At 40.8% G+C, this 115,343-nt stretch carries 101 protein-coding genes, 4 tRNA genes and 3 pseudogenes (1 of these 108 cut by a window edge); 56 read left to right on the plus strand and 52 right to left on the minus strand.

Annotated elements, in window-relative coordinates:
• Positions 1–71: 71 nt before the first annotated feature.
• A complete protein-coding gene (locus ABDV70_RS08035; protein WP_343596874.1) occupies positions 72–971 on the plus strand; it encodes a LysR substrate-binding domain-containing protein in 900 nt (299 codons plus the stop codon).
• Positions 972–1,082: 111 nt separating this feature from the next.
• On the opposite strand, the gene ABDV70_RS08040 is transcribed toward ABDV70_RS08035, so the two are convergent.
• The 4 genes from ABDV70_RS08040 to ABDV70_RS08055 form a co-directional block, all read right to left on the minus strand.
• The gene (locus ABDV70_RS08040; protein WP_343596876.1) at positions 1,083–1,691 is read right to left on the minus strand and encodes a glutathione S-transferase family protein; all 609 of its coding nucleotides are present in this window, start codon (positions 1,689–1,691) and stop codon (positions 1,083–1,085) included.
• Positions 1,692–1,741: 50 nt separating this feature from the next.
• Complete coding sequence (locus ABDV70_RS08045) at positions 1,742–2,434, minus strand: YafY family protein (protein ID WP_343596878.1); 693 nt, start codon at positions 2,432–2,434, stop codon at positions 1,742–1,744.
• A 201-nt stretch (positions 2,435–2,635) separates the two neighbouring features.
• On the minus strand, positions 2,636–3,286 hold the full coding sequence (locus ABDV70_RS08050) for an HAD-IA family hydrolase (RefSeq protein WP_343597073.1): 651 nt from the start codon (positions 3,284–3,286) through the stop codon (positions 2,636–2,638).
• Positions 3,286–4,212, minus strand: coding sequence for an RluA family pseudouridine synthase (locus ABDV70_RS08055; protein ID WP_343596880.1), 927 nt, complete (start codon positions 4,210–4,212; stop codon positions 3,286–3,288). Before ABDV70_RS08055 ends, ABDV70_RS08050 begins: the two co-directional genes overlap by 1 nt.
• A 713-nt stretch (positions 4,213–4,925) precedes the next feature.
• On the opposite strand from ABDV70_RS08055, the gene ABDV70_RS08060 reads away from it, so the two are divergent.
• From ABDV70_RS08060 to ABDV70_RS08075, 4 genes are all read left to right on the plus strand, one after another.
• Positions 4,926–8,363: an Rne/Rng family ribonuclease gene (locus tag ABDV70_RS08060; RefSeq protein ID WP_343596882.1), complete on the plus strand. Its 3,438-nt coding sequence runs from the start codon at positions 4,926–4,928 to the stop codon at positions 8,361–8,363.
• Positions 8,364–8,786: 423 nt separating this feature from the next.
• A tRNA-Lys gene (locus tag ABDV70_RS08065) sits at positions 8,787–8,862 on the plus strand.
• 20 nt (positions 8,863–8,882) lie between these two features.
• Positions 8,883–8,958: transfer RNA gene (locus ABDV70_RS08070), tRNA-Lys, on the plus strand.
• Between the two features lie 226 nt (positions 8,959–9,184).
• Entirely contained in the window at positions 9,185–9,454 is a 270-nt protein-coding gene (locus ABDV70_RS08075; protein ID WP_343596884.1) for a PspC domain-containing protein, read from the plus strand.
• 72 nt (positions 9,455–9,526) lie between these two features.
• Here ABDV70_RS08075 and ABDV70_RS08080 read toward each other — a convergent pair whose 3' ends face one another.
• Complete coding sequence (locus ABDV70_RS08080) at positions 9,527–10,633, minus strand: HPP family protein (protein WP_343596886.1); 1,107 nt, start codon at positions 10,631–10,633, stop codon at positions 9,527–9,529.
• 282 nt (positions 10,634–10,915) lie between these two features.
• Between ABDV70_RS08080 and glyQ the strand changes: the two genes are divergently transcribed.
• Positions 10,916–11,893: a glycine--tRNA ligase subunit alpha gene (glyQ, locus tag ABDV70_RS08085; protein ID WP_343596888.1), complete on the plus strand. Its 978-nt coding sequence runs from the start codon at positions 10,916–10,918 to the stop codon at positions 11,891–11,893.
• On the plus strand, positions 11,893–13,962 hold the full coding sequence (gene glyS / locus ABDV70_RS08090) for a glycine--tRNA ligase subunit beta (protein WP_343596890.1): 2,070 nt from the start codon (positions 11,893–11,895) through the stop codon (positions 13,960–13,962). The genes glyQ and glyS overlap by 1 nt, the downstream gene beginning before the upstream one ends.
• 56 nt (positions 13,963–14,018) lie before the next feature.
• Here the strand turns inward: glyS and ABDV70_RS08095 are convergent, their stop codons facing one another.
• Positions 14,019–14,303: a YciI family protein gene (locus ABDV70_RS08095; protein WP_343596892.1), complete on the minus strand. Its 285-nt coding sequence runs from the start codon at positions 14,301–14,303 to the stop codon at positions 14,019–14,021.
• Positions 14,304–14,366: 63 nt separating this feature from the next.
• Positions 14,367–15,284, minus strand: coding sequence for an EamA family transporter (locus ABDV70_RS08100; RefSeq protein ID WP_343596894.1), 918 nt, complete (start codon positions 15,282–15,284; stop codon positions 14,367–14,369).
• Positions 15,285–15,385: 101 nt separating this feature from the next.
• On the opposite strand from ABDV70_RS08100, the gene ABDV70_RS08105 reads away from it, so the two are divergent.
• Together ABDV70_RS08105 and ABDV70_RS08110 are read left to right on the plus strand one after the other, a co-directional pair.
• Positions 15,386–16,261 (plus strand): LysR family transcriptional regulator, encoded by an 876-nt coding sequence (locus tag ABDV70_RS08105; RefSeq protein ID WP_343597075.1) that lies wholly within the window; start codon positions 15,386–15,388, stop codon positions 16,259–16,261.
• 122 nt (positions 16,262–16,383) lie between these two features.
• Positions 16,384–16,791, plus strand: coding sequence for a hypothetical protein (locus ABDV70_RS08110; protein WP_343596896.1), 408 nt, complete (start codon positions 16,384–16,386; stop codon positions 16,789–16,791).
• 28 nt (positions 16,792–16,819) lie between these two features.
• Here the strand turns inward: ABDV70_RS08110 and ABDV70_RS08115 are convergent, their stop codons facing one another.
• Together ABDV70_RS08115 and ABDV70_RS08120 are read right to left on the minus strand one after the other, a co-directional pair.
• The gene (locus ABDV70_RS08115; protein WP_343596898.1) at positions 16,820–17,779 is read right to left on the minus strand and encodes a 2-hydroxyacid dehydrogenase; all 960 of its coding nucleotides are present in this window, start codon (positions 17,777–17,779) and stop codon (positions 16,820–16,822) included.
• Positions 17,780–17,895: 116 nt separating this feature from the next.
• Positions 17,896–19,161 carry a hypothetical protein gene (locus ABDV70_RS08120; protein WP_343596899.1) on the minus strand — a complete coding sequence of 422 codons (1,266 nt, stop codon included), beginning with the start codon at positions 19,159–19,161 and terminating at the stop codon, positions 17,896–17,898.
• 414 nt (positions 19,162–19,575) lie between these two features.
• Here ABDV70_RS08120 and ABDV70_RS08125 point away from each other — a divergent pair, with 414 nt between their 5' ends.
• The 4 genes from ABDV70_RS08125 (at position 19,576) to ABDV70_RS08140 (ending at position 22,128) form a co-directional block, all read left to right on the plus strand.
• On the plus strand, positions 19,576–20,259 hold the full coding sequence (locus tag ABDV70_RS08125) for a hypothetical protein (RefSeq protein ID WP_343596901.1): 684 nt from the start codon (positions 19,576–19,578) through the stop codon (positions 20,257–20,259).
• A 46-nt stretch (positions 20,260–20,305) separates the two neighbouring features.
• Entirely contained in the window at positions 20,306–20,584 is a 279-nt protein-coding gene (locus ABDV70_RS08130; RefSeq protein ID WP_343596902.1) for a hypothetical protein, read from the plus strand.
• 228 nt (positions 20,585–20,812) lie between these two features.
• Positions 20,813–21,583: a class I SAM-dependent methyltransferase gene (locus tag ABDV70_RS08135; RefSeq protein WP_343596904.1), complete on the plus strand. Its 771-nt coding sequence runs from the start codon at positions 20,813–20,815 to the stop codon at positions 21,581–21,583.
• Between the two features lie 32 nt (positions 21,584–21,615).
• Entirely contained in the window at positions 21,616–22,128 is a 513-nt protein-coding gene (locus ABDV70_RS08140; RefSeq protein ID WP_343596906.1) for a hypothetical protein, read from the plus strand.
• Between the two features lie 55 nt (positions 22,129–22,183).
• Here ABDV70_RS08140 and ABDV70_RS08145 read toward each other — a convergent pair whose 3' ends face one another.
• Entirely contained in the window at positions 22,184–22,756 is a 573-nt protein-coding gene (locus ABDV70_RS08145; protein ID WP_343596908.1) for a hypothetical protein, read from the minus strand.
• 106 nt (positions 22,757–22,862) lie between these two features.
• A complete protein-coding gene (locus ABDV70_RS08150; protein ID WP_343596910.1) occupies positions 22,863–23,339 on the minus strand; it encodes a Holliday junction resolvase-like protein in 477 nt (158 codons plus the stop codon).
• Positions 23,340–23,460: 121 nt separating this feature from the next.
• Between ABDV70_RS08150 and ABDV70_RS08155 the strand changes: the two genes are divergently transcribed.
• The 5 genes from ABDV70_RS08155 (at position 23,461) to ABDV70_RS08175 (ending at position 29,647) form a co-directional block, all read left to right on the plus strand.
• Positions 23,461–24,105, plus strand: coding sequence for a ParA family protein (locus tag ABDV70_RS08155; RefSeq protein ID WP_343596911.1), 645 nt, complete (start codon positions 23,461–23,463; stop codon positions 24,103–24,105).
• Positions 24,106–24,240: 135 nt separating this feature from the next.
• Complete coding sequence (locus ABDV70_RS08160; RefSeq protein WP_343596913.1) at positions 24,241–25,317, plus strand: AI-2E family transporter; 1,077 nt, start codon at positions 24,241–24,243, stop codon at positions 25,315–25,317.
• Between the two features lie 259 nt (positions 25,318–25,576).
• Complete coding sequence (locus ABDV70_RS08165) at positions 25,577–26,119, plus strand: superoxide dismutase family protein (RefSeq protein ID WP_343596915.1); 543 nt, start codon at positions 25,577–25,579, stop codon at positions 26,117–26,119.
• Positions 26,120–26,266: 147 nt separating this feature from the next.
• Entirely contained in the window at positions 26,267–28,417 is a 2,151-nt protein-coding gene (yccS, locus tag ABDV70_RS08170) for a YccS family putative transporter (RefSeq protein ID WP_343596918.1), read from the plus strand.
• Positions 28,418–28,426: 9 nt separating this feature from the next.
• The gene (locus ABDV70_RS08175) at positions 28,427–29,647 is read left to right on the plus strand and encodes an MFS transporter (protein WP_343596920.1); all 1,221 of its coding nucleotides are present in this window, start codon (positions 28,427–28,429) and stop codon (positions 29,645–29,647) included.
• A gap of 238 nt (positions 29,648–29,885) precedes the next feature.
• Here ABDV70_RS08175 and ABDV70_RS08180 read toward each other — a convergent pair whose 3' ends face one another.
• Positions 29,886–31,115: an MFS transporter gene (locus ABDV70_RS08180; RefSeq protein WP_343596922.1), complete on the minus strand. Its 1,230-nt coding sequence runs from the start codon at positions 31,113–31,115 to the stop codon at positions 29,886–29,888.
• Positions 31,116–31,590: 475 nt separating this feature from the next.
• Between ABDV70_RS08180 and ABDV70_RS08185 the strand changes: the two genes are divergently transcribed.
• On the plus strand, positions 31,591–32,178 hold the full coding sequence (locus ABDV70_RS08185; protein WP_343596924.1) for an NAD(P)H-dependent oxidoreductase: 588 nt from the start codon (positions 31,591–31,593) through the stop codon (positions 32,176–32,178).
• Positions 32,179–32,190: 12 nt separating this feature from the next.
• Positions 32,191–32,502: a putative quinol monooxygenase gene (locus ABDV70_RS08190; RefSeq protein WP_343596926.1), complete on the plus strand. Its 312-nt coding sequence runs from the start codon at positions 32,191–32,193 to the stop codon at positions 32,500–32,502.
• Between the two features lie 161 nt (positions 32,503–32,663).
• Here ABDV70_RS08190 and ABDV70_RS08195 read toward each other — a convergent pair whose 3' ends face one another.
• Positions 32,664–33,032, minus strand: coding sequence for a hypothetical protein (locus ABDV70_RS08195; RefSeq protein WP_343596928.1), 369 nt, complete (start codon positions 33,030–33,032; stop codon positions 32,664–32,666).
• Between the two features lie 103 nt (positions 33,033–33,135).
• Complete coding sequence (locus ABDV70_RS08200) at positions 33,136–34,545, minus strand: FAD-binding oxidoreductase (RefSeq protein ID WP_343596930.1); 1,410 nt, start codon at positions 34,543–34,545, stop codon at positions 33,136–33,138.
• Positions 34,546–34,883: 338 nt separating this feature from the next.
• Between ABDV70_RS08200 and serA the strand changes: the two genes are divergently transcribed.
• Complete coding sequence (serA, locus tag ABDV70_RS08205; protein ID WP_343596932.1) at positions 34,884–36,116, plus strand: phosphoglycerate dehydrogenase; 1,233 nt, start codon at positions 34,884–34,886, stop codon at positions 36,114–36,116.
• A 94-nt stretch (positions 36,117–36,210) separates the two neighbouring features.
• The gene (locus tag ABDV70_RS08210) at positions 36,211–37,107 is read left to right on the plus strand and encodes an EamA family transporter (protein ID WP_343596934.1); all 897 of its coding nucleotides are present in this window, start codon (positions 36,211–36,213) and stop codon (positions 37,105–37,107) included.
• 153 nt (positions 37,108–37,260) lie between these two features.
• On the opposite strand, the gene ABDV70_RS08215 is transcribed toward ABDV70_RS08210, so the two are convergent.
• The 14 genes from ABDV70_RS08215 to ispH all read right to left on the minus strand — a co-directional run bounded on the left by ABDV70_RS08215 (position 37,261) and on the right by ispH (position 50,062).
• A complete protein-coding gene (locus ABDV70_RS08215; protein ID WP_343596936.1) occupies positions 37,261–38,034 on the minus strand; it encodes a TSUP family transporter in 774 nt (257 codons plus the stop codon).
• Between the two features lie 7 nt (positions 38,035–38,041).
• On the minus strand, positions 38,042–38,953 hold the full coding sequence (gene truB, locus ABDV70_RS08220) for a tRNA pseudouridine(55) synthase TruB (RefSeq protein WP_343596938.1): 912 nt from the start codon (positions 38,951–38,953) through the stop codon (positions 38,042–38,044).
• A gap of 193 nt (positions 38,954–39,146) precedes the next feature.
• A complete protein-coding gene (gene rplS / locus ABDV70_RS08225; RefSeq protein ID WP_343596940.1) occupies positions 39,147–39,515 on the minus strand; it encodes a 50S ribosomal protein L19 in 369 nt (122 codons plus the stop codon).
• A gap of 129 nt (positions 39,516–39,644) precedes the next feature.
• Positions 39,645–40,400 (minus strand): tRNA (guanosine(37)-N1)-methyltransferase TrmD, encoded by a 756-nt coding sequence (trmD, locus tag ABDV70_RS08230; protein WP_343596941.1) that lies wholly within the window; start codon positions 40,398–40,400, stop codon positions 39,645–39,647.
• Between the two features lie 42 nt (positions 40,401–40,442).
• Positions 40,443–40,991: a ribosome maturation factor RimM gene (rimM, locus tag ABDV70_RS08235; protein ID WP_343596942.1), complete on the minus strand. Its 549-nt coding sequence runs from the start codon at positions 40,989–40,991 to the stop codon at positions 40,443–40,445.
• Positions 40,992–41,012: 21 nt separating this feature from the next.
• The gene (gene rpsP / locus ABDV70_RS08240) at positions 41,013–41,270 is read right to left on the minus strand and encodes a 30S ribosomal protein S16 (protein ID WP_343596944.1); all 258 of its coding nucleotides are present in this window, start codon (positions 41,268–41,270) and stop codon (positions 41,013–41,015) included.
• Positions 41,271–41,418: 148 nt separating this feature from the next.
• Positions 41,419–41,856, minus strand: a complete 438-nt coding sequence (locus ABDV70_RS08245) for a type IV pilin protein (RefSeq protein WP_343596946.1) — start codon at positions 41,854–41,856, stop codon at positions 41,419–41,421.
• Positions 41,856–42,299: a prepilin-type N-terminal cleavage/methylation domain-containing protein gene (locus ABDV70_RS08250; RefSeq protein ID WP_343596948.1), complete on the minus strand. Its 444-nt coding sequence runs from the start codon at positions 42,297–42,299 to the stop codon at positions 41,856–41,858. Before ABDV70_RS08250 ends, ABDV70_RS08245 begins: the two co-directional genes overlap by 1 nt.
• A 10-nt stretch (positions 42,300–42,309) precedes the next feature.
• Positions 42,310–46,350 carry a PilC/PilY family type IV pilus protein gene (locus tag ABDV70_RS08255; protein ID WP_343596950.1) on the minus strand — a complete coding sequence of 1,347 codons (4,041 nt, stop codon included), beginning with the start codon at positions 46,348–46,350 and terminating at the stop codon, positions 42,310–42,312.
• Between the two features lie 31 nt (positions 46,351–46,381).
• Entirely contained in the window at positions 46,382–47,086 is a 705-nt protein-coding gene (locus ABDV70_RS08260; protein ID WP_343596952.1) for a pilus assembly protein PilX, read from the minus strand.
• Entirely contained in the window at positions 47,083–47,976 is an 894-nt protein-coding gene (locus ABDV70_RS08265; RefSeq protein ID WP_343596953.1) for a prepilin-type N-terminal cleavage/methylation domain-containing protein, read from the minus strand. Before ABDV70_RS08265 ends, ABDV70_RS08260 begins: the two co-directional genes overlap by 4 nt.
• Positions 47,976–48,542, minus strand: coding sequence for a type IV pilus modification protein PilV (pilV, locus tag ABDV70_RS08270; protein WP_343596954.1), 567 nt, complete (start codon positions 48,540–48,542; stop codon positions 47,976–47,978). The genes ABDV70_RS08265 and pilV overlap by 1 nt, the downstream gene beginning before the upstream one ends.
• On the minus strand, positions 48,539–48,988 hold the full coding sequence (locus ABDV70_RS08275; RefSeq protein WP_343596956.1) for a prepilin-type N-terminal cleavage/methylation domain-containing protein: 450 nt from the start codon (positions 48,986–48,988) through the stop codon (positions 48,539–48,541). Before ABDV70_RS08275 ends, pilV begins: the two co-directional genes overlap by 4 nt.
• Before the next feature lie 123 nt (positions 48,989–49,111).
• On the minus strand, positions 49,112–50,062 hold the full coding sequence (gene ispH / locus ABDV70_RS08280; RefSeq protein WP_343596957.1) for a 4-hydroxy-3-methylbut-2-enyl diphosphate reductase: 951 nt from the start codon (positions 50,060–50,062) through the stop codon (positions 49,112–49,114).
• Between the two features lie 129 nt (positions 50,063–50,191).
• Between ispH and gmk the strand changes: the two genes are divergently transcribed.
• The 6 genes from gmk (at position 50,192) to bfr (ending at position 55,328) form a co-directional block, all read left to right on the plus strand.
• Positions 50,192–50,812, plus strand: coding sequence for a guanylate kinase (gene gmk, locus ABDV70_RS08285; RefSeq protein WP_343596959.1), 621 nt, complete (start codon positions 50,192–50,194; stop codon positions 50,810–50,812).
• Positions 50,813–50,886: 74 nt separating this feature from the next.
• Positions 50,887–51,165, plus strand: a complete 279-nt coding sequence (gene rpoZ / locus ABDV70_RS08290; protein WP_343596960.1) for a DNA-directed RNA polymerase subunit omega — start codon at positions 50,887–50,889, stop codon at positions 51,163–51,165.
• 202 nt (positions 51,166–51,367) lie between these two features.
• Positions 51,368–53,476, plus strand: coding sequence for an HD domain-containing protein (locus ABDV70_RS08295; RefSeq protein ID WP_343596962.1), 2,109 nt, complete (start codon positions 51,368–51,370; stop codon positions 53,474–53,476).
• A 410-nt stretch (positions 53,477–53,886) separates the two neighbouring features.
• The gene (locus tag ABDV70_RS08300; RefSeq protein WP_343596963.1) at positions 53,887–54,264 is read left to right on the plus strand and encodes a RidA family protein; all 378 of its coding nucleotides are present in this window, start codon (positions 53,887–53,889) and stop codon (positions 54,262–54,264) included.
• A gap of 156 nt (positions 54,265–54,420) precedes the next feature.
• Entirely contained in the window at positions 54,421–54,615 is a 195-nt protein-coding gene (locus ABDV70_RS08305) for a bacterioferritin-associated ferredoxin (protein WP_343596964.1), read from the plus strand.
• A 242-nt stretch (positions 54,616–54,857) separates the two neighbouring features.
• A complete protein-coding gene (gene bfr / locus ABDV70_RS08310; RefSeq protein ID WP_343596965.1) occupies positions 54,858–55,328 on the plus strand; it encodes a bacterioferritin in 471 nt (156 codons plus the stop codon).
• Positions 55,329–55,375: 47 nt separating this feature from the next.
• On the opposite strand, the gene ABDV70_RS08315 is transcribed toward bfr, so the two are convergent.
• Positions 55,376–57,055, minus strand: a complete 1,680-nt coding sequence (locus ABDV70_RS08315) for a Wzy polymerase domain-containing protein (protein WP_343596967.1) — start codon at positions 57,053–57,055, stop codon at positions 55,376–55,378.
• Positions 57,056–57,381: 326 nt separating this feature from the next.
• Between ABDV70_RS08315 and ABDV70_RS08320 the strand changes: the two are divergent.
• The 4 genes and pseudogenes from ABDV70_RS08320 to ABDV70_RS08335 all read left to right on the plus strand — a co-directional run.
• A pseudogene (locus tag ABDV70_RS08320) lies at positions 57,382–58,266 on the plus strand (pirin family protein); the annotation flags it as partial.
• Positions 58,263–58,664, plus strand: a complete 402-nt coding sequence (locus tag ABDV70_RS08325) for an OsmC family protein (protein WP_343596969.1) — start codon at positions 58,263–58,265, stop codon at positions 58,662–58,664. The pseudogene ABDV70_RS08320 and the gene ABDV70_RS08325, both read left to right, overlap by 4 nt.
• 20 nt (positions 58,665–58,684) lie before the next feature.
• Complete coding sequence (locus ABDV70_RS08330) at positions 58,685–59,227, plus strand: NAD(P)H-dependent oxidoreductase (RefSeq protein WP_343596971.1); 543 nt, start codon at positions 58,685–58,687, stop codon at positions 59,225–59,227.
• A 47-nt stretch (positions 59,228–59,274) separates the two neighbouring features.
• On the plus strand, positions 59,275–60,009 hold the full coding sequence (locus ABDV70_RS08335; protein WP_343596973.1) for an META domain-containing protein: 735 nt from the start codon (positions 59,275–59,277) through the stop codon (positions 60,007–60,009).
• Positions 60,010–60,070: 61 nt separating this feature from the next.
• Here ABDV70_RS08335 and ABDV70_RS08340 read toward each other — a convergent pair whose 3' ends face one another.
• The gene (locus ABDV70_RS08340; protein WP_343596975.1) at positions 60,071–60,937 is read right to left on the minus strand and encodes a pirin family protein; all 867 of its coding nucleotides are present in this window, start codon (positions 60,935–60,937) and stop codon (positions 60,071–60,073) included.
• Between the two features lie 261 nt (positions 60,938–61,198).
• On the opposite strand from ABDV70_RS08340, the gene ABDV70_RS08345 reads away from it, so the two are divergent.
• From ABDV70_RS08345 to ABDV70_RS08410, 14 genes and pseudogenes are all read left to right on the plus strand, one after another.
• Entirely contained in the window at positions 61,199–61,915 is a 717-nt protein-coding gene (locus ABDV70_RS08345; RefSeq protein ID WP_343596976.1) for a hypothetical protein, read from the plus strand.
• A 119-nt stretch (positions 61,916–62,034) separates the two neighbouring features.
• Positions 62,035–62,979: a bifunctional demethylmenaquinone methyltransferase/2-methoxy-6-polyprenyl-1,4-benzoquinol methylase UbiE gene (gene ubiE, locus ABDV70_RS08350; protein WP_343596977.1), complete on the plus strand. Its 945-nt coding sequence runs from the start codon at positions 62,035–62,037 to the stop codon at positions 62,977–62,979.
• Between the two features lie 12 nt (positions 62,980–62,991).
• Positions 62,992–63,654 carry a hypothetical protein gene (locus tag ABDV70_RS08355; protein ID WP_343596979.1) on the plus strand — a complete coding sequence of 221 codons (663 nt, stop codon included), beginning with the start codon at positions 62,992–62,994 and terminating at the stop codon, positions 63,652–63,654.
• Positions 63,655–63,667: 13 nt separating this feature from the next.
• Complete coding sequence (locus ABDV70_RS08360) at positions 63,668–65,287, plus strand: AarF/UbiB family protein (RefSeq protein WP_343596981.1); 1,620 nt, start codon at positions 63,668–63,670, stop codon at positions 65,285–65,287.
• 192 nt (positions 65,288–65,479) lie between these two features.
• A complete protein-coding gene (locus tag ABDV70_RS08365; RefSeq protein ID WP_343596983.1) occupies positions 65,480–66,562 on the plus strand; it encodes a patatin-like phospholipase family protein in 1,083 nt (360 codons plus the stop codon).
• Positions 66,563–66,595: 33 nt separating this feature from the next.
• A pseudogene (locus ABDV70_RS08370) lies at positions 66,596–66,742 on the plus strand (VOC family protein); the annotation flags it as partial.
• Positions 66,743–66,883: 141 nt separating this feature from the next.
• Positions 66,884–67,675, plus strand: a complete 792-nt coding sequence (gene hisIE, locus ABDV70_RS08375) for a bifunctional phosphoribosyl-AMP cyclohydrolase/phosphoribosyl-ATP diphosphatase HisIE (RefSeq protein ID WP_343596985.1) — start codon at positions 66,884–66,886, stop codon at positions 67,673–67,675.
• A 9-nt stretch (positions 67,676–67,684) separates the two neighbouring features.
• Positions 67,685–69,214: a UvrD-helicase domain-containing protein gene (locus ABDV70_RS08380; RefSeq protein ID WP_343596986.1), complete on the plus strand. Its 1,530-nt coding sequence runs from the start codon at positions 67,685–67,687 to the stop codon at positions 69,212–69,214.
• 295 nt (positions 69,215–69,509) lie between these two features.
• Positions 69,510–72,338, plus strand: coding sequence for a monovalent cation/H+ antiporter subunit A (locus ABDV70_RS08385; protein ID WP_343596988.1), 2,829 nt, complete (start codon positions 69,510–69,512; stop codon positions 72,336–72,338).
• A 3-nt stretch (positions 72,339–72,341) separates the two neighbouring features.
• Entirely contained in the window at positions 72,342–72,713 is a 372-nt protein-coding gene (locus ABDV70_RS08390; RefSeq protein WP_343596990.1) for a Na+/H+ antiporter subunit C, read from the plus strand.
• Positions 72,710–74,539, plus strand: coding sequence for a monovalent cation/H+ antiporter subunit D (locus ABDV70_RS08395; RefSeq protein ID WP_343596992.1), 1,830 nt, complete (start codon positions 72,710–72,712; stop codon positions 74,537–74,539). The genes ABDV70_RS08390 and ABDV70_RS08395 overlap by 4 nt, the downstream gene beginning before the upstream one ends.
• On the plus strand, positions 74,540–75,061 hold the full coding sequence (locus tag ABDV70_RS08400; RefSeq protein ID WP_343596994.1) for a Na+/H+ antiporter subunit E: 522 nt from the start codon (positions 74,540–74,542) through the stop codon (positions 75,059–75,061).
• Positions 75,058–75,333, plus strand: a complete 276-nt coding sequence (locus ABDV70_RS08405) for a monovalent cation/H+ antiporter subunit F (RefSeq protein WP_343596996.1) — start codon at positions 75,058–75,060, stop codon at positions 75,331–75,333. Before ABDV70_RS08400 ends, ABDV70_RS08405 begins: the two co-directional genes overlap by 4 nt.
• 15 nt (positions 75,334–75,348) lie before the next feature.
• Positions 75,349–75,777 carry a Na+/H+ antiporter subunit G gene (locus ABDV70_RS08410; protein WP_343596997.1) on the plus strand — a complete coding sequence of 143 codons (429 nt, stop codon included), beginning with the start codon at positions 75,349–75,351 and terminating at the stop codon, positions 75,775–75,777.
• 352 nt (positions 75,778–76,129) lie between these two features.
• Here the strand turns inward: ABDV70_RS08410 and ABDV70_RS08415 are convergent, their stop codons facing one another.
• The 6 genes from ABDV70_RS08415 to ABDV70_RS08440 form a co-directional block, all read right to left on the minus strand.
• On the minus strand, positions 76,130–76,525 hold the full coding sequence (locus tag ABDV70_RS08415; RefSeq protein ID WP_343596998.1) for a ribosome-binding factor A: 396 nt from the start codon (positions 76,523–76,525) through the stop codon (positions 76,130–76,132).
• A complete protein-coding gene (gene infB / locus ABDV70_RS08420) occupies positions 76,525–79,221 on the minus strand; it encodes a translation initiation factor IF-2 (RefSeq protein WP_343596999.1) in 2,697 nt (898 codons plus the stop codon). Before infB ends, ABDV70_RS08415 begins: the two co-directional genes overlap by 1 nt.
• Positions 79,222–79,230: 9 nt before the next feature.
• The gene (gene nusA / locus ABDV70_RS08425) at positions 79,231–80,715 is read right to left on the minus strand and encodes a transcription termination factor NusA (protein WP_343597000.1); all 1,485 of its coding nucleotides are present in this window, start codon (positions 80,713–80,715) and stop codon (positions 79,231–79,233) included.
• A gap of 33 nt (positions 80,716–80,748) precedes the next feature.
• A complete protein-coding gene (gene rimP, locus ABDV70_RS08430; protein WP_343597001.1) occupies positions 80,749–81,273 on the minus strand; it encodes a ribosome maturation factor RimP in 525 nt (174 codons plus the stop codon).
• 202 nt (positions 81,274–81,475) lie between these two features.
• Positions 81,476–81,552, minus strand: a tRNA-Met gene (locus ABDV70_RS08435).
• 78 nt (positions 81,553–81,630) lie between these two features.
• Positions 81,631–81,707 (minus strand) — tRNA-Met (locus ABDV70_RS08440).
• An 865-nt stretch (positions 81,708–82,572) separates the two neighbouring features.
• Here ABDV70_RS08440 and ABDV70_RS08445 point away from each other — a divergent pair.
• The 3 genes from ABDV70_RS08445 to ABDV70_RS08455 all read left to right on the plus strand — a co-directional run bounded on the left by ABDV70_RS08445 (position 82,573) and on the right by ABDV70_RS08455 (position 84,996).
• Positions 82,573–83,082 (plus strand): pilin, encoded by a 510-nt coding sequence (locus ABDV70_RS08445; RefSeq protein ID WP_343597002.1) that lies wholly within the window; start codon positions 82,573–82,575, stop codon positions 83,080–83,082.
• Positions 83,083–83,347: 265 nt separating this feature from the next.
• Positions 83,348–83,956: an isoprenylcysteine carboxylmethyltransferase family protein gene (locus ABDV70_RS08450; protein ID WP_343597004.1), complete on the plus strand. Its 609-nt coding sequence runs from the start codon at positions 83,348–83,350 to the stop codon at positions 83,954–83,956.
• A 5-nt stretch (positions 83,957–83,961) separates the two neighbouring features.
• Entirely contained in the window at positions 83,962–84,996 is a 1,035-nt protein-coding gene (locus ABDV70_RS08455; protein WP_343597006.1) for a hypothetical protein, read from the plus strand.
• 31 nt (positions 84,997–85,027) lie between these two features.
• On the opposite strand, the pseudogene ABDV70_RS08460 reads toward ABDV70_RS08455, so the two are convergent.
• Positions 85,028–85,490: pseudogene (locus tag ABDV70_RS08460) on the minus strand (hypothetical protein).
• Between the two features lie 377 nt (positions 85,491–85,867).
• On the opposite strand from ABDV70_RS08460, the gene ABDV70_RS08465 reads away from it, so the two are divergent.
• Positions 85,868–87,754, plus strand: a complete 1,887-nt coding sequence (locus ABDV70_RS08465; RefSeq protein WP_343597008.1) for a DUF262 domain-containing protein — start codon at positions 85,868–85,870, stop codon at positions 87,752–87,754.
• A 260-nt stretch (positions 87,755–88,014) separates the two neighbouring features.
• Here ABDV70_RS08465 and ABDV70_RS08470 read toward each other — a convergent pair whose 3' ends face one another.
• From ABDV70_RS08470 to ABDV70_RS08530, 13 genes are all read right to left on the minus strand, one after another.
• Positions 88,015–88,572: a TPM domain-containing protein gene (locus ABDV70_RS08470; protein WP_343597010.1), complete on the minus strand. Its 558-nt coding sequence runs from the start codon at positions 88,570–88,572 to the stop codon at positions 88,015–88,017.
• Positions 88,566–89,618, minus strand: a complete 1,053-nt coding sequence (locus tag ABDV70_RS08475) for a TPM domain-containing protein (protein WP_343597011.1) — start codon at positions 89,616–89,618, stop codon at positions 88,566–88,568. Before ABDV70_RS08475 ends, ABDV70_RS08470 begins: the two co-directional genes overlap by 7 nt.
• A 15-nt stretch (positions 89,619–89,633) precedes the next feature.
• Positions 89,634–90,224 carry a LemA family protein gene (locus ABDV70_RS08480; RefSeq protein ID WP_343597012.1) on the minus strand — a complete coding sequence of 197 codons (591 nt, stop codon included), beginning with the start codon at positions 90,222–90,224 and terminating at the stop codon, positions 89,634–89,636.
• A 126-nt stretch (positions 90,225–90,350) separates the two neighbouring features.
• The gene (locus ABDV70_RS08485) at positions 90,351–91,772 is read right to left on the minus strand and encodes an FAD-dependent oxidoreductase (protein ID WP_343597013.1); all 1,422 of its coding nucleotides are present in this window, start codon (positions 91,770–91,772) and stop codon (positions 90,351–90,353) included.
• Between the two features lie 76 nt (positions 91,773–91,848).
• On the minus strand, positions 91,849–96,324 hold the full coding sequence (gene gltB / locus ABDV70_RS08490; RefSeq protein WP_343597015.1) for a glutamate synthase large subunit: 4,476 nt from the start codon (positions 96,322–96,324) through the stop codon (positions 91,849–91,851).
• Positions 96,325–96,806: 482 nt separating this feature from the next.
• Positions 96,807–97,628 carry a hypothetical protein gene (locus ABDV70_RS08495; protein WP_343597017.1) on the minus strand — a complete coding sequence of 274 codons (822 nt, stop codon included), beginning with the start codon at positions 97,626–97,628 and terminating at the stop codon, positions 96,807–96,809.
• On the minus strand, positions 97,628–98,713 hold the full coding sequence (aroB, locus tag ABDV70_RS08500; protein ID WP_343597019.1) for a 3-dehydroquinate synthase: 1,086 nt from the start codon (positions 98,711–98,713) through the stop codon (positions 97,628–97,630). Before aroB ends, ABDV70_RS08495 begins: the two co-directional genes overlap by 1 nt.
• 21 nt (positions 98,714–98,734) lie before the next feature.
• Positions 98,735–99,295 (minus strand): shikimate kinase AroK, encoded by a 561-nt coding sequence (gene aroK / locus ABDV70_RS08505; RefSeq protein WP_343597077.1) that lies wholly within the window; start codon positions 99,293–99,295, stop codon positions 98,735–98,737.
• Between the two features lie 23 nt (positions 99,296–99,318).
• Positions 99,319–101,469 carry a type IV pilus secretin PilQ family protein gene (locus tag ABDV70_RS08510; protein WP_343597020.1) on the minus strand — a complete coding sequence of 717 codons (2,151 nt, stop codon included), beginning with the start codon at positions 101,467–101,469 and terminating at the stop codon, positions 99,319–99,321.
• A gap of 17 nt (positions 101,470–101,486) precedes the next feature.
• Positions 101,487–102,017: a pilus assembly protein PilP gene (locus tag ABDV70_RS08515; protein ID WP_343597021.1), complete on the minus strand. Its 531-nt coding sequence runs from the start codon at positions 102,015–102,017 to the stop codon at positions 101,487–101,489.
• Entirely contained in the window at positions 102,014–102,802 is a 789-nt protein-coding gene (locus ABDV70_RS08520; protein WP_343597022.1) for a type 4a pilus biogenesis protein PilO, read from the minus strand. Before ABDV70_RS08520 ends, ABDV70_RS08515 begins: the two co-directional genes overlap by 4 nt.
• The gene (locus ABDV70_RS08525; RefSeq protein WP_343597024.1) at positions 102,799–103,452 is read right to left on the minus strand and encodes a PilN domain-containing protein; all 654 of its coding nucleotides are present in this window, start codon (positions 103,450–103,452) and stop codon (positions 102,799–102,801) included. Before ABDV70_RS08525 ends, ABDV70_RS08520 begins: the two co-directional genes overlap by 4 nt.
• Positions 103,452–104,510, minus strand: coding sequence for a pilus assembly protein PilM (locus tag ABDV70_RS08530; protein WP_343597026.1), 1,059 nt, complete (start codon positions 104,508–104,510; stop codon positions 103,452–103,454). The genes ABDV70_RS08525 and ABDV70_RS08530 overlap by 1 nt, the downstream gene beginning before the upstream one ends.
• A 166-nt stretch (positions 104,511–104,676) precedes the next feature.
• Between ABDV70_RS08530 and ponA the strand changes: the two genes are divergently transcribed.
• Positions 104,677–107,211 carry a penicillin-binding protein PBP1a gene (gene ponA / locus ABDV70_RS08535; RefSeq protein ID WP_343597029.1) on the plus strand — a complete coding sequence of 845 codons (2,535 nt, stop codon included), beginning with the start codon at positions 104,677–104,679 and terminating at the stop codon, positions 107,209–107,211.
• A 236-nt stretch (positions 107,212–107,447) separates the two neighbouring features.
• On the opposite strand, the gene ABDV70_RS08540 is transcribed toward ponA, so the two are convergent.
• Positions 107,448–108,536 (minus strand): GGDEF domain-containing protein, encoded by a 1,089-nt coding sequence (locus ABDV70_RS08540; protein WP_343597031.1) that lies wholly within the window; start codon positions 108,534–108,536, stop codon positions 107,448–107,450.
• Between the two features lie 782 nt (positions 108,537–109,318).
• On the opposite strand from ABDV70_RS08540, the gene fadB reads away from it, so the two are divergent.
• Positions 109,319–111,472, plus strand: a complete 2,154-nt coding sequence (gene fadB / locus ABDV70_RS08545) for a fatty acid oxidation complex subunit alpha FadB (protein ID WP_343597033.1) — start codon at positions 109,319–109,321, stop codon at positions 111,470–111,472.
• Positions 111,473–111,484: 12 nt separating this feature from the next.
• Positions 111,485–112,657, plus strand: a complete 1,173-nt coding sequence (gene fadA, locus ABDV70_RS08550; RefSeq protein ID WP_343597035.1) for an acetyl-CoA C-acyltransferase FadA — start codon at positions 111,485–111,487, stop codon at positions 112,655–112,657.
• A gap of 65 nt (positions 112,658–112,722) precedes the next feature.
• Here fadA and ABDV70_RS08555 read toward each other — a convergent pair whose 3' ends face one another.
• Positions 112,723–113,199 (minus strand): super-infection exclusion protein B, encoded by a 477-nt coding sequence (locus ABDV70_RS08555; RefSeq protein WP_343597037.1) that lies wholly within the window; start codon positions 113,197–113,199, stop codon positions 112,723–112,725.
• A gap of 195 nt (positions 113,200–113,394) precedes the next feature.
• Here ABDV70_RS08555 and ABDV70_RS08560 point away from each other — a divergent pair, with 195 nt between their 5' ends.
• From ABDV70_RS08560 to ABDV70_RS08570, 3 genes are all read left to right on the plus strand, one after another.
• Positions 113,395–114,096, plus strand: coding sequence for a DsbA family oxidoreductase (locus tag ABDV70_RS08560; protein ID WP_343597039.1), 702 nt, complete (start codon positions 113,395–113,397; stop codon positions 114,094–114,096).
• 152 nt (positions 114,097–114,248) lie between these two features.
• Complete coding sequence (locus tag ABDV70_RS08565) at positions 114,249–114,434, plus strand: hypothetical protein (protein WP_343597041.1); 186 nt, start codon at positions 114,249–114,251, stop codon at positions 114,432–114,434.
• 4 nt (positions 114,435–114,438) lie between these two features.
• A protein-coding gene (locus ABDV70_RS08570) for a hypothetical protein (protein ID WP_343597042.1) crosses the window boundary here: on the plus strand, positions 114,439–115,343 show its 5' portion. Its footprint extends 10 nt past the window's final position; only the first 905 of its 915 coding nucleotides appear in the window; its start codon is at positions 114,439–114,441; its stop codon lies beyond the right edge, outside the window.

Consider the following 115,343-nt stretch of genomic DNA (forward strand, 5'->3'; position numbering starts at 1 on the left):
TGCGCCATGTTAGTGCATAGTTTAAGTCATACTGATATTTTATAAAGATAAGCTTTTGTTGGATCGGTTTAATGGAACTACGCCACCTACGATATTTTATAACCGTTGCAGAAGAGCTAAATTTTAGCAAAGCTGCACTTAAACTTTACACAGCACAACCTTCATTAAGTCAACAAATCAAAGACTTAGAAGAAGAGATTGGGGTTAAACTTCTAAACAGAACCAAACGCAAAGTTGAACTCACCGAAGAAGGCGCCGTCTTTTTGGAACAAGCTCGCCTGACCCTCATGCAGGCAGAAAAGGCCGTTCAACTTGCACGTCAAGTGCATTTCAAAAAGCAACAAGCACTTCGCATTGGCTTTATTACAACAGCCGAAGTCCGTGTTTTCCCTAAAGTTTTACCAAAACTACGCATTCAGACACCCGATATTCATGTTGAACTAGAGCAACTTCACGAGCAGGAACAACATAAAGCCTTAAAACGCGGTGACTTTGACATTATCTTTTCACGTGAAAATTTAAATGATGATGACGAACTGACCAGCCATGTTGTGCTTCAAGACTCTCTGGCCATCATGTTGGCACACAATCACCCACTTGCAGCATTGCAACGGATACCGTTAGAGCAGCTTCAACATCAAGATTTTATTATGCTCAATGCGCCTTCTTTTGCGATTATGAATCATACGATTTCACAATTTTTGCAAGCGCATAACCTCACGCTCAACATCCATAAAAAAACGGAAAATCTAGTCAAAACCATTACCGCCATTGAGGAAGGTGAAGGTTGCGCTATTTTGCCACAATACCTTGATCCCTTTATTAAACTTGACCATATTGCCGTGCGTCAGCTCGAATGCGACCTGCCAACACTCGACCTTTATGTGAGTTATCGTAAATACAACAACAATACTGCTGTTGAAAAATTCCTGTCGGTTTTGGCACAGCAATTTGACTTGCACATTCAATAAAACAATGGGTTAAATCAACATTTAACCCATTGTTATCCTTCGTCTACTTCAGGAAAAAACATTGACGTCAGCATGAAAAATGACGGCGTTTTTCCTGAATGACACTATTTTTTATTCATCACCAAAAAGCTGAGTCACCTTTTGATAGGTTGGTCTCTGCTGTATATGTGCTAAATAATTTGCTATGACTGGATCAGACTGCAAAGTACCAATTTTTAATTGCCAAAGAAGTATTGCCGCAACCAAAATATCGGCTGTTGTAAATTGCTCACCACATAAATAAGGGTTTGCCGCTTCTATTCCCTGAATCAGCGCACGATGTGCGTCCTGATGATCACCATAACCAACAAACATTTTTTGGTCTGGCTGAATGTTGATTCCACGCATTTGATCGACTGATAATGCTTCCCAAGGCCCTGACATAAAAAACAACCAACGATAATAGACCCCACGTTGTGGATCATTCAGTGCAGGTGCAAATCCTTTATCTGCAAATTTATCGGTTAAATAAGCACAAATCGCACCTAACTCATAGATCACGACACCGTCATCCACAAGCGTTGGGACTTTACCAAACGGGTTTAGTGTTAAATATTCAGGTGTTTTCATGTCGGTATGATACGCAAGCTCAATACGTTCATATTCAACCCCGAGTTCTAATAACAACCACTCTACAACGACACCGCGCGATTTTTGATTTGTATATAGTTTAAGACTCATTTTTATGTTTCCTAGTTGATGTTATATCTCTACTGTAGATGAGGTGATTGTCAGTTTTTGTCAGTAGTCTGTGATTCTTTTTCCCACCATTGTTGAAAGAGTTGTTGCTTAAAAGATGGATATAATTCCTGACTTAAACTTAACTGCTGAATACGATCTATTCTAAAATGTCGAAAATCTTGTCTTAACTCACACCATGCTGCCAACACAATCTTGTCATTAAAATATCCCATGGCAAACGGCCATACAGTTCTGACACTCTTTTTCCCTTGTCCATCGATATAAGACACAGCAATTTTAACCTGTTGCCGAATTGCGATACGGATTTGTTCTAAGATTTGCATATCGACAGGCAACCAGACATTAAATGCCCTTAACGTGGTTTGTTCCATAAAATGTTGTCGATGTTTGGGCAATACTGCATCTAATTTGGCTAATACCGCATTGGATGCCGATTGTAACGACAGATCAGGCACACTCTTTAACCAGTGTAAAGCCAGAAAAATAGCCTCAATTTCTGTTTCATCCAAAGTCATGGGAGGCAGTAAAAAGTCTTCTTTAAGTTGAAAACCCAACCCCGCTGCGGCTTCTATGTGTACGCCTTGCCCTCTGAGGGTTTCAATATCCCGATAAACGCTACGCACACTAATCTGTAGGCGTTCAGCCAAAGCTTGTCCCGTTACAGGATGGCGATATTCTCTTAAAAGCTGCAAAAGATTTAGCAAACGGATGGAACGGCTCATGATTTCCCTATTGTTATTATGCAAGATGAAGAAATCTTGCTTCCTTCATCTTCAATGAAACCACTTCAACGTGATGAATACCTTAGGGCTTTAAAAACATCGCCCCAAATATTCAAAATTTACCGATATTTTTGGTGCATCACAATCCATGGCCTGCCATAAAATATTTAACAGACAGATCTCTCAAAAGATCAATCAATCCTAGGCGAAAGCTGTTAAATAATCATGCAAAACAGGAACATTTTCTGCAATCATCAAGGGCTGATATTGCTGCAACACATCAACCGAATGTACACCATAACTGACCCCCACACGCGGCATGGCAATGTTTTTTGCCATTTCTAAGTCATAGCTGGTATCTCCAACCATGATCGCCTGCTCAGGTGCGACACCTGTAAAGGATAAAATTTCCTGCAACATTTGTGGATGCGGCTTCGATTTTGTTTCACTCGCAGCGCGGGTAATATCAAATAGGTTTTGACTATTGGTTTTCGCCAAAACACGGTCTAAACCACGACGGCTTTTTCCTGTTGCAACGGCCAGTTTAAAACCACGCTGTTTTAAATCATCCAGCATTTCAGCAACACCATGAAACCACTGGTCTTGTTGAGAGTTCTCGACATAATGGCTGGCATAATGCTCTAAAATAGACGGATGTAATTCAGGCACTTTCGGAAACAAGATCTGCATGACTTCTGGTAAACCTAAACCAATGATGCTTTTGGCTGCATCATCAGTTAATGGCTGATCAAATTGCTGTGCTGCATATAACAGGCTTTCTACAATTTGCCCAACAGAGTCAAATAATGTGCCATCCCAATCAAAAATAACTAGTTTTGGCTGATCTGGCATCATTTACCAAGCTCGACTAACAACTGTTGCATATCTTCAGGAAGTGCCGCTTCAATCGGTGCATATCCAGGAATATCTAAACGCATAGCATGTAAACACAAACGACGAGCTTCTGGCCCTGCATACGGGGTATTGTGTCCGTATTTGTCATCTCCTAATAAAGGATGACCAATACTTTGCCCATGCACACGGATCTGATGGGTACGTCCAGACAATGGCGAAGCATAAACCAAAGTTGCCAGTTTAAAGCGCTTCGCAACTTTCCATTCGGTTTGACTCGGCTTACCTTCTTTTGACACACGCACACGACGCTCGCCATTGGACAATTCGTAGCGTAATAAAGGCGCATCAATCAATTGCTGATCTAAACTCACCTGACCTTTTACAATGGCTGCATAGGTTTTACGAATTTTGTGCTCACGCAATAAATCTTGCAGATGTTTTAAGGTACTGCGCTTTTTGCTGATCATCACCAAACCCGAGGTATCTCGGTCAATTCGATGGATCAACTCTAAATATTTTTTGCCCGTTGCAATGCGTAAAGCCTCAATCAGACCATAAGCAACGCCACTACCACCATGCACCGCAATGCCTGAAGGTTTATTCACCACCAATAAACCTTCATCTTCATAGACAACGCGGCTCAGCAGGCCTTGAGCAACTTTATCGCTAACAGGTATAGCACTTTCATCTTTTTGTTCGTAACGAATAGGCGCAACACGAACCTGATCACCAATATCCAGACGTGTTTCAGCTTTAATCCGTTTTTTATTTACACGAACTTGCCCCTCTCGAATCAAACGATAAATCCGACTTTTCGGCACACCTTTTAACCGACTAAACAGAAAATTATCTATTCGTTGTCCTGCCTGATGTTCATCTACATCAAACCATGTGACACTTTGCCATTGCTGGTTGCTATTCATACAACTTGTTAAACCTTAAATTTGAATGATTTGGACAAATTTTAATCATTTAGTCCTGTTTTTTCACAATAAACTTCTGTTTAGCCCATAGGCAGATGCCATAAGGTTTGATATAGTCAGCGCACGGATACCACCGTAAGTGAGCAAATTATCAGCCAATTCAAAATCATGAATGGTACAAATGACAATTCCTCACCGCAAGCTCGGAAAGGTCCCAAAAGAATATGCCGACGCCGAAGGCTTATTATATCGGCAAATTTGTAAGCTGTTGTGTAAATTTGCACTTTTGCATACAAAACAGCTTACCCCAAAAAGATGTTGCCAGTTTAGGCTGGCTATTAAATGTAAACTGAAACACATCGAACAAGTCTTTCCTGATGACCCCCTTCGGGCAGAAGCACAAAGATGTATTGGAACTGTAGCATTTAGGCATCGATACGATGAACATTCCGTATCGGACTTTTTTCAAAGGACTGCTGCACAGGACTCATAAACCAATACACTGCTCTCTCCCCTAGACCCTCAGGTGACGTTTGTCGGGTAAGGATTAAAGCGTTTTTGCAAGTTTGATCAAGTATCCAAGAACCAGCGTTTACGCTGGAAAGTAGATAAAATATGCCGCAAAACGCATATTGCATTGTTCCTGTCTTACTTGAAATTTGCAGCGTAATAATAGACTTGTCGTTGTGCTTCAACGATTAGGTATTACACCCATGAAACGTATGTTGATTAATGCGACACATGCTGAAGAAGTTCGTGTTGCACTTATCACTGGTCATCGCCTTTACGACTTTGACCTTGAAAACCGCACTCGTGAACAAAAAAAATCCAATATCTATAAAGGTCATGTCACTCGCGTAGAGCCTTCCTTAGAAGCCGTTTTTGTTGAGTACGGCGCACAACGCCAAGGCTTTTTATCTATGCGTGAAATCGCGCGTAGCTATTTCAATGCAGATCCCCGCGATACAACCAATATCCGTGAACTGATTAGCGAAGGTACAGAACTGCTTGTTCAGGTTGAAAAAGAAGAACGTGGCAATAAAGGCGCGGCGCTTTCAACGTATATCTCACTCGCAGGCCGTTATTTAGTTCTTATGCCAAACAACCCGAAAGGGGGTGGTATTAGCCGTCAGATTTCAGGTTCAGTACGTGAAGAACTCAAAGAAATGTTGGCGTCTTTAAATATCCCACGTGGCATGAGCGTGATTGTTCGTACCGCAGGCATCGGACGCAGCCAAGAAGAACTTCAACTTGACTTGCAACACTTGCTTGACCTTTGGGCACAAATTCAAAATACAGCCAGCTCTGGTCCATCACCAATGCTCGTGCATCAAGAAGCAGGTGTTGTAACACGTGCTATCCGTGATTATTTACGTGATGATGTGGCTGAAATTTTAATTGATAGCGAACAGGCGTTTAACGAAGCATATAATTTCGTTAAAGCAGTTATGCCAAATCAAATCGACAAGCTCAAAACCTATACCTTAAACGAGCCTTTATTTGCGCATTTCGGTATCGAAAGTCAAATCCAAACTGCTTATGAGCGTGAAGTAAAACTTCCATCTGGCGGTTCAATCGTGATTGACCAAACCGAAGCATTGGTGTCTATCGATATCAACTCTGCAAAATCAACTCGTGGTCACGATGTTGAAGAAACAGCACTCAACACCAACCTTGAAGCAGCAGAAGAAATTGCACGCCAATTACGTTTACGTGATATTGGCGGTCTGGTTGTTATCGACTTCATTGATATGACCAAAGAACGCAACCAGCGCATGGTTGAAGCCAAACTTCGTGAAGCCACTCAGAGTGACCGTGCCCGTATTCAATTCGGCCAATTGTCTCGTTTTGGCCTAATGGAAATGAGCCGTCAGCGTTTACGTCCGTCTCTTGAAGAAGCAACGGGTTATGTTTGCCCACGCTGTCATGGCACAGGCATGGTACGTGACTTACGTTCATTGTCATTGTCGATTATGCGTAAGGTTGAAGAAATTGCATTACGTGAACGTCACGGTGAAGTGCAAGTTGAAGTACCTGTTGAAATTGCAGCATTCTTGTTGAATGAAAAGCGTCATAGCCTTGTGTATCTTGAACAAACATCAAATGTTCGCATCACAGTACTGCCTCATCCACATTTAGAAACACCACATTACGAAATTCAATACAACCCTGAAGGATTTGCCCCAACAAGCTACGAACGTACAGAAGCAACTCGTTCAAGCGAAAAAGAATTGGGTTATGAATCTTCTGAGTGGCACCTTGAAGATCAGGAAACGCCTGCTCAACCTGCTGCAACAGACAACCGCAATAAAAAAGCAGCTGTTGCAGAAAAAGTAGTTCAGACAACTGCACCAGCAGCTGTCGCTAAGCCGATGGCTTCAACAAGCCCATGTGCATGGCTTGAGAACCTGTTCGTTCAAAAACAAGCACATACCATTGATCAATCACGTAGCGCAAACAATGCCGCGGCTGCTATTGAACAAATGGTAAACAATGGTGCAGTCAGCCGTGGACAATTTGGTCAAGTCCGAACCCCTGCTGTTGCTCAAACGCAAGTGGTTGAAGCAGCGCCTACCCAAAACAATAACGCTAATAATGCGTATCTTTCACCTTCATCTGTTGCAGTAAAACAAGACAAACGTGAAGAGAAAGAAGATAAAACTCACCGCCAAAATAAAAAGCGTAATAACAAGCAGCAACAACCTAAAGAAGCTCGTGAAGTTCAACCTGAACAGAACCATCAGGTACACGAAGAAGTTGTGCAGTTATCACGTCAGGAAATGCGCGAGTTAAAACGTCAACAAAAACGTCAGCAGCAAGAACCGCACCATACTGAACAAGCACATGTTCAGGAAGAAACAACTGCTGTTCCACGTCGTGACCGTAACCAACAACGTCCTCAACGACCAAACCGCCATCGTGATGCAACTGTACTTCAAAATAACAATGAAGAAACAGCGGTAACACCAACACAACCTCAAGCACCTGTCCATGCGCCAGTAGCTCAAGCCCCAGCGGTTAAGGTTGAATTGGTTGATGCGCCACGCAACACCGAAATGGCAACAGCTTTGGTTGTGAATGCAGACCGTGCAACACGTGAAATTGTTGCAATTACACCATCACAACGTGTTGAACAACGCGTAACTGAAACTGTAACTGCTGATGAAAGTGTTGTTGTAGCGCCTGTCGTTGAAAAAGTTGCAGAAGACACACCTAAAAAAGCTGAAACGGCAGCCAAAACTGAAGTTGCTCATGCTCAGGAAAAATCTGCACCAAAACGTGCAGCAAATGATCCTCGTATGCGTCGTCGTCAGCAAAAGCATGCGGCACAGCGTACTAATACTGCTCAAATCCGCCCAAGTCAGATTCCTGCTTTGGCATCATATACAATAGGCAGCTTAATTCGTCATGTGTATGGCGAAGACTGCTCCGTACTGGTTGAGCAATTTGGTTTAGTACAAACATTTAATCGTGCATTGGTCAAATTTACTGAACAATACGCAGATGAAATGACAACGACCCAAACTGGTCAATCAGAAGCGGAAAAAGCACCTGTAACACGGGATGCAGTTGTGCCAACCAAAGATACTGTTGAAGCAGAACCTGCTCCAGTACTACCGTTGACACCACCGCAAGAACCGAAAGTACGTGTTGCCAACGACCCTCGTGAACGTCGTCGTCTAGCAAAACTTGCGGCTGAACAAGCACAAGAGCAGGCGAAAGCACAGCACCTTAAAGAAGAGGCTGAGCAACGTATCCAACCTCAGGAAGCTGTTGCAGAAGTCACATCAACAACAGAAGTGATTGAAGCAGAAGCACCTGTGCAAGTTGTTGAGGTAACGGCTGAACAGGCTCAACCGACTCAAGCTGAATTGGCGATTGAAACAGCCTCTTCAGAGCAACCTGCTGTTGAGGAAACACAACTTGTTTCAGAACAAGCTGTTGAAACACCTGAGCCGATTGTAGAAGCGGTTGTAGAAACGACGATTGATGTTGAATCAAATGAAGATGAAGCCGAAACGGTTGATTCAGAGATTGAACCAGCAAAAACAAAAGCGTCGAAAGTAAAAGCCAGTGCAGAAAAATCGATTCGCCCGCGTCGTCCACGTGGTCGTCCACCTAAAAAAGCAGTCACTACACCGACTGAGTAATCAATAGGTGAAAAAAACCGCTTTAGCCCCGTGCTTAAGCGGTTTTTTATTGCGCCCAATTTAGAACTACACCAAAAGCTGACGCCATCTACAACCGTGAATATGCTTTTGCTATCCAGCAACTCTTCCCTCTCTAAATGAATCATGACTTCGACTTTCTAACTCAAAACAACCTAAGTTCTCATAACATTTAACTTTTTAATTAGCGTCATATTTTATTCAATCTTACTTAATTGCCTATCCAGATTCTTCTCGGTTTAACCACGAAACCTCATTATTTTGTCTAAAAAACCAGAGTTTTTGCATTTTTTTTAGGCTAAAAGCCAAATTTTGCATTTTTTATATACAGTTAATGCATTGTTTTTAAATTTTCTCTTGTCATTATTCAATATCTTGCTACAATACGCACCATCAAGACGATATGGGTCGTTAGCTCAGCTGGTAGAGCAGCGGACTTTTAATCCGTTGGTCCCGCGTTCGAATCGCGGACGACCCACCATATATTGATTTGATCCCGATGGGTCGTTAGCTCAGCTGGTAGAGCAGCGGACTTTTAATCCGTTGGTCCCGCGTTCGAATCGCGGACGACCCACCAAGATTCTAAAAAATCCTCTCTTTTTGAGAGGATTTTTTTTGCCTACTATTTTCTCTTTCAAATTTGCTACATTGTGAACAGATCTATTCTTTAAATTAGAAATCCGACCCTTTACATAATTTAACGTTTTTCTGATGCTTTGGTCTTTAAAGTCAGCGTTCTTTCCCCCAAATTATTAATCAGATCTTGTATCGTCTTAAATACTTACATTTTTTAGGAGATCTATATGTCCCAATCTGGTTTATATCGTTCTACTCGCCAACATATGATTGCAGGTGTGATGGGAGGTATTGCCGAACGTTTTGGGTGGAATGCCAATCTTTTGCGCATTATTTTCGTTTTTGTTTCAGTAATGAGTGCAGCCTTTCCTGGCATTTTAGTTTATTTAATTTTATGGATGGTGATGCCTAAAAACCAAGCTCAGCTCCATCACCCTCAACAACAAAGTTATACTTCACAAAACATCAAAACAGTTCACGAAGAAAAACCACTCTAATTTGTTTTCATACATTCGTGATCATAGGATTTATGATCACGATGTCTGGTCTTTTAATTTATTTATATAGCCCTAATTTCTTAAAATATGCACTTGTTGCTGTAAAGCAGCAATCATATCTGCACGACTAATGATGCCGACTAATTTTTGTTGCTCAACAATAGGGATGTAATTAAACGATTTTTCCACAAAATAAGGTGTCAAATCTTCAATCGGTTGCGTTGCTTGTACCGTTACCACTTTACGATTCATAATTTGTTTAACCAGATGCTCCCACGGCGCACGCGGCTCAGCAATTCGCTTAAACCATTCCACGACTTCATAAAGTGCCAGTGTTCCAACCAAATGAGATTCTTCATTGACTACAGGCAGACTCATTAAATTCATTTCTTTAAATTTAAGTAAAGCTTCTTCAATTTCATCATTTTCATGTAAGGTAATCACGTCCTTACTCATAATGTCACGACAAACATAATCATGCGGTTCGCGTTGCTGCGCATGTTGTTGTGCTTCCAAAATGATTTTTTCCAATTGATATTGGCTAATGTCTAGCAATTCAGTCTGATGATCTAAAACATCCTGAATATCTTGCGGTTGAATGGTGACTTTTTGAGTCGGTGTTGGGTCTGTTGAACGCACATTGAGATGCAGTTTTTGTGGATATTGGCGACCCATAAGTCGGTTAAACACAATCGCCATCATTAACAGCAAAACTGAGTTTAAAAAAACAGGATAAAAAATAAATTTAAATCCTAAATGATGAATTGCATCTCCCCCCAGAACAGCCGTCATGGCTACCGCACCACCCGGTGGATGTAAGGAATCTGTACTCATCATCACAAAAATAGCACAGGCTGCCGCCAAGCTTAATGCAATGGTCGTATCTGGAATATATTTAGCACAAAGAACACCAATCAAGGCAGCCAACGCATTGCCCACAACCACATTCCACGGTTGGGCTAACGGACTAGAGGGAACGGCAAATAGTAATACCGAAGATGCCCCCATGGGTGCGATATACCATGCATTTAATCCACCAAGCAACCACCAACTCATCCATGAGGAAATTGCTAAACCAAGTAATGCTCCTAAGGCACATAGCCCTCTTTCTTTTATGGGTAAAAGTTTAAAATGAGGTTTAAATTGTGCCAGTTTTAAATACATCTTCCTCACATCCATTTGTTTTTAGACAGAATCATTATAAAAATTAAATCTTAAAGATATATTTATTTTATATCTTATATAATCCAATACTTTTATTTTAATTGAGATCTCCAAATTTAGAATCAGATATTTCATAACAAATTGAGGATTATCTTAAAATAAGCCGAGTCTTTTTATTCTCAAGCTCCAGACCAATCACCTCCCATCCTCAAGAAATCTCCAACTTAAACCTTTGCCACTCCCCTGTAAAATCCTTATACTTATGGACAATTTTTCTCATAATTTCGTGGATGCTACATGAGTCGCGCCATCTCGCATATTGATACTTTTCAGGGCTTAATTCTTGCCCTACAAAACTACTGGGCCGAACAAGGCTGTGTTGTACTGCAACCTTATGATATGGAAATGGGCGCAGGGACATTCCACACTGCAACTTTCTTACGTGCTCTAGGGCCTGAAAAATGGAATGCGGCATACGTTCAACCGTCACGTCGTCCTAAAGATGGCCGCTATGGTGAAAACCCAAACCGTTTGCAACATTATTACCAGTTCCAAGTGGTATTGAAGCCAAACCCAGACAACATTCAACAGCTTTATCTCGACTCTTTAAAAGCAATCGGGATTGATACGCTTACTCACGACATTCGTTTCGTAGAAGACAACTGGGAATCTCCAACGCTTGGCGCATGGGGCTTAGGTTGGGAAGTTTGGCTTAATGGTATGGAAGTCACTCAGTTCACTTACTTCCAACAAGTGGGTGGTATCGAATGTTATCCAGTAACAGGCGAAATCACTTACGGTTTAGAACGTCTTGCGATGTACCTTCAAGGTGTGGACTCAGTTTATGACCTCGTTTGGACCAAAGGCCAATTTGGTACTGTGACTTATGGTGATGTATTCCATCAAAATGAAGTTGAGCAATCAACTTATAACTTTGAATACGCTCCAGTTGAAAAACTATTTGAATTATTCGATTTTTACGAATCAGAAGCCAACCGCTTAATTGAAGCAAAACTTCCGCTTCCTGCTTATGAGCAAGTGGTTAAAGCATCTCATACCTTTAACTTGCTTGATGCACGTGGCGCAATTTCTGTAACTGAGCGTCAACGCTACATTTTACGTGTGCGTACTTTGGCGCGTGCGATTGCACAAAGTTATGTTCAAGCGCGTGCAGAACTTGGCTTCCCAATGGCAGAACCACACTTACGTGATGAAGTATTGGCACAGTTAAAAGCACAAGCTGAAAGTGAAGCAGCAAAGGCGGAGAAAAACTAATGAGCAAACATACTGTTTTATTCGAACTTGGCTGTGAAGAGCTTCCACCAAAAAGCTTAAAAACGTTACGTGATGCTTTAAAAGCAGAAACGGTAAAAGGTTTAAAAGATGCAGGCTTAAACTTCGCATCAGTTGAAGCTTATGCGGCTCCACGTCGTTTAGCGCTTAAAATTGTCGATGTGGATGCTGCGCAAGCGGACACACAAAAACGCTTTGATGGCCCTGCTGTTCAAGCAGCTTACGATGCAGAAGGCAAAGCAACTAAAGCACTCGAAGGCTTTATGCGTGGTCAAGGCATTACGGTTGATCAGCTTTCTACTTTCCAAGCAGGTAAAGTTGAAAAAGTTTGCTATTTTAAAGATGTAAAAGGTCAAAGTCTTGACGCTTTACTTCCACAGATTTTGCAAACTGCGCTAGACAACTTACCAATTGCGAAACGTATGCGTTCTGCCACTAGCCGTACCGAATTTGTACGTCCAGTGAAATGGGTTGTTTTACTTAAAGATGATCAAGTGGTTGAAGCAACGATTCAAGACCACAAAGCCGGTAATGTGACGTATGGTCACCGTTTCCATGCCCCTGAAGCTGTGACTTTAGCGCATGCAAATGACTATTTAGCTGCTTTAGAAAAAGCTTACGTTGTTGCGAACTTTGAAAAACGTCAAGCAACCATTCAAGAACAAGTGAAAAAGTTGGCTGATGAAGTAAATGCAACTGCGATTGTGCCAAGTAGCTTACTTGACGAAGTGACTGCACTCGTGGAATGGCCTGTTGCACTCCGTGCAAGCTTCGAAGAACGCTTCCTTGCGGTTCCTCAAGAAGCACTGATTACCACCATGCAAGACAACCAGAAGTACTTCTGCTTGATCAATGCGGAAGGTAAATTACAGCCTTACTTCATTACTGTTTCAAACATTGAGTCTAAAGATCCGATTCAAATTATTGAAGGTAATGAAAAAGTTGTTCGTCCTCGTTTATCTGATGCCGAATTCTTCTTCTTACAAGACCAAAAGCAACCGCTTGCATCTCGTAAAGAAAAACTAGCAAACATGGTATTCCAAGCACAACTCGGTACGCTTTGGGATAAATCAACACGTATTGCAAAACTTGCTGTTGCATTATCTGCAATCACTGGCGCAAACCCAGCCGATGCTGAAAAAGCGGCATTACTTGCTAAATGCGACTTAACTTCAGAGCTTGTTGGTGAGTTCCCAGAACTTCAAGGTATTGCGGGTACTTACTACGCACGTATTGAAGGTGAAAACACTGAAGTTTCTGAAGCTTTAGGCGAGCAATATTTACCAAAATTTGCGGGTGATGTTTTACCAAAAACAAAAACTGGTACAACGATTGCTCTTGCTGACCGTTTAGATACCCTAGTTGGTATTTTCGGTATTGGACAAGCGCCTACAGGTTCTAAAGACCCGTTTGCGCTTCGCCGTTCAGCAATTGGTATCTTACGTTTAATCATTGAAAATGAATTAGACGTAACCATTGAAGAGTTAGTAAATCTTGCACTTCAAGGTTATGGCGATATCGTTAAAGATCACGACAAAACTCGCGCTGATGCTGTTGCATTCTTGGAAGGTCGTTACCGTGCCAAGTATGAAGACCAAGGCGTTGCAGTTGACGTACTTCAAGCCGTTCAAGCACTTGCACCAAAATCTCCACTCGATTTTGACAAGCGTGTGAATGCAGTTAATCACTTCCGCACACTACCTGAAGCTGCTGCACTTGCTGCTGCAAATAAACGTGTTGCAAACATTCTTGCGAAAGAAGCGGCACCAGAAGGTTCTATCGTTGAAGCAAGCTTGGTTGAAGACGCTGAAAAAGCATTATTTGCTGAGCTTCAAGCAGTGACTCCAGTTGTTGAGCCATTACTTGCAGCAAAAGACTACACTGCTGCCCTATCTAAGCTTGCAGCACTTCGCGCACCGATTGATGCATTCTTTGATGGCGTAATGGTAATGGCAGATGATGCTGACCTGAAGGCAAACCGTTTACGTTTATTGGCTCAGTTGCGTCACTTGTTTACTGCTGTGGCTGATGTGAGTGTATTACAGGGGTAATTAGCTCATTATTAAATAAAGGGATCTTTTATAGATCCCTTTATTTATTTTTTAAATTAAACAAAGTCTTTAATCTCCTCTAAACTTTTCGATGGCTCAAACCACATAAAATCATAATCAGCTACATCATGAAGAAAAAACGGATCATTTTTCATGATATCTTGTGCTTCTTCAACTGAATCCGTTAAAACTAAAATCACCCCACCTACACGGTTTTCTCGACGTCCCGAAGCTAGAAATTTCTTTTGCACATAATATTGGTCTAAAAATGCAATATGATCTTTTAACACTGCATCGACTTCGGTTAATGGTTTTTTATAAGTTAAGGTGACAACGATCATTTTTTATCTCTTATTCATCACGTGATTTTAAACTTGCACAAAAACAAAATTGACGTCAATTCATCAATTTATATTTTCTTTAAACATCCTACGCCTCGAAAACCAATTCATCAACACGATGCTGCCAATAATCAATATCCCACCCAATAAAACCACCCATGATGGTCTTTCACTTAGAAACAAAACTGCCAGACTCATCGCGACCATCGGCGAACAATATAAAAAATTTGACGCAATCGTTAACGGCATATTTTTAAGTACATTGCCCCACAGCACATACGCCAAAGCACTTGGAAAAATCCCCAACAAAAAGACAGACATATTCGCCTGCCAAGTAGCATGTAAAATGTCATCAGACAAATGGGCATTGTAGAACAATAAAGGAATGCTACCGAACCAAATGACATAACACATCATGCTCAAAGCATCATAATTTAAGTTAAATTTTTGATATAAATTAAAATAAATCGCCCAAGCAATAGCCGCCAGAACAATCAAAAGGCTATAGGCACTCGGCATCCCCAAACCGTGATCTCCACTCACCACCAGAACCGCACCGCAAAGCCCCAATAAAATACACATCCATTGTTGAGCTAAAATTCGTTGCTTAAAAAACAAAGCTGAAAGAAGCAAAGTAAATAGCGGAATGGACTGGCTTAAAATACTCGATGCAACCGCACTAACATGCTGTTGTCCTATATTTAAAAACAAATGATGTAAAGTCACGGAAAATAAACCCAACACACAAAGTGCAGGAATATCTTTTCGTTTTAGCGGCTGAATTCCTTTTTTCATGACCAAAAGCAGCAAGAAAACCGATGCAATTAAAAAGCGCAGCAAGGCAATATGCTGTGGTGTATATGAATGTAATGCGCTATGTATGCCAATCGGTGAGTAGCCCCAGCACAATACAGTCATTGCAATATAAACATAAAGTTTGGTCGGTTGTGGCTGTACTTGAACAGCAGATATTGTGGTCATCAGGTTCTACATCGTATTCAATTCCCTTTCAGAATAATCGGCTAGAACAATGAAAAAAATTAACTTATATTGATCTAATAATTCTGTTTGAGTGAATGATGATGGAGATTCATCAACTGAGAATGTTTCAAAGCATTGTTGAATGCGGCAGTATGGTGCAGGCAGCGCAACAGTTACATTGTGTACCATCAAATGTCACAACGCGAATTAAACAACTCGAACAGGAACTTGGAACCGAGCTATTTCATCGTGAAGGGAAACGCCTGCAACTCACCGCATCGGGGGAAATTTTTTTAGGCTATTGCCATAAAATTTTAGCACTCTGCGATGAAGCAAAACAAAGTGTTCACCCCGATGCACCGCCTTCTGGGCCGTTAAAAATCGGGGCGATTGAATCTTCCGCAACCACTCGTCTACCGCATTTACTGGCAAAATTTCATCAGCTTTACCCAGATGTTTCGGTTCAGATTATTACAGGTACATGGAAACAACTGTTACTTGATGTCAGTCAACATAAACTCGATGGTGCTATTGTGGCGGGAAATATCGAATTTCCTCTTCTCAATAAACTCAATATTTATCAAGAGGACATGGTACTGATTGCTCCGCCTTCTTTTGACGAAATTCGGTGTCAGGAAGATCTGATTGGCAAAGAAATTTTTATGTGGACTGAAGGCTGTCCTTATCGTGCAGCACTTGAAGCATGGTTAAAACTCAAGAATATCTCGCTGCCAATCACCAGCATTACCAGTTATACCACCATTATTGGTTGCGTCAGTGCAGGCTCTGGGGTGTCTTTAGTGCCCAAAAGTATTTATGAACAATATAGACATTATGCTCATTTTAAAGGTTATGCATTTAAGCAATTGAGTTCTATGCAAAATATCTTTTTCTGGCATCAAAATATTCATCATCACAAAGCAAGGGATGCTTTTTTAAACCTGATTCAATCTGAATTTGCTCCATCTCTTGCATAGAAATGTGATCAGATGATTTTGATCGTTGCGAAATCGTATTAATTTCTTCTTTTTTATGCCTGAGTGTTATGGAAGGCTCTACAATAAAACCATGTTTTATCGTTAGGGATTTTGGCAAACATATGAAGATTTGGCCTTTGATGCTGATTACAACCATCACACTTTCAAACACAGCGTTGTTTGCAAAAGTCGTAGATCAACAAGGTGTCCGCACCATTCAGTCCGAAGAAAAAACCCAGCTTCCAGATAACCCAAGTTTAGGGCGTGTTTTACTCTATAGAACAGGGAAAACCATTGAACGGATTGGCAATGCAACCCAACGTGGGGCCAATAAAGCATCGAATAAAATTTCGCAAAAATGGAACAATACCCAGCAGTACCGAACCGAAGCTGGTCAATCGATTCAACAAAAAACTACCGAAATTAAAGATGTGACTTCTGAAAAATGGCAAGAAACCAAAGAGGTCGTCACGGGTCAGCGTCCTGCGGGAACACAAGTCCCTATTGAACAAGGTAGTCTAAGCCAATAAACAGACCTAGACACCAGACAACCTGTGACTAAGCCACTTGGCGAATAGGCTGCCCTGAAAGAAAAGCCGCAGCATTTTCGGCAAGTTGTTGCACAATGCGCTGACGTGCCTGTGAACTGCCCCATGCTGAATGTGGAGTGATAATGAGGTTTGGTAGGTTCTGGTCGAGTAAAATATTGCCTTGTTTGGGCGGTTCGACTGTAAGAACATCGGTTGCTGCACCTGCAATTTTACCCTGTTGTAGCGCCTCTGCCAGTGCCTGTTCATTCACAACGCCGCCTCGTGCCGTATTAATTAAAAATGCACTAGATTTCATACGTGCCAATTCAGCTTCCCCAATTAAGTTTCGGGTGTGTTCTGTCAGTGGACAATGTAGCGTTAAAATATCGACTTGGGGCAGTAAAACATCCAATGCGAGACGTTCTGCATGTACTGGGCGATGAGGTAAATTGCCTACCACTACCTTCATACCTAAAGCTGTTGCCAAACGCGCAACTCCTTTGCCTAATTCGCCATAACCTAAAATACCTAATGTCTTGCCTGACAATTCAACAATTGGATAATCGAGAAAACAAAACTGTTCTGACGTTTGCCAACGCCCCTGCTGTACAGCGTTATGATAACGAATTAAATTGGTCGCCAAAGCAAACATCAGTGCAATGGCATGTTGTGCCACCGAGGTTGTACCGTAGCCCTGACAGTTACTCACCACAATTCCCTTTGCCTGTGCTGTAGCAAGATTGACATTATTCACCCCCGTCGCTGAAACCAAAATCAATTTAAGCTTTGGCAATTGGGCAAGGATTTCGGCAGTTAAATAGACTTTATTGACAATCGCAATATCTGCATCAATGAGACGTTCCACAACCTGTTCAGGTGCTGTCGCAGCATAAAGTTCCAGTTCAGGCAAAACTGACTTTAATGGGCTAAAATCTAAATCGTGTTGATCTAAAGCGGAATAATCCAGAAATACAGCTTTGAGTGTCATGTGCCTTCTCCTTGATGATGAATCTGTCAGCCCATTCACCATACACGCTTTTTTCGACACATTTAAAGAAAAAAAGCAGAAGGTGTTGAATCTTCTGCTTTTCGTCTGTTTATCCATTAGACAAGTTTGAACTTTTCTTCGTCTTGCACAGGTGGATCAACGAAATAACACATGCCCAAGTCATCACTGCGTAAGTTTTGTTGTTTATAACTCAACACATAAAATTCGGGATATTTTTTCAGCACAATTGGACTCATATCTGACGATAAAGCATCATCTTCTTTCACCAGTTTCATCACATTGCGGTCATTCATCGCCACAAGATAGCGTTCGCCATTGAGTTCAATTTTGACAATACAGGTGGCTTTAGTCATCAATGGAATCAGATATTTATGATTCAGTTGAATCGCATCGAGTGGGTAACTTTCAATTTTATTGCTAATGATGTTGAATACCAGAAAATGCCCATAATGATCTTGCAATTGACTACGGGTATTTTCTACTGGTAAGTTGACCTTAATCCCCAGTTTTTGCAAATCCTGCTCAGTGACTTGGCGTTTACTGAGCATAATCCGCGTGATCATTTGCTTTAAACTGGCGTCAAAATATTGATCGTCCAGTTGCATGTGATTGCTGCGCAAAATACGCCCCAATGCAGCACTATGTCGTGTCAACAAGTTACGAACCACTGTGCGGTAATAAAACTTGCTGTTCTTTTTCACGCGGCGCATTTCTTGGTAAAAATAGTTTTTATCCCAAGGGTGGCGAATAAAGTCGTTTAATAAACTCGAACTTGCCAAAACAGACAGCGCGTCATGTCCTGTAAATGGCAAATGCAGTGTATACACACTTGCCAACTGTTGTTTAATTTTTAAATAATGCTCACGGTCTTCGGCATAGTACGGATCGTAAACAATAATGTATTCACTTTCTGGTGAAACATCCTCAGGACAAATCTGCATGTCACGATGTAATGCCACATCAAAAAATTCGGCATAACGGCGGTCATCCACCTGTTGAGGATCGATGCTGTATTGAGGAACGAAAGCGATAATCCTGTTCATCTTTAGCAGTTTCGAATACTTGATTGCCGCATAACCGCCCATAGAACCGCCATAGCCAATCACTGTATCGAACTGGTCTAAAATAGGCTGCACATGTTGCATCATGTTTTGCATACTACTGACTGGAAACCATGACTTTTGCTTTGGCATAATACCAATAACATTGTAGTCATATTTCGCTAATGATTTCTCGGCATTAATGCTCAACCCTTTGGCACGGGTAATGAGATCGCCAAACGAAAAAATCAATTCTTTCGAATTTCCTTTCAGAAAAATAACTCTGATTTGTTCGTCTTCAAAAATAATTTGTTTATCCATTACCGTACCGAAACATCAAGATGGGTGAACTTGCGAGTAACAACTCACATTAAACTGAAAATTTGCAAAACGCTCTATTTTATAAAGCCTGTTCAGATTAAACAGGGCAAAAGATGACACATTTGTATGATCTTATTTAAGATCGCTATTGTTCATTAAAGTGATGCCTAAGTCTATGCTTCGTCCCCACTATTTCTAACGACAGAACATTCTTTTTTTTATTTTTGATATGCCTTTTTATGTCTGAAAATCTCAATCAAAAGCCGTCGTTACAACATCTGAGCAAGTCCGACAATGCCAAAGATGACCTTAATAGATCACGATAAATGTATTTTAGCTCAAAATCTTAATCAAATTGTCACATTGCTTGGATTGAATGTTAGCATTAATTTTGTCCGTATTAGGATTTGGGGTATGTATTATATAAAAACAGCAAGTGGTACTGATGCCTTACAACAACGTGATAGGCAATTGTCTGCCAAACAGCGTCAACTTCTTTTTCTGATCGGAACCACAGATTTTGAAAAGCTGCCACTTTCGCAGCAACAACGCCTATCGACACCTGAACTGGTTCAGAGTTTAATGGACCTCGGCTTTATAACAACACTCAATACCCAAACAACGCCCATTACACCAGAACCAAAGGCAATGCCGACCACAGAAAAGGCACTGTTTTCAAACAGCACATTAACGACTTCTGTACCCAATGAATCTGCACCCATTGAATCAAAAACAAATACAACAGCGTTCATGGAGCAACAACCAAATCAGCCCTCCGTTGAACAAAGTACAACACCATCTCCATCGATTAAATCTGAACCTGCCGTGTTTGATCAACCCAACACTGAACTTTTAAAATTAACCTTGTCAGATATGCAAGAGATGATGGTGGATACTTTACAGCGCCACGGAGGCTTGCTTGCCAAAAATCTGGTTCAACAAATTAAACAGTGCGCTACCGTGCATGAACTGAAAAAATGTCAAATGGCATGGGTCACGCTGCTTCAGGAAACACGATTACCTGCACAGCAACTCCAGCAACACATGAAGCAATTACAATTATTTTATCAACATCATACACAGTTGAATCCAAGTTAAAACTCACTTAGAGTAAAGCGATATTCATCAAATTTTGAGTGACATCATGCGGTCATCTTGGGGTACATTTGCCATGCTGTTGTGCTGTGGTCTACCATTAACTGCATGTATTATTGTCCCTGAAAGCACTCGTCAGGTCGAATCTACAACACGGGTCTATGTCAATGACCGTGCACGTGATACACAGGTAGAAATCAGCCGTCCGCAAGTCATTATTGTACAACCCCAATTCTACCCTTACCCAATGCCACGACCACCACGCTCAAATTGCCATATACAGTCCAATGGGTTATCTATGCCTCCTTTTCCTGTAGTTTGTGACTAAAAGTGCTTGCATCGGTGATTTGTACAGTCAGCTAAAATAACGTAAACAATGCTGAACATGACCACATCTGTTTTTTAAAAAAATTTTGAGATTAAAGCTATCAATACGGCAAAAAAATGCTTTTCACCAAAGCTGATTTAAAAAATTTGTATAAAAAATGCGACTTCTGTGCCTTCGCTTTCAACATTCTTTTAAAATGAAAACAATAACTTCAAGGAATGATTCACCATGCCAGACTTACATCCAACCGCGGCAAAGGGTTTTGGTACTGCCGCGGAACTTTATCAACAAACCCGCCCAAGTTATCCACAGGAGATCATTTCTTGGCTTAGAAATGATCTAAATTTAGGCACTCACGCCAAAGTCGTTGACCTTGCCGCAGGAACAGGAAAGTTTACAAGCTATATCAAACAGGTCACATCAGACATTATTGCCATCGAACCCGTTGAACAAATGCGGCAACAATTTTTGGCGATTCACCCAGACATTGCCATTCAAACTGCCTATAGCCATCAACTTCCGCTTGAAACAGCAAGCTACGATGCAGTGCTGTGCGCACAGGCTTTTCACTGGTTTTCAAATGCTGAAACCTTACAAGAAGTTCATCGTGTTCTTAAACTAGAAGGACATTTTGGTCTCATCTGGAATCAACGTGATACATCAACAGATTGGGTACAGGCAATTGCGGAACTGATTGCTCCTTTTGAAAAGGATACACCGCGTTACCATAGCGGACAGTGGAAGCATGCCTTTCAACAGCAAAACTGGTTTAAGCTCGACAGCGAACATCACTTTATCCATCCCCATATCGGCACAGTTGAACAGGTGGTGAGTAAACGTATTTTGTCCAGTAGCTTTATTGCAGCATTACCAACCGAACAGCAGCAACAGCTCAAACTTCAAATCGAAGACATCGTATTCCATGCTGTCGGCAAACAACCACAAGATGAAATCGCATTCCCTTATGTTACTTATGCATATGATTTTGTTCGTTTATAAATTTTAAAATTAGCCCCAGAGAAAATTACCCCATGCGTTACCCTTTTATTGTTTGCACACTGCTGAGTAGTTTACTTCTTGTGACGGGCTGTCAGAAAAAGACCAGCCCAGAACCCCACCAGACTGCATCTGAACCGTTATCCACTCGTCCAAGCAGCGTGCAAGTCTTTGCAGCAACACCGCAGGATGCTGAAGATATTGCCCAATTTGAAAAGTTTAACCAAGACTTTCACAATATGTCTCAGGAAATGCGTGATGAACTACAACAGTTAAAGCAGCAAGGTCAGTTAACTCCTGAATTTCTTGCACAACGCAGACATGACCGTATTTTGTCTGCATTAAACATGCTAAAAGACATGGAGTTAAAAACGCAACAAGGACACTATATTCAAGGGCTAATGTATAGTTATTGGGAAGAAAGACTTAAACAATCAACGAATTCAACAAATGCCGCAACATCTGAGCCACAGCCAACAACAGCACATCTCATGACGCAAGCGGAACAACAGCTCGACTACTGGAAAAGCCAGCAGCCTCAACCTTAAAATTTTATCGTCATCAAAAAAATACCCATGAAAATAATTCATGGGTATTTGTGCATTATAAATCAGCGCTACCAACCAATTGAATCGAGTCGACCCTGAACAACTTACATGCGCCATCGCCAATGTTATAGTCATTCAAAGCAGACCGCCAAACGAGGTTTTTATCTTTTACCTCAACCAAATCACCTTTAAGACGAACCAAATCGCCACGTTTCACTTGTTTGATCTGCTGAGCAATCTGCGGATTGGCGGGAATAATGTGCATATTCGACACCATATCAATCGCTTCTCGTGGCGACACAGGTATGGTTTTCATTTTCCAGTTTAAGAACCGATCATACTGACGAACATCAATTTGACGGGCAATACTTGGGTTGGCAAACATTCCCCAACTAACAGCATAATCTATCGGAGAAAATTTGGCCTGTTCATCATTGGTATAGATTTTTGAACCTAAAATCCGAAATTCGCCCTGATAAGGTTTCAGTACAGAAATCGATTGCCCCTTCACTTCTGGCGCGAATCCATTGGCAATATTATATTCGGCTGAGCTGTTGTTTGAAGCAAAGGTTGCCACCGCGAATAGACTCAATACAACGCCACAGACAATACGACGAGCCTTATGCATTTTTTACAATCTCACTTCAATTCTTACCTTTAAATTTTAGAATTTTTCTGACAGAAAAGATTCAATGAAGCGTAACAACGCCCACAGGAACTGTTATATTTTTGTACTATTCCGATGCTTCATCCCAGTTGATGCGAATCGTTTCAAAACGTACCCGCCCCTGCTGAATCGCTTGGGCAATGGCTTGTTGGCCTTTAGTTAAACGTGCTTGTCCACTTTTAATATCAATAAGAACAATCTCTAAATCCTGTGCTTTTCCTGAACCATCACGAAATTCGCTGTAGCCGTTAAAAACCACATAATCGACAGGGTCACCCAAAAACTTGGCATCACTTGGTAAATAATTAAACCCAGGTAAAACAGGGGCAAATTGCTCCGCCATTTTTCCTTTCAGAACAGCGCGACTGGTATTGACACTACGGCGCTGGGCATCTTGCAATGCTTGCTGCTGTTCCATTTTAAGTTGGGTAATCTGTTGCTCATATTCGGCCTTAATTTTGCCATTACGCAAATTGGATAATAAAACCGTAGCAATAAAAGCACCAATCATGCCACCAATCAGCATTGCAACCCATATTGACATCTGAATTCCTGTCTCTTTTAAATGATGGCATTTAAACAAGCTTAGCCGTTTTTGTCATGTTACAAAACATTTAAAAGTGCTAAAGTAATTGCCATGCTCCTCTTGTTAAAAAATATTCGCCATGAAAACGATTTTAATTGCAAACCAAAAAGGTGGTTGTGGAAAAACTAATACCGCGATTACTTTAGCAACAGCACTTACAACGAAAGGATATCGTGTAGCACTTGCAGACGCAGATAATCAAAAATCATCTTTGCAATGGTTAAAACAACGTCCTGAAACAGCAGCCCAAATTCAAAGCCTAGACTGGCGTAATGAAAAATCGATTGGTGAAGTCCCTAAAAATATTGAGTATCTAATTATTGATGCGCCGGGTGCATTATCTGGAGAACATGCCGAGCAATTAATTAGCGAAAGCCATGCCATTATTACCCCATTACAACCTTCTTTTTTTGATATTGACAGTACACGTCGTTTTTTAAAACATTTACAAGATATTAAACGAATCCGTAAAGGAAAAGTTGAGATTTTCTTACTAGCAAACCGTGTTAAAGCCAACAGTGCAAGTGCCAAAAATATTCAGGACTTTTTTAATAAAATTGAACACGAACCAACTGCATGGATTTTAGAACGAAGTGCTTATGGACAACTTGCAGCACAGGGTCTTAGTATTTTTGATAAAACCCAGAAAAACTATGTCATGATCCAAAAACAATGGCAACCATTACTCAATGCCATTATTAACGATCCGACAGAATGGTTTTAATCATTTATCCCAATATAAACATGGTTTAAAATATAAAAACCTGAATAAATGTGAAGACTTGTACATTCGTTTGCCTTCACATTTTTTTCAGTTAAGATGAATCGGAGAATTATACTTTTAGATTTGAGGACGGACGTGCAAAAATCTGCTCCGATTGAACTTCACCGTATTTTATTGTTTGGCCTGTTTTTTATTTTATTATATTTAAGTTTTAGCGTACTTAAATATTTTATTATCCCTGTTGTGTGGGCCATGATTATCACTTATATGACATGGCCGATTTATCAGTGGATTTTGGCGAAAACGGGCGAACAACGTACGAATTTAGCGGCAATGCTAATGCTGAGCCTAATTACACTCATCATTGGCGTGCCGTTTATTTTAGCAGTAATGATTTTACAAAATGAAGGACAGCACCTTTATATACAGCTACAACAACAACTTTTTTCTGGGCATTTAACTGTTCCAGATTTTATTTTACAGCTTCCGATTATTGGTCAGGATATTCAACGTATTCTAAATGAAGTTAATAATAATCCGCAGGTATTAACACAGAATATTACCGGCTGGATTCAATCTCATCTCAATTATGGTCGTTTTGTTTTAAGTGAAATTAGCCGTAATTTCGTCAAATTCTTTCTGGTTTTGTTTTCATTATTTTTCTTTTATCGAGATGGCTCAACCATTTTAAATCAGGTGCGTACAGCACTTGAAAAAGTCATTGGCCCGAGAATAAACCATTATCTAAAAACAATTTCCGAAACAACCCGAGCCGTTGTTTATGGTTTTGGTTTAACTGCTATCGCACAGGCTTTACTGGCAGGCCTAAGCTATTTTGTTGCCGATGTGCCAAATCCAATGATGCTAACCATCATCACCTTTATGCTGGCATTAATTCCTTTTGGGACGCCTATTTCTTATTGCGCAGTTTCTTTGTGGTTATTCTCACAAGGTCAGATTATGGGTGCAGTCGGTGTGCTTGCATGGGGTGTTTGTATTGTCAGTACCTCGGATAATATCATCCGTCCTATGGTCATTTCGGGCGCAACACAAATTCCGTTTCTGATTATTATGTTTGGTGTGCTCGGTGGTATTGCCAGCTTTGGTTTGGTTGGTTTATTTATTGGCCCAGTAATTTTAGCCATCCTTCTTGCAATCTGGCGTGAATGGATTCAAGAAGTAAGAAAAATACCCGACTCTCAATCCTCCTAATTCATCTTCCCAAAATGTTATCTTCTCGATTTTAAAATGAAGATAACATTTCTCCCTTTTTGTAAAAAAACTTGCAAAAAGCCGTTTTTCATTAGATCTTTAAATTTCAAAACCAAAGCATCAACCGACATAATTTGTAAAATATCCAAAACTTAAATCAATCATTATTTATGGAAATCAAAATCAAGATTTGATGGTTTTACCATTCATTTGCTGTCCACCGCCATTGGCACTCAGCAATTTCATCAGGAACGATAGAATGAAGCATTTTTCTCTTATTACGACACTGTGCATCCTCTTTCCAATCGCTTTAACAGGATGTGCCAGCTTATCTTCTCCAGAACATGTACAAAAAGTAAGTCTTTATGCGGTATCTGACCAAGGCATACAACAAAAACTAGGCAGTGTGACACTGGAAGATAGCCCTCAAGGTCTAATTCTCAAAACCCATCTTTCAGATATTCCGTCTGGTCCACATGGCTTCCATATCCATGAAAATGCCAACTGTGGACCTCTGGGCGCAAATGGAAAAACAGGCGCAGCCCTCGCGGCAGGCGGACATTTTAACCCTGAAAACGTGGCACATCACGGCAGTCCACTGAATGGACATTTAGGCGATTTACCCGTACTGATTGCAGATGACAACGGTGATGCAAATCGAACACTCATTGCTCCACGTTTGAAACTCAGTGACATACACCAACATGCCATTGTGATTCATGCTAGTGGCGATAATTATGCCGATATACCCAAACCACTCGGTGGTGGTGGCAACCGAATCGCCTGCGGTATTATCCAATAAATCAGTCGTGTGGATATCCAAAAAGATATCCACAGTTTTGTCTAAATAATCTACATTTTGAATGTTTCTAAAAGTAAGAATAAGAATTGACAGCTGATGTAAAAGCAGTCAGTCTTTAAAAATTATCTACTTTCATAAAAATAAATCGTGAGCAATCTCTTTGCATTTTTAAAGCAATATCAATCCAATGCTTTAGTGATCTATTGCCTGCAAATGTTTATTGTTCTTTTTGGAACAACACTCGGTTTATTTTATACAGGCTTTCATCAACTCATTGCACCCATTACTCTTGGGGCTATAGCGGCATCATTAACCGACTTTGATGATCGACTCAGTATTCGTTTACGCAACTTTGTCTATGTTGCTGTTTTATTCTTTGCCACCAGTACCATTTTAGAATTTCTGGCACCTTATAAGTTTTTATTTATTGCTTACCTGTCTTTATCAAGTGTTCTGCTGGTTTTATTGGGCGCATTGGGGCAACGCTACGCGACCATTTCATTTGGCACAATTTTACTTTCCATCTACACCATGTTTGGGTTAGGTGAATATACGACATGGTCTTTTCAACCGCTATGTTTTGTCGCAGGTGCGCTCTGGTATAGCCTCACTTCAATTTTGTTTTATCTGCTCAAACCGACCCTTGCTGTACAAGATAACCTGTCACAAACCTTTCTAAGTATTGCCCAACTTCTTAAAAATAAAGCCCAACTGTTTGACCCCGACAACAGCATCCATGCCGAAAAATTATTGTTTGAGCTATCCTTCAAAAATGGAGCTGTTGTTCAATTGCTCAACACCAGTAAAGCATCGCTACTCACACGTTTAAAGGCTTCTCGTGCCAATAAACACACCATTTACTGGCTGCATCTTTATTTTTTAGCACAGGATATTCACGAAAAAGCGCTCTCCAACTATTTACATTATGAACGGCTCCAGCAAAATTTTAGTCGTAGTGATCTTATTTTTCGTATCCAGAAAAATGTCAAATTCCTTGCACGTGCCTGTCAGGATCTATCTGCCTGTATTTTACAACGCCAACCCTATCAACCCCGTGAAGAAGATGCGTTTGCGCTGACGCAACTAGAAAGTTCCATGCAGGACTGGATTGCACAAAACCCAGATAATCTGGAAGTACGAAATTTGCAGCTCATTGTCAAAAGCTTGCAAAACTTTCACGAACAATTAGCAGGGCTAAATACTGTTCAGCAACAATCCCCGACCTTCGTTGCAAAAGGCAATGATAATTTTAATTTGCTCGATGACGACGTACAGGACTGGCATGATCTTATTTTAAAATTTCGGGCACATCTGACACCACAGTCGGCACTTTTTCGTCATGCCATCCGCATTGCGGTGATCTTTATTGCGGGTTATGCCGTTTCACTATTGCCCTTTTCTCGCAATGGTTACTGGATTTTGCTCACAGGGTTGTTTGTGTGCCAAGTCAGTTATTTTGCCACCAAAAGCCGCCTGAAAATGCGAACTTTAGGGACATTACTCGGGGTCGTGCTTGGCATTCCAATTCTATATTTTGTCCCAAGCATTGAAGGTCAACTGATGTTGACAGTGATCTGCGGGGTTTATTTTTATTATCTCCGTGTCAAAAAATATTCCATCGCAACCCTGATGGCAACCTTGATGGTTTTGCTGATTTTTAATATGAAAGGTGCAGGTTATACCATCATTTTACCGAGGATTATCGATACATTATTGGGCTGTGGGATTGCATGGCTTGCAGTCAGTTTTATTTGGCCAGACTGGAATTTTCGGAATATCTCCAACAACATTCGCAACAATACTCAGGCAACGCTGAATTACTTCAATGAAGTGGTTCAACAATATCAACAGGGCAAAAATAACAGCATGGCTTATCGGCTTGCTCGACGTATGGCACACAACAAACAGACTGAACTTGCCAGCATGATTTCAAGCTTGAGTACAGAACCACATCCGAACTCAGACCTCATTCATACTGCTTTTCGTTATCTGGTCTATAGCCATAGTCAATTGAGCTATATTTCGGCTTTAGGAAGCCATCGGGAAATTGTTGCCGACCAACAGGTCGTGTCGCTTATGGTCTGGTGTCAATACACCCTCGATCAAGTGTTACTACAACAACAGCCATTACCGCAGCAAGACATTGAACACCAGCTAGATGAAATGCAACGCCTCAGCCGCCAAGAAAATTTATCCGCCAATAATTTATTGATTTTAAAACAAATGAGCCTTCTACTGGAAACCTTACCAGAGCTACTTCAGTTAAAAAACACCTTGCTTAAACAGGAAATCAAATAGGGAAATCATATGTCACATGCACGGGAGCATTCTCATCCACTCGTTTACATGATTATTGCCAGTGCTTTTATCCTGGCAATATCACTGGGCATTCGGCATGGTTTTGCCCTCTATATGATGCCAATGAGTGAGCAGTTTCACTGGAATCATCAAGTTTTTAGCTTAGCCATTGCCATGCAAAACCTGATTTGGGGATTTGCACAACCCTTTAGTGGCGCATTGGCAGATAAATATGGCAGTCGTATTGTAGTTGCCGTGGGTGGGCTTTTATATACGCTCGGTCTGGTGGTTATGGCTGTCAGTTCTACAGGACTGTTATTAAATTTAAGTCTGGGACTTATCTTGGGATTCGCACTATCAGCGACCTCTTTTTCAACCTTACTGTCTGCGATTGGACGTGCTGCACCACCAGAGAAACGCAGCATGGCAATGGGGATTGCCAGTGCCGCAGGTTCGTTGGGGCAATTCATTATGTTGCCATCAACGCTACTGCTGATTGAACATTGGGGATGGTCATCTGCATTATTTATCAGTGCTATTTTGAGTATTCTCATTCTCCCTTTGGCCTATTGGATTAAAAGCAATAAAATCCCAACGACCAAAGCCACATCATCCACGATTCCCCAACTGGGCTTTAAACAGATTTTACAGATTGCCCGCCACTATCGCCCGTTCTGGTGGCTATCGCTCGGCTTCTTCGTGTGTGGTTTTCAGGTGGTCTTTTTGGGCATACATTTACCGGGTTATTTGATTGATCATGGTTTTGATGTAAAAACAGGCACCATCTTTTTAGCTCTCGTTGGGTTATTTAATATTTTTGGAACATACGGCGCGGGTTGGTTAGGTGACCGTTATTCCAAACCAAAACTCTTAATGGCTCTGTATGGTTTGCGCGGTATTGCGATTGTTCTATTTCTCATCTGCCCATTGAGTACCTTTAGTGTCTATGTATTTGGGATGGTGATGGGGCTGTTATGGCTGTCAACTGTTCCACTAACAAACGGTTTAGTTGCGCAAATGTTTGGGGTGCAATACCTGTCAATGCTCAGTGGTATTGTTTTTCTCACCCATCAAGTTGGTTCTTTTCTCGGTGGATGGCTTGGCGGACTCAATCATGACTTAACTGGCAATTATAATTTTATTTGGATTTTTTCTATTTTTCTGAGTATGGTAGGTGTATTGGTGAACTTCTTTGTCAAAGAGGAGTCAGCGTTACATGAAAAAAACTAATTCAATGATGACACCCATCATATTGATCTTCACTTTCGGGCTATTGTTACTGGCGATTGCTTTGTGGCAAAAAACACCTGATTTATTTCAACATATTACACATATATTTTGTGCTTATTAATCCCACAAAAAAGCGCATTTAAATATGCGCTTTAGCGTTCAATCCTCAATCTTAGAAATCAAATCATTTCCCAAGTTGGTTCATCTTTTTGTGTCAGATGACATAGGGAAAACCACCTTAAAATTGATGATTTTCCTTACGGCGTTGCATTTCCTGTTTCAGGATTGCACGTGGCTTCAAAAACCATAGCCCAATTAAAACAAAACACGATAAGCCAAATGCAAGTACATGAAACTGCACATAAAGCGCACGCACCACTTCAATAATCACAAAAAAACTGAGCATCAGCAGCATCGATACACCTGCTGCAACCGTCCCTTTTGAAATTTCAGAGGACATGAGTGCAAAACGATACATGACCGAAAAACCAATGCCCTCACCAAAACTAATCAAGGTCATTCCCACCAATAGACACACCGAAAGATAGTGCTGCCAGAACACACCGAACATCAAAATCAGGGTTCCAAGCAACATGATCGGCAACCCCATAAAAATGGTTTTTCCCAAAGGGTAACGGTCAATCATTTTAATTAATGCCACATTGCCCAAAATCAGCCCGATAAAAACAGGAAACTGCGCCAAACCATATTGCACACTGCTAAATTTCAGCTCCTCAACCAACATCACAGGGGAAAGTGCAATCCAGAGCATCAATGGCAAATTGACCAATGGCAATGCCAGACTTAAACCCAGAAATTTTTTATCGGTATAGAGGGTTTTAAAATCATCGAATAAGTAAATAAATGGCTGACGCGTTACACTTCTTTGCTGTTGAGGCATTTTGGCTTTTAAACCAAACCAGCTCAAAAATGCCAAACACGCAATAGCAACAAAGCCCCAATGCCAAGACACATAATCGATCAGGAATGCACCCAAAACTGGCCCAAGTAACGGTGCAAGTAATGACATATTTGCCATTAAGGCCATGACTTTAATGGCATCTCGCTCTTCAAATGTTTCCTGAATGGCGGCATAACCAACCGCCGAAATCACGGTTAAACCAATGCCCTGTAATAATCGAAGCATTAAAAATTGCGTTATATTTTGCGTCAATAATGTCAACAAGCAACTCAATGCAAAGAACAGAACCCCAGCCAATAAAACCCGCTTGCGCCCCAAACGGTCAGACAAAGGCCCCAACAACCAAGCAAGGCAAGCACCGCCCAGTAAATAAAACGACATTGAGGATGGTGCCCATGTTGCACTCACCCCAAAGTCCTGTGTAATCCGCAGCATGGCGGGCTGAATCAAATCGTTGCCGATATAAACTGCAAACTCAAAGAGTACCAGTGCCAGCGGAAACATGAAGGTTGAACGGTTTAACGTCGTGGTTTGAATATTTTTCATGAGTTCTACACGTCTAAATAGCAGGCATCCTGTCTGAACACCACATATTTAAAAACAATAATGTCGTAACCAAGATGACAAGGTCTAAATAATTTTTAACTTCAATTTTGATATGCAGTGAGCGTGCATATTTAGAATGTGAAACACCGTATTCACAAGGTGTCTAAAAGATGTGAAAAATTAGATCATATAAATAAATGAAATCTTACCTTTTGGCAAAATCACGAGAACACATTAACATTTTTAAAATTGTTCAGCAATGACATGACAGGAGATGGATAAGATACTCAAATTCCGTTTACAGGCATCATCCGCGCTTGGGTATAAACTCAAAGTTATCCACATTTTTCCTATTGTTTCAGCATTGCACCCTATCATTGTTGATTTTTAAGCAACAATATTTTGTCCATTCAAGCATTTTTTAAACAATATATCTTTCGTATATTAGCCCCAGTTCAATTTTAATCGATTTATCATGAGTAACATTCTAATTATTAATGGTGCTAAACAGTTTGCACATTCCAACGGTCAATTAAATGACGCACTCACGGACTTTGCCGAAACGCATTTACACAGTCTAGGCCATACTGTTCAAATTACCCGTGCCGACCAAGCATACGAAGCGGCGCAGGAAGTGGAAAAATTTCTATGGGCCGATGTCATCATTTACCAAATGCCGGGTTGGTGGATGGGGGCCCCGTGGACAGTGAAAAAATATATTGATGATATTTTTACTTTGGGGCATGGCAGCCTATATGCAAACGATGGACGTAGCCGTTCCGATGCTTCAAAAAAATATGGTTCAGGTGGCCTGATTCAGGGCAAAAAATACATGTTATCTTTAACATGGAATGCGCCCATTGAAGCATTTAATGAACCAGATCAGTTCTTTGAAGGTGTTGGTGTTGATGGCGTTTACTTGCCATTTCATAAAGCCAATCAGTTTTTGGGGATGCAGCCGCTAGATACCTTTATTGTTAACGATGTCATTAAAATGCCCGATGTACCACGTTATATTGATGAATATCGTAGCCATTTGAATACATTATTCACGCAACACTAAGGAACATATCACATGCTCACCATCATTGCCGATATTCAGGTTCACGCTGCAAAAAACCGCCAACTCGTTCTGGATGCTTTAGCCCTGATCCGCCCCGTGGTATTAGCCGAGGCAGGTTGTCATGGTTATGAACCTTTAGTGGATCACAACACTTCAGCGCCCTTTCAAACCGTAGATCCAAATAGCATTTTAATGCTTGAAAAATGGCAAACGGTTGAACATCTTAAAGCGCATTTATCTACACCGCATATGTTGGCTTACCAAGAGCAAGTAAAAGATTATGTCCGTGATGTAAAAATTCGAATTTTAGAAACAGGCATTTAAATTCAACAAGAAGATGATCCTTCATCTTCTTGTTTCACGACCATAATTTAAGCCATCATTTTTTTCAAAAAAATCTAGAATGAAATTTTCGCCATCCCATTATCTAATATTTCCAATCCTGTTAAATTTGGCACTGAATATATTCTAAAACCTTATAAACATTAAGGGCACAATTGGCTCTGGAAACCGTTGCTCTTCTCCGCTCGGACACATTGATAGCTCTGCTGTTTATTCTGTAATTGCCATTTTTCTTGGTCTAATTTAAATGAATATTCAGTCCGAACCGCAGAAACCGAATCATCCATCAAACCTGTTTGAGTGACCGTAATTTTGGCAGCTGTTGGTGACTCGATCCGATCAAAAACTTGTTCGATGGAAGTATTCAAATATTCTCCGCGAATCTCAGGCTGGGCTTTTAAAACCTGCTGAAGTGGGCTTTCGTGGGTATTTGATGACACTGACGTATGCGTGGTGGCACAGCCAGTCATAAGGCCTAAAAATAATCCTGATAGTATGAGTAAACGTAACATTATTTTATATCTATATATTAAAAATTAAGGTGTAGCACTTATCATGCTACACCTTTAAAGATTACACTGTAGAAACTATGTAGTTTCTAAACTTGTATGTCTTTTATAAATCAAATAATTTCCCTGGATTCATAATCCCATTCGGGTCAAAAACTTTCTTCAAAGCTTTCATATATTCAATTTCTTCTGGCGAACGTGAATACTCTAAATATGGTTTTTTGGTCATTCCCACACCATGCTCGGCAGAAATTGAACCATCATATTTTTTCACGGTATCAAACACATATTTATTCACCACCTGACATTTGGCAAAGAATTCGTCTTTGCTTAAATCAGTAGGTTTTAAAATATTTAAATGCAAGTTGCCATCGCCAATATGACCGAACCAGCAGATTTCAAAGTCAGGATAGTTTTCCTGAACAATCTGATCAATTTCGGCAATAAAAGCAGGAACATGCGTAATCAAGACTGAAATATCATTTTTATATGGAGTAAATGGTGCAATTGACTCGGAAATGTCTTCACGCAAACGCCATAAATTATGTAGCTGCTCAAGGCTTTGGCTCATCACGCCATCAAGAATCCAACCTTGTTCCATGCAATGCTCAAAAATTTCCATTGCCTTGTCCATAATTGGCTCATACGGCGCTTCAAATTCAAGCAATACATAAAATGGGCATTCTGTTTCAAATGGGCGTTGTACATGACCATTGGCAAGTACTTTTTGCATCGCCAATTCGCCAAAAAATTCAAATGCAGTTAAATCAATTTTACTTTGGAAAGCATGTAAAATTGGCATAATGGCTTCAAAATCAGGGACACCCAAAACCATCACTTGTAAATCATGCGGTTGGCGTTCTAGTTTGATTTCAGCTTCGGTGACTAACCCAAGTGTACCCTCACCACCAATAAAGAGATGCTGCATGGCATAGCCTGTTGCATTTTTAATCATCCCTTTGTTTAAACGGATGACATCGCCTTTACCTGTCACGACAGTTAAACCGAGTACCCAATTGCGCGTCATGCCATATTTAATGACTTTAATGCCGCCTGCATTGGTACCGATGTTTCCACCAATTTGTGATGATCCTGCCGATGCAAAATCAACAGGATAATACATGCCCTGTTCTTCTGCATAATCTTGCAACTGTTCTGTGACCACACCCGCTTGTACACGTACCATTCGATCTGCTGGGAAAAATTCCAGAATCTGGTTCATTTTGTCCATGCTCACCACAATTTCACCGTTGGCAGCGACTGCGCCTGCCGACAATCCTGTACGACCGCCTGATGGTGTAATGGCAACATTAAATTGATTCGCCAGTTTGACAATCTGTTGCACCTGTTCAGTGCTCGATGGGAAAACAATTACCGATGGGTTCGGATCAAAATGTTTTGTATGATCTTTTCCCCAATTTTCGAGACTATCAGCATCGGTTTTAATTCGGTTTTCACCCACAATTGCTGTGAGTTGGGTCAGTAAATCAGGTGTTAAAGCGACTGGAACATTCATCGTTTGCAGACCTAGCAAGAAGTAAACTATGGTGGGACGGTGTTCATATGAACGAATATATTCTACATGTAACCGTACAAGCGATAAAGTTCAGAATAGAGATACTGTCACTGCAAAACATATTTAACGCCAATTGAGTGCTAATTATAAAGTTTTAATCGAAAGATCAGATTTAAATGACAGATCAATCATATTTTAAACGACTCAACAGGCCATAAACAGAAGTGATTAGATATAGATAAAATTGCCATAAGGCGATGGTATAAACGAAATATCTATCACACCGCCCATTATGTTATTATACCGCCACCAAATTTGGCCTTTGTAGCGGAGCCGTAATGAGCCAACATCTTTCTCTACCTAAAGATAAAATTCGTTTCTTATTGTTAGAAGGCGTACATCAAAACGCAATTGACACGTTAAACGCTGCTGGTTACACCAATATCGACTATCACAAGACTGCTCTTGAAGGCGAAGCACTAAAAGAAGCAATCAAGGATGCTCACTTTGTTGGGATTCGTTCACGTACACAATTAACCGAAGAAATCTTTGAAGCAGCACCAAAATTAATTGCTGTCGGTTGTTTCTGTATCGGAACCAACCAGGTGGATCTAAAAGCAGCAATGAGTCACGGGATTCCTGTATTCAATGCGCCATATTCAAATACTCGTTCGGTTGCTGAACTTGTACTTGCTGAAGCAATTTTATTACTACGTCGTGTACCAGAAAAATCAAAAACAACGCATGCAGGCGGTTGGCAAAAAGCAGCTGTTGGTTCGTTTGAAACGCGTGGTAAAACTTTAGGTATTGTGGGTTATGGCTCGATTGGCTCGCAACTTTCTGTGCTTGCAGAAAGCTTGGGGATGCATGTCATTTATTATGATGTCGTGACAAAACTTCCAATGGGGAACGCACGTCAGGTCGGTAGCCTTGATGAACTTCTAGAAACTGCTGATGTTGTCACATTACATGTTCCTGATGTTCCGTCTACACGTAACTTCTTCACTAAAGACCAGTTTGCAAAAATGAAAGAAGGCTCTATTTTCATCAATGCTGCACGTGGTACATGTGTTGTAATTGAAGATTTAGCGGCTGCAATTACATCTGGTCATATTGCTGGTGCTGCGGTTGATGTATTCCCGAAAGAACCTAAAGCCAATGGTGAAGAATTCCAATCACCATTACGTGGTTTAGACAACGTGATCTTAACCCCTCACGTGGGTGGTTCAACGATGGAAGCGCAAGCAAACATCGGTTTAGAAGTTGCAGAGAAATTTGTAGCGTATTCTGACAAAGGTATGACACTTTCTGCGGTGAACTTCCCAGAAATCGCATTGCCAATGACTGAAGGTAAACACCGTTTATTGCACATCCACAAAAACATTCCAGGTGTGTTATCTAAAATTAACAACCTGTTTGCAGAACAAAATATCAACATCTCTGGTCAAACTTTAATGACCAAAGGCGATGTTGGTTACTTGGTGATGGACGTTGATGCTTCAGCGTCTCAAGAAGCACTAGATACTCTTCATAATGTTGAAGGTACTATCCGCGTGCGTGTATTGTTCTAAGTCAGTCAATACAAACCAAAAGCCACAACAGCATCTGTTGTGGCTTTTTTATTTATCAGGCATGCTGAGAACAATTTGATAATATCTCTCAATCATGCTTAAGAAAAATACCACCTTACAATCCTTATGCTTATTATTGCTTGCCATGATCAGTGTGCAAAGTAGTGCTTCACTTGCCAAAAGTCTGTTTGCCTTATTTCCTGTTCTCAGTGTTTCTGCTTTACGTCTTTTTTTGGGTTTTAGTTTACTGGCACTTTTTTTTAAAATCTGGACAGTCCATGTCCATAAAATTCGCTGGAAAACCATTATCAGTTATGGTGCTGCCCTTGCAGGCATGAATGCACTCTTTTATTTAGCATTACAACGTCTACCCTTAGGCATTACCGTTTCATTCGAGTTTGTCGGCCCACTCAGCGTTGCATTGTTTCATGCCAAAACCCGCTTCGATTTTGTTTGGGTAATTCTCGCCATTTTCGGTTTGGTTTTGATGTTTCCCTTTCAAGATCTGCATCGTTCCCTCGACTTTATGGGTGTCGCACTCGCATTGGGCGCTGGTGCGTGTTGGGCAATTTATATTTTATCGGGTCAAAAAAGTTCAGGTATTTCAGGACAGCATACCGTCTGTTTAGGAATGATGATTGGTTCATGTATTTTAATGCCGATTGCACTTGCCACAGGAATGCCAAACCAAGTATTAAGCATTCCTTATCTGTTCTATTTTCTACTTTTGGCCATCCTCGCCAGTGCTTTACCTTTTTCCCTCGAGATGGTTGCACTACGCCATCTATCCCCATTGTCATTTGGAACGCTCATGAGCCTTGAGCCAGTATTGGCTGCATTTTCAGGGATTATTTTCTTATCTGAACATCTGCTTTGGACACAATGGCTGGCTTTGGTGATGATCATGATTGCCTCTCTCGGCTGTACTTACACAACACACCAAGCCAAACAACGTATCGAAAGACAACTACAGGAAAATCAAACATCCTGATGCAAATGCAGGATGTTTTAAATATGATATGGATGAGATTAATATTCCCTTCTATAAAAAATAAAATGATTTAAACTTTAACTTCAAAAACCATCATTTAGATGTCACTAGATTTTTATATCAACAAAAATAGTGACATGCCCATACATGAACTCAAGTTGTAAACATCTGATAACTAATACGGCAGATCAAGATACTGACCAATACCAAAAAGATTTTACGAATAAAACCACTGCCATATTTTAATGCCGTTCTAACACCGACAACAGAACCAATCACATTGGCAACCGCCATCATCAAACCTACACCAAGCCACACATGTCCAGTAGGAATTAGAAAACTCAGCGCTGCAAAATTGGTCATAAAATTACCAATTTTTGACAATGCAGAGGCATGTAAAAAATCGACACCTAAGAAACGGATAAAAAAGAAAATAAAGAAACTACCTGTTCCCGGCCCAAAAATACCATCATAGAAACCAATCGCAAGGCTACCAATTGCCGCCAGAATCAGAACTTTAGGCGTAATCTTCAATTCATAATGAACTTGCCCAAAATCCTTTTTCATGAGGGTATAAATGGCAATCACAATCAACATGACCAATACAAAAGGTCTTAAAATAGATTGTGGAATCATCGACAGACATGCTGCACCTGCAAAAGCACTGATCAAGGCACAAACGGCTATCACCGCCAAAAGTTTCCACTGCAACTTTACTTTACGTGCGAAACTATAAGCCGCTGAAGCTGTCCCGCAAATAGAGGACATTTTATTGGTGCCAATCACTGTTGCCGTCGACATACTTGGAAAAGTACTCATAATCCCGGGGATTTGAATCAACCCTCCGCCCCCAACGGCTGCATCTATCGCCCCTGCTGTGAATGCAAAACCAATTAAGCTGAGCGCTGTCAGAACACTTATATCCATATCTGTATCACTTGTCTAAATGAAGAATCCGTTTGGGAACCAAACGCTTTTTATCGGTAATTTCTGCCAAACCTAGGCAAAGATCTGCATCAAATACCAATACTTGCTCAGCTGCGGCATGTTCAATGTTGCTTTCCATGCCGTTGCAAAAATATGATTTACGCCCTTCTGGCACCTGCACTTGCGGGAAATGTTCGACAGGCGCATAGGCAGGCAAGAGTAAAGCCTCACGTTCGGCTTCAGTTAAACGCTCGAGATATTCGATGGTATATTCAGGAATTAAATCGAAGTGTCCTGTAGCCGTCCGATGCAAGCTTGCCAAATGCGCACCACAACCGAGTGCCTCACCAATATCTTCACCTAACACACGAATATACGTTCCTTTTGAACAGGTCACGTCAAGTGTGAGGGTATTTTGGGTAAAGTCCAATAATTCAAGCTGATAAATAGTGATTGAACGTGCTTCACGCTCGACTTCAATGCCCTGACGTGCCAGCTCATACAAAGGTTTCCCTTGTTTTTTCAAGGCTGAATACATCGGTGGAATCTGTTGCAGATCACCACGGAATTGTTCTAAAACCTGTTCAATTTTTTCAAGCGTCAATTCAGGAATATCACGTTGTTTTAAGATCTCACCTTCAACATCACCTGTTGCGGTGGTAATTCCTAGACGAACCGTGGTTTGATAGCGTTTGACCGAATCTAATAAATAGTGTGAAAACTTGGTCGCCTCTCCCAAACAAATCGGGAGTAAGCCTGTGGCAAGCGGGTCTAATGCCCCTGTATGTCCTGCTTTTTCAGCACGAAATAACCAGCGTACCTTTTGCAATGCTGCATTGGAGCTAATATCCAAAGGCTTATTTAGTAAAAAAACACCACTGATTGGACGACGGGAAATTTTTTGTTTAGCGGCAGACATACATATGCTTTCATATCAACGACAGCCTATCTTAGCAAAATATAAACAAAATGACAAATTATGAACATTTTGTTCAGATAAGAATAAAATATTTAGAATGAATCTAGAAAAGCAGACTAACAAATTGTTTTTTATCATTATTTAAAATATAAAAAATGCGCCTAATGGCGCATTTTTTTCTCGTAGGGCGAAATTACGCTTTACGAGCAGGTAATTTTTCACGAATACGTGCAGCTTTACCAGACAAGTCACGTAGGTAGTAAAGTTTAGCACGACGTACATCACCACGACGTTTAACTTCAATTTTAGCAACGATTGGAGAGTGAGTTTGGAATACACGCTCAACACCAACACCGCTAGAAATTTTACGAACAGTGAATGCAGAGTTCAAACCACGGTTTTTCTTCGCAATAACAACACCTTCAAATGCTTGAAGACGTTCACGATCACCCTCTTTTACTTTTACTTGAACAACAACTGTGTCGCCCGGAGCAAATGTAGGAAGGTCAGATTTTAATTGCGCATTTTCAACAGCTTGAACTAAAGGATGCTTACCACTCATTGTGGGATACTCCATAATTGCGGGGATCAGAGAGGTCTGAACGACCGCTGGGGATAGAGGCTAAATCGCGTATCAACCCGTTTATCTTTCTCTTTACATAAAATGTAAAGAGCCTACATAGTCTTAAATCTATTCAATGATAGGTTTAAGGATCTCATCTTTTAACCATTTTTTTTGCTGCTTACTTAACTCCACCTGTTCAACCAACTCAGGTCGACGCTCAAGTGTTCGTTGGTAACGCTGCAAAAAACGCCATTTTTCAATATTGGCATGATGTCCCGATTTTAACACTTCAGGCACATCTAACCCTTCAAAATGGTCAGGTTTAGTATATTGTGGACAATCTAACAGACCATCGACAAAAGAATCTTGCACTGCAGATTGTTCATCAGACATCACATTCGGCAAACGTCGAATAATGCTATCGAGTAACACCATTGCAGGAAGTTCTCCACCCGACAAAACGTAATCCCCAATTGACCATTCCTGATCAACATAATGTTGGATCAAACGCTCATCAACGCCTTCATAACGCCCACACAATACAATCAAACCATCATATTCAACGAATTGTTGTACTGCCTGTTCATTTAAGGTTTTGCCTTGCGGTGACATATACACCACTGGCACATGAACACATCCTGCTTGCACTGCAAGCTGTTTGGCATGAGTAATTGCTTTTGCCAAAGGCTCAGCCATCATCACCATACCTGGGCCCCCACCAAATGGACGTTCATCCACCCGTTTGTAGTTACCCTCAGCAAAATCTCGTGGATTAATACAAGTGACTTGTACAATGTCACGCTTTGCTGCACGCCCGCTAATCCCGTAAGCTGTAATCGCTTCAAACATTTCAGGAAAAAGCGTTATGACTGCAAAAAACATCGCAGACTCCTCTATTTCCTGCTGCGCTAATTCAATCAAGAATTAGTAATCTACGCCCCAGTTGACGTAAATACGACCAGCTTCAAGATCAACACGTTGCACCACATCTTTATGCCATGGAATCATGCGTTCTTCAGAGTCAATGCTGTCTGGTGTGGCATGAACCACCATGACATCATTTGCCCCTGTTTCAAATAACTCATGAATTTTTCCAAGATTAACTTCCTGTTCATTTTCATCCAGACCTAACACGGTTAAGCCTTTCAAATCTGACCAGTAATACTCATCCATTTCAGGTTGAGGAAGCTGACTCTTTGAAATCCAGATATTGGCACCAACCAAGCCATCTGCCGCAGTGCGATCACTCACACCCTTTAAAGCAGCAACCAAGCCTTTGCCATGTGGCTTCCAACGTTTCACATCGACGGTTTGCCATCCAGCCTTGGTTTCAATGTACCAAGGTAGATAGTCAAACACATTGCTCATAGGCTCTGTATTAGAGTAAACCCACAGCCACCCATTCAAGCCATAAGCTGAACGTAACTGTCCAATCTGGATACGATCTTCGGGAACATTCTGTGTTGGGGTCATGGGCATTCTCTACAACAGAAATTATGCAGCAGAAGCAGCTTTTTTAGCTTGAGCAGCTAAAGAAGCAACACGTTCAGAAGGTTGAGCACCTTGTGCAACCCAGTGAGCGAAACGGTCAGCATCTAAACGAAGTTTTTCAGCTTGACCTTGTGCAGTTGGGTTAAAGAAACCAAGACGTTCGATGAAACGACCATCACGTGCATTGCGGCTATCAGTCACAACGATTTGATAGAATGGACGTTTTTTTGCACCACCGCGCGCTAAACGAATAACAACCATGATAAAAGCCTTATAATTCTTACGGATTATCCCTGCGCCGACCATCGGCAACACTTCAAACCCCTTTCATAGAGGGCGATATTTTACGTGATATTCACCCTGAATGAAAGATTATTTTTTGAGTTATCCGCAGTTTTGAATTTAAGACTTAGTTTCCATCCCAAGTTGAACTACTTGAGAGCGCACAGGTTGCTACACCTTTCACCCAATATTTCTGTCCATCCTGATTTAAGCAAACTACACCATTGCCATTTTGTACGGTTGCTGCTACAGGTGTTGCGGTTAGGGTATAGCCTTGGTTGTCTGTATCTACAGCCAATACAACTGTATAAAAAGCAGTTCCCGATGAAGGGTAATTTGCATTCCCACCTACACCAACGAGCGTTGCGCCACTATAGCTATTATTAACGAGTTTATAGCTTTGCATTCTACCCGCCACGCGCATTAGTTCTGTTTGTACATCTGCCCGATTAGTGCGGATTTTATACTGGGTATAAGACGGATAAGCAATTGCTGCCAAAATGGCAATAATTGCAACCACAATCATGAGTTCGATGAGGGTAAAGCCGCGTTGTTTTATATTCATTACCAAGTCTCCGAACCACTCGTACCACAATCTGAATAGCCATCAAATGATGTTTTATTTTTACAGCGTATCCCTGTGCTGGTTAAAAGGAAATTATAGTTTTTAGCATCTGAAGTTGTTGCCTTTATAGCCCAACCCTGTCCAACGGCACCACTAGCATTTAGTGCAACACCAGTCGTTGCATCCACAATACTCACCGTATAGGGATATGAAGAAGTGGATGCGACGGTTGTGGAGGTCGTAGAAAAACCCATATAGTTAAAATTACGTGCCTTATAACGCTCAAGCAACATCGCCAAACGTTGCATTTCTTGCTCTGCTTGGTCAGCACGTGAACGTCGGGCATATTCCTGATAACTTGGGATTGCAATTGCTGCAAAAATGGCAACAATCACAACAACAATCATAAGTTCAATGAGTGTGAATCCATGAGTATTTTTCATATCACCGACCCTATTGTGATTCATACCATCTCAATTGCTTTAATCCCTGAGTTGTAGGTGTGCCATTAACTGAGGATGATGGATTCGCTGCATTACCAGCAGATGTTGTTAAATATGTTATTCCATTCACGGTTTGCATACTCAAGCTTGCACCTAAAATCCCTGCACCTAGTTTTGTTGACGACACACTCGATGCTGTTCCACTCGCAAACGAACATTTTCCTGTCGGTAGACAGAAACGGAATACATAAGAATCTCCCTGCACACCCGAATTACATGCGCCCGTAATACCTGTTCCGTTTCGATAATACGTGTTTACATAAAGTAAGTTACCTACAGCATATAAGCCATTCATGGCTTTATAATCACCTGCTGTTGATGAGAAATTATAGTACCAGCCTCCATTATATGTGCCAGTAGTATTGGTACGTGCAATTCCATTCGTACCATTAAATGCCTGCAAAGTAACATCTGTTGTATTTAAAGGATGATCCGTTGTAATGCTGTATAAATCTGTTCTTGCCACATCGTTATCATAAATCACATACACAGCATCGTTCGCACTCTGTGTATTATTTGCCAAAGGTGAACTTCTATTCCCTGATGCAATGGAAACCGCAACAAATTTATTACCTGTAGCATCACTATGCACAGTAATACTTGGCATTTCATAAAAACGCGGACTTAAACCATTTGTTACATGCTGGTTGGTTAAACGTACAACACGCGCATCAATTTGTTGTGTTGCTGTTGCTGTTGCATTATTCAAGTCAATTCGGAAAACCTGCCCACCCAAATCACCAAAATATAAGCTATCAGCATAGCCATCTCCATCTCGGTCAATTGCATTGATTTGACCCACAACGCTATATTGAAGATTGCTGTTAGAAGTTACTGCTTGTGCCCCTTTTGTATCCGTTGCACTTGTTGCATTTGCACTGGCCCACCATAATAAATTACCATTCTCAGCATCAAACATATAAATGCCTGCGCCTTGTTTATTGGTCTGATTATAGGCAGAATTTTCATAACCAGTATCATAACCACCACCCACAATCATTACCAGTTTAGACTGCCCACCAAATTTTACACGAGCAATGGTTGGTTTAGACCAGCTCTGCCCCATAAAACTAAGTGCTGTGACGTTCGATGTTGTTCCTGATGCATTTATAATATTTGAACTTGCTGGGTTAATGTGGAACTTCAAACTAGGATTGGTAATGTCTGAGAGATCTAGCGCGTAATAGCTGCGCCCCCCCATTCGTAGTCCACCATAAATAAACTGCTTGCCTTGAATGGTGTTCGTACTATTACTACGGTCAGAAGCCCCTACAGTTAATGAACCATCAGTATTTGCAACGTACTGAGTATAAGCAGCCCAAGGTGCATCTATTCCATAAAATAAACTACCATTTGTAGATGATACATTTCTAAAGGCTTCTTTTTGATTTTCCATCATCTCATTCGGCACAAAAGAAAATACTTCTTTCCCGCCTGGGTAAGTGTACCCTGTCGTTCCTTTTTTCGCCTCATCACCCACTTGAACAACATGCAAAATGCCTTGAGTTGTACCAAACAATAAATAATCATCTCTGTTTGTGGTACTAACACTACCATTGCTGTATGTCACTGTACCCGATTGGGTTAATAACAATGGTGATGAATGCATAGTACTACCTAGTTGGCGTAATTCAGTTGCATTCACCAATGTACTCGTACTAATGTTTGAGGTTGTTGGATCAATGTCATACCCCAATACATTCAACCAATACCCTTTATTCGGATCGTTATTAAAACTTCCTGAAGCCTTCAACAAAGCATCTAAATTAACTTGAGCCAGAGTTGAAGATTCTTGGGCTGTTGACCCAGAAATCGTTCGGTTTGTATAAATAACCCGTTGCGATGTTCTAATATTATCGCTATTTGTCGCTGTACTTAATAATGGTAGTTGGCCTTTTACGCCATCAGACCAATACCCTGTTGCATTGGTATTTAAAATCCCACTATTTAATAAATTTGCATTATTTGAACCTGCCAAAACACCATTTAGAATTTGGTATTTATTTATATTACCTAACCATAGTTGATAGGCTTTTTCTGGTGTTGGCGAAATTGTTGCATAGTAACCAAAAGGTTGTATCATCGTTGGATTTAATGCATCAGTTGGAATGGTTGGGGAGCCCGTATTAATCGGATCAATAGAAACTGAAACTTTTTTTACAAAGTTAATAATACTATTGGCAATATCATTCGAGTTTTCCGCATAGTAAATCCCGCCATTCCCATATTGACTACTTCCCCATAAGCAAGCATTTTTTGCATCAGGATTATTAATTGAACTACAAACCGTTGCATCTGTACTACCACTCGCTCCAGCAAGTGCTGAAAATGATGAACCAAAACCGACAACAGCTGTCTTAATAGATTTTCCAAGTGGATTATTATTTGAATTTAATATCTGGGCATATTTTCCAATATATTCCCATCCACCAGTCTCACCACTAAATAAATTAGATTGTAATGTTGGTGAAACCAAACCACCTGTTGGCTTTGAACTAATTGAATAACTAGGAGTTAAAGACGTATTCATAATGGTTTGTGCCATATTATCTTTAGTCGAGTTTGGTGCTCCATCTGTTAGGAAGTAAATACCATTCCCATCACACGTATTATTTGAACCACCTGCAATATAAGTGCTTGAACCATTGGTTTTTTTCGAATCTGCTGCAGAATAGGCAAAACCACCGATTAGATTATCATTTGTTCCTGCAACTAAAAAAGGATTGGTACGATAAGATACGATACCTATCGTTCCACCAGCATATCCAGGCCAAACCGTCCCAACAATAGGTTCAATATCCATAGGTTCATTATTGACCTTCATCCAACCGCCATAACGCCATCCTTCTGGTAATTTAGAAAAAGTTTCCCATCCAGAAGCCATCGGTCCTACAGCATTTTTAAATGCCGATTGAGATGTCACCTGTATCCATCCACCATTTCCGTCAGGTCTATAAATACCGTTATTCACAGTTCCTGTAGTGACAGTTTGATTCGAAGAATCATATCCAGGCCAATTATTTACACATTGTTTTACAGTTGCACCTAAAGCTCCAGTTGTACCAGATCCAACAGCAACACAAATAAAATATGACTGATTAGTACCATTTTGCATCACCATGTAACCATCATAAATAGTTGAAACTTTTCCACTATTTACGCCACCACTCCCTGTCCCAGTCCCCATCATATATGCACCAGCTTCAGCATAAGCATGTGCCGTCGGTGTTCCACTAGATGCCTTGGTTACATCTGGATAGTTATTACTTGATAAATTTAAATTAGCATTTGCTGTACCATCTTCATTCGTGGTTGTATCTAAAGACTTAATTGAGGCAATTGTCTGAGCTAATCGGACACGCTGTGTTGATGTTAATGCACCATTAGGCACTAAAACTCGACCTGAGTGGCCATCAGTTAATGTATTGGTTGCTGTCCCAATCGTAAGTTCTGTTTTAGATGAAAACTGACCTAACCCTATAATCGTGTCATTACTTAACTTATCACTTGCCAATAAAGGTAAAATGGCATCTTTTAAACGAGATAAACGATCATATTGTGTTATTGTTCCGTTTGTACAGCCTCGTACATAATAGGGAATCACTGTCCCCCCAATAGTTACACTTTTATAAATAGACGTTTTACCATTGGTCGGGCTAGAAGGATTTGTATCTTTTAAGTTATATGCCCATTCATAAATATTAGATGTTGATCCACGTCCACTATAATATTCAGGAACAGCAGTATGTGCACATAAAGATGAATCAACATCTCCCGGACTACCGTAGGCATTGGTTTTTGGTAAAACCAGAGAACTAATTCCCATACTTCCCGATGTATCAAGCATTAAAAAAATGGAGGTCTTACCCGCATTTGCTGTTTTATAAATTTCAATATCACTAGCGTCAGCAAGCGGAATTCCATTACACACAACAAATGTAAAGATTGCTGAAATTGCCGATGACAAAACTTTTTTGCGATGTTTTAACATACGCATCACCCCATATTTAATTGAACAGTCATCAAGCAACTGATGTAATAGATGTTCCGACGGTATAATCTGCACGTTGGATATTGTAAGGAACGCCTAGTCCTTTAAAGCAGCTTGCTACGTTTGAAGATGATTGTTTAAAACAATTTTGAATATCTGTACTTGAGGCATTCACTATGCTCGGTAGAACAGAAATAACTGTGACCGAAATATTCAAGGATGAAAATTGGTCAGATCCTCCGCCCAAACTGGTACCCTGAGAGACTGAAGCAAAAGGGACTGCCGTTGCTGATGTGGTTGTCTGATTTTTTCGAATATACACTTGTGACAGAACAGCTGAACGAGCAGTCGAAAAAGCAGTCGTGGTACAATAGCCAGCTGTTCCGATCTTACCCGTTGAACCATCTGCACCTATTGCACTGGCATTTGCCAATGAATAAAAACTTGCTGAACCTTTATAACAAAAAGCAAGTTCATCCGAGGCATGATCTGCTGAATAAAAATATCCAAACATACCATCTGTATATAATTGGCGCTTAATCTGGTTTGGATCTTCTAAAGCAAATAGTGCAGCATCCGAATTTTGTATTAACAACTGCTGTGCTTGGCTATTGGTTGAAATATTTAAAGAAATTAACCCCTGTTTAACAGCATACGTTCCAACAACAGTGATCATTAAAAGAATCATCAAAATAATAATTAGTGTTGCGCCCTTTTGAGCATGTTGTTTTATCATTGACGTGCTCCCAAGGCATTACGAATAGCAACAGTTTGAGTAATCACTTGTCGCAGGTATTTCGCACTTAGACCTTTGGTCGTATTATTTAATGACACACCTGTTTGGTCTAGCACATTAAATTGTTGATTATTATTTGCAAAAGAACTAGCATCAATGGCCTGTGCTGAACGTGCTAATATACCTAAACGAACACCGACAATATCGCCCGTTGACGCTGCTGGGCTGGCAATATTGTAATATTGATCAATTGGAACCTCTTCTAAATTACCAGAAGAATCTCTCACAATAAGTAAGATTCTTAAGTAATCAACTCGTTTCATGATCAGAGCACCACTTGTGACTGAACTATCCCAAGTGATAGCCGCGCCCGTTGAGCGACCAGCAGCACAAGCCAAGCCCAATGCTGTATCCGCAGTTTCATTTTGTGTTGAATAATTACTATCTTTTCTTAGAAAAAAACGTTCTATAACATAGGTGCTCGTTGATGTAATCTGTTGCCCTTCACAGTCAAACCCACCCGTTTCTTGCGGCAAATATTGAATTAATAGTTGATCGCTTGCCTGTGTTGTATTTGAAGACCCATAGGCATTTCTTGTGACATATGCAGCATTAATACCAGCGAGGTTTGTTGTGTTAAGAACAATCCCCCCCCCACTTAATGCTGATGTCATATCTGTACTACTTGCATTCAAATTTGCCATTCGAATATCTTTTGCAATGTAACTTAAACCAAAATTGGCATTATCTTGAATATCTGCGCCACCTTGCTGCAATGAGTAACTTTGTTGAGCTGAAAGGAAAAGCATCGTACCTGCTGCAATAATAATTAATCCTAGAGCCAACGAAACCATCAGTTCAATAAGTGTAAAGCCTTGTTGTTTTCGCATTAGCTTAACTCCTGCACGGTATAAGCCTCTAAAACAACACATTTAGAATCATCTACATAACTGAAACTTTTTGTGGTCGATGAACTTGTCGTACACGCAGTTTGGTCTGTCGTTGTTGTCGTATTTGTTGGCTGTGTTTTTCCCCATGAAACATAAATACAAGAACGCTTATTTGCTGTTTCAGGACAATCGTTCATTGTTACCTGCATACCTGCATTCTGTGCAACCTGATACGTTGCATAACTATCAAACTGAGCTTTTTCTGCTGGTGTACAAAAACTGCTATAACACTTCGTTTGTAAAGTGGCAGAAGTATTCTGAACTGCTGTCGTATTTTGTAAAGAAGTTCTATAAATCGCTAAGGCCGCTGCACTGTTATTAATTTTTATCTTTTCAGCAAGATCTCGTGCAATGTTCGTTGCCTGAATACGATTAAACCCTTCTGATGTTGCCTCAACTGCCCGTAATTGCAATCCAACAAAACCTAATACGCCAAGTGCGAGTAATAATAATGCGACCAAAACCTCCATCATCCCCACGCCTTTTTGAGCACGTTTCAAGTTCATGAGCAAGCTCCTGCCTGATTATCAAGAAGTGAAATTGTTCCCATCTTAGACAAAACTAAAATTTCACTTTCGGCAAGCTGCGTATTGCATATTTGCAATTGGGTATCACTATTTATGGATGACACAGTCCCATTTGTATTAAAGGCAATTGATGTGAGGCTACTGCCATTTGGAAAAATAAGCTGATTACCCGAAATAGGTGACCAATTTAATTGAGTAGCACTATTACTATTAGATGAGTTCAGTCTCACAGAAGTATTTGTTCTCAATAACACCGCCTGACTACGCGCTGTAGTCAATAAGTCTTTAAGTTCATGTGTTGTCGAATTTAATTGTTGTCTGGCAATCATATTTCTAAAAGAAGGCGCTGCCATAGTCGCAATAATCGCCAAAACAGCGATCGTGACCATCAGCTCAACTAATGTAAACCCCCGCATTAATCGCATTCTTTTGCCCTCTTTTTATCTGTTAAAATTATACAACCCACCGTCACAATAACGATACAATACAGATAGAAGGCATAAAAAAACGGATAACCATGTTATCCGTCTAAATTTCTAAATACTTGTTTAGGCTTGTGTTACATGTATTCTTAACTCTTTTGGCAAACTAAACGTAATATTTTCCTCACGACCATCTAACTCTTTAGGAACTTGAGCGCCCCAATCCTGTAGTCGCTGAATGACTTGTTTAATCAAAATTTCAGGTGCTGACGCCCCTGCCGTCACCCCAATTTTACTCTGTGGCTGAAACCATTCTGATTGTAACTGGTCGGCATTATCAACCAAATATGCATGTTTCCCCATACGTTCTGCTAATTCACGTAACCGATTTGAATTGGATGAATTCGGTGAGCCCACCACCAACACAACATCACATTGGATGGCTAAATCACGCACCGCATCCTGACGGTTTTGAGTCGCATAGCAGATATCATCTTTACGCGGCCCCTGAATTTGAGGATATTTCGCACGTAGCGCATCAATTACTTTGGCAGTGTCATCAATCGACAATGTCGTTTGTGTCACAAACGCGACTTTTTCAGGGTGTTTAACTTCTAGTGCCGCAACGTCTGCTTCATCTTCAACCAGATAAATTGCACCGCCATTGGTTTGGTCATATTGCCCCATTGTTCCTTCAACTTCAGGGTGCCCATGATGCCCAATCAAAATAGCTTCTGTACCTTCACGTGCATAACGTGTAACTTCAATATGCACTTTAGTGACTAAAGGACAAGTAGCATCAAATACTTTCAGACCACGACGTGCGGCTTCTTGCTGAACCGCTTTAGAAACGCCATGTGCACTAAAAATTACAATATTGTCATCTGGGACTTCATCCAGTTCATCAACAAAAATTGCACCTCTTTGTCGTAAATCATCAACAACAAATTTGTTGTGTACTACTTCATGGCGTACATAAATAGGGGGCTGGAAGCATTCAAGCGCACGATTGACGATTGCAATTGCCCGATCTACGCCTGCACAAAAACCACGGGGATTAGCCAATACAATTTCCATAATGTCCTCAATTTCGCACTTGAAAGCAATTTATCTGAAATTCTTGCATCTTCGTGATACAAAGTATTCAGTTTAACGGCACTCTACTCTAAAATAGAGAAGATATTTTATCATATCAGGAAAAATATCATGTCGGGTCTATTGTTTGTCGTTTCTGCTGCATCGGGAACAGGCAAAACATCGTTAGTGAAAGCCCTTCTTGAACGTGTGACCAATTTACACGTTTCAGTTTCTCATACTACACGTGGCCAACGTCCAGGCGAACTCGACGGGGTTCATTATCACTTTACGAGCAAAGAGACTTTTCTTGAGCAAGTCAAGCAAGGTGGCTTTATTGAATATGCTGAAGTCTTTGGCAACTATTACGGCACGTCTCAAGCCACAGTAAAACAACAACTTGCAAAAGGTCATGACGTTTTACTGGAAATTGACTGGCAAGGGGCTGAGCAGGTTCGTAAACTCTTCCCTGAATCTGTTCAAATTTTTATTCTTCCACCAAGTCAGTTCGACTTACGTCAACGACTTTCCAACCGTGGTACAGATGCTGTTGAAGTCATCGAGCACCGCCTAAGCTGCGCAGTTGCAGATATGCAGCAATACCTTAATTTTGACTATGTCATCATTAATGATGATTTTAATAAAGCGTTACATGATCTGGATTCGGTGGTTAATGCCAATCGTTTACGAACTGAGCAGCAAGCCAGACGTCATCAGGCATTAATTGCTCAATTGTTAAAACCTGAAAGTTGATTAAAACTTGAGTCTGTCTGCAAAGCATTCTATACTTCGCAGTCTAGTTAAATTTAACTGATAAGAGATTTGTTATGGCACGCGTAACTGTTGAAGATTGTTTAGACCATGTAGATAACCGTTTTGAATTGGTTCTTGTGGCAGGTAAACGTGCGCGCCAATTAGCCCGTCAGGGGATTGAACCAACTGTAGAATGGGATGATGACAAACCTACAGTGGTTGCGTTACGTGAAATTGCTGCTGGTCATGTGAGCAAAGATATTTTGAAACAGCGTGATCAAGATTACCAAGCTTCTAGTCTTGATCTTGCACTTTCAGCAAACAGCTTAAACTTAGAAGGTTTTACTTTCTAAATTTAAGTCGTTTGTCTAAAAAGCCTAGTTTTCCTAACTAGGCTTTTTTCTTTTTGCCCTGCTTTTAGTCAAAATTGACTCAAACAATCAACTTTATTGAAAATTTCTTGGCTTTTTTGTCATAGAAAAATTGACAAGATCGACATAATGTTTTTCATTAGAGAACTCAGGTATATTTTGTAATTCAGCATAAAGGTGGCCTATGCCAGGTGAAGACGTCAGCCAAGCCAAGCAACAACTTAAACTCATTATCGACGAATACTTACAACCCAGTGTCGTTGAACAAGTACTTGCGGCTTGTGATTTTGCTGACCTCGCACATAGTGGCGTAACCCGTAAAAGCGGTGAACCCTATGTACTACACCCCATTGCGGTCAGTTGTATTCTCGCGCGAATGCGTCTAGATGCCGAAACCCTGATGGCTGCACTTTTACATGATGTCATTGAAGATACCGAGTTTACCAAAGAAGAAATCACACAAAAATTTAGTAAAACTGTTGCCGAACTTGTGGATGGCGTCACCAAACTGACCCATTCCAGCGACAAGCAAGTCAACAAGGCAGCCTCTTTTCGTAAAATTTTACAAGCCACGCTGCAAGACCCACGGGTTATTATCATCAAGCTTGCAGACCGTTATCATAATATGACGACTTTAGATGCCTTACGTCCCGATAAGCGGGCGCGTATTGCACAAGAGACTTTTGATATTTTTGTGCCGATGGCTCGTATCGTGGGCATGAATGAAATGGCGGATAATCTGGAATATCTGTGTTATCAAAACCTTGACCTAGATATGTTTAACCAGATTCAGGGGGCATTGCAAGAAACACGTCCAAAACGCTGCGAATATCAGCAGACTTGGGAAAAAAACTTAACTCATTTACTTCAGCAATATCTCATTACTGGACGCATTAAAAAGAAAAATAATAATATCGAACTCATTCGCCGCTTCATTAAAAACCGCATCGATTTACATGATCTGACCCGAAGCCATTCTTTTGAAATTATTTTAAATAGCATTGCCGACTGTGACCGTCTGGTCGATATTCTAAAAGAAAGTTTTACCGTTATTTCATATGAAGACCATATCCGCCGACCTTTGCCTGGGGGAAATCAGTCTTTAAAAATGATTTTAAAAGGCGAGCAGACCTTTTTGTCTCTCACCATCCAAACCGAATTAATGCGCAAAGCCGCGCGTTTTGGCGTGGTTTTAGGTGAAAATGCACCTCAAGCATGCCGTTCTGCCATTCAGGCATCCATGAAAAATCTCAATACGCTCATGGACGGCGAATGTGCGAAAACCACATTTAATGATTTACTCGATTATCTTCATCAAGAAAAGATCTGGGTATATACCCCACATGGTCAACTCCATGAATTACCACAAGGCGCAACGGTAGTTGACTTTGCTTATGCTGCCAGTTTATTTCTTGGTAACCATGCCATCGGGGCGAAAATAGATGGTGAGACCAAACCACTTTCCACACCTTTAAGCAATGGACAAGTGATTGAAATTTTAACAGATGTCTTAGCCACCCCAAATCCAGACTGGCTCAGCTTTATTAATACCCAAAAAGCACGCCGAGCCATTCAAAATATGCTTCGTGAACAGGATATTGATGAGCAACGCATGGTTGGCGAGCAAGCATTAGACCGTGCTTTGAAATTATTTAATATCTCAAGCCGCGAACTTTCTGCTGACGATTGGCACAATATTCTGGAATGGCGCCATGTCGAAACCAAAAATGACCTTTTTGAGCAAATTGCCACGGGGGACTTACTTCCTCAACTGGTTGCAAATCATTTATTCGTTTTAGAAAGTAATGTCAAAGAACTGTCATCCTCACATCGTTTAATTCAAGGAACCGACGGTATCGATGTCAAATATGGTCGATGCTGTAACCCTCTGCTTGGCGATTCAATTCAGGGACATCTTTCACGTCGTGGTTTAATTGTGCATCGGGCACGCTGTCATAACTTACTTCATGAACAGCATCTACATCCTGAAAATATCATGCTGCTTCAGTGGAACACAGAAGGCACTGAAGATGTGAGTTTTACCGCATATTTATCCATTGATATGGATTTAAACGATGAACAAATTTCTCAACTGATCTATCAATGTCGTAAGGCAAAAACAGGGGTTGAGATGGTGCATGTGCAGGACAATAAAACCTACGTCAATGTCGTAGTCAATAACCGCTTACAAGTTGCCGAGATCATCCGTGAATTACGTATGTTGTTTGGCTTCCCACGTATTTTACGCCTCGATACGCCAATTACTATCAATGAACCAAGTAAAGTGGTTTAACTTGAATAAATTGATCACCTTAAATCAATTTGTGTTATATATAGCATGTGTTGATATTTCATTCATGACCTGTACTATCGAGCCAAATCGCCAAAATTAGGGTCTGTAATGAATCGTTTTCGAGTTTTATAACGCGATTTAAAGATATTTCCGTCATCATTCAGAACTTGGCTATTTTGGCAATGCCTCATGAACGATGGCTGTTTTAGCGGTACTAAATTTTAGCATTTTTGCCTCGAAATACTTAAAAACCCTGCACTGTACAAGCTCAGGTTGTCGGCATCTATGAAATATCAATAGACCCTAAAAACCTTCAAATATATAGGCATAAAAATGGTGGTAAGATATTCTTATTGCCTGTTTAAGTTTGTTTATTTATTTTGGAATAATACATTTAAAGGAGTTTGCTCATGTCACGCCAAGTTATTCATACTGAAAATGCACCTGCTGCAATTGGGACATATTCACAGGCGATTCTTGCGGGTAATACATTATATCTTTCTGGGCAAATTGGTCTGGATCCGTATAGCATGGAATTGGTTGACGGCATTGAGGCTCAAATCCGCCGCGTTTTTGATAACGTCAAAGCAGTATGTGAAGCTGCGGGTGGTTCACTTGCCAATATTGTAAAACTCAATATTTTCCTGACTGACCTTTCTCACTTCCAATTGGTCAACCAGATTATGGGCGAATACTTTGCTCAACCCTACCCTGCGCGTGCTGCACTTGGTGTTGCAAGTTTACCGAAAGGGGCTTTAGTTGAAATGGATGGTATCGTGGTAATTTGATTTCATTCATGTTTTTAAAACCACCGATAAGGTGGTTTTTTTTCATTCAAAATCCCAATGAAAAGATTCTCTTTTTTAAAATGATTTTAATTGACAAACGATAACAATTATCAATAATATCAACCATCGTATTTATTTTTCTCTGTAGGTGTGCAAATGTATGTTTGCTTATGTCGTGGTATAACAGACCAAGATATCAAAGATGCGATTGCAAATGGTGCTGAAAGCTTTCGTGAAGTCCGTGATCTACTCGATCTAGGAACCTGCTGTGGGCGCTGTGCGCCTGAAGCGCGTAGCATTATTAATGAAGAACTTGCAGAAATTGCAGCGCGGATTTCTGTTGCTGCATAACCTAAAAAAAATCCATAATAAAAATATGTATTTCTCCTTAAATCTCTGATTTTTCCCAAGCTTATTTTTCCTCCCCGCCAATGACTCAAGGCGGGTTTATTTTTTATAATCAGATATATAGAAAACTGTATGTGATTGTGATTTTCATTTGCTGTTCAATAAATCGCTCGCAGATGAAAGATGAATTCGCTAAGATGAATACTTAAATTGTTAGTAGATTTTATTTCGGTGGAGAAATTACCATGAAAGGCAATCGCGAGGTTATTCATCAACTTAATCAAGTGCTGTATCACCATCTCACCGCAATTAATCAATATTTCCTACATTCACGCATGTTTAATGACTGGGGAATCGAAAAACTTGGCTCGGTTGAATACAAAGAATCCATTCGCCAAATGAAACATGCCGACAAAATTATCGAACGGATTTTATTTTTAGAAGGCCTTCCTAATTTACAACACTTAGGAAAATTGTATATTGGTCAACATACGCTTGAAGTGTTGAATTGTGATATCCGTAAGGTGAAAGAAAATATCGAAGCACTAAAAGCAGCCGTGGTTCTTTCTGAACAAAATCAGGATTATGTTTCTCGTGATCTGGTTCAAGAAATTTTAGAATCTGAAGAAGAATATTGGGATTGGACGACAACACAAATTGATCTGGTCGAAAGTATTGGTATTGAAAATTATATTCAAAGCAAAGTCTCCGAATAACGCCCCTGCATAAAAAAAGCAGTTCGATGTGAACTGCTTTTTTTGTTTCAATGATGCTGCATGACCGATTGTGAAGGAATCCCATCAAGCTGATGTCCATCTTGGTCTTTAGGTTCAAGCAGTTCACTGGCAGGATGATCAATTTGGTATAACCCATGAATCAGTTTTAACTGATGTTTGGCTTCATCAAACTGTCCATTGTATGCCAACAATTGGGCGTATTTGTACAAGTCATAATGTGTTGGCGTAATCACTACCGCACGATGGTAGTCCGCTAATTGCTCTTCAGAGAGTTTGGTAAAACGGTTTAAATAATACCAATCTGCACGGTGCTGAAATTGATCTAACAAATAAACTTGCGATGTCTGTTGCACAGGCTGTCCTTGGTCTGAATGTTTATGTGCTGCATTCATCACATCAATCGAATCAAGATAATCTCGCCAGATAAAACCATACATTAAAATGCCAAGGACAAGAATGGTCGTGGTGATTGAAGATTTGATTTCAACACTTGCCAGATTCTGTTTTTCTGACTGTACCAACCCCAACAAGAAACCCATTGGCAACAAAAAGTAGGCATAGTTTTGAGGGAACTCGAACATCGCATGAATCAGGACACAGCCCACTGCCGCAAGTGCTACAACGGATTCGATACTGCCACGCTGTTTGCAAAGCTGATATAACCACCAAAGTGCATAGGCAATAATCGCTGTTCCTAAAACAACACCATTCCACACCAACATTTCTAAAATCAGGTTATGTGCACTGTTGGTTCGCTCATTGTGCGCTAAGAAGTCTGCACCGGCCAATTGTGCAATACTGGTTTGATTCCAACCATACCCGACCCATGGGTGTTGCTGAATCGCATAAACCATCTGCATCCAGATATTAAAACGAGAATGACTTGAACTTGCCCGCTCAATCACATCCCCCATTTCTGAATGCGATAGCCCCCATTGCACCAATAAAGCATTGAAAATTGGAACCAACAACAAACAGGCGATATACCCCATCACCCAACCAGCCAAATGCGGCAATTTAAAGCGTTCTAGGCGATTTTTATTCCAGATGAAATACAGACTCAGCACCACACAGGCAACCCACGGTGTGCGTGACTGGCTCAATGCAATGGTGAACACGAGTAACGCTGCACCCAGCCCAATACACCATGTTGGTAAAGTCCGTTTTTCAAATAAATACAGACAGCCCATAAGGCTCATCATCAAAAAAGTCGCCATATTATTCGGCTGTGCAAAGTTTGCATAAGGGCGATTTCCCCTCAACTGCATGATGATTTCTTTTACACTACTGTCCAAATGCAACCATTGCAGAAATGCAATTCCGACACAAATCAATCCGACAACAAACGTCAATACACAAAAACCAGACATGATTTTTTGCCGTTGTTGCGGATCTTGGCTTAAGTTAAAGCCAACAGTGACCATACTCAAAAATGCAAACAAATATAAAAAGGATAAAAGTGCTTTATTAAAATAAAGCTCAATCCCGAATGCGAATTGCAAAAATGGAATCAGTGAAATCAGAAGCAATGGAAATTGCTGTTTTGCCAACAACAGAGGTTTATCAATGTACATTCCAGCAAGACACAATGCCGCAGCATATGCCAATAACTCACTAGAGAACGTCAACCACGGCGTATAATGGTAAGGTGACAACCATGACAGCCCCAACAAAACAGCAGCAATGAGCAAAAGAAATCTTTGCATAAGACAAAGCACAGGCACAAAATAAAGCGCATAGTATAGAGGATGAAACTAAAATCATCATTGAGTTTTCTTTGGTTATGGTTACGGGACTCATACGAATCCACTTTGACAAAGTCCCCTAAAATCGCTAAAAAATAGAAATATCATGATGATAACGTCTGCTAAAAACACATTATTTTTTGGATTTTATTCAGTATCTTACTCAGTTAGAGCCAGCCAAAAATGAAAATTTTAGCCAATTTTACTTTGAATGTTAGACATAATAAATTCAGGACATGTTTATGAACACGACAACAACAGATTCTAGCCTACATTCAGATCATCAAATGCAAGAAATTCCTCTACGCTCTGCAGAAATTGGGCATGGAACTACGATTAAACGCGCATTGCCCTCCCGACAAAAACGGATGGTTGGTGCATGGTGCTTCCTTGACCATGCGGGGCCTGTAAATTTTGAAAAAGGTCAGGGACTGAATGTTGGCCCACATCCACATATCGGATTACAAACATTCACATGGATGATTGAAGGGACATTGATGCACCATGACAGCATTGGTTCTGCACAGTTGATTCGACCAAAGCAAGTCAACCTGATGACCGCAGGTCATGGCATCTCGCATACAGAAGTTGCCCCTTCCGAAGAAACCAAGTTACATGCGGCACAGCTCTGGATTGCACTTCCCGATCATTTGCTCAATATGCCACCAAAATTTCAACATTATCCAGAGTTACCAACACACACTCAGGACAACCTTGAATTTACCATTTTAGTTGGTGACTTCTTCGGAAAACATGCCCCTGTTGAAGTCTATACCCCTCTATTGGGTGTCGATATTGCTGCAACCACAGCAGCAAAAACACATCTTCGTTTAAACCCGAGTTTTGAACACGCTGTATTACTGCTTGAAGGCTCTGCCAAAATTAATGATCATGTTTTGCACATGGACAATATGTTTGTATTGCCTCAAGGGTTTACCGAATTAGATATGGAACTGGCAGAAAATAGCCGCATTCTTCTGATTGGTGGTGAACCTTTTGAAACGCCTGTTTTACTTTGGTGGAATCTGGTGGGTCGAACCGAAGATGAACTCAGACAAGCCAATCAAGATTGGTTAAACCAGCATGCACGTTTTGGGACAATCCCAAGTTATACAGGTGCGCGACTTGAAGCACCGCCATTTCCTGCACACATAAAGGGAGCAGCATCATGATCATTGGTCGCAGTCATATCGTTCCAGAATCAACACAATGGAAATGTCTTATTACCGCAGGTCAGAGCCACAGCATTATTACCGATGAACCCGCGCATTTAGAAGGACAAGACCAAGGCGCAGCACCTTACGATTTACTCTGCTCTGCACTTGTTTCTTGTACCATGATTACTTTACGCATGTACGCCAAACACAAAGGCATTGAACTGGGGCATTTTTCAGTAGACGCTGAATTTCAGGTTGACCATGACAAACAAGAATCCATCCAGCGTCATTTGCATTTTGACACGCCATTGTCTGATGAACTCAAACAAAAATTGTTAGCGATCTGCCAAAAAACACCTGTCACAAAAACCCTGTTACGCAGTGTCGATATCCAGACCAGTGTTGTCGAATAATCAAAAAAAGCGAGAATAAAATGAAACTCCAACTCATCGTCGGTAGTGTCCGTGAAGGACGAACCGCAATTAAAATCGCTACATGGGCAAAACAATATTTAGATCAACTGGGGTATGATCAACTTGACACCGAAATTGTTGATTTAAAGGTCTGGGATTTACCTTTCTTTGCAGGCGCACACCCACCTGCTTCAGGTATTTATGACCAACCTAAGCAGCAACAATGGGCAAATAAAATTGCCGAAGCCGATGCTTTTTTATTGATTAGTCCAGAATACAACCATGGCTACACGCCCGTGTTAAAAAATGCACTGGACTATTTAGGCAAGGAATGGCAAAGCAAACCTGTGGGTTTTATCAGCTATGGTTCTGTTCAAGGTGCAAACTCCGTCAATCAACTCAGACAGGTTTGTGTTACGCTTGGCATGATCGACAGCAATGCTGTGGTCGGGATTCGAGATATTTTCAGCCGCAACAAAGACGATACTTTCCAAGGCAACGAATTTGATGAAAAGGCACTCAAGAGCAGTGTCGAAAAACTATTTCGTTATTCGAATCGTTAAGTATTGATTTCCTTTGTGCTTTACATAACAAAATAGAGTTTCCTTTTATGAGTAAAAAATTACGCTTATTTATTGCAGGTTTACCTGTTATTTTTACCGCTTGTCAGTACACGCCTTCTGCAACAACAACACCTAACTCGCCTGTTGTTGCATCACAATTAACTTCATATTCATGGCAATATCAACCACCAAACCAGACCGACAGTGTACGTGTCAGCTTTGAACCTCAAGGTGCTCTTTACATCCAAACGCCTTGTAACAACCAGTCTGGTGCGTGGAAATTACAAGATTCAAAGCAAATCACCACCACCGATCTCGCATCTACCATGAAGGCGTGTTCGCCTGAGAAAATGCAACTTGAACGATGGTCAGCGCAGCTTTTGAGTAAACAACAGTTGCAATACCAAATTTCAGGCAATACAGAAATGCCTGTACTGACCTTGACCAATCAGCAAGGGCAACAGTACCAATTTACAGGTACATTAAAGCCAGAGGTCAAATATCAAGGACAGGCAGAAACTGTCTTCTTTGAAGTTGCACCCCAAACAGAAGCCTGTAATGGTCAACAACAATGCTTACGTGTTAAAGAAATCCGTTATGATACAAACGGGTTAAAACAACCCTCTCAAGGTCAATGGCACACGCTGAACCAGCCAATTGAAGGCTATCAGCATGATCCAAAAGTTTCAAAAATTATTCGTGTGAAACAATATAAAACGGTTCAAGGCAATGATGTCTTTTTATATGACATGACTGTAGAACAACGTCTGATCACACCTTAATCAGACCCATAAAAAAAGCCTCTACAGTTTTGCTATAGAGGCTTTTTTGAATCAGGCTTAATTAATTCATTTCGCCAAATTCACCGCTTTGGAAATCTTGAAATGCCTGCATAATTTCCTGTTGGGTATTCATGACAAATGGTCCATAACCTTGAATTGGCTCATTCAATGGCTCTCCTGTCAGAACCACGAACTGACTGTCAGCCTCGGCACGAAGCGAAAAGGCCTGATCATCATTTCGATCAAACAAGACAATAGAGTTTGGTTGCACAGCTTGGTCACCATTCACCTGAATTGAACCCGACAACACAATCACTAAAGTGGTATGCCCTTTAGGCGCTGTAAACTCGTGCTGTTTTCCTTCACGAAGTACACCATCCCAAACATTGATGGGCGTAAATGTCGTTGCAGCACCTGTAGATTTCGCAAACTCACCTGCAATGACACGCACCTGACTTCCAGCATCATCCAATGTAACCACAGGGATTTCCTCTGCTGTAATTGCCTGATATTTACCTGGTGTCATTTTATCTTTGGCTGGCAAATTTACCCAAAGTTGCACCATTTCCAGATGTCCGCCTTGCTCAGAAAATGCCTGAGAATGAAATTCTTCATGTAACAAGCCTGCACCTGCGGTCATCCACTGTACATCACCAGTTTTAATGGTTCCGCCACCACCACGAGAGTCTTTATGAGACACTTCGCCCTGATACGCAATCGTAACCGTTTCAAAACCACGGTGTGGATGAGAACCAACACCACGTGGCGTCTTTGAAGGACTAAAATATTCAGGCGCAGCATAATCCAATAATAAAAAAGGGCTTAAGGTCTGTCCCAATTGATCATAAGAAAATAGGGTTCGCACATGAAAGCCATCACCAACCCAATGCCGTTGCTGCGTATGATATATTCCGACTACTTTTTTCATGACCCGAACTCCTATATTCATTTTGTATACAACATAGTGTCATTATAGGGTTTAACATTTCTTATCTAAACAATATAAATACAACATTACATATTAAAAACAGAACACTTTACCCACTGTTATTGTTAAATTTTTTCTAAAAAGTACAGTCTTATATTTCATTTATCGAGATAAAGCCATCAGGTAAGTCGCAAAAACGATAGCGTTTCTTGAAACGACTGTTTTAAGATATAAGCCTTTCCAATTGTTTCTTTAAAGCCAATGTCGAAACTTGCCGCATTAGATCATTTATTACAACGCTATAAAGCCCTCAATTATCATCAAGACCCTGTTTTATTCCAACGATTACAGGACGTTCAACACTGGCAAAAAGCCCGCCTTAAAGATTCACATCAGACATTGTTTGCCAAAAAAAATAATCAATTGATGGCACAGTATTTTGTAAATCGGCTCTATGGCGGCCCAGATTTTGATATTTTGGCACAGCAAATCGAACGCCTGCTCAAATATGCACATAAGGCAGAGCCCCTTATTCCTGAACACGCTATTAAAACAGGCACACACGGAATTGAACTGTCAATTTTAGCAGTAGAACTAGATGAACAAGTCGCACAACAACTCATTCGTAATTATCCGATAGATCAGGCACTGACTGACGAGATGATGCGTCAAACCTATATCGACCTCCAACAAGCCGATGCTCGTTTGAAACAATTGGCCATGGCCGATGAATTTGGATATTACCTTGATCAGCATTTACGTTCTTTTATTGTCCAGACGGCATTCAAAATGTGTAAGTCTGTAGCATACAAACATCAGTTTCAGGAAATGTATGATTTTATGCACGAAGGTTTTGCTGCACTGAAACCTTTAAAATCAGCCGAAGATTTTGTCAAAACCTTTAGTCAGCAAGAACGACAAGTCATTGAAAAAGTTCATAATGGACATCTAAACCCATTTCGTTTTGCTGAACAATAACCGATAAAAATCCACAAAATTCGGTTTTTTCTGTATATTATCGCTAACCAATGTCAAATGATAAAACATCTTCATTTGACATCATTGAATAAATTGCAACTGGTGATAAGGAGAGACTCATGTCAAATGAACAACAAACACCAAATACCGTGAATGAGTCGACACAAGCTTCCACAAAAGTCAGCCCTTTCCTAACTTCGCCATTACCTGAAGGGATCCCGCAAGGACAACAACAAACACTGGATCAACAGCAAACTGCTGCAAGCAACGCCAGTGTTCCAAAATATAATTTACCACGTGGTGCAGGCAAAACAGGTAATGTCGGTGAAACCACACACTTCGGTTATGAAACGGTAAAATCTGAAGATAAAGCGCAAAAAGTTGCCGAAGTATTCCATTCGGTTGCCAGCAAATACGACATCATGAATGACTTAATGTCGTTTGGGATTCACCGTTTATGGAAACGCTTTGCCATTAATATGTCTGGCGTTCGCCGTGGACAGCACGTTTTAGACATTGCAGGGGGTACAGGCGACCTTGCAAAAGTCTTTAGTCGTGAAGTTGGCCCACAAGGTCATGTGGTACTGTCAGATATTAACGAATCGATGCTTAATGTGGGGCGCGACCGTTTGCTCGATGCAGGCTGTACCAATGTCGATTTTGTTTTAGCCAATGCTGAAACCCTTGAACCGTTTGCAGACAACAGTTTTGATTTATTAACCATTAGTTTTGGTTTACGTAATGTCACCGACAAAGACGCTGCATTAGAAGCCATGTATCGTGTTTTAAAACCAGGTGGTCGTTTACTGATTCTTGAATTTTCAAAACCTGTTTTTGAACCGTTCTCAAAACTTTACGATTTATATTCATTTACCGCATTGCCAATTATGGGCAAATTGGTTGCAAATGACTCTGAAAGTTATAAATACCTTGCAGAATCGATTCGTATGCACCCAGACCAACGCACCCTCAAAGGCATGATGGAAAAAGCGGGCTTCCAAAATTGTGACTATCACAATTTAACAGGCGGAATTGTTGCCGTTCACCGTGGTTTTAAACTTTAAAAAGGCACTGTCATGTGGTCGATTCTTGCTTTAGGCGCAGCAGAACGCCTCATCAATCAAACGATTGATCTCGATGCCATTACCCGCCAGCAACTGAACCAGTTACAAGGTCAGTTGCTGCGTGTCTGCATCGATACTCCCCAGTTGAGTGTCGATGTTTTCTTTGACCATGAACGCATTCGACTAGAACCGACTGCAACAGGTCAGCCTGAATGCCCATCCATTTTTGAGCAACGTCCTTTTGATGCTGCTCATCACCTGACGCAAGCCACCACGACATTGCATGTAAAAACTTTGGTTGAACTTGCAAAGCTCATGTCTGCTCAGGAAATTGGTAATGTTCCTCTTGAAGGTGACTATCGTCTGCTACAAAAAATCCAGCAGATTGTGCAGCAAGCTGAACCCGATTTAGCTGCGCATCTTTCTCCGTGGATTGGAAGCAGTGTGGCACATGAAGTTGGAAAAATTCAGCAATTGCCACATCTACTCAAACGCTCTATTCAAAGTAAGTTCTTTTTTGTTGAAGATGCGCTCAAGGAAGACAGCAAACTCCTTGCACCACGTTGGCAAATGGATCAACTACAGCAAAATACACGTCAGTTCCAACAGAACCTTGACCGTATCGATGCGCAAATTCAAGCTTTACAACAACAAATCTCTCCCGATCAAAACTAGGTGACTGTTTACAATGATTCCGCACATTTCCCGTTTACTCGAACTTTGGCGTATTGCTGCGCACTATAGACTCGACACGTTGGTCGCTGCGGAAGATGTCCCTCTTAAAGCCAGACCTCTGCTTAAACTCATTCACTTGCACCCTGCGGCATGGTCAAGTAAAGAGCGCAAGAATCCGCTAAAACTCAAAGAAGCGTTAGAGGAAATGGGGCCTCTGGCGATTAAAATGGGGCAATTACTGTCTACTCGTCGGGATTTGATTCCACCTGAAATTTTAGAACAACTCACGCTGTTGCAAGACCGTGTCAAACCTTTCGACAACGATGTGGCAAAGATGAGGATTCAACAATCCCTCAAAGCTGACATCAACAGTTTGTTCTTGCGTTTTGATGATCAGCCTTTGGCTGCCGCATCCATCGCACAAGTCCATACGGCAGCATTGCACGATGGTCGTGAAGTCATTGTAAAAGTGACCCGCCCCAATATTCGGGTACAGATTATTCAAGACTTTGAAATTTTAGCGTGGCTTGGCAATACTTTAGAAAACCGTATCGAAGCTGCCCGCGCCTTACATCTTTCTGAAATTATTCAGGATTATCGCCAGATTATTCTCAATGAGCTGGATTTAATGCTTGAGGCCGAAAACACACGTCGCATGCGCCATAATTTCACTGGTTCAAGCATGATGTATGTACCTGATGTCTATATGGACAGTCAGGATGTGATGGTGGCAGAACGGATTACAGGTGTGCCCATTTCAGATACGGCCACCTTTGACCGTTTGGGCATGAACCGTGCTGAGCTGGCAGAAAAAGGGCTGACCATCTTTTTTACACAGGTGTTCCGCGACAACTTTTTCCATGCAGATATGCATCCGGGCAATGTGTTTGTCGAAACCATCAACCCGAGCCAACCCCGCTACATTGCACTTGACTGTGCCATCATGGGTGAGTTGTCTAAACAAGACCAGATGACCGTTGCACGTATGTTATTGGCGGTGATGAACAGCAATTTCATGCAACTGATTCAGATTGTGCATCAGGCAGGTTGGATTCCACCGGGAACAGATCAGGATGCTCTCGCCCGTGAAATGCGTCGTACCGTTGGCCCAATGGTTTCTAAACCGATGGATCAATTGGACTTTGCTGGTATTTTAATTCAAGTGATGGACATTGCCCGTCGTTTCCGTCTGGAAATTCCACCACAGTTAATGCTATTGCTCAAAACACTGGTACATGTTGAAGGCTTGGGGACAGACCTCTATCCACAACTGGATATCTGGAAACTGGCAAAACCGATTTTGACCGAGTGGGTCAAATCGAACATGGATCCTGTTAAAAATATCAAAGAACTGGGGCAAAAAATTCCAGACTTGTTACTTGGCGCACAGGACTTCCCAAGTTTATTGGTCGACAGTTTAAATGGTTTAAAAAATCAATCTGCATGGCAAGACAAGCAATTACGTGAATTACAACATTTGCGCCTTGCAATGCAGCATCAACAAAAACGCAGTTGGATTTTTGGCAGTGTAATGGCTATTTTATTAAGTATCGCTATTATTTCGCCTTGGTTTGTCGCCATTCCACTGATTATCGTTGCCAGTTTCATTGCCCTATGGCGCATTGCTAAATAAGTCCACTGAGGCACATCTTTGAAGGATGTGCCTTGTTATGATTGATTATGCTCTAAAATCATATTGCTTTTAAACCATCGTAAAATCAAAGTTAAAAATAGTCTTAACAATAAAAAAGAGTATTTTTAGCATTGTTCCAACCTAGACTTTGGTTACAATCATATTTCGGCTGATCACCTGTACCAAACAAACATGACCTATATTCTACAAAAGCATCCACCTGCCCTCACCTTAAAAGTAGGTCATCTTGCAAGACAGCTCATTCAAGAACAGGGATTACAACCCGCACAAGTCGATATTCTGCCGGGTGCAGCAGGTGGGCCAAAAGGCATCGGAATTCAGGGGCTTGATCAAGCGATTTTCGCCGACTTTCTACCACGCCACAAACAAAAACGTACACTCATTGGCGCATCTATTGGAAGCTGGCGTTTTGCAAGTCTAATGGCTTTGGGAGCGAAAAAAGGCACCGAACACCTTGCCGAGCTTTATACGCATCTGTCTTTTCATTCAAAAATGTCACGTCAGGATGTCGGTCAGGTGTGTCAGGAGATGCTGTCGAACATTACTCAAGGCAAAGAACAACAACTCATTCAACATCCCGATTATCACTTAACCGTTTTGTCTGTTAAGGCACAACATATTTTCCAAAGCGACCAAAGCCTTGCCCTACTCGCCTCTGTTGCGGGAATTATTGGAACAAACACCATTGCCCGTAAACATGGACGGCTTTTCATGCAACGGGTGATTAGCCAGTCAGAACATGGTACTCAATTTAAAATTGAACAAGATCACTTCCAGACCCTTTATCAAACCCTCACCACAGAAAACGTCCATGCGTGGCTTTTAGCGTCTGCGTCTATTCCGGGGGTTATGCCTGCAATTCGCAATATTCCACAGGCACCTCAAGGAAGTTATCGGGATGGTGGGTTAATTGACTATCACCTTGATTTTCCTTTTAACAGTCAGGGCATCGTTCTTTACCCCCATTTCACTGACCAGATTATTCCGGGTTGGTTCGACAAAATGCTGAAATGGCGTAAAGCCAACTCAGAACATCATGCACGTACCTTGCTAATTTCACCCTCGGACAGCTATTTGCAGTCTCTACCATTAGGGCGTTTGCCAGACCGCAAAGACTTTACCTTAAAAGGCTTAGATCAGAAAAAACGGATTCAACTCTGGCAGCAAAGTATTGCCGAAAGTCAGCGCTTGGGAGACGAGTTTTTAGAACTGGTGGAAAAGCAGAATTTTGCTACGGTGATAAGAGATTTATAAAACCTTATTTTAAGTTTTTAAAGGGATTTTCTTATGAAAATTAGTCATCTTGATCATTTGGTTTTAACAGTCAAAAGTATTGTAGCATCATGTCAATTTTATCAGTCTGTGCTCGGCTTTGAGGTGATCACGTTCCAAAACAATCGCAAGGCACTCAAATTCGGACATCAAAATTTGAATTGAGATCTCAAATTATATTGAGTCCGAATCGTGAATGAATAAAAAGCATAAAAGAAATTTCCGCATCGCTCAGCTTTGCCGTACACTATACCCTGCTTATTTTAAGCGCCTATTTTCCACACAAAACATTTGGTGATTTCCATGAACAATCTGCAATGGCTCGATGAAGTAAAATTTAACGAACAAGGTTTAGTCCCTGCGATTGCACAGCATCATCAAACTGGTCGTGTGTTAATGGTGGCATGGATGAACCGTGAAGCATTACAACAAACCGCAGAGAAAAAACAAGCGGTGTATTATTCACGTTCACGCCAAAAATTGTGGCATAAAGGTGAAGAATCTGGACATTTTCAAACCGTTTATGAAATTCGTTTAGACTGCGATGCCGATGTGATTGTGCTACAAATTGAACAACACGGTGGGATTGCCTGCCATACAGGACGTGAGTCTTGTTTTTATCGTAAATTGACTGAAAACGGCTGGGAAATTGTCGATGCCCAAATCAAAGACCCTGCTCAAATTTACGGAAAAACAGCAGCATCAACCAACCCACATACCTTGGCAATGAATGCTTCAGATGCTCAAGCAGAACAGATTGAAGTGTTGGATTATTTGGGCAAAATGATGACAGAGCGTAAACTGGCAGATCCTGAAAGCTCTTATGTCGCCAAGCTGTATCATAAAGGTTTAAATAAAATTTTAGAAAAAGTCGGTGAAGAAAGCATTGAAACAGTCATTGCAGCCAAAGACTTTGCACAACATGGCAGCGAAGACCATAAAAATGACTTAGTTTATGAAGTTGCCGATTTGTGGTTCCATACCATTGTCATGCTCGGTTATTTTGACCTTGATGTACAACTGGTACTCAATGAGTTAGCGCGTCGCCAAGGTCTATCGGGTTTGGTTGAAAAAGCCAATCGCCAAGCGCACTAAGCCGTCTCTATGCAAAAGCCACAACTCAACGCCACTTATGAGCAATCCATTGCCATCGACAATGCCCGTTTAGGACAGTCTTTTAAAGTTGTGGCATATGCAGGCACAGGGAAAACCACTACCCTGCAAATGATTAGTAACGCCATGCCCGAACGGCGTGGGATGTATCTTGCATTTAACAAAGCCATTGCCAGCGAAGCCCAACAAAAATTCCACCGCAATGTCGATAGCCGAACTTTTCACTCACTGGCCTATCGAAGTGTTCCACGTGAAATCACCGATAAACTTCGCCTGCCTCGCCTAAGCCCAAGTTTTGTGGCAAAGGAATATCGCCTCGAACCAATTACGCTACGTCGTTTAATGGGTGGGCGCTATGAGCAATATGTGCTCATGCCGAGTCGTTTAGCCAGTATCGTGGTCAATGCTGTGGGATACTTTTGCTCGACCAATTCACAATACCCTGCGCCTCGGCATATTCAGGCACCGAGTTGGCTACATGCCGATGATATTGCCGCACTGCAACAACATCTTTACCCTGCGCTGGAACGGCGTTGGTTAGACTCAATCAACCCGCAGCATCAGGCTGGTATTGGGCACGATATTTACCTAAAACTTTGGGCATTGTCCGAACCGTACATCCCTGCCGACTATGTGTTATTTGATGAAGCTCAAGATGCTGACCCACTGATGCTAGGTATTTTACTCAAACAACAAAATACCCAAGTGATTTATGTTGGCGATGCACATCAACAAATTTACGCATGGCGTGGTGCAATCAATGCCATGCAAAAACTGCCGCTTCCTGAGTCACGTTTAACCACATCCTTCCGTTTTGGCGATGAAATTGCCGATGTTGCCAATGCCCTATTGGGTGGGCTCAATGAAACTGTGCCTTTACATGGCAATCCCAACCAAAAATCGAGTGTTTACAACAAACCTCACACCAAAAAACGCGATGCGATTTTATGTCGTACCAATGCCCGTGCGATGGAACTTTTGCTTGCAGGTTTGGTCAATGGCGACAAAGTCAGCTTACAAGCCGACCACGGAAAAATCAGTAAATTTATTGATGCCGCAACCATCTTAAAACAAGGCAAACGTGTCACCGATGTGCCTGAACTGGCATGGTTTAATTCTTGGCATGACGTGCATGAATACTGTGAAACACACGAAGGTAGCGACATTAAACCGTTGGTGAAATTAGTCGATGACCACGGTACCAGTCCACTAAAAAAAGCACTCGAAAAAATCACCCCGATTATAGACGCAGACTATGTCATTTCCACAGCACATAAAGCCAAAGGTTTAGAATGGGAACGTGTGCATTTAGAAGATGACTACCAGTTCAAACTCAATCAACACGACTATAAAATTAGTGATGAAGAATTACGCTTGCTGTATGTGGCGGCAACACGCGCCAAAACCAGTCTGAATATTCACCATATTTACGATTTGGTTCAACGACTTAAAGTCAAAATGCCTGCTTCGCTACGCAAACGCAGTCAGCCTGCCACGACACCCGAAAAAAATACCGTCTGAGTTATTTTGAATAAGAGTAGTAAGAATAAAGTATTCACCCAACTTTATTTTGATTCATAAATTACAATTCAATAATCTTGCTACACAATGTAAAAATTCTAGCGGTATCTAATACTTATTGTATAATCAAAGCTAAATACAATGTTATTACACCCGTTCTATTTCTGTCATTTTATACGTATAAAATGAACATCGGCTTTTAAAATTTGAATCTTGGATTGCTCTTTGACATCCTGTAAATTTTAAAAGAAATATAAAACTTAGGGCTCTCCCTAACTCAACTCAGGATACACGTGTGTTAGCAATTATCATACTGTTACCTCTGCTTTTGGGTACTGGCTTAATTGCATGCTTATGGCATGCATCGCGCAAACTTAACCTCGGGATTGCTGTCAGTATTAGTTTAACTTGCTTAGGTATTTTACTTAGTCAGTCGCCACAAATTTTAGCAGGACAAACCCTGCTGCAAACATGGGCGTGGATGCCACAAATCGGCATTGATCTTAGCTTTCGACTCGATGCCTTAGGCTGGCTGTTTGGCATCCTGATTAGCGGGATTGGAACGCTGATTTTTATTTATGCCTATTTTTATTTAAGTGAAAAAAACTCACTGAGTAAACTGTATATCTTATTACTGATATTCATGTCTGCCATGTTGGGCATTGCGCTGTCCAACAACTTGATGCTGCTGTTGACCTTTTGGGAACTTACCAGTATTTCGTCATTTTTACTGGTCGCCTATTGGGATCGTTACGATGCCGCACAGCGCGGTTCACGCATGGCACTAACTATTACAGGTATGGGCGGCTTAAGCCTGCTGGGTGGTTTTTTACTCTTGGGACATCTGGCAGGTAGTTACCAGATTGACCAAATCCTGATTTTCGGTTCAGACCTACAACAACAACCGCTTTTTACAGCAGCAATGCTGATGATTTTATTAGGTGCATTTACCAAAAGCGCCCAGTTTCCTTTTCACTTTTGGCTGCCTAATGCCATGGCTGCACCAACCCCTGTGTCCGCCTATCTGCATTCTGCGACCATGGTCAAAGCGGGTATTTTTCTGATTGCCCGACTACTACCTATTTTTGCAGGGGTCGCACTGTTTCATCAACTGGTGACCACCATTGGTTTAATTACCTTATGTCTTGGCGCTTTTTTTGCCATTTTTAAAGAAGATTTGAAAGGGCTGCTCGCCTATTCGACCATTAGCCATCTGGGTTTAATTATGGCTTTGCTCGGACTCGGTTCACCACTGGCCGTTGCAGCAGCTATTTTCCACATCATGAACCATGCCACCTTTAAGGCTGCATTGTTTATGATTGCGGGAATTATTGACCATGAAACCGAAACCCGCAGCTTAAAAAAATTAAAAGGAGTTTGGCAATTACTGCCTTTTACAGGCACGTTGACCATGATCACGGCAGCGGCAATGGCAGGTGTCCCACTCACCAACGGGTTTATTTCCAAAGAAATGTTCTTTACCCAACTGTTGCAAAACCTGTCAGGATATTCGCTTATTTTCGGGATTTTGGTGGCAACAGTTTCAGGCATGTTTGCTGTCGCTTATTCGGTACGTCTCGTGCATGGTGTATTTTTTGATGGTGCTGTTGGAGAACAAATTCCCAATCAGCATGCCCATGAACCACCTTTAGGCATGCGACTGCCCGCAACACTGCTTGCTGTTTTATGTATTGCGGTCGGTTTATTTCCTGCATTTTTTGCAGGAGATATCGTCAATACAGTGACCATTGCCAGTACACAACAATTTGGCTTTTTAGGTGAACATCTTGCCATTTGGCACGGCTTTAATTTGCCATTGATGATGAGCATCGCTGCATTGGTCGGTGGATTAAGTCTGTATTTTGTACTGGCACGAGATGGGCTGATTCGCCACATCGACCTAGATCGTCTATTGGGTCGTTTTCAAGGAAAATTCATCTTTGAAAACAGCTTACAACAATTGGTTCTTTTCAGCCGTAAACTCAAACTGACAACTGAAACAGGTAAATTACAAAACTACCTGTTATGGATGATCGGTTTCACCTTATTGCTCAGTGCGACACCCTTTCTCTTCGCTCCATCCATTGGTGCAGGTACACGCATTCCAACCCATGCCTCATGGATTGCCATTGTACTGTGGCTGGTACTCTTTTGTGCCTGCTGGATGATGCTCTGGTTCCATCACGAACGGATTAAAGCCGTCCTGATTAGCGGTGCAATCGGTCTGGTGGTATCAATTGTTTTTGTGGCACTTTCCGCACCAGATTTGGCACTCACCCAAATCACCGTTGATGTTGTCACGACAGTATTACTCTTGATGAGCCTGTCGCTCCTTCCCCAGCTTACGCCTTATGAATCCACCGTTACCCAACGCTGGCGAGATGCTGTGATTGCCATTGCCGCAGGCGGTGGAATTGGGTGGATCAGTTGGTTAATGCTGACACGAGAACATCATTCCATTTCATGGTTCTTTGTCCAGCAATCGCTACCGCTAGGGGGTGGCTCCAATATTGTGAATGTAATTTTGGTCGACTTCCGTGGTTTCGATACCTTTGGGGAAATTACCGTTTTGGGTATTGCCGCCATTGGTACGCTATGCCTGATGGATGGCATGCGAATTCACGGAGCAGCCATGACCCGTGGTCTGACCTACCGCTTTAACCCATCACCACTTTTGGTACGCGCCACAGCGTCTTGGGCACTTCCTATAGCACTGGTGGTGAGTCTGTATATTTTCATGCGTGGACATAACTATCCGGGTGGTGGATTTATTGCAGGTTTGATTACCGCAATGGCACTGATCATGCAATATATTGCACTCGGACAAGACTATACAGAACAACTGCTCAAAGCAAAATCAGGACGTTTATATGAAATCTGGATTGGTTCTGGGCTAAGCATTGCAGGTCTAACCGGCATTTTGGCATGGTTCTGGAGTCGACCATTCCTCACCAGCGCCCATGTTTATGTCTATTTCCCTATTCTTGGGAAACTTCATCTTGCCTCTGCTGCCCTCTTTGATCTCGGGGTTTATTTCACCGTGGTCGGCGCAACCATGCTGATGATTTCAGTTTTGGGTGACTCACGCCACTCCACCATGTCTGGCCCTGTACCGAAGGAGTAACAGATGATTAGTTTAGAATTACTCATTGCCTCAGGCATTGGCTTACTGGTTGCCAGTGGTGTTTATCTTTTACTTCGTGCCCGAACTTTTCCTGTGGTTCTTGGTCTTGCCATGATTGGCTATGCAGTCAACCTGTTTTTATTCTCGACAGGCAGCATCAAACTCAATGCACCTGCCATTTTGACTGAAGCGACACATATTACCGACCCACTGCCACAAGCGTTGGTGCTCACTGCCATCGTGATTGGTTTTGCTACCACTGCCTTTATTGTACAACTGGCACTACGCAGTCGTTATGAGTCTGGTTCAGACCATGTCGATTCCAAAGAAATTGCAGAACTTGCCGATGATCCAACAGAGGATAAAGCCCAATGAGCGTATTGTTAAATTTCTGGCAACAACATACGCCCATTTTCAGTATTTTAATTCCTGCATTTACCGGTTTTTTCTTGCTTCTTTTAGGAAATCCCGGCAAAGATGTTTTACATCATGACTGGCGACAGCCTTGGCGACGCAGTATTAGTCTACTGGCAACGATACTCGGATTATGTACGGCCATCACCTATTTAAATCAGGCCAGTCAGGGCACCATCAGTGTTTATCAACTTAGCCAATGGACTGCACCTTTTGGAATTGTACTGGTTTTAGATCGGCTTTCTGCCTTTATGCTGGTACTCACCTACCTTTTGGCATTGCCACTTCTTTGGTACTCAAGTAAAGACTGGGACTTACGTGGACGCTATTTCCATGCTTTATTTCAATTTTTATTGATGGGTCTGTGTGGAGCATTCTTAACAGGCGACTTATTCAACCTATTTGTCTTTTTTGAAATTTTGCTGATGTCGTCCTATGTCCTACTCATCTATGGACAAGGCAAAGCCCGTTTTCAAATTGGTGTCCATTACGTCACCATCAATCTGTTGGCAAGTGGCTTTTTCTTGATGGGTTTAGGACTGATTTACACCAGTGTTGGCAGTTTGAATATGGTAGATGTTGCACGTTTATTTCCAACCCTAAGCGCAGACCAACGCCAACTTGCAACCTTGGGCAGCTACCTTCTCTTTACTGTATTTGCAATTAAAGCGGCACTGTTACCACTCGGCTTTTGGCTCCCAAAAACCTATGCGATTGCCAGCACCCCTGTCGCAGCTATTTTTACCATCATGACCAAAGTCGGCCTATATGCCATTCTTCGGGTCAATTCCGTGGTGTTTTTTCAGCATGATGATCATTTCTTGTTTAACGTCTTGCTCATCCTCGGCCTATTGTCATCACTATATGGTGTTATTGGCGCTTTAGGAGCAATTCGCTTACGGCGCTTCGTCGGTTTCATGATTTTATCTTCGCTGGGTACCATCGGCATTGCATTGGGTTTACACCAACCACAAGCATGGACAGGCGCGTTATATTATCTGTTTCATAGCACCCTGATTGGTGCAGTCTGTTACTTGCTATGTGGCTGGATCACTTCACAACGTGGTGAATTTAAAGACCATTTAAAAATTTCACCACGCATGAAACAACACACTTTACTGGCATTGTGCTTCTTTGTAAGTGCGCTGATTATGGCAGGCTTACCGCCTTTTAGTGGCTTTATTGGCAAAGTCCTGATCCTGCAAGCCAGTCTACAACACGCTTATTCATTATGGATTATTGGCGTTGTACTCTGTGTCAGTTTGCTTAGCATTCTGGCTTTTGTCCGCGCAGGGATGATTTTATTCTGGCAAGCCAGTGACCCAACGGAACGAACAGAGAGTGAAGAATATCAGCACTATCTGGCACTCCCCAACCGTGCACCTGCACGTAACGACCTCGCAGTCTATGGGTTATTAACCTGTCTAATCGCCTTTGTGGTTTTCGCATCTCCAATACAGCGCTACTTAAATGCAACGGCCTTACAACTTGCAGATCAAAAGCTTTATCAGCAGCATATTCTAAAAACCGATGCCAATGGAAATTACATTAGCACCGAACCTTTTGAGAGCAGTTATATTCCCGAAACCAAATACAGTGGTGAAAACCTAGACCCAAATGCAAATTTGATTCCTTATTTAATTGCGCCAGCAACCCTGCATGGACCACATATTTCCGAATACAAATGGCGGCAAATCCATGAACAGCAACAACTACTTCAAACACAGCAGCAAGCACCTGCCAATACTGACCCACACTTAAAACTCAGTGCTGTGGAGGGAGAATAAATGTCAAAACTCAACCCAATGACACGCCTACTTCCACACCCTTTCGTTTCGGTTGTGGTGGGACTCTGTTGGCTCATGTTATCGCATAGTTTAGACGCTAGTGATCTGCTCATTGCCGTAATTTTGGCTTTCCTTATTCCCAAAGTCCTAAGCCAATTTATTACACCAACGCCACATATTCACTGGCTGAGTGCGTTACGTCTATTTTTTGTGGTGCTGTGGGATATTATCGTATCGAATTTTATTGTGGCAAAACTGGTGCTTGGTCCACAAAAGAACTTACATCCACAATGGTTTCGTGTGCCATTAGAAACACAACACGAGCAAGTCAATTCATTATTGGCAATGATTATTACCACTACGCCAGGCACAGTCAGTGCTGGAATTGATCAGGAACGACGGGATATTTTGGTACATGCGCTAAATACGCAAAATCCCGAAGCAGATATTCAACTGATTAAGCAACGCTACGAAGCACCCCTCATTAAAATTTTCCATGTGAATGCGGAGGATGAACAATGATCATTTTGCCTTATGTTCTCGGTATCTGCTTAATGGCTATTTGTATTTCAATGTTTCTATGCCTCATCCGTCTGGTGTTTGGTCCATCCATTGTTGACCGACTGTTAGCACTTGATACTCTGTTTTTAAATAGCACCTGTTTGATCATCATCTTAGGCATTTACTGGACATCTATCCAGCTCTTTGAAGGTGCGTTGCTGATTACCATGCTTGGCTTTATTTCAACGATGGCACTGGCTCGCTACTTTACCACTGGGCACGTGATCGACTAGAACAAGGAGAAACCGATGCAACAACAACTGATTATGGAACTGCTGGTGTCTTTTTTTCTACTGGTCGGTAGTTTCTTTATGCTGGTTGGCGGGATTGGGATGGTTCGTTTACCCGACTTATTTACTCGCCTCCACGCTCCGACCAAATCAAGCACTTTGGGTTTAGGAAGTTTTATCATTGCTGCCATGATTTATTGGGCTTTTCATGGACGATACGGCTTTCCCGAACTGCTCATTACATTACTCGCTTTTATTACTGCACCGGTATCGGCAAACTTAATGGCACAGGCAGCACTACATTTAAAACTTCGCTCATTAAGTGGGGATGTTCCAGAGTCAATTGAACGCCCTCTGCCGTGGAATCGATATGTCAGCCGTGATTATCACGATGCAAAACAGCGCCTTTCTCAACAAAGAAATCGCCCCAATCCACCACAAAAATAAAAAGACTTGTGCTGTAATTTCAACAGCACAAGCCTGAATTACACGACAAAGAAACATTGGTTCTATCTTTTATTAATTGGTCAACCAATCCAAACATCCAATCCAAGTCCACCCGAGCAGCCTGAATTAAACTTTCCACGCCTTAAACCGTTGTCGCGAAAAATAATGTTCCACATGAAACATATATCGTTTGTTATATTTATTAGGGGGATCTATTTCAAATATCATCATTAAATTGACATATGACTTTCTCACCCAAAAACATTCACCTCACATTAAAAATACATATGCAGTAAGTGATAAGTTTATCCATAAAAAAAGCCACCCGTAGGTGGCTTCTTCTCTTTATACATTACTCGTCATTCTTTTGCTCAGGCAAGTCTTTCACTGCCTCAGCGATAAGCCCGAACATGTAGTTACCATAAGCATTGGTTTTGTCATAATGGAAACGTAAACGTGGTGTTATACGTGTCTTAATACGACGACTCAATTCGTGACGCAAGAAACCTGAAGCCTTATTTAATACATCTAAGGTTTCTTTATTTGCAGTCTCACTTTGCTCATCACCAAGTTCACGGCCCATAACTGTCACGTAAACTTCAGCGTATCCCATGTCTGCACTGACTTTCACGGCTGAGATGGTCACTAAACCACCTAAGCGTGGATCTTTCAGCTCCTGACGGATGAGTTCAGACAACTCGCGCTGTACTGAATCCGCCATACGCTTCAGACGTTGACTACCCGCCATTAAAGACTCCGTTTCACAATTTGTACATCGTACACTTCAATTTTGTCGAGTGCTTTGATGTCATTATACCCTTTCACGGCAAGACCACATTCCATACCTGCACGAACTTCGTCTACCACGTCTTTATAACGACGTAATGATTCAAGTTCACCTTGGAACACAACAACGTCATCACGTAATACACGAATTGGCTTGTTACGGTGGATCACACCTTCCATAACCATACAGCCCGCAGCCGCACCGAACTTACTAGAACGGAACACTTCACGTACTTGCGCTACACCCAGAATCGTTTCACGATGTTCTGGTGCAAGTTTACCGCTCATAGCATCTTTCACATCATCAATTAATTCATAAATGATGCTGTAGTAACGAATATCGATACCATCTTGGTCTGCTTTTTGACGAGCAGTTGTATCGGCACGGACGTTAAAGCCAAGCAATACCGCTTCAGAAGATTCAGCCAATGTCACGTCAGATTCAGTGATTGCACCAACACCCGAACTAATGATACGAACTTTTACTTCATCAGTAGACAATTCATACAATGCTGTGTTCAATGCTTCTAAAGTACCACGTACATCTGTTTTCAAGACCACGTTGACTGTAGGCACATCCTTTTTGCCCATAGATGCCATGATGTTCTCAAGACGCATTGCACTTTGACGATCAATACGTTTTTGACGTTCACGGTCTGCACGTGCATCAGCAACTTCACGGGCTTTTTTCTCATCATTTACAACAAGAACTTCATCACCCGCCATTGGCGCTTCTGGTAAACCTAAAATCTCTACAGGAATAGAAGGTCCTGCTGATTTGATTGGTTGACCATTTTCATCATTCATCGCACGAACACGACCATAAGATGAACCTGCAAGAACCAAGTCACCTACATTCAATGTACCGTTTTGAACCAGAATCGATGTCACCGCACCGCGACCTTTGTCAACACGAGCTTCAATTACCACACCTTGTGCAGCACCTTCGCTAGACGCTTGAAGTTCCATCATTTCCGCTTGAATCAGGATTAAATCCAGTAATTCATCGATACCTTGACCTGAATGTGCAGAAACTTTAGCAACTGGAACATCACCACCCCATTCTTCTGGAACGATTTGTTTTGCTGTTAATTCGTTTAATACACGATCTGGCTCAGCAGATTCTTTATCCATCTTGTTAATTGCAACAATGATTGGCGTACCTGCTGCACGTGCATGGTCAATTGCTTCTGCTGTTTGTGGCATTACACCATCGTCAGCCGCAACAACCAATACCACGATATCCGTTGCTTTCGCACCACGTGCGCGCATAGATGTAAACGCAGCATGTCCCGGAGTATCTAGGAAAGTGATAATGCCTTTTTCAGTTTCAACATGGTAAGCACCGATGTGCTGTGTAATCCCACCAGCTTCACCCGCAGCCACTTTTGAACGACGAATGTAGTCAAGCAATGATGTTTTACCATGGTCAACGTGACCCATGATGGTTACAACAGGAGGACGTGTTGATAATTCACCACGCTCTTGTTCAGCCGCTTCAAGTAAGTTGTCTTCTGCTTGAGTATCAGAAACAAGAACTGGGTTATGCCCCATTTCTTCAACCACTAATACTGCTGTATCTTGGTCAATGGCTTGGTTTTGCGTTACAAGCTCACCCATTTTCATGAGTGATTTAATAACTTCACGTACTTTAACCGCCATTTTTTGTGCAAGATCGGCAACCACAATGGTTGAACCAATTTCAACATCATATACTTGTTTTTTAACAGGTTTTTCAAAACCATGTTTGTTAGCTTGGCTAGTTTTTAGACCACGTTTATGATGGTTTTGGTTGAAGTTTTGCTCTTCTTGACCACGACGTCCGCCTTTTTTCTGGCTACGAGGGTCTTTTGTACCACCACCACGTTTAATTTCACGGTCTTCCTTGTTAAAGGAATCTTCGTAAGCCTGTCCAACAAGACCTGCCGCCAAAGGTGAATCGTCAATCACACGAATCGTTGCACCGCTTTCGTCATTTGAATATTTAGATGCCATTTTACGCATCTGTTCAAGTGTACGTTGTTGCGCTTCTTCTGCTGCCTTGCGACGCGCTGCTTCTTCAGTTGCTTTTAACTGAGCAGTTTGTGCTTCACGTGCTTTTTTCTGTTCTAATGTTTCAACAGGTTTAATTGGCTTAACGGTACCGCCACCTTTGCGTTTTACCACAACCGCAGCTTTAGGGGACTCAACCGCTTTTTCTTTTTTCTGAGCAGCACGCATAGCATCTAATGTTGCTTTCGCTTTGTTTTCAGATGCTTGACGAGATTGCTCGTCTGTACGTGATTTTACATCTACATCAACACGTGTTTTTGCTTCAGCCTCTGCTTTCGCTTTTGCTTCAGCTTTAATTTGTTCTGGATCTGGTTTGGTAAAAGTATGCTTTTTGCGTACTTCTACATTAATAGTTTTTGCTTTACCTGAGGTACTTGCAACTTTTGCTGTACTGGTTGTTTTACGTTTCAACGTGATTTTTCCTGCATTGCCGCCGTCTTGACCATGAACCTTCTTCAAATGGCCGACCAAAGCATCTTGCTGTTCTGTAGTAATCATATCATCGGCGTGACGCTGAGGAAGTCCAGCATCGCGAACTTGCTCTAGAAGCTTCTCGACGGGACGCCCAACCGTTTCTGCCAATTCTTTAATCGACTTATCCGTCATGTTTACCTCCTAGTTAAACCATGATTCGCGCGCTTTCATAATCAATTGACCCGCAGTTTCTGTATTCAAGCCTTCGATATCTTCAATATCGTCAGTTGCCTGATCTGCCAAATCGTCAATTGTCACCACGCCGCGGCTGGCAAGTGCATACGCAAGTTCACGCGTCATGCCTTCCATATTTAATAATTCTTCGCTTGGCTCTTGTACATTTTCCTGTTGCTTCAACGCATCAGCCAGAGCCACTTCTTTGGCACGACCTTGTAGCATTTCAACGGTTTGAGCATCCAATTCAATTTCATTGAATGTTTCAGCAGGAACGTAAGCGATTTCTTCAAGTGAAGTAAAGCCCATTTCCACAAGTGCCATTGCTAAGTCTTCATCAATATCCAAACGTGTTACAAACATGTCCAGATATTGTTGTGCTTCATTTTGTTGACGAGCACGATACTCTTCTTCAAGCATCATATCTAGCTTAAAGCCAGTTAATTCAGATGCCAAACGTACATTTTGCCCTTGAGAACCAATTGCACGCGCTAACTGATCACTGGTTGCAAAAATAATATCTGCTGTTTTTGCGTCTTCATCAATCACGATACCCGATACATCTGCAGGCTCTAAAGCACTTGCGATATATTGAGCTGGATCATCAGACCACACCACGACATCAATACGCTCACCATTGAGTTCTGATTGAACAGCTTGAATACGTGTCCCACGCATCCCGATACACGCCCCAACAGGGTCAATACGGTGGTCGTTGGTTTTCACTGCAATTTTAGCACGAACGCCTGGATGACGTGCGGCTGCTTTAATTTCGATGATTTCTTCAGCGATTTCTGGGATTTCTTTTTTCATTAAAGCAATCAGCATTTCAGGTTTCGCACGTGACAATAATAATTGCGCACCACGACCTTCACGATTTACTTCAAATAAAATTGCATTCATACGTTGTTTTGGACGTAACAATTCTTTTGGAATCATTTCATCACGCGACAAATATGCTTCTGCATTGTCACCTAAGTCGATAATAAAACCATCTTTGGTTTGTTTTTTCACTTCACCGTAAACTAACTCACCAACTTTAGATGCATACGCATCAGCAATAAGCGCACGTTCAGCTTCACGGATTTTTTGCACAATTACTTGTTTGGCAATTTGTGCTGCAATACGACCAAACTCAATTGATTCAACTTCGAGTTCACGAATATCACCAATTGACCATTTCGCTGGATCAACGTCAGAAATTGCATCTTGGCAAGCAGGCATTTCATGATCTTCATCCGCTACGACTTCCCATTGACGGAATGTACGGTAGTCACCTGTTTTACGGTCAATTTCTACACGTAAACTGGCTTCTTCAGAATTTGTGCCTTCGTAATATTTTTTTCGAGTTGCCGCAACAAGTGCTTGCTCAAGTGCTTGGAAGATGGCTTCGCGGCTCACACCTTTTTCATTACTAACCGTTTCTGCAACGGTAAGAATCTCACGACCCATATAAGTCACCTATTTCTCAGATTTTATTAAAATTTAGTCTTGATAAACCAGATTTGCTTTGTCGATATTATGACTATCGATTTCAAGCACTTGCTGTTTTTCTACTTCCACCTGAATGGTTTCTGCTTCCAAGTCCACCGCAACCAGTTTTGCCTGAAATTTACGACGGTTTTCAACAGCACTAATTAAACGCAAAGCCACTTGCTGCCCAATATAATCCTGCATTTGTGACAATTCAAAGAAAGGACGATCCCAACCCGGAGAAGACACTTCCAACGCATATTCACCTGAAATCGGGTCATGTACGTCCAACATGGCACCCACTTGCTGGGTTACACGTACACAGTCATCTACACCAATACCACGCCCTTGTTCAACTTCACCATCTTCATTTAAAGCAGGTGCTGCAGTTTCATCAACTGTTTTGTCGATATAAATGCGTAATAAAGAGCGTTTTCCCTGAGGTAAAAATTCAATACCCCAGAGATCAACATCACAAGCTGCAACTGCTGGTGCAATTAAGTCTTGTAGCGCTTGGGTTTTATTTGATAGTTTCATGTACTCTCGTCATTTTTGTGCAATACAACAATCGGTTTTAACCGATAACCTTTTGTAGTGAAGCACGTCTATTTGACCAATTGATGTCTACACTACACGAATAGCCAATAAAAAAGGGCGAAATCGCCCCAATCTATCACAGTGTTATGATGCCCACTGTGCAAAAAGGCCCACCTGTCTGTGAGCCTTTCCAAAAGAATCTTGGTAGCGGGAGCTGGATTTGAACCAACGACCTTCGGGTTATGAGCCCGACGAGCTACCAGACTGCTCCATCCCGCATTAACGATGCAATATTTTAGCTAAAAATTCGACAAATTTCAATTTTTTTAGCCCAATGAAGTTGCATGCTTCATTGATTGGTAGCGGGAGCTGGATTTGAACCAACGACCTTCGGGTTATGAGCCCGACGAGCTACCAGACTGCTCCATCCCGCATCAATAGACTTACTTTCTGGTTTAAAGTAAGTTGTTCTATCAGTCTTTAACTGATGGGCGCATTGTATAGAAAGGCTAATCCTTACGCAAGCTGTTTTGCATCTTTTTGTTGCATTTATAGATCAACCACTCATTTTTCACACGATTTGGTCTGATTTTACATATCATCTTTTAAATATTATTTTTTTATCCATTGCATTTTTCTTTCTGACTCTTGACACAAAAAAACCAGCAAACTATTGAAATAATTAAATTTAATTTAAAAATAAAAGCAAAAACAGAAAGTTTTCTCACCTTTGTACGCTATTTCTTACACGGTACAGTGCTTTTTGCGTCTATGGCTCCGCTATAGCAACATTTAATCTATGTTCATCAGCAAGGGATAAGAACAATGGATATGTTCACCAAGGATGATGTGCTGATGGTCATGGATATGACAACAAATGGATAGAACTGGATGTTCCTCTTAAGATATTAACCCGAACTTTTGTTCGGGTTTTGTCTTTTAAAGATTGATCATCTATTTCCACGGTCTTAAATCGACAATTTTAATTACTAAGCCTTCACACCTACTTACATAATATAAGCTTCAATATAGAGATAAAAATTATGGCGAGCTCCCCCTAATAAAGACCAAACCAAACAGAGCTAAAGAATGACAAATCACTATCAATTTAAAGTGACAAATTTTGTCAGTAAATAACATTGATTGTAACTTTGTGTATATATTAAATTCTTGATAATTTTTAAGTTATTGTTTTATTTTGATTAAGAACTTGGCATGTTTTATGCTAATATACATTATGAAATAAATGTATGATGTAATTTATACATAAAACTAAAGTTTGTAATTTGGAGAAATTTTATGAATGCACAAAAGGGCTTTACCCTAATTGAGCTTATGATTGTTGTGGCTATTATTGGTATTTTGGCTGCGATAGCAATTCCTGCATATCAAAACTACACTGTTCGTGCAAAAGTAACTGAAGGCCTAAACTTAGCTGGTGCCGCTAAAGCAAGCATTGCAGAAAATGCCGCAAGCGGTACTTCTGACTTGGCTGCTGGAATTACTCCCATTGGTACGGGAACAGCTTCAACTGGTGTAACTGCTACACCAGCAACAGCAAATGTAGCGGGCTTAAGCATAAATACATCTACAGGTGAGATTACTATCACGTATACAGCTGCTGTTAAAAGTGTTGTTTTAAAATTAACACCTAAAGCTGGTGGTAATGCGTTAGTAGGTGGAACTGTTCCAAGTGCACCTATTGAATGGACTTGTACTGTTGATAATGCTAATAATGCTCAATATGTACCATCAAACTGCCGTGGTACTGCTCCTGCTGCTCCTGCTGCTCCTGCTCCTGCTGCCTAATATTTCAAAGAGCCCTATTATTACTTAGGGCTCTTCTATTATTAATCCATATAATAGACTTCTTGCATAAATACCTTTTATTTTTCTTGCGCTGCATTGCAATATATTTCAATTTTGCTCAGGAAGAAAAATAAAGAGGGTGTAAAGAATTATGCAAGAGCTCTAGTAGATCCAGTGAAAATTACATGGAAAGCAATGTGCTAGCTGAGAGATTTACTTTGATAACGTGGCGGGGGGAGTCTGTGATTCACATAAGAGATTTAATATGAAAATATTTAAGTTAGATATTGTCTTAAAAGTTTTTACGTTAATTGCTTTTTTCTTTTTCGCTTACAATATTTTTGATTCATTTACAAACAACCATAATAAATTATTATTATTACTTCTTTTCGGGGAGGCAATAACAATGATACTGGTTATTTTTTCAAAGTCAGCAAGCAATAGAAATTTTTCTCTAATATCAATTGTATTAACATTATCAGCAACTTTTTATTTTTTCTTTATAAACTTAAATGTTGGGGTGGCTATTATCCAACCATCAACATCAGGAATAATAATGTTTTTTGCTGTAATTTGGCAGATTGTTTCTAAAATTTGTTTAGGGCGGAATTTTGGCCTATTACCTGCATATAGGGGAATTGTTACTTATGGGCCGTATAGAATAGTAAGACATCCTATTTACTTAGGATATTTTATAATGCATATGAGTTTTCTTTTAGGAAATTTTTCTATTTATAATGCTCTACTATACACTCTATTATATGCCTTGCAATTTGGAAGAATATTTTATGAGGAAAAAATACTGCAAGAAAATGAAGAATATGCTCATTATATGAAAAAAGTAAAATATCGATTTATTCCTTTCTTAGTATAGTCATAATGAACAGTACATCAAACAATTATTTAATATCTCCTTTTATTGACTTCATGATGCTTGGCGGATTTGCCTTGTTAACATATCTTTTTATCTTAATCACAGGGTTTGGTAATAATATTGATATTGCTATTTGGATGTTTTATTTAGCATTCTTTGTTAACTCTCCACACTTTATGATTAGTTATGAAATTTTCTATAAATCATTTCCAGAGAAAATAGGGCTTAATAAACAATTAATTGTAGGATTAATTATCCCGAGTCTATTATTCTTATTAATATCAGTTGGCATATACTACGATAGTAAAAAAATTTTTACATTTCTTCTACTCTCTATGTTCTTTTTGGTTGGGTGGCATTATATTAAGCAATCGTATGGTTGCTTTATTGTCTATTCAGCTGGAAATAAAATTTACTACAGCAAAAAAGAACAAAATTTAATAAAATACTCGCTATATCCTTTATGGATTGGATCTTTCTTAAATATTTTCACCAATAAAAATCTTAACAATTATTGGGGCTTAGAATATAATTTTCCAAGTTTCTTCAGTCAAAATCTCTTATTTATAAAAATCATATCAATATCTGGCTTTTTTGTTTTTTTATGCGTAATTATTAATAATTATTTTAGGGAAAGAAAACCACCTAATTTAATTGCACTAACACCAATTCTTATAGGTTATATCTGGTTATCTCCAATCTTTTGGAATAACATTTATTTTTATATGATACCATTTTTTCATTCTTTACAATATTTTTTATTTTCAGGAACTTTTACATATAATGTAATAAAAAAAGAGAATAGTGGATTAAAAGGTTGGATCAAGTGGTGGGGAATTGCTTTTATTTTAGGAGCCTTGTCCTTTGAGTTTCTACCAAATTATTTAGATCTATTTTTTTCTTTAAATTCAAAAGTTACACCTCATTTGTTTTTAATTTCCTTCATCTTCTTCATAAACATTCATCACTATTTTATTGATAGCATAATATGGAAAGGGAGCAACCATGACGTGCGTAAAAACTTATTATTTAAAGAATAAAAAAATACCTCAGATATAACCCGAATCCTGTTTAAGCTGATGTTTTCACAATACGGATCATCGGCTTATTTTGATGACAGAGTTGATATGCACACAAAGAAACATAAATACCAGACAAATAGCCAGCAACACTTCGAGCTTTTCTCGTGACTAAATTATAAGCCCCTATGGGGCTGTTTATTCTTCATTAGAGCTACATATAGAGCATATAATGCTAATTAATGCATATTGATGCGATGGATTATATATTGATAGCAGGGCAATCTTTTAAATAAATGATATTTATCATGTTTTAGCTACAAGTAAAATGCTTTGAAATGAGTGAAATTGGAACACTTATACTAAACTGCGATAAAAGTAATTTCTGAAATGCTGAGCTGCGAGGAACGAATTCTTAGGCGTCTATAGCTTTGTTTAAGAAATTTCCAATAAGTTGCTTCAAATTTAAGAAGGAAATCATCAATGACACAGAATAATTCGGTACTATTAAACATAAGGACTAGGGCTGTGAGTTTTGTGTAGTAACTCAACTGATGGCTTTAGTCCTTCTTTTTTCAAGTCAATTTATTATCCGCGACTCGGGTTAGTTAAGTTTTTTTATTTTAATGATATATTGCCATTTCTAAAAAATGAAACAAATACAGTAAAAAATTCAAGCCGTGAGGTGCATGTATATTACTTGAACTGAAAATCAGAAAGCTTGTTTGAATCGATTTATTTCATCAAAGGATGATACACTAATGCTCGAAAATCTAGGGTACAAATACCCATCAAATAAGGTGGTCGTTTTTTTATTTATAGAAGATATCTATTGTTAAATGACAATATTAAATTTGCTACAATAAAAAGTTATTTAAAATTAAAATTCATTATGAAAGCCTCACAACAATTACTCTCAAATATATTAAACTCAAGTAGTGCAAATGAGCATTATCATATTCCTAAGTTTCAAAGACCATATAGCTGGCAAAAAGACCATTGGGAAAAATTTTTAGATGACATTGAAGAGGATGAGCTAAACCACTTCATTGGTTCAATTATCTGCTTATTTGATGAGAGCTCTACTGAACCCAATACAGATAAAGTTTTTGAGCTCATTGACGGGCAACAACGTTTTACAACCATATCAATTTTTTTAGCTGCATTAAGGAAAACATTAAATCTTGAAATTGAAAAAGCTAAAGAACATATGGATGAAGAAGATTTCTTCGAATATAAAGCGATCCTGATTAATATATCTAACCAACTGGTAAAAAAACTAAAAAAATCTAATAATTCTAAACAGAAAGGTGTCTTTTCTTTAAAAGATGACTACTATATTCTAAGATTTCTACCTTCGACACAGAATGAAAATGAGGGGGACTACAAATATATTTTGAGTTTATGTGGTGTTTTACCTAGTGCTGTGAATAAGCCTAATTATTTTAATCTTAGAAGAATGTCTAAAGCTTATAATTATTTTATAGAACGTTTAGAAGAAAAAAATCTTGATGAACTAAAAAACATTACTCAAAAAATCAATGCGATCACCATGGTACATATACAGGTCAGTTCAAATAATGATGCTTTTAGATTATTTGATACCCTCAACAACCGTGGATTACCATTATCTGCAATTGATATTATTAAAAATAAAATGCTAGCCACACTAACCAGCAAATATAATAAAAATATAGATTCAGCTTATGACCAATGGCAAGATTTAATTAACAATATAGAAGGGTTAGAAGATCGATTCCTAAGACAGTATTTCAATGCCTTCAACCACTTACCACTAATTTCAATAAACAACAAGAAGGCAACAACTTCACAATTAATTAAGATTTATGAAGAGTTAATTGAAAAAAAAGACGCTCGAGAATTATTTTCAGACTTAGTTTCTAAATCAAATATTTATAAATCACTTATTGAGCCTGATATAAAAACAGAGCTTGGTAAAAATCTTCAAGAATTTAATTATATTAATACTGCCCCAACTTATACATTATTAATGTACTTAATGTCATTAGAGCATGATCTTTTTTCTGATAACCATGAACAAACTTTGTTAGATATTTTAACATTCTTACAAAAATTTGCTATTAGACGGAACCTAACAGATATGCCAAAAACTAGGACACTGGATCAAATTAACATTGACGTCATTGAGAGTTGTCATAACGCTATTAAAAACGGTAAAAAAATTGATATCAGCTTAATAAAGTCTTCTTTTTTAAACAATAAACATAAACCTGCAAATATTGATCAAGTTAAAGAGGTATTATCAAGTAATGATTTTTACCAAAATAGTATGTCTAGATATTTACTAATCAAATTAGACTCTCTCTGGACAAATCGACAATATAACCCTAATTTATGGGAAAGAAATAATAAAGGCGACTACCTCTGGACAATTGAACATGTACTACCACAGTCAGAGAACATATCAAAAGACTGGGAAGAAATGCTCAAGAGAAATGCAAACAACCGGGATATCAAAGATATACACCAAGAAAACGTACATAAAATTGGAAATTTAACCTTATCTGCGTATAACTCAAAACTATCAAAAGGTAGTTTAGCGCAGAAGCAGACTCTGAAGATTATAAAACTTGGTAGCCTTACCATTAATATTGGTTACCAAAATGGTTTAGCAATCAATACAAATCTATCTTTTGATAACCAATCATTAAGCAATGTAAAGCATTGGACTGACTTCGAAATCAATAAGAGAGGTAAAATTATGGTAGATTTATTAATCGAATCTTTAGGTTTTTAAATTATTTATTTAAAATCAAATAGCCACTAAATTACAAAATTTAGTGGCTATCTCAATTATAAGGTTCGAGCACTTTGCCCCAACTCAAAATTTTCCAGCAACAGCGAACTGCACTTTTTAACGGTTTTTTATAATCCTTCTTTAAGCTCATAACCACTGTTCACAGCTTCAGTCTTAATCTTTAAGCTCATTTTAGAGTGTGACATGATCAGTTATAGACAACTTTGCTCAACTGATCTCCCGCATTTTAAGCTTTAAGCTCAATTTAAAATAATCGGCTGATCAGCCAACTCATTCGTATCATCCACGCCTTGCTGTGCATAAAAATGTTGTAATTGTTGACCGATGTGCTGGACCCCAATCATCACGGCTTGGCGATACTGTTGTTGTTTTAATTGTTCCACCATATCATCACAAATCTGTTGCCATACGATTTGTTCGGCTAAAGCATTTATCCCCCGATCTGTCACAATTTCCACCTGCCGTTCACACAGATTTAAATACACCAAAACGCCACTGTTGGCAGCAGTGTCCCATACGCCAAGGCTGGCAAATAAGTCTCGCGCTCGAAGTTGTGTGTTTTGATGGTACGCCACCGAACACGGAATATGTCCTTCTATCACCACCTGAATTTCACCCACATGCCCCTGTTCGGCTTGTTGAACTGCAAGACCAATTGCATGTTGGTCATCTTCATTAAAATAGCGTTTACTTGAAGAAATATAACAAAAGTGTTTAAACCAGCGTTTGAGGCTTGGACTGACTGGCTGCGTTTGTTTTGCCGTTGAAACCACGGTCTGATCAATAATACTTACCATGAGCCTGATGCTCCTCCGCCGCCAAATCGACCTCCACCGCCCCCATATCCACCGCTGCTTCCCCCACCAAAACCTCCACCACCGCCACGACCAGAATTTGAGAGAATCATTTGTAAAATCAGCTGTGCCAGCGAGGTGATGAGTAAGAAAAATACCGCCACACCTAGTAGCAGACTGGTTAAAATCCCCACACCACTGACGACACCTGCCGTAACTGCTGCAACGCCTGCGGTGGCAGCACTCACCCGATTACCGACAATAAATGATGCAAATACCCCTACCACCAAAATAATTGCGGTATATAGCCACATTTGTTCGCGGGCGTGTTGCTCCTGCAAAGCCTGTTCGTGTTGTTGTTTCAGATCATCGGCGGCTTGTTTGGCAATTTCGGGGTCTTGATTCAAAATTTTGCTAATTTCAGCCAATCCCGAATCGAGTCCTTGTGCAAACTGGTTTTGTTTAAAATATGGGGTAATTGAATTGCGAATAATGCGGCTAAGGATGACATCTGGCAATACGCCTTCTAAACCATAGCCAGTTAAAATTTGAATACGATGATCATTGACCGCAACTGCAATCAGTAGACCGTTATCACGTTTGCTTGAACCAAGTTTCCATTGGTCTGCAACACGCATGGCATAGTCAAAAATATCCTCTGAACCTGTTGTTGGAACAATCACCACCCCCACTTGAGCTTTGCCTTGTTGGTATAGGGTCTGAATTTTCTGACTTAAATTTTGCTGTTCGGCAGCGGTTAAAATATGAGCTTGATCGATCACAGGCTGGTTCATGGTGGGCAATGTACGGCTCGTTTGCCCTTCTGCCATATCATTCGCCACGGTCACAGCAGTTTCACTGGCAACAGTTGATGTTACTTTCTTCGCTGGTTGCTGTTGGATGATTTTGCCAGCAACAATCGCCTCAGCACCACCACTATCCGCCACAGCCGATGCTTCTGCCCATGTGACACTGACGCTGATCAGACAGAGAATACCGATCAACCATGTCCAAAGAATTTTATCTAACCGCCATGTGTACCATGCCATGTGCGTGTGTCCAGTTTAGTCAAATGAAACTTTGGGTGCTTTGTCTGCACCTGCTTCTGCACTAAAGTTTGGTTTGGTTTTCATGCCAATTACTTTTGCAGTCAATGCCTGTGGGAACTGGCGCACGTACGTGTTGTAATCCTGTACAGTGGTAATATAACGATTACGTGAAACAGCAATTCGGTTTTCAGTACCTTCAAGTTGTGATTGTAGATCTAAAAATTGCTGGTTGGCCTTTAAGTCTGGGTAGTTTTCAGATACCGCAATTAAGCGTGATAATGCGCCCGTAAGCTGACTTTGTGCTTGTTGGTATTTTTGGAACAAGGCTGGATCTTCAAGTACCTGTTTATCTACTTTTAAACCTGCCACGTTAGAGCGTGCTTCGGTCACTTGGGTTAAAACATCTTTTTCATGTTTTGCATAACCTTTAACGACATTAACCAAGTTTGGAACCAAGTCCGCACGGCGCTGATATTGGTTTTCAACATCTGACCATGCAGCAGTAACGGCTTCGTCTTTTGCCTGTAGTGTGTTATAGCCACAACCTGTAAATAGCAATGTGCTGCTCAACATTGCAACCAATGCTGTTTTCTTTGCCCAATTCATAATTTTTCCTCATTTTTATAATGGGTCGTTTTTTTTATTGTAATTATAATTTTATAAAAGAATGTTTTTTTATTTAACAAAAAAGCGCCAAGTTCAAACCTGACGCTTCTTTTAAATTAGCTCATCTTAGATATCAAGATAATCCAAGATTCCTTCAGCAGCTTGACGTCCTTCCCAAATCGCAGTAACGACAAGGTCTGAACCACGTACCATATCTCCACCCGCAAAGATTTTTGGATTAGAAGTTTGGAATTTAAACTGTTGTTGTTCTGCTGCAACCACACGACCAGAACCATCTACACCAATATTGACATCTGCAAACCAATCTGATGGACTTGGGCGGAAACCAAATGCCAGTAACACGGCATCAGCAGGTAAGATTTCTTCTGAACCTGGAACTGGCTCTGGGCTACGACGACCACGGCTGTCAGGTGCACCCAATTGGGTTGTCACAACTTTAATGCCTGTCACTTTGCCATTTTCACCAACAACTTCAATCGGTTGACGGTTAAACAGGAAGTTCACCCCTTCTTCACGTGCATTGCGCACTTCACGAAGTGAACCCGGCATGTTTTCTTCGTCACGGCGGTAAGCACATGTCACATCGGCTGCACCTTGACGAATTGCAGTACGGTTACAGTCCATTGCGGTATCGCCACCGCCTAGCACGATAACTTTCTTGCCTTCCATGCTGATGTATTCGGATGAGTCTTTTTCCCAACCTTGGCAACGGTTGACATTGGCAATTAGAAAATCGAGTGCGTCATAGACACCTTCAAGTTCTTCACCGGGGAAACCACCTTTCATGTAAGTGTATGTTCCCATTCCCATAAACACGGCATCGTAATCTGCCAGTAACTGTTCAATGGTGACATCTTTACCAATTTCAGTGTTTAAACGGAACTCAACGCCCATGCCGTGGAAAATTTCACGACGACGTTTCATCACGTCTTTTTCCATTTTAAATTCTGGAATACCAAATGTCAGTAAACCACCAATTTCTGGACGTTTGTCAAAGACTACTGGTTTGACGCCATTGCGAACCAAAATATCGGCACAACCTAAGCCCGCAGGGCCTGCGCCAATAATCGCTACTTTTTTATCAGTCCATTTTACGCTCGACATATCTGGACGCCAGCCTAAAGCAAAGGCGGTATCGTTGATATATTTTTCAGCATTACCAATAGTCACTGCACCAAAACCGTCATTTAAGGTACATGCACCTTCACATAAACGGTCTTGAGGGCAAACACGACCACACACTTCTGGTAGGGTGTTGGTTTGGTGGCATAATTCTGCTGCTTGGAAAATACGACCTTCAGCAATCAGTTTAAGCCAGTTCGGAATGTAGTTATGCACTGGGCATTTCCATTCGCAGTACGGGTTACCACAGCCTAAACAGCGATGTGTCTGGTTTTTTGCCACATCCGCAGTAAAGGGCTTATAAATTTCCACAAACTCTGCTTTACGAACCTGAATCTCTTTTTTCTCTGGATCTTGGCGTGGTACATCTAGAAACTGAAAGTCATTATTTAGGCGCTCTGCCATGTTTCTCTCCGTGGGTAAGCGTGGAGAACTTCAACAGTTCCCCACACCTGCCTATCAATTTTCTTGAGTAATGGAATTACTGTGGATCGGCTTGAGTTGCTTTTAACAAGGTTAACAAGTTCGCAGCTTTTGGTTTCACCAGCCAGAATTTACGGCTGTAGAAGTCAAATTCATTGCGAATCTTGTATGCCCAAGCACTTCCTGTTTCTTTGATATGCTCATCAAGAATACGTAACAAGAACTCTTGATGGTCTTCCATTGACTCAGTCGAAATACGTGTCAAGTCGATAAGTTCGTGGTTGTAATAATCCACAAAGTCATTATCTAAATCAAGCACGTAAGCAAAGCCGCCTGTCATACCTGCACCGAAGTTATGACCGACTTTACCCAGCACAGTTACAATACCGCCTGTCATATATTCACAGCAGTGATCGCCTGCGCCTTCAATCACGGCAAATGCGCCAGAGTTACGCACCGCAAAACGCTCGCCTGCTGTACCTGCTGCAAACAATTTACCGCCTGTTGCACCATACAAACAAGTGTTACCAATAATGGCTGTTTCTTGAGTCTGGAATGGTGAACCTTTTGGTGGGAAGATCGAAACTCGTCCGCCTGCCATGCCTTTACCGACATAGTCATTGGCATCACCTTCAAGTTTCAAGTGCAAACCACCTGCATTCCATACACCTAAAGACTGACCCGCAGTTCCTGTCAGATTAACAATGACAGGATGCGCTTCCATATCCAGATTGCCATAGCGACGTGCAATTTCACCCGAAATACGTGCGCCGATTGAACGGTTACAGTTACCAATCGTATAAGTAAACTCACCGCCAGTACCAGCTTCAATGCTTGGCAACATGTCTTGTACCATTTGCTCTGCAAGTACGCCTTTGTCAAAAGGTTCATTACCTTGAACTTGACAATACTGCGCCTTGCCTTCAGCTGCTGGATGCGACTGTAACAATGGTGTTAGGTCAAGATGCGCATGTTTTGCGGTTTCACCCGGTAAAACTTCAAGCAAATCTACACGACCAATCAAATCTTTTAAGCTGGAAACACCCAATGCAGCCAACCATTCACGTGTTTCTTCCGCAATAAAGTGGAAGAAATTGATCAACATTTCTGGTTCACCAATGTAATGATCTTCACGCAACTTATCTTGCTGAGTCGCTACACCTGTTGCACAGTTGTTCAAATGACAAATACGAAGGTATTTACAACCAAGTGCAATCATTGGTGTTGAACCAAAACCAAAGCTTTCTGCACCTAAAATAGCGGCTTTTACCACATCTAAACCAGTTTTCAGACCACCATCGGTTTGAACACGGACTTTACCACGCAAGTCATTCACACGCAGTGCCTGATGCGCTTCACTCAAACCAAGCTCCCACGGAGAACCTGCATGGTGAATTGATGATAAAGGCGAAGCTGCTGTACCACCGTCATAACCAGAAATGGTAATAAAGTCGGCATAGGCTTTTGCCACACCCGCAGCAATCGTCCCCACGCCTGGCTCAGACACTAGTTTCACTGAAACCATCGCTTTTGGATTGACTTGTTTTAAGTCAAAAATAAGCTGTGACAAGTCTTCAATCGAATAAATGTCATGATGCGGTGGTGGAGAAATAAGCGTCACGCCCGGTACAGAATAACGTAACCGTGCAATCAGACTGTTCACTTTACCGCCCGGTAACTGGCCGCCTTCACCCGGTTTTGCACCTTGTGCGACTTTAATCTGTAACACTTCAGCAGAAGTCAGGTAAGCAGGTGTCACCCCAAAACGACCCGATGCAATCTGTTTGATTTTCGAGTTACGAATTGTGCCATAACGAGCTGGATCTTCACCGCCCTCGCCCGAGTTTGAACGTCCGCCAATGGTATTCATGGCAATCGCAATCGCTTCATGTGCTTCTGGTGACAATGCACCCAAAGACATGCCCGCAGAGTCAAAACGTGGCAAGATGTCTTCAACCGACTCAACTTGTTCCAAAGGAATTGAATTGTCAGTTTTAAGTTTAAACAAGTCACGAATGGTCGTAATCGGACGATGATTTACCAGTTCGGCATATTCTTTAAAGTCGGCATAGTTACCTGAACGAACCGATTTGTGTAATGCATTAATCACATCTGGGTTAAAGGCGTGGTATTCCTTACCGAATACAAATTTCAGCATGCCGCCTTGGTCGATTGGCTTACGGTTTTTCCATGCCAAATCTGCCAGTTGTTTTTGATCATTTTCAAGGTCAGCGAATGTTGCGCCCTGAATACGACTTGGAACGCCTGTAAAGCATTTATCTACCACTTCGCTCGATAAACCTACTGCTTCAAATAGCTGACCACCACGATAAGACGCAACTGTTGAAATCCCCATTTTAGATAGGACTTTCAACAAGCCTTTTTCAATCCCTTTACGGAAGTTGGCTTGTGCATGAATTGGGTCACCCAACAATTCACCTTTTGCAATTAAATCATTAATTACATCATAGGCAAGGTATGGATAGATTGCCGTTGCACCAAAACCTAAAATCACTGCAAACTGATGTGCATCACGTGCAACCGCAGTTTCAACAATGATGTTCGCATCGGTACGTAAACCCGTGTTAATCAAATGATGGTGAATTGCGCCTGTTGCAAGTACCGCATTTGCAGGTAAATAGCCTTCACGGATTTTTTTATCCGAAATCACCAATAACGTTTTACCATTGCGAATGGCTTGTGCAGCTTCTTCGCAAATACGCGTGATAGCGGCTTGTAGACTTTCAGATGCTTCATAATTTAAGTCGATATCGGCAATTTCATAGCCTTTACGACCCAAAGTACGAATTTGATGCATTTTTGAGTTTGATAATACAGGGCTTGAAATAATCAAACGGTCTGCATGTTCAGGCCCTTGATCAAATACGTTTTGCTCACGCCCCATACAGGTTTCAAGCGACATCACAATCGACTCACGTAATGGGTCAATTGGTGGATTTGTTACCTGCGCAAACTGTTGGCGGAAATAATCTGTTAGGTTACGTACTTGACGAGACAACACCGCCATTGGGGTATCGTCACCCATTGAACCGACAGCTTCCTGACCACTTTCTGCAATTGGACGTAATAACTGATCACGTTCTTCAAAGCTGACATTAAACATTTTTTGAGCAGCTTTCAGGTTATCCCCTGTTAAGCCTTTATCAATTAGATGTTCTTCTAACTCTGGGCTACCTTGTAAACGTACAGAGTTTTCACGCAACCATTGACGATATGGACGCATTTTTTTCAGGTGATTATTCACATCCTGAGTGTCGAGTACTTTGCCTGTAAAAGTGTCGATCACTAACATTTGACCGGGACCAACACGACCTTTTGACACAACGTCTTCAGGTGAATAACCCCACACGCCAATTTCTGAAGCAAGTGTGATGTAGTTATTTTTGGTGATGACCCAACGTGCAGGACGCAAACCATTACGGTCAAGCATACAAATGGCATGACGACCATCCTGAATAACCAGACCCGCAGGGCCGTCCCATGCTTCCATATGTTTTGAGTTGAACTCGTAAAATGCACGCAAGTCCGCATCCAGTGTTTCCACGTTCTGCCATGCAGGTGGAACAAGCATACGCAGTGCACGGAAGAAGTCCATTCCACCACCCACAAGGATCTCGAGCATGTTATCTAGGCTCGATGAGTCAGACCCTGTACGGTTCACAATCGGACTAAGTTCAGTTAAACCCGGTAATAATGGATTGGCAAATTTTGGAGTACGTGCCATTGCCCAGTTACGGTTTGCTGTAATGGTATTAATTTCACCATTATGTGCCAAATAACGGAACGGCTGTGCCAAATGCCAACGTGGTAATGTATTGGTTGAGAAGCGTTGGTGGAACACAACAATGTGTGAAGCCAAGCGTTCATCTGCAAGGTCTGTATAGAAGTCTGCAATTGCAGCAGGCATCATCAAGCCTTTATAGCTAATGACAGTTGAACATAAAGTCGTCACATAAAATGCAGGATCGTTTTTGAGTTGTTGTTCTGCACGACGACGCGCTAAAAATAACTTACGGTTAAATTCAACTTCAGATACGCCCATTGGGCAGTTTACAAACACCTGTTCAAATGCAGGTAAAGACTGTAACGCAATTTCGCCTAAAACTTCTGTTTTAACCGGCACAACACGCCACGCAATAACACGAAGCCCTTCCGCTTCAAGTTCTTTGGTTAGAATATTTTTTGAATGCTGAGCGATTGCAGGATCAAGGTTTAAGAAAACCGTACCAACAGCAAAAATCTCACTAAGGGTAATATCACTGAGTTTTTTTGCTTCGTCGCGGAAAAACGCTTTCGGCATAGCCAGTAATAGGCCACAACCGTCTCCTGTTTTACCATCTGCGGCAATCCCGCCACGGTGCGTCATGCAACTTAAACTATGAATGGCTGTTTGAACTAAATGATGACTTGCGTCACCTTGCATATGAGCAATTAATCCAAATCCACAGTTATCTTTAAACTCGTCAGGCTGATATAAACCTTGAGCGGGAGCTACAGTATTTGGCGATGGCATGTGCATAGCGTACCCTTCTTTTACATTGCTCGTCTGAGCATCACACTTTTTCTAACTTCCTTTGGCAATTGACATTTGGTCTTTTACAAACCAGTGCTCAAAGCCGTTACCTCTTCTCAAGAATAGACTGAATTAATCTACTCTTGTATATCTTTATACCAATATAGGAGGAGATTGATGCACTTTTTTGTAGCAGACACATCTGCTGTTTTGCGTCCGCATTGAATCTTTCTGCGCCAAAATAAGCACACTTGAACTCAACTCATGCACTAAACAAGCAAAAAACATGCCAATTAACAAAAAATATACAACATCCTTGATATATCAACCGACTAACGGATCACTCATTTAGCAAGCAACATCCAAATGCATTATTTATGAACCATTACGGTGCAAAACTAAAAGTCTAGATTATTTTTTGCCTTATTTTAGACCATTTTACACACAATTATATTTTTAATATTCCATAAAAATGCTTCAATTTAAGGCGTTTTAACAACAGGGTTTGATGCAGCAAGATGCGAGATATTCGACTTGGACTCTTCAACATTGACCACATTCCCCGCCTGATCTCTTTGCGTAATGATAGTTGACGTTGTGGGCTGACGATTCGCCTGTGCACGAGCAGCAGCCAGATTGTCCAGCATGGCTTGCTGTAACTCATCAATACGTGGAACAGGAGCAGGTTTGAGTTTTACCTCATACAAGGTACTATTTGAACTCAGCTCATCCATTCCCATATCATTCACATATGGAACATAATCTTTTAATGCAACCACTTTAGGGTGAACCGATTTAGGTAATTTTAAAGATAAACGCTGGAGCTGATCTTCTGCTTCTTGCTGACTATTAAACAGACCATAATTCAGTACATAGTGCTCTGGTTGATGTTCCAATGCTAAGCGAAAATATAAGAACGCATGACGATTGGTTTGCCGATCCAAAAAGTTACGGATAATATCTTCTTTGGTGACGCGCACCAATTCAATGCTATAGTTATTTTGGTTTGCCAATAAAAATTTAGTCCCACGAAACTCCATATCATGGTTACCCGAAGCAACGACACGTGTAGTCTGCTGCAAAGGGCGAACTTCGTCAGTCATCACCCCTAAGTTAGGTGTTGCTGCAACTTTCTCGGCCTGAAATTGGGGTTGAGCATCGCCAGCTACAGCGCCTTCATCCTTTTTTAAGGGGCGAATGTCGTTAATCAACCAAAAAATCAATGCGAAAAACAGGCTGATCAGTCCAATGCCCAATAATAGCCATTGTTGAAGTTTTTTATTTGCCTGATTTCGCATTTTCATTATGCACCTTCTTGATTTTCCAATATTGCTTGCTGCATTTTTTCCACATCAAAATCTCGGGTAATGACCGCTTGCCCAAGTTGTTTTAATAAAACTAAACGAAGCTGTCCATTAAGCACTTTTTTATCGTGTGCCATGAAACCCAAGAAATCATCCAGTGGAATTTGAGGACATCGTATCGGTAATCCTGCACGCTGTATGATTTTTTTTGTACGCGCCAGATCTTCAGCCGAAATCCAGCCCATTCGATAAGACAAATCGGCTGCCATCACCATACCTGTTGCAACCGCTTCACCATGCAGCCACACACCATATCCTAAAAATGATTCAATCGCATGACCAAAGGTATGTCCCAAATTTAATAATGCACGTTCGCCCTGTTCTTTTTCATCATTGGCAACAATCCGTGCTTTATGCGCACATGAACGGTAAACCGCTTCGGCCAATAATACTTCATCACCAGCCAACAATTGCTCAATATGCAGTTCTAACCATTCCAAAAATTCAAGATCACCTAACAGTGCATACTTAATAACCTCAGCCAACCCTGCGGATAATTCACGGCTTGGCAATGTTTTGAGTTGTGCCATATCTGCCAACACTGCCTGAGGTTGCTTAAAAGCACCGATCATGTTTTTACCCAAAGGATGGTTAATACCAGTCTTTCCACCCACACTTGAGTCAACCTGCGACAGTAATGTTGTTGGCACCTGAACAAAATAAACCCCGCGCTGGAAACTGGCGGCGGCAAAACCTGCCATATCGCCAACCACACCACCCCCTAAAGCAACGACTGTACAATCCCGATTAAATCCAGTCTCAAGCAGTGCATTAAAAATCAGGTTAAGATGTTCAATATCTTTATATTTTTCCCCATCAGGCAATATGCAATGTGCAACCTGCTTACCTAATTTTTCCAAAGCATTAACATAGGTCTGCAAATACAGCGGAGCAACGGTGTCATTGGTGACGATCATCACCTGCTTACCATGAATGTACGTGGCAAGTAACTGTTCAGGGTTTAACTGACTGCCAATAAAAATTGGATAACGACGATCACCTAATTCAACATGTAATGTTTGCATGACACAACCAATGAAAATAAATTAATGAAAATGGGGATACTGCACAGAAATTTCTTTCAGGATTTTTTGTGCAAGTTCACGGGCAGCACCTTGATGCGTATCGATAATATAATGCGCGATTTCCCGATAGAGTGGATCACGAATTGCGAGTAAATCTTGCAATCGTTTTTCAGGATTTTCAACTTGTAATAATGGACGATTTTTATCGCGATACGTTCGTTGTAACTGGATTTCTACAGGAGCATAAAGATAAACAACAATACCGCGTTGCTTTAATGCCTGACGATTTACAAATTGTGTAACAACGCCACCACCTGTTGCTAAAACCAAATTTGAACGCTGGGTCAACTCATCAATCGCCATCTGTTCACGTTGACGAAACCCCAGTTCACCTTCTTTTTCAAAAATCCATGGAATCGAGGCGCCCGTTTTACGCTCGATTTCATGATCACTGTCGACAAACTCACGCCCTAAAAGTTCAGCAAGATGTCGACCAACTGTCGTTTTTCCAGCCCCCATGGGCCCCACCAAATAGATATTTGGTAGGGGGATTAATGCTTTCTTTGGCAAGGAGCCACCTATACAATTAGAGCAACCTTTTTATCTTAATGATTTCTCGAAAAAGTGTCATTAACTATTCGAGGGGTAATAAAGATTAATAACTCTCGCTTGGTCTGTGTTTTCGTTCTGTTTTTAAACAAATTTCCAACAACAGGTAAGTCACCAAAGAACGGAACCTTATTCACTTCATTCGAGCTTTGATCTTCATAGAGTCCACCCAATACAACCGTTTCACCATTATTGACTAAAACATTGGTGTCGAGTTTGTTGGTATCAATGGCATAACCTGCATCGGTTAAAGTACCAATCGTATCTTTAGAAATATTCAATTTCATTTGAACACTTCCCTCTGGAGTAATACTTGGCACAACTTTAAGTTCAATCACCGCATCCTGAAACGATGTTGTTGTTCCAGTATTTGCACTAGAAGTTTGATACGGAATTTTAACCCCCGAGCGAATCGTTGCTTCTTGTTTATCACCCGTCATGACTTTAGGTGTCGATACAACCTCACCTAAACCATCTGCTTGTAACGCTGAAAGTTCTAAGGTAAGTAATGAATCAGCGGTATTTAATAAACCAAATGCAATACTTGAAGAGTTCGCAACCGTCGAACCTAAATCGACATTGAGGTTATTGTTAATCGTATCACTTTTACCTGCATATTTATTATTATGCATTGTCCATAAGTTTTCTGTATTACTTGCAACTGTTGTCCCTTTACTCGACAAAAATCCCCATTTCACCCCAAGTGATTTAGAGAAATCAGTTGATGCCCTCACAATTCGAGCTTCAATCATGACTTGTTTTACCGGGACATCTAATTGGTCCAACATTTTCTTAATTTGTTCAATCTTGGTCGCAGTGTCATTTACAATGACGGTATTGGTACGTGCATCTGTTGTTACCGTACCTCGACTACTCAACAGAGAACCAACAGAATCACCTGTAATATCTGTTGTGCCACTTGTGGCACCACTACTACTACCTGAACTAGAACTATTCGGGTTAATCAGTTTTTGGATATCTGCTGCTTTTGCATAGTTCAATTGAATATATTCAGTTTGCAATGGCGCTAACTTAATACTTTGTGCATATGCCTTCGCCTCATCTTCCTCAGCTTTAATCAAATCTGTATTTGGAGCAACCCAAATTACATTACCATTTTTACGCTTGCCCAGATTTTTGGTTTTTAAAATAATATCTAATGCCTGATCCCAAGGAACATCCTTTAAACGCAAGGTAATATTGCCTTGAACACTATCCGCAGCGACGATATTTAACCCTGTAAAGTCAGCAAGCAACTGTAGAACGCGGCGAACTTCAATATCCTGAAAATCTAGAGAAATTTTCTTTCCTGAATATGTCTTAGATGTACGAGGGCGATTCATTGTGGTCGCGGTTTCTTCTTTTTTCGCCACGCTAATCGTTAATGTTTTTTCTGCCTGATATGCCATATAGTCAAAACTACCGCCAGCATTCACATTAATCACACCATTGTGTCCATCATTATAGGCATCAACAGTAGATACAGGCGTTGCAAAATCATTCACATTTAAGCGTTTAATCAGGTAAGAAGGAAGTTTGTTGCCTAAAAACCGTACAACAATTTTACTACCCTGCTGTTTTACATCAACAGGCGTACTTGGGTCATTCAGGTTAATCACCACTTGACCTTCACCTTTACTACCTCGCTGAAAATCAATACCACTCACGCCTTGTTGCATCGGCATAACAGGCTTTGCAATATCTGAAGTCGATGCTGCTGTGGCTGAATTAATTTTCAAAATAAAGGTATTGCCTTCGACCCGAGTGGTGAAAGCGCCTGCATTTGCAAGATTAACCGTTAAACGCGAACGTGTCGTATCCGAGCTTAAATCGACAGATTTCGCCTCTGCTGTCGCAACAGGAATTGTCGTTTGCTTCAGGCTTTGCCCTGCTTTATTAAAGTCCAGTACTAAGCGCGATGGTTGTTCAAGCTGATAGGCTTGTGGCTGAGGTGGCAATCCATTAAACATGACACGGATTTCTGTACCTTGACCCGGCACTTGTAATGGTACGATGTTGGTAATTGCAACCTCGGCATGCGCACCCTGAATAACGGCCATGGCAATCGTGGTAAGTGCAAACTGGCGAATCAATGGATTCATGATGCGGTGTTCCCCAAAAACTGATTTTTTGACAGAGTTTTTCATTATTATTTCCCCAAAATTTATGATGTCGGCCCAATCAACACAAGACTTCTAGGTCGCTCAACATAACCATCATGTCCATCCGAAATGATTTCAGTCAATTCTATTGATGTTGGTGTAATTTTGGTAATACGCCCTTGATTAAGCCCGATATAGTTTCCAACCTGTACGCGGTCAATATCACCATCGGGCGTTTGAATTAATGCAACAATTCGACCACTGAGATCTTTCATGCTGCCTTTCATATTCAATGTTTCCAAGGCATAGCTTTCAAGTGGTTGAGGTTGTCGTGAAAAATCAGGGTAGACTCGTTTACCCGCCATCACCTTTAATTCGGTATACAATGATTTAGGTAAAAAAGGACTTCTTAAATTTTGAGCATCATAATTAAATAATGGCACTGAATTAAATGTTGGTGGCGGTTCAATCGGCAATGGCGGCTGATTACGAATCGTCGTCATTTGCTGAGTTACATCTGCAACTCTTGAATCACACCCTGAAAGCGCCAAAACCACCAATGCAAGCATACTTAGAGATTTATAGTTCATCATTTACGCTTCCCCATTTTTTTTGTGGAGACGCCTCCAGTGTGGGTATTGGATGCAGATGCCTCATTACTTTGGGCTTGATTACCCAATGAAGAATCACCCTCTTTAACTTGATCTGCGCTATCGCCTAAATATCGATATGTTTTGGCTTTAATCGTATAGGTCAGCACAGGAATTTCTGATTTTTTATCCGTTGGCTGGTTGGCAGTAATCGTAAAATCATGCAATGTGACAATACGTGGTAAAGCGGCAATTGCACTGGTGAATTGGCCAAATGCGTGATAATCGCCTGTCGCTTCAATCGAAATCGGTTGTTCAATAAAGAAATCTTGAGCCACTTCTTTATCAAGGCTAATATTTTTAAATTTTAAGCCCGAATCTACGCCTGTAATATTAATATCTTCAACTAACCCAGGGACTTCTGACTCTTTTGGAAGTTGCTGCAATTGATGGTTAAAGTTTTGTTGCATCACCACCAGTTGCTTTTTATATTGTTCCAGATTACGTAGTTTAGATTCTTTATCTCGATAATCATTGAGCAAGTTGGTTTCTTGCGCCTTCGCTGTCGAAATTGCGTCAATCTGACTACTAATTAAGGCAAAATAACCAACGAAGCACACCAGTAACAAAATAAAAAACCAGCAGGTAATTTTAACTGGTAATGGCCAACTACCATAATTACTTGGATCTAAAGAATTAAATTGCTGAATAAATTTATCCAAAGTAAATTTTTTCTTTGCTGGTTTCGCGTTACCTTCGTTCAAATCTTCAAGTTGCTGTTGACTCATGGTTTAGCTCCTTGTGGTTGATTTGCCCCTTTTGTGTTTTGTTGGTCTTGCGCATTTTGTTCTGTAGATTGTGCGATTGCCCCTAAATCTGCTGTCACAACAAAACTACCATAGCTGGCTTCTACACGAGGAACCACCGATGTCTGCTGTGTATTGCCTTTGTCATCTGCGGCGATAAATGAACTCATGAACACATTACGATACCAAGGAGACGCACCAAGTTTACGCATAAACTCTGCCACAATGTTTGGACTTTCAGCTTTTCCTTCAATGCTGAATTGATCACCTTGACGTGTCACTTTTGTCAAATATAAATTGTCTGGAATAACACGAACCAGTTCATCAACCAGACGAACCGTAATTGGTCTTTGAGCCTGTAATCCCTGAATCAACTTCATACGGTCAATAATCGCTTTACGTTGTTCCTGCAAGCCATTTAAAGCTTGTAACTTCTGATCAAGTTGCTGATTATTATTTGTAATCAATTGATTGGCTTCTTGCTGATCATTGAGTTTATGTTCAAAAAAACTCCATGCAAGAAATACGACCAATACACCCATTAATGCCGATACAATGGACACCAAAATAAAGCTTTTTTTACGTTGCTCTCTACGCTCATCACGCCAAGGAAGTAAGTTAATCTTAGCCATTAATCAAAACTCCTCAACGCAAGACCACACGCAACCATTAATGAGGAAGCATCATCTTCTATTTTTTTAATATTAATTTGAGGTGAAAAACCCATTTGTAAAAACGGATTGGCAACCGTAACTCGATATCCCAATGATTGTTGTAAAATCTTGGCAAGCCCAGGTAGGTTTGCTGTCCCACCTGCCAAAAGAATATGGTCAATATCATTAAACTGAGAAGAAGAGAAAAAGAGCTGTAACGAACGCTGTGCCTGCTGGGCAACACTGTCCATAAATGGTAATAAAACCTCAGCGTCATAATCGTCTGGCAGACTGCGGTCTTTCTTTGAACGTCCTGCATCTGCAAAAGACAAACCATAGCGCTGCTGAATGTCTTGTGTTAACTGCCGCCCACCAAAAACATGCTCTCGAGTATAGATAATTTTGCCATCTTGCATAACTGATAGCGTTGTCATCGAATGGCCGATATCTAACAGTGCAATCACACGCGCCCCCATTGGTAAGGTATTTGAAAATACCGTCAGTGCGCGCTCCATGGCATAACTTTCTACATCTGCAACTTTAGGTGTCAAACCTGCATAAACCAATGCTTCATTACGGTTATCGACGTTTTCTGTACGTGTCGCCACCAATAAGACATTCACACGACCCGGCCGTCCTGTTGTTTCAGGCAAAACTTCAAAATCCAGACTTACATCATCTAAGGCAAATGGAATATATTGTTCTGCATCCATCCGAATTTGAACTTCTCGTTCATCGTCATTCATGTCCTCATCCATTTCAATGATTTTGTGAATCACTGTGGATGTCGGAACGGCAAATGCCACATTAACTGTGGATGGATTCCCTATCTCTAATGCTTTTTCAATCGCTTCGGCAACGGCTTCTGGGTTAACAATATTTTTCTCAACCACAGCCCCTTCGACCAATGGGACAAGCGCATAGCTTTCGACCCAATAGCGATCATTCTTGATGGAAAGTTCCAACAACTTTACAGAAGTCGAACTAATATCGACTCCTATTAACCCTTTTTTAGGTTTACGATATACCCCAAACACTATGTTTATTCCTGTTATTTTTTATGTAAAACAGCGATACGTGTCATATATTCCGAGAATTCGTAGCAGTAGCGCATACAATACTTGTATATAATACCCCTGAACAAAGTTTTTCTAGGCTATACTCAACCTCGGTCACCCCACTGTATATTAAATATCACTTGTTATGAAAAAGCTATCTTGTTCGGGTCGAATTCATCCAATTTTTTTATTTTTCCTGATTATCCTAGTTCTCATCCCAATGGGGTTTTATGGCATGTATCTCTACATTGCCCCCTCTTTGCCGGAAATGAGCAGTTTAAAGAAGGCACCATTACTCAAACCGATTCAAATTTATACTGCTGATCAGCAGTTAATCGGCGAATATGGCGGTAAATTATCGGTTCCTGTCGATTACAAACAGATTCCTCCGCATTTTATTCATGCTTTTCTGGCCGCAGAAGATTCGTCATTTTTTGAACATAGTGGTATTAGTTTCAAAGGGCTTGGACGTGCATTAAGTGAAAGCTTAACTGGGTCTGATGTGCAAACAGGTGGCTCAACCATCACCATGCAGGTTGCTAAAAACTATTATTTAAGCCCTGAACGCACCTTAAAGCGCAAACTCACCGAAATTTTTCTAGCGCGCAAAATCGAACAAAATCTAAGCAAGCAAGAAATTTTAACATTATATGTAAATAAGATTTTTCTGGGTAAAAATGCCTATGGGATTGCTGCGGCAGCAAAAATTTACTATAACAAAAACTTAAATGACCTCAGCATTGCCCAAATGGCCATGATTGCAGGTTTGCCTAAAGCACCTTCTAAATATAATCCTGTTGTTAATCCTGAACGTGCGTTAGAACGTCGTAACTGGATTTTGGGTCGTATGTTGCAGCTGGGTTATATCAACCCGAATGAATACCGTAAAGCTGTTGCCGAACCACTCAATCTCAATATGCCTGACCGTGGTGTGATCAATCGTTTTCCATATATTGGTGAAATGGTACGTGCAGAAATTGTAGATCGATTTGGTGCTCAGGCAGTTGATTCGGGTCTTAAGATTTACACCACTATTGACAGTAAACGCCAACAATATGCCGAAGAATCGGTTCAGGCAGGTTTAGAAGATTACGACCGCCGACACGGCTGGAGAGGCGCTGAAGCACATGGTCAGCCTTTAAGCAAATTTGTAGCTTATGCCAATACCTATCCAGCCAAAGTCATTAAGGTTGGACCAAATACCTTTGAAGCTGAACTTGCTGATGGAAAGGTCATCACAGTTCCATGGTCGGGCATGGCGTGGGCTCGTCCTTATCGTAATGCAAACAGCGTTGGCCCTGCACCTTCTCGCGCATCTCAGATTGTCAAAGTAGATGATATTATTCGTCTTCGACCAAATGACAATAAAACGGCATGGTCTTTGGTACAAATTCCTAAAGTTCAGGGACAATTGATTGCGCTAAATCCGAACAATGGTGCTATCGAAGCCGTTGTAGGGGGCTATAGTTACTATCAGTCTACCTTTAACCGTGCGCTACAAGGTTGGCGTCAACCCGGCTCTACCATCAAACCGTTTATCTATGCGCTGGCACTTGAACGTGGCATGACGCCTTATACTATTGTTGATGATAGCCCGATCACGATTGGCAAATGGTCACCGAAAAACTCGGATGGTCGTTACTTAGGTGAAATTCCTTTACGTCGTGCTTTATATCTTTCTCGTAATACTGTGTCTGTACGTTTATTACAAAGTGTTGGCGTTGAACGTGCACGACAATTATTAATGGATTTTGGTTTACAAGAAAATCGTATTCCCCGCAATTTCACCATTGCATTAGGGACACCTCAGGTACTTCCTGTACAAATGGCAACGGGTTACGCAACATTTGCCAATGGTGGATATCGTGTTGAGCCTTATTTCATCGACCACATTGAAGATGCCTATGGCAAAGTGATTTATCGCGCAAATCCAGAATATGCGTGTATTTCATGTATTCAGCAAGATCAACCACAAGCCAATGCAACAAATACAGCAGCAACACCCGATGATGAAGCTTTCCATGAACATCTGACCACACCATCTCCAAACAAAGTGGCAATGCAAAAAGCAGATGTCAGCAAGAGCAACTACCGTCAGGCACAGCGAATCATTAAATCAAGTTCAGCCTATGATATGGCGAATATTTTACATGATGTGATTCAGCTGGGTACGGGACGTGCTGCCTTGCGTATTGGACGTGATGATTTAGGTGGTAAAACAGGGACAACCAACGATGCAAAAGATGCATGGTTTGCGGGCTTTAATGGAAAATTAGTCGCCATTACTTGGGTCGGATTTGACCAGCCGACAACCCTTGGTCGTAAAGAGTATGGTGGTGTCGCAGCTTCGCCTCTTTGGATTAACTTTATGAGCAAAGCTTTGGCAGGAACACCGTCTGCGTGGGTGAGCTTTGATAAAGATGCCAAAGCACCGACATTGCATAATCAAAATGCAACTCAGGTTGGTCTGCAAGAAAATCGGGTTACTCCACCTTTGGCACGCCCTGCCTATCATCCTGCACCTGTTGTGCCTGTGCGTAAACATGAGCAGGATTTTGAAGATTTGCCGGGCGAGGAAATTTTACTTCCTTCGAACCAAACACCGCCTAAAATGGGTAATCCAACTGCGCCTTCACGTAAAGCAGATGCCATTGAACAGCTGATTAACCAAGTGAATTAATATCATATAAATTCACACAATAAAAAGCACCCTTGCATGCTAACCGTATTTTGGTTCATTCAATGGGTGCTTTTTTATGGGATCACTTTCTTAAAAACTAAAATGCTACTCCATCCGAATCCGTTCATTCGTTGCATCATTATTGACACACATCGAATGAATCAAAACAAGACCAGAATCGAATGCTTTATTACATTAAGACATCTTTGCAATCGTGCTATGTCAATCAATATAGTCTATAAAATCAGGACATTCCAAGTAGAGCATAATCGATTTGTATTTTTCGACTCATACATGACCCGATCTGCCTGTTCTAGTAGTAAATCAGGCGAAAGGGAATCAAAATTTTCTTCCACACACACCACACCTATGCTGACATTACACAAAATTGTCGGTTTCCAAAGCGTAATCCGTTCAGCAATTTTTGTTGCTTGTTCTGAACAAATATTGGGAACTAACCAAACAAATTCATCACCACCAATCCTTGCAATCACATCATCGTTGCGACAAATCGATAATAAATATTTGCTAAATTCTTTTAACAATTGGTCGCCACTCGAATGCCCCTGATAATCATTGACCAACTTAAAGCCGTTTAAATCCATATAAAATAAGCTAAATGGCAAATGATTGATTTGTGATTTTTCAATTTCCAATGTGAGCAATTTAATAAAGTAACGGCGGTTCCATAAATTTGTTAATGAATCTTTGTTCGACAATTCATATAACTGTCGGGTGCGTTCTTCCACCAGCATTTTAAATTTTTTTTCATTGGCGCGTGCCTGATCCCGTGCAATTTTGACATCAAGCAACATCCCTTGAAAATATGTATCAAACAACAGTTGTTCATCAAAAGACAATAATTTGTCGAGCGCTCTTTTGGTACTTTTTAAGCGCAGTGGTTCAACGATGTTGTCCCCCAAGACTTCATAAATCCGATGCTTTAATGAAATCATCGAAGAAAGATACATATTCGGTGAAATATTCACACGCTTATGCACCAACCCAATTCTGAGTCGACTATTCACATAATCTAAATCATAGTTACCATTAAATAATTGTTTTACATATTGTTCCAGACTTCGCTTTAATCTATTGAGTGTTGCGACGTCACCAATAATGATCGACAAACTTGGTACTTTGAGCAGATTCTGATAAAAGCAATCAATGATTTCTTCTAATTCTTTTTCGATATAACTGGCTGCTGCGATGAGCAACTGCTCATCATCCATGGTGAACTGAAGTAATTCTTTTCGGTAAAGAATCTCAATTTCTCCAATCTCCAGTTGGTCTGCTAGGGTCTGATAAACCATCTTTTGCAACATGACAACACCCTAATTAAGCCTTTTATCTTTTTTCATACATATATTCCCATATCATCCAATGAAGCCCCCATTTGTATCGCTTCAATCAGTAGAAAAACACCCCAAGTTCATTAACCAAAATTCATAAAAAATACGAATGATCTGTCTTATTTACTGTTTTTTACCACACCTCAAACGAGAGGTGCGCTTTCTTTAATGAAATGATTATACGTCCCATCTTAATTATATTGGGGATTGAAATATACAAAAAATATCTGAATTCGGATAGATCACACGGTTATTTGGCTTTCCGTTCTCAATTTTACATACCCAACCGATCGGCTCCCTACTATTTCAATTCAGAAACAAAGATCTACTACATTCAATGCTGCTGTGCATTCCCTTACGGCTTTACAACAGACTTTGATCATCATTAAAAAGAACGCTCGTCAATATTGCTTTAAAGACTCAAGCTTTTGACGTAATAAAAGAAATGTATCCAGATCGTTTTGTCTATTGACGTAAATGACAACAATAAAAATCAGATTAAACTGACATATTTATCGAAAAATTTTTATTCAAACTATTGATAATAATCAAGATAAACCAAAACATTCTGCATAAAAATATATGTTAAACTGCTTTGATCACGAGAAATCCATGACCATTGCGTCACGGCTTGATACAACTCATCATATTGTTTTTGGCTATAGTTATCATAAGATTAAAAAAGTGATGCGTACAGTTCAAAGGTATGCAACTTTCTTTTACAGACAATCCTCCAAAATAAAGGAGATCAGGGCATGATCCACGCAGGTAAAGCCATTTCTATTCTCATGTTAGAGGGTGAAATTGCAGAGTTCCGCTTTGACTTACAGGGTGAGTCAGTTAATAAATTTAATAAAACGACCATTGAGGATTTCAAAGCAGCAATCGAGGCCGTCAAGGCACACCCTGAAATTAAAGGACTGTTGGTCACATCGGCCAAACCGACTTTTATTGTTGGTGCAGATATCACTGAATTTGGTGAAAGCTTTGCTCAAGGCGAACAAGCCATTAAAGAATGGTTGTTTGGTATCCACGAAATTTTTAACAGTTTTGAAGACCTTAACATCCCGAAAGTTGCTGCCATTAATGGCATGGCTTTAGGCGGTGGTTTTGAAATGTGTTTGGTGTGTGACTATCGTGTGATGGCACAATCGGCACAGGTTGGGCTTCCTGAAATTAAACTCGGTATTTTCCCAGGGTTTGGTGGGACTGTTCGCCTAAGCCGTTTGATTGGAACTGACAACGCGATTGAATGGATTGCAACTGCAACCCCTAAAAAAGCTGCTGATGCACTCAAAGATGGTGCTGTCGATGCAGTTGTTACTGAAGATAAATTGCGCGAGGCTGGATTAGATTTAATTCAGCAAGCACTTAACGGACGTTTAGACTGGAAAGCGAAACGTCAGGAAAAACTTGTACCAATCAAATTAAATCAACTTGAACAGTTGATGGCCTTTAACACTGCCAAAGGTGTAGTGTTCTCTAAAGCCAACCCTGCACAGTACCCTGCACCCAAATTTATGCTGGACTCGCTGCAAACTTCAGTGACCTTAAACCGTGATGATGCGGTAAAAGTTGAAGCAGAAGGATTTGCAAAAGCAGCGGTTACGCCTCAAGCCGAAGCTCTAATTGGTCTTTTCATTAATGATCAAGTCGTCAAAAAAATGGCGAAAAAGCACGAACAAGGCGCACATCCTGTCAATCAGGCGGCGGTACTTGGTGCGGGGATTATGGGCGGTGGTATTGCCTATCAGGCTGCGAGTAAAGGCACGCCTATTATCATGAAAGATATTGGGAATGCCCAACTTGCACTGGGCATGGCAGAAGCCAATACCTTGCTGACCAAACAAGTAGAACGCAGTAAATTAACCCCTGCAAAAATGGGGGAAACACTGGCACGAATCCGCCCTTCTTTAAGTTATGATGAATTTAAAGAAGTAGATATTGTGATTGAAGCAGTCACAGAAAATCCAAAAATCAAAGAGGCTGTACTTGCCGACACCGAAGCCAAAGTTCGTGATAACACCATTATTGCGTCAAACACGTCAACAATCTCCATCACACGTTTGGCAAAAGCCCTCAAACGCCCTGAAAATTTTGTCGGCATGCACTTCTTCAACCCTGTACACATGATGCCATTGGTTGAAGTCATTCGTGGTGAACATACTTCAGAAGAAGCCATTGCAACGACGGTAGTACTTGCTCAGAAAATGGGAAAAACCCCGATTGTTGTCAATGACTGTCCTGGATTTTTAGTCAATCGGGTGCTCTTCCCTTACTTTGGTGCATTCGATTTATTGCTTAAAGATGGTGCTGATTTCCAACAAATCGACAAAGTGATGGAAAAATTTGGCTGGCCCATGGGGCCTGCATACCTCATGGATGTGGTCGGAATTGATACAGGCGTACACGGTGCAGAAGTCATGGCAGAAGGTTTCCCTGACCGTATGAAACCAGACTTCAAAGGCTCTATTGAAACGCTTTACCAAGCCAATCGTTTAGGTCAAAAAAATGACGTTGGTTTTTATAAATATGTCATTGACCGTAAAGGTAAAAAGGCCAAAGTTCCAGACTTTACCACTTATGACATCATTTCTGAGGTGGTTACAGGCGAACAACGTGAATTTGACTCACAAGAAATGATTGACCGCATGATGATTGCTTTATGTAACGAAACAGTCCGTTGCCTAGAAGATAAAATCGTGGCAACACCGCATGAGGCAGATATGGCAATGATTATGGGAATTGGTTTCCCTGCATTTCGTGGTGGGCCATGCCGTTATATCGACCAAACAGGCGTGGCAGAATACGTCGCCCTCTGCAACAAATATGCCCACTTAGGTAAAGCGTATGAAGCGCCACAACTGTTGCGTGACATGGCTGAAAACAACAAAAAATTTTACGGTTAAGGAGCAACGTGAATGACTACTTTAAATCCACGTGACGTTGTGATTGTTGATGGTGTACGCACTGCCATGGGCAAATCAAAAAACGGAATGTTCCGTCATGTTCGTGCGGACAGCATGTCTGCTGAACTAATCCGTGCATTGGTACGTCGTAATGATTTTGATACCAATGAAGTTGAAGATGTAATTTGGGGATGTGTCAATCAAACCCTTGAGCAAGGCTGGAACATTGCCCGTAATGCCAGTTTACTTGCAGACCTGCCAAAAACAGTCGCAGGCCAAACGATCAACCGCCTTTGTGGCTCATCCATGCAAGCCATTCATACCGCTGCGGCACAGATTGCAACTAATCAGGGTGATATTTTCATCATTGGTGGTGTAGAACACATGGGACATGTATCAATGATGCATGGCGTTGACCTAAATCCTGAAGCCTCTAAACACTATGCCAAAGCCTCCAATATGATGGGGCTCACCGCAGAAATGCTTGGACGTATGAATGGGATTAGCCGTGAAGAACAAGATATCTTTGGCGTACAATCACATCAACGTGCTTGGGCGGCAACACAGGCAGGTTTGTTTAAAAATGAAATTATCGGCATTGAAGGCCATAACGCTGACGGCTTCAAAATCCTGTGCGATGTCGATGAAGTAATCCGCCCCGATGCTAATCTCGATGCATTTAGTGCATTAAAACCTGTTTTTGACCCTAAAAATGGAACAGTCACTGCGGCAACTTCTTCAGCACTTTCAGATGGAGCTTCGGCAATGTTGCTGATGTCTGCCGAACGCGCACAAGCTTTAGGTTTAAAACCAAGAGCCGTGATTCGTTCAATGGCTGTTGCAGGCTGTGATGCAGCCATTATGGGTTATGGTCCAGTGCCAGCAACACAAAAAGCCTTGAAACGTGCAGGTTTAAGCATTGCTGATATTCAGACATTTGAACTCAATGAAGCATTTGCGGCACAGAGTTTATCTGTTTTAAAAGGCTTAGGCATTTCTGATAAACAAGAAATCGTCAACCAACACGGCGGTGCTATTGCTTTAGGTCATCCTTTGGGCTGTTCTGGCGCACGTATTACCACAACCTTGTTAAATATCATGGAACAACAAGATACCCAAATTGGTCTTGCGACCATGTGTATTGGTCTAGGTCAAGGAATTACCACGATTATTGAACGGGTTTAACTGTTTATCACCTTATTCTCACGATATGAACTGCCCTGTTCACACAGTTCATATTGCTGAGGAATCTAGTACAGTAAATTAGGATTCTTCTTCAGCTCTTTCATTACGGTTGGGTCTATTCTAAAAATTTTTTTATTTCCTTCTATTTTTGACGTATTTACAATCAACTTAATATTCTCTAACCAAACGACATTAGGGTCTGTGGCAGCAAGCGCTTTTTCTGCTTTTTGTTCATTGATAAATAAAGAGAGAATATATTTTTCGTCATAACTCAATGACTTCAACCTTTCTTTTAATGCGTTACTTTGCATAGATTGATCTTTGCTTTCTTTCCAGAACAATATTTTATTTTGGAAAAAGCCAAATAATATGAAAGATAAACTAAACAAGGTGATAATCACCAATGGCGTTCTAAAGTCATTCAAAATGAACTGAGATAATTTCTGATCAATCTCGGGAAAGTTTGCTACGATAAATAAGAGATTTAAGAAAATAAATGCCACATAATTCAGTTTACGCACGCTAAATTTTTGCCCCACCATTATCCCCTCTATCTTTTTAAATTTTATAAAATATATAAATCATACACATAATATAATAATTTATTTTATATAAACCACCTAATCACTATTCACTCTAACCACAAATGCAATAACACACCATTCCAATATCTACACTTTCAATTTCATGTCATGCTCCTTATCATATTCAACAATGTACTATTTTAGAGAATTCCCATGCGCGTAGATATTTGGTCAGATGTGGTCTGCCCGTTTTGCTATATTGGAAAAAAACGCCTTGAACATGTTGCAGCCGAAGCAGGTATTGAACTTGAAATTTACTGGCACAGTTTTGAATTAGACCCAGAAGCACCAGCCACACAAACCATTTCAAATACCGAACGCCTTGCAGAAAAATATGGTCGCAGTATTGAAGAAATGCAGCAAATGCAGCAAAACATTGCTGAAATGGCAGCATCTGAAGGCATTGACTTTCAATGGCAAAAAGCTAACTCAGGCAATACTTTCAATGCACATCGCATTATTCACCTTGCACAAAGTCGAGGCTTGGGTAATGAAGCAGAAGAAGCCTTTTTCTATAGTTATATGACCCAAGGTTTAGCCATTGGCGAACGAGAAACCCTCGAAGACGTTGCGGCACGTATTGGTCTCAACCCTGTAGAAGTAGATGACGTACTGGATTCGGATGAATTTGCTGAATTTGTTCGACATGACGAAAAAATTGCACACGAACAACTCAATGTGACAGGCGTACCATTTTTTGTATTTGATCAACGCATTGCGCTTGCAGGTGCTCAACCACGCGATGTTTTCTCGCATGTCCTTCAACAAGCTCAAGACAAAATAGAAAATCAGCCCACTGAAGATCAAGCTGCAACCTGTGACAGCGAAGGTTGTGAACTTCCTAAAAATCCATAATTTATTTCCACTGGATTGTATAGATTTTACGCTATACAATCCTATCTGTATGAATTTTTAAATTATTTCAGCGTATTTTTAAATCATCTATATTTTCAATTTTTTTCACTTTATTATAATAATGGTCAGCTACTTTTATTACAGTTATGATCATGCAGCAGCTACAAGAATTTCTACAAGAAAAAATAGCCTTCGATGATTTGGACCTTGATCATTTAATTGAAAAGGCGAGAGAGTTCTCTGACCCTAATTCTTCTGAATATCGGCTCTTAGAACTCACACTCAATCAGCTTTTGACTCAATATCTTGAGCAGGCAAAAAAATATATTACAAAGTGATATTATGAATCTGTTAGAAAAAGCCCTCGTTATTCAGGATATTAAACATAATATCCAAATCATTGAAAATAATTCATTGCCTTTATTTGAACGGGCCAAAGCAACCCATCGACTCAAAGAAATTTTTCAGTTTTGCGAAAAACCGATTACTCAAAAACGCAATCAATCACTTACCCAATTTGATACGCCTCAGCAAATCAATCATAACGTATTCATTAAAAGTAACTTTCAAAAAAGTTATCGTGGACTCTTTCAAGACCAATCGATACTTTTAAAAACACTTCAGGAAAACCCGCTTTTAGGATGGGCTACACTTTATGATGCTATCGAAAAAAGATGGCAGATTTGGTTAATTCCCCAAGCAAAAAAAGGGGTTATTCATAGTAGCTGGAAAACACAACTCGCTGATGCCTATCAGTGGCTCTTACAACAACAAAATCTACTGCATTGTCTTGTTGAAGATGCAAATTTCGTCGATGATGCTCATCAGACGTCACACACTCAACGAGTAACCGGTTCTACAAAAAATCAATCCGTCCATTTAGACAAAGCTAACACTGACCCGATTACGCATCAATTTCAACAAACCAATATTCAGGTTCTAACAGCCGAGCAAATCAAAATTGAACTTGAGCCTTTCCATGCAAGTCTCACTCCTATTCAGATTCCAGCCGTTACCGATACCAGTTATCTCATCAACTTCGATGAAGTGACTCATCCCCAAAATCTTTTTCTTTATTTGAGTGTTTCTAGCAAAAGCGATGACATTTTAAACACTCCGATCATTGTGGCGGAACGTGTTGATGAACAACAGCAATTTATGGGATATGTGATGATCTTTGGATCAATGAATCCACATATCGCTATTCAACTGGCGTCCCTATTGTGTTCAATATCAACATCAACTCG

It is taken from the genome of Acinetobacter sp. (assembly GCF_039596015.1).
Lineage (GTDB): Bacteria > Pseudomonadota > Gammaproteobacteria > Pseudomonadales > Moraxellaceae > Acinetobacter.

What these genes read in the sequence shown, in the direction of transcription:
- bfr (WP_343596965.1), top strand. Translation starts at nt 54,858, where the DNA reads ATGAAAGGCAATCGCGAGGTTATTCATCAACTTAATCAAGTGCTGTAT.
- ponA (WP_343597029.1), top strand. Translation starts at nt 104,677, where the DNA reads ATGAAAAAGCTATCTTGTTCGGGTCGAATTCATCCAATTTTTTTATTT.
- ABDV70_RS08075 (WP_343596884.1), top strand. Translation starts at nt 9,185, where the DNA reads ATGTCCCAATCTGGTTTATATCGTTCTACTCGCCAACATATGATTGCA.
- ABDV70_RS08355 (WP_343596979.1), top strand. Translation starts at nt 62,992, where the DNA reads ATGTGGTCGATTCTTGCTTTAGGCGCAGCAGAACGCCTCATCAATCAA.
- ABDV70_RS08465 (WP_343597008.1), top strand. Translation starts at nt 85,868, where the DNA reads ATGAAAGCCTCACAACAATTACTCTCAAATATATTAAACTCAAGTAGT.
- fadB (WP_343597033.1), top strand. Translation starts at nt 109,319, where the DNA reads ATGATCCACGCAGGTAAAGCCATTTCTATTCTCATGTTAGAGGGTGAA.
- ABDV70_RS08365 (WP_343596983.1), top strand. Translation starts at nt 65,480, where the DNA reads ATGACCTATATTCTACAAAAGCATCCACCTGCCCTCACCTTAAAAGTA.
- ABDV70_RS08445 (WP_343597002.1), top strand. Translation starts at nt 82,573, where the DNA reads ATGAATGCACAAAAGGGCTTTACCCTAATTGAGCTTATGATTGTTGTG.
- ABDV70_RS08405 (WP_343596996.1), top strand. Translation starts at nt 75,058, where the DNA reads ATGATCATTTTGCCTTATGTTCTCGGTATCTGCTTAATGGCTATTTGT.
- ABDV70_RS08060 (WP_343596882.1), top strand. Translation starts at nt 4,926, where the DNA reads ATGAAACGTATGTTGATTAATGCGACACATGCTGAAGAAGTTCGTGTT.
- gltB (WP_343597015.1), bottom strand. Translation starts at nt 96,324, where the DNA reads ATGCCATCGCCAAATACTGTAGCTCCCGCTCAAGGTTTATATCAGCCT.
- rpoZ (WP_343596960.1), top strand. Translation starts at nt 50,887, where the DNA reads ATGGCACGCGTAACTGTTGAAGATTGTTTAGACCATGTAGATAACCGT.
- ABDV70_RS08115 (WP_343596898.1), bottom strand. Translation starts at nt 17,779, where the DNA reads ATGACACTCAAAGCTGTATTTCTGGATTATTCCGCTTTAGATCAACAC.
- rpsP (WP_343596944.1), bottom strand. Translation starts at nt 41,270, where the DNA reads ATGGTTGTTATTCGTTTAGCGCGCGGTGGTGCAAAAAAACGTCCATTC.
- ABDV70_RS08325 (WP_343596969.1), top strand. Translation starts at nt 58,263, where the DNA reads ATGATCATTGGTCGCAGTCATATCGTTCCAGAATCAACACAATGGAAA.
- ABDV70_RS08255 (WP_343596950.1), bottom strand. Translation starts at nt 46,350, where the DNA reads ATGTTAAAACATCGCAAAAAAGTTTTGTCATCGGCAATTTCAGCAATC.
- ABDV70_RS08295 (WP_343596962.1), top strand. Translation starts at nt 51,368, where the DNA reads ATGCCAGGTGAAGACGTCAGCCAAGCCAAGCAACAACTTAAACTCATT.
- ABDV70_RS08245 (WP_343596946.1), bottom strand. Translation starts at nt 41,856, where the DNA reads ATGAATATAAAACAACGCGGCTTTACCCTCATCGAACTCATGATTGTG.
- ABDV70_RS08315 (WP_343596967.1), bottom strand. Translation starts at nt 57,055, where the DNA reads ATGCAAAGATTTCTTTTGCTCATTGCTGCTGTTTTGTTGGGGCTGTCA.
- aroB (WP_343597019.1), bottom strand. Translation starts at nt 98,713, where the DNA reads ATGCAAACATTACATGTTGAATTAGGTGATCGTCGTTATCCAATTTTT.
- ABDV70_RS08110 (WP_343596896.1), top strand. Translation starts at nt 16,384, where the DNA reads ATGAAGATTTGGCCTTTGATGCTGATTACAACCATCACACTTTCAAAC.
- ABDV70_RS08150 (WP_343596910.1), bottom strand. Translation starts at nt 23,339, where the DNA reads ATGTCAATATGGGTTGCAATGCTGATTGGTGGCATGATTGGTGCTTTT.
- glyQ (WP_343596888.1), top strand. Translation starts at nt 10,916, where the DNA reads ATGAGTCGCGCCATCTCGCATATTGATACTTTTCAGGGCTTAATTCTT.
- ABDV70_RS08345 (WP_343596976.1), top strand. Translation starts at nt 61,199, where the DNA reads ATGTCGAAACTTGCCGCATTAGATCATTTATTACAACGCTATAAAGCC.
- ABDV70_RS08195 (WP_343596928.1), bottom strand. Translation starts at nt 33,032, where the DNA reads ATGTTACGTTTACTCATACTATCAGGATTATTTTTAGGCCTTATGACT.
- glyS (WP_343596890.1), top strand. Translation starts at nt 11,893, where the DNA reads ATGAGCAAACATACTGTTTTATTCGAACTTGGCTGTGAAGAGCTTCCA.
- ABDV70_RS08335 (WP_343596973.1), top strand. Translation starts at nt 59,275, where the DNA reads ATGAGTAAAAAATTACGCTTATTTATTGCAGGTTTACCTGTTATTTTT.
- ABDV70_RS08045 (WP_343596878.1), bottom strand. Translation starts at nt 2,434, where the DNA reads ATGAGCCGTTCCATCCGTTTGCTAAATCTTTTGCAGCTTTTAAGAGAA.
- ABDV70_RS08100 (WP_343596894.1), bottom strand. Translation starts at nt 15,284, where the DNA reads ATGACCACAATATCTGCTGTTCAAGTACAGCCACAACCGACCAAACTT.
- ABDV70_RS08040 (WP_343596876.1), bottom strand. Translation starts at nt 1,691, where the DNA reads ATGAGTCTTAAACTATATACAAATCAAAAATCGCGCGGTGTCGTTGTA.
- ABDV70_RS08410 (WP_343596997.1), top strand. Translation starts at nt 75,349, where the DNA reads ATGCAACAACAACTGATTATGGAACTGCTGGTGTCTTTTTTTCTACTG.
- ABDV70_RS08360 (WP_343596981.1), top strand. Translation starts at nt 63,668, where the DNA reads ATGATTCCGCACATTTCCCGTTTACTCGAACTTTGGCGTATTGCTGCG.
- ABDV70_RS08475 (WP_343597011.1), bottom strand. Translation starts at nt 89,618, where the DNA reads ATGGCATGGTACACATGGCGGTTAGATAAAATTCTTTGGACATGGTTG.
- ABDV70_RS08145 (WP_343596908.1), bottom strand. Translation starts at nt 22,756, where the DNA reads ATGCATAAGGCTCGTCGTATTGTCTGTGGCGTTGTATTGAGTCTATTC.
- ABDV70_RS08055 (WP_343596880.1), bottom strand. Translation starts at nt 4,212, where the DNA reads ATGAATAGCAACCAGCAATGGCAAAGTGTCACATGGTTTGATGTAGAT.
- ABDV70_RS08165 (WP_343596915.1), top strand. Translation starts at nt 25,577, where the DNA reads ATGAAGCATTTTTCTCTTATTACGACACTGTGCATCCTCTTTCCAATC.
- ABDV70_RS08560 (WP_343597039.1), top strand. Translation starts at nt 113,395, where the DNA reads ATGCGCGTAGATATTTGGTCAGATGTGGTCTGCCCGTTTTGCTATATT.
- ABDV70_RS08095 (WP_343596892.1), bottom strand. Translation starts at nt 14,303, where the DNA reads ATGATCGTTGTCACCTTAACTTATAAAAAACCATTAACCGAAGTCGAT.
- ABDV70_RS08330 (WP_343596971.1), top strand. Translation starts at nt 58,685, where the DNA reads ATGAAACTCCAACTCATCGTCGGTAGTGTCCGTGAAGGACGAACCGCA.
- ABDV70_RS08105 (WP_343597075.1), top strand. Translation starts at nt 15,386, where the DNA reads ATGGAGATTCATCAACTGAGAATGTTTCAAAGCATTGTTGAATGCGGC.
- rimP (WP_343597001.1), bottom strand. Translation starts at nt 81,273, where the DNA reads ATGAAACTATCAAATAAAACCCAAGCGCTACAAGACTTAATTGCACCA.
- ABDV70_RS08565 (WP_343597041.1), top strand. Translation starts at nt 114,249, where the DNA reads ATGCAGCAGCTACAAGAATTTCTACAAGAAAAAATAGCCTTCGATGAT.
- ABDV70_RS08485 (WP_343597013.1), bottom strand. Translation starts at nt 91,772, where the DNA reads ATGGCAGAGCGCCTAAATAATGACTTTCAGTTTCTAGATGTACCACGC.
- ABDV70_RS08190 (WP_343596926.1), top strand. Translation starts at nt 32,191, where the DNA reads ATGCTCACCATCATTGCCGATATTCAGGTTCACGCTGCAAAAAACCGC.
- ABDV70_RS08275 (WP_343596956.1), bottom strand. Translation starts at nt 48,988, where the DNA reads ATGCGATTAATGCGGGGGTTTACATTAGTTGAGCTGATGGTCACGATC.
- ABDV70_RS08515 (WP_343597021.1), bottom strand. Translation starts at nt 102,017, where the DNA reads ATGATGAACTATAAATCTCTAAGTATGCTTGCATTGGTGGTTTTGGCG.
- ABDV70_RS08400 (WP_343596994.1), top strand. Translation starts at nt 74,540, where the DNA reads ATGTCAAAACTCAACCCAATGACACGCCTACTTCCACACCCTTTCGTT.
- ABDV70_RS08510 (WP_343597020.1), bottom strand. Translation starts at nt 101,469, where the DNA reads ATGAAAAACTCTGTCAAAAAATCAGTTTTTGGGGAACACCGCATCATG.
- nusA (WP_343597000.1), bottom strand. Translation starts at nt 80,715, where the DNA reads ATGGGTCGTGAGATTCTTACCGTTGCAGAAACGGTTAGTAATGAAAAA.
- trmD (WP_343596941.1), bottom strand. Translation starts at nt 40,400, where the DNA reads ATGTTTTTTGCAGTCATAACGCTTTTTCCTGAAATGTTTGAAGCGATT.
- ABDV70_RS08155 (WP_343596911.1), top strand. Translation starts at nt 23,461, where the DNA reads ATGAAAACGATTTTAATTGCAAACCAAAAAGGTGGTTGTGGAAAAACT.
- ABDV70_RS08215 (WP_343596936.1), bottom strand. Translation starts at nt 38,034, where the DNA reads ATGGATATAAGTGTTCTGACAGCGCTCAGCTTAATTGGTTTTGCATTC.
- ABDV70_RS08395 (WP_343596992.1), top strand. Translation starts at nt 72,710, where the DNA reads ATGAGCGTATTGTTAAATTTCTGGCAACAACATACGCCCATTTTCAGT.
- ABDV70_RS08210 (WP_343596934.1), top strand. Translation starts at nt 36,211, where the DNA reads ATGCTTAAGAAAAATACCACCTTACAATCCTTATGCTTATTATTGCTT.
- ABDV70_RS08185 (WP_343596924.1), top strand. Translation starts at nt 31,591, where the DNA reads ATGAGTAACATTCTAATTATTAATGGTGCTAAACAGTTTGCACATTCC.
- ABDV70_RS08035 (WP_343596874.1), top strand. Translation starts at nt 72, where the DNA reads ATGGAACTACGCCACCTACGATATTTTATAACCGTTGCAGAAGAGCTA.
- ABDV70_RS08305 (WP_343596964.1), top strand. Translation starts at nt 54,421, where the DNA reads ATGTATGTTTGCTTATGTCGTGGTATAACAGACCAAGATATCAAAGAT.
- ABDV70_RS08135 (WP_343596904.1), top strand. Translation starts at nt 20,813, where the DNA reads ATGCCAGACTTACATCCAACCGCGGCAAAGGGTTTTGGTACTGCCGCG.
- ABDV70_RS08300 (WP_343596963.1), top strand. Translation starts at nt 53,887, where the DNA reads ATGTCACGCCAAGTTATTCATACTGAAAATGCACCTGCTGCAATTGGG.
- fadA (WP_343597035.1), top strand. Translation starts at nt 111,485, where the DNA reads ATGACTACTTTAAATCCACGTGACGTTGTGATTGTTGATGGTGTACGC.
- ABDV70_RS08555 (WP_343597037.1), bottom strand. Translation starts at nt 113,199, where the DNA reads ATGGTGGGGCAAAAATTTAGCGTGCGTAAACTGAATTATGTGGCATTT.
- serA (WP_343596932.1), top strand. Translation starts at nt 34,884, where the DNA reads ATGAGCCAACATCTTTCTCTACCTAAAGATAAAATTCGTTTCTTATTG.
- ubiE (WP_343596977.1), top strand. Translation starts at nt 62,035, where the DNA reads ATGTCAAATGAACAACAAACACCAAATACCGTGAATGAGTCGACACAA.
- rplS (WP_343596940.1), bottom strand. Translation starts at nt 39,515, where the DNA reads ATGAGTGGTAAGCATCCTTTAGTTCAAGCTGTTGAAAATGCGCAATTA.
- ABDV70_RS08450 (WP_343597004.1), top strand. Translation starts at nt 83,348, where the DNA reads ATGAAAATATTTAAGTTAGATATTGTCTTAAAAGTTTTTACGTTAATT.
- ABDV70_RS08495 (WP_343597017.1), bottom strand. Translation starts at nt 97,628, where the DNA reads ATGAAAATGCGAAATCAGGCAAATAAAAAACTTCAACAATGGCTATTA.
- ABDV70_RS08340 (WP_343596975.1), bottom strand. Translation starts at nt 60,937, where the DNA reads ATGAAAAAAGTAGTCGGAATATATCATACGCAGCAACGGCATTGGGTT.
- ABDV70_RS08250 (WP_343596948.1), bottom strand. Translation starts at nt 42,299, where the DNA reads ATGAAAAATACTCATGGATTCACACTCATTGAACTTATGATTGTTGTT.
- ABDV70_RS08080 (WP_343596886.1), bottom strand. Translation starts at nt 10,633, where the DNA reads ATGGATGTGAGGAAGATGTATTTAAAACTGGCACAATTTAAACCTCAT.
- ABDV70_RS08050 (WP_343597073.1), bottom strand. Translation starts at nt 3,286, where the DNA reads ATGCCAGATCAGCCAAAACTAGTTATTTTTGATTGGGATGGCACATTA.
- ABDV70_RS08260 (WP_343596952.1), bottom strand. Translation starts at nt 47,086, where the DNA reads ATGATAAAACAACATGCTCAAAAGGGCGCAACACTAATTATTATTTTG.
- ABDV70_RS08540 (WP_343597031.1), bottom strand. Translation starts at nt 108,536, where the DNA reads ATGTTGCAAAAGATGGTTTATCAGACCCTAGCAGACCAACTGGAGATT.
- ABDV70_RS08380 (WP_343596986.1), top strand. Translation starts at nt 67,685, where the DNA reads ATGCAAAAGCCACAACTCAACGCCACTTATGAGCAATCCATTGCCATC.
- ABDV70_RS08265 (WP_343596953.1), bottom strand. Translation starts at nt 47,976, where the DNA reads ATGCGAAAACAACAAGGCTTTACACTTATTGAACTGATGGTTTCGTTG.
- ABDV70_RS08470 (WP_343597010.1), bottom strand. Translation starts at nt 88,572, where the DNA reads ATGGTAAGTATTATTGATCAGACCGTGGTTTCAACGGCAAAACAAACG.
- rimM (WP_343596942.1), bottom strand. Translation starts at nt 40,991, where the DNA reads ATGACCCCAACACAGAATGTTCCCGAAGATCGTATCCAGATTGGACAG.
- ABDV70_RS08390 (WP_343596990.1), top strand. Translation starts at nt 72,342, where the DNA reads ATGATTAGTTTAGAATTACTCATTGCCTCAGGCATTGGCTTACTGGTT.
- ABDV70_RS08120 (WP_343596899.1), bottom strand. Translation starts at nt 19,161, where the DNA reads ATGGATAAACAAATTATTTTTGAAGACGAACAAATCAGAGTTATTTTT.
- truB (WP_343596938.1), bottom strand. Translation starts at nt 38,953, where the DNA reads ATGTCTGCCGCTAAACAAAAAATTTCCCGTCGTCCAATCAGTGGTGTT.
- ABDV70_RS08525 (WP_343597024.1), bottom strand. Translation starts at nt 103,452, where the DNA reads ATGGCTAAGATTAACTTACTTCCTTGGCGTGATGAGCGTAGAGAGCAA.
- ABDV70_RS08180 (WP_343596922.1), bottom strand. Translation starts at nt 31,115, where the DNA reads ATGAAAAATATTCAAACCACGACGTTAAACCGTTCAACCTTCATGTTT.
- hisIE (WP_343596985.1), top strand. Translation starts at nt 66,884, where the DNA reads ATGAACAATCTGCAATGGCTCGATGAAGTAAAATTTAACGAACAAGGT.
- infB (WP_343596999.1), bottom strand. Translation starts at nt 79,221, where the DNA reads ATGACGGATAAGTCGATTAAAGAATTGGCAGAAACGGTTGGGCGTCCC.
- ABDV70_RS08175 (WP_343596920.1), top strand. Translation starts at nt 28,427, where the DNA reads ATGTCACATGCACGGGAGCATTCTCATCCACTCGTTTACATGATTATT.
- ABDV70_RS08455 (WP_343597006.1), top strand. Translation starts at nt 83,962, where the DNA reads ATGAACAGTACATCAAACAATTATTTAATATCTCCTTTTATTGACTTC.
- ABDV70_RS08480 (WP_343597012.1), bottom strand. Translation starts at nt 90,224, where the DNA reads ATGAATTGGGCAAAGAAAACAGCATTGGTTGCAATGTTGAGCAGCACA.
- pilV (WP_343596954.1), bottom strand. Translation starts at nt 48,542, where the DNA reads ATGAACTTGAAACGTGCTCAAAAAGGCGTGGGGATGATGGAGGTTTTG.
- ispH (WP_343596957.1), bottom strand. Translation starts at nt 50,062, where the DNA reads ATGGAAATTGTATTGGCTAATCCCCGTGGTTTTTGTGCAGGCGTAGAT.
- ABDV70_RS08140 (WP_343596906.1), top strand. Translation starts at nt 21,616, where the DNA reads ATGCGTTACCCTTTTATTGTTTGCACACTGCTGAGTAGTTTACTTCTT.
- gmk (WP_343596959.1), top strand. Translation starts at nt 50,192, where the DNA reads ATGTCGGGTCTATTGTTTGTCGTTTCTGCTGCATCGGGAACAGGCAAA.
- ABDV70_RS08130 (WP_343596902.1), top strand. Translation starts at nt 20,306, where the DNA reads ATGCGGTCATCTTGGGGTACATTTGCCATGCTGTTGTGCTGTGGTCTA.
- ABDV70_RS08520 (WP_343597022.1), bottom strand. Translation starts at nt 102,802, where the DNA reads ATGAGTCAACAGCAACTTGAAGATTTGAACGAAGGTAACGCGAAACCA.
- ABDV70_RS08125 (WP_343596901.1), top strand. Translation starts at nt 19,576, where the DNA reads ATGTATTATATAAAAACAGCAAGTGGTACTGATGCCTTACAACAACGT.
- ABDV70_RS08415 (WP_343596998.1), bottom strand. Translation starts at nt 76,525, where the DNA reads ATGGCGGGTAGTCAACGTCTGAAGCGTATGGCGGATTCAGTACAGCGC.
- ABDV70_RS08200 (WP_343596930.1), bottom strand. Translation starts at nt 34,545, where the DNA reads ATGAATGTTCCAGTCGCTTTAACACCTGATTTACTGACCCAACTCACA.